Here is a 112,691-nt window from a genome sequence, read left to right as displayed (position 1 = left end):
TGAGCGAGGAGACGATCGTCGCCGACCCCGAGATGACGATCACCGACGCCGCCCGGGTGATCGTCCGCTCCGACATTCAGAAGCTGCCGGTCGTCGATGACGGCGAACTCGTCGGCATCCTCTCGAATACGGACGTGATCCGCAGTCAGATCGAGCGGGCGACCCCGGAGAAAGTCGCCAAGCTGAGCCGCACGCTCACCGATCTCCACGGTGTCGAGCTTATCCAGGAACGCCGACAGGTGCCACTCGCCGAGCTTGTGCCAACACAGGCGGAGGTGTATGCCGATGAACTCGACGGTCGGCGGTACGAACTCGAACGCGGTCTCGCCGAGCCGTTGGTCGTGATCGATGCCGGCGGCGACGGTGAACTGTATCTCGCTGACGGTCACCACCGCGTGCTCGCGGCCGATCGCCTCGGGATCGATGAGATGGACGCTTATGTGATCGTTCCCGCCGAGCCACTTGAGTTGGGCATGGCCAAAACCGCCGCCGAGCAGGGGTTGTCGTCGATCGGCGACATCACTGTCATCGAGCAGGATCGCCACCCGCTGGTCGAAACGACGACGCAGCTACAGGGGTAGCAGCCGCCCACTGATCGCTGGCGCGGGAATTGTTCAAACCTATAAGGTAGCCCGGAGTGGAACCGGTATGAGCAATCGACTGCTGTTGCTTGGCCCGCCTGGTGCTGGTAAAGGAACCCAAAGCTCGCGGCTCGCCGACGAATTCGATCTCGAACACATCACAACTGGCGACGCGCTTCGGGCGAACAAGGACATGGAAACCGAGTACGGCACCCCACGGGAGTATATGGATGCCGGCGAACTCGTTCCCGACGGCCTCGTCAACGAGATCGTCGAGGCCGCCATCGACGAGGCCGACGGCTTCATCCTCGATGGCTACCCACGAAACCTCTCGCAGGTCGAGTATCTCGACTCGATCACCGAGCTTGACGCTGTTGTCTTCCTCGACGTTGGCGAAGACGAACTCCTGCGCCGGCTGACGGGTCGCCGTGTCGATCCCGAAACGGGCGACGTGTACCACACCGAGTTCAACATGCCCGACGACGACGAGATCGTCGAGCGACTCGAACAGCGCGACGACGACACCGAGGAGGTCGCCGCCGAACGACTGGAGGTCTATCGGGAAAACACCGAGCCTGTCGTCGAGCACTACCGAGAGACCGGCGACCTGATCGAGGTTGACGGCGAAGCCGATCCAGACGGCGTCTTTGATCGCATCGTCGACGCTGTCGGCCTCGACGACTAACCGCTGAGCGACACCGGCAGAGTACAACCTTCTTATTCACGCGTTGCCAACGAGGGCACAATGAGTCGAATCGAACGCAAAGTTCGCTCGTTGGTCACCGCCGACGCCGAGATGAAGGCGGCCATCGAGACGGTACTCGACAGTGCCACCGACAACGAGGTGCAGTGGGTCGATGTCCGCGATGAGATCACCAGCGGCCAGTGGGGCCGACTGATCGAGAAAGGGATCCTCGTCGACGGCGACAGCGGGTTTCAGATCGAATCCCCCGATGCCGTCCGTGCGGGGCTCACAGAGGAGAGTGCAACCGACGAGATCGAATCGTCTTCCTGGACAAAGTGGGACAAGGGCGCCGCCGGGCTAACTGTCGGCCTCTTTGCCGGCTACGCGTGGGCTCCCGCCCGCAATGTCGTCGCCGGGGCGATCGATGTCGTTCTCGGCCCGCTGACGAACATTGTGCCGTTCTACGTCGTTGTGATGATCATCGCGTTGGCGACCGGGCTGTACTCGACGCTGCTGCGGGTCGCGCTGATGGACACCGAAAAGATGGGCGAGTACAAGGCCCGCATGGACGAGATCAAGGAGAAACGCGAGGCCGCCAAGGAGCGCGGCGACGAGGAGGCCCTCGAAGAGATTCAACAGGAGCAGATGGAGGCGATGGGCGATCAACTCGGCATGTTCAAAGAGCAGTTCCGCCCGATGGTCTGGATCATGTTCCTCACCATCCCGGCGTTCCTCTGGATGTATTGGGCACTTGGCTTCCGCGGTGGGGTCGAACACTACGCCTTCCAGAACATCGTCGTCCCGTTTGCGGGTGAGGTCTCCTGGACGACCGGCATCGTCGGGCCGATGCAGATCTGGATTGTCTGGTACTTCCTGTGTTCGATGGCGTTCAACCAGATCATCCAGAAGGGGCTCAACATCAGCATGACGCCCTCGGCGAACTGAGCCGGCTCTTTCGGTGCCGCTGGCGTCCGTGTGCGACCGCGCACCACGGGCGCGCTGAAGGGTAATCTCTTTTAGGTGGACGGCCGCAGGACGGATATGTTACTCACCGTCTCTGGCCCCCCGGCAGCGGGAAATCCACGAACGCTGCCGCGCTCGCGGCGGCCTTTGATCTCGATCACGTCAGCGGCGGCGATATCTTCCGTGAGTTGGCCGCCGAACGCGGCCTTTCGCCCGTCGAGTTCAACGAGTTAGCCGAGGAGGACGACCAAATCGACCGCGATCTCGACGCCCGACTGCGGGAGATCGCCGTCGAAGACGACGACGTTGTACTGGAGTCCCGGCTTGCTGGTTGGCTCGCCGGCGACCACGCGGACGTGAAGATCTGGCTTGACGCGCCGCTGGCCGTCCGCGCCGACCGCATCGCCGACCGCGAGGACAAATCGACCACCGTCGCCCGCGAGGAGACCGAACGCCGCGAACAAAGCGAGCGCAAGCGGTATCAGGAGTACTACAATATCGACATCGCGGATCTCTCGATCTACGACATCACCTACAACACCGCCCGCTGGGGGCCTGAGGCTGTCCAGCGGATGCTTACCACCGCCGTCGAGGCCTACGATCCCGACATCGATGAGGGGAAAGCCCCGGTCGAGGGCGTTGTCTACGACTTCTGAGCCCAGCGATCTTTGATCCACCAATGAGCGATCCACTTCGTCCCGCGCCTGACGATCGCACGCCCGCTGAGTTGTTGGCCTTCGGTGTCGTCAATCTGGATAAACCCGCCGGCCCCTCGGCCCATCAGGTCGCCGGCTGGGTGCGAGATCTGGCTGGCGACGCCGTCGACGACTTCGTTGCCTCGGCTGCGGATGACAGGGAGTCGACACCGAACGCGGAGTCACCCACGGTCGACCGCGCGGCGCATGCGGGAACGCTGGATCCGAAGGTAACGGGCTGTCTCCCGATGCTGCTCGGTGACGCCACCCGGATGGCGCAGGCCTTTCTTGAAGGGCGCAAGGAGTACGTTACGGTCTTGGAACTGCACGGCCCACGGCCGGCGGATTTCGAGTCGGTGCTCACCCAGTTTGAGGCACCGCTCTACCAGAAGCCGCCACGGAAAAGCGCGGTACGTCGCCAACTTCGCGTCCGAGAAATCTACGCGCTGGAGCTGTTGGATCACACCGACCGCCAGGCCTTGCTCCGGATCGCGTGTGAAAGCGGTACCTACGTCCGCAAACTGTGTCACGATCTGGGGCTGGCACTCGGGACAGGGGCCCACATGGGCCACCTTCGCCGCACCGCGACCGATCCCTTCGACGATACGTCGTTGGTCGATTTACATGCATTCACGGATGCGTTGGCGGTCGCCCGCGAGGGTGACACCGAGTGGCTGCGAGAAGTCGTCCAGCCGGCTGAACGCGCACTGGAGCATCTTCCAGGCGTTGTCATCGCGCCCTCAGCGGCAGAACAGGTCGCCACCGGCGCGCCGGTGTACGCGCCGGGGGTAATTGAGGGCCCAGACAACGCGGTCGACGACGACGCGCTTGTGGCCTGCTATACGTCCAACGGGAGTGCGGTCTGTCTCGGGCGGCTCGTCGGCGACCCCGACGGCGACAGCGGTGTTGTGGTTGATCTCGAAGCTGTGTTGGTGTAACGCCGATTTTGGGGCCGCAATACATTCAATACGTGTCAGTACAATCAGTCTGTATGCCGATCACCAGCGATGAGTTTGAGGAGCTCTCGGCGGACGCCGGTGATCCGGCGGCCGGCACCAACGCGGATCGGATTCTCTCCTTCCTTCGTGACCACCCGGAGACGGCATACACCCAAAGCGAGATCGCCGCCAACACCGGCGTGAAATCCGGGTCAGTTGGCCCGACGCTTGTGCGACTCCGCGAGCGTGGCCGGGTCGATCACCGGGAACCCTACTGGCGCATCAGCGACCACGAACAGAGCGTCGACGCCGCCGGTGAACACGCAGCGGCAACGCTTACCGAGCGGGAGGAAGCAGACCACCCGCCACAGCTGAGCGAGTGGGAACCCCACGCGGTTGATCCGCGCACGCTCCGTAATGACGAGTGACCGAGGAATTCACCCGGCGGATCATTGCTCGCAGCAGCGAGTATCTGTCCGGTGACATCGAGAAGCAGCCCTGAAACCACCCGACACAGCCGGCAGCGACGAGCGAAACAAAGGTGTTAAACGACCGCCTCGCATTTCCTCGGGTGCGGGACTGTGGGGTAGTGGTATCCTCTGCGGATGGGGTGTAGGACCTGAGTTCGACTCTCGGCAGTCCCACTCTCTTTCGGTTTCAGACGACGTAGTCGTCACTGCAACGTCGCATAGCTGAGGAAGCTGATCGCAACAAGCTCTAGCAGTCGCATCCCGAAGACAACCTGTCCAGCCAGCGGATCCATACTGTACAGTGTCTGCATGCTGCTAAAGAAGAACGCAAGCGCGATCAGATTCTCGATGAGCAGGACGCTGCTAAACCCAAGCAGCCCGAGGATCATCGGTGAGCCGAACTGCCGGTAGTTTCGCACCCAGACCGCAACGAGCACCACCAGCAGCATGCTGTTGATGCCGGCAACGCCCATCGCCGCTGGGGTTGCGATGTTTGCGATCATGGTTATTCGACCTCCGAAGCGATCTGTTCAAACGTCTCGCTGTACTGCTCGAACCGATCGGTGAGGAAGTACAGCTTCCCGTAATCATGCTCGCTCGGCTCGACGACATCGTGTTCGTGTAACATCTCTATGTGGTGGGTGATCGTGTTGTAGTCGACATCCAGTGTTTCGGCCAGCTCGTTTGCGTTCTGTGGGCGATCGCTGAGTTCCCGCACGATGCGAACCCTGTTGACACCGCCACGGCTTCCGGCAAAGAGGTACCACAGGGATTTCTCCATCTGTTAGCTGCCACTCCCCGCGGCAGTGACAAATCGCTTTTCACATGGAACGGTGGGGTTTCCATGACTGGTACTCTGTCGCTGGTTTGTCGATCGCACTCGATCACCCGCAGGCGGCACGATACTATTCCGCTCGCCGCAAATACCTAAATAGCTTCTTCAAGAAGCGATCAAACTCCGTTCAAACTTCGCGCCCTCGATGCCGACCGAAATTTGAACGGAGTGTGAACGCTGTTGGGTCAAACCTTGCAAAATCTCCTTTCAGGGGCTGGCTGTACCCGATAGTATGGCACGGACACGACGACGACTGCTGCAGGCGGCCGGCACGGCGACAGTGATCGCACTCGCCGGCTGTACAGACAGCACATCCGATGAGGAGTCGGACGACTCGATGGACGACGGCTCGATGGAAAACGAATCGATGGATGACTCCATGGATGATGGATCGATGGAGAATGAAACGATGGAGGGCTCGATGGATGATGGTTCGATGGAAAACGAGTCGATGGAGGGCTCGATGGACGATGGTTCGATGGAAAATGAGTCGATGGACGGCTCGATGGACGATGGTTCGATGGAAAATGAGTCGATGGAGGGCTCCATGGATGATGGCTCCATGGAAAACGAGTCAATGGATGATGGCTCGATGAACAATGACACGATGGATGACAGCTCCTGAGTTGACAACGATGTTGCAGCCACACTCACCACTGGTACATCCGACCGGTGACACCACCACTGTTGGTAGATAACCTATGAGCCGTTTTACTCGACTCCGAGCGCAGGTGTCCGCTCACAGCACCGAGCTGCTCGTCGCGCTGCTTGCCGGCATCACCGGCGTCGCCGGCTCGTATGCGGTCGCCGGCTACACCCGCCAGTTCATCGTCGCCCCCATTGACGCGCTGGTCGTTCGGCTCACCCCCGGTCGACTCGTCGCGTTCGTCATCGAGAACATCGGCGAGGAGGGCCACCTGCTGCATATCGCCCTCTCGGTGGGACTCGCTGTCGGCCTGCTCGGTGCGATTGCCCTGCTCGGGGTTCGCGTCGCCGACCGACTCACGCAGTCGACACTCGGGATCGTCCTGGCTGGCGGGCTCGCGTGGGGTGTCACCGCGGCGATCACGGCCGACCCAGCGCTGGCGATCGGTGCGGCCGCGCCGGTGTTGGTGTTTACCGCACTCGGCGTGCAAGCCGGCGATGCCATCGAACACAACCCCGCCCGGCGACGCGTCCTCGCCAGTGCAGCCGCGTTTATCGGCGTTGCTGCCGGTGTCGGCCGTCTCGCCAACGCCGGCGGCGACGGTACCACCGACCCGGTCAGCGAGGCGGTCGCCGACCGGCTACAGCAGGCCGACGCCCAAGCGCTCGATATCGACGGCGACGTACCGGGGTTGGTCAGTGAGATCGGCGAGTTCTACAACGTTGACATCGCCGAGTTCGATCCCGAAGTCCCGGCCGACGACTGGTCGATGACGATCACCGGTGAGGTCGGCGACGACGTGACCGTCAGCTACGACGAGTTGACCGCGATGCCGACCGAACACCGCTACGTGACGCTGCGGTGTGTTGGTGAGGATCTCAACGGCGAGAAGCTCGATAACGCGATCTGGACCGGGACACCAATCAAGCCCCTGCTGGAGGAGGCCGATCCGGAAGGCGAGTGCGGCTGTGCGATGCTGCGAGCGGAGGACGACTACTTCGTTCAGTTCCCCGTTGAGGCCCTCGAAGACGCCTTCCTCGCCTGGGAGATGAACGGCCAGCCGCTCCCGCAATCCCACGGCCACCCGGTGCGCGTGCTCGTGCCCGGTCATTGGGGCGAAACGAACGTCAAGTGGCTCAGCGAGATCGAACTACTTGACGAGGAGATGGACGGCTACTGGGAACAGCGCGGCTGGCACGGCACCGGCCCGGTCAACACGGTCGCCAAGCTGTGGAGCACCACCACGCTCGATAGTGGCGCGATCGAACTGGCCGGCCACGCCTACGCCGGCACCCGCGGCATCGAGCGCGTCGAGGTTTCGACCGACGGCGGATCGACATGGCAGGACGCCGAGCTCTCCGAGCCGCTGCCCGGCGACGACGTGTGGCGGCAGTGGCGACACGAGTTCGACCCCGACGGCAGCCATGAGGTTGTCGTCCGGGCGGTCGACGGCGAGGGGCTGTCCAACCTGAAGAGCGGTCGGACTCCTATCCCAGCGGCGCGACGGGGTGGGTTCGGCAGACGGTGAATATGATGGGCGCGTCGGGCTGACCAGCCTCGCCGCGAAGTAGCAAAACATTACACGCGGGAGCGACCATCTCAGGGTATGGAACTGGATTCGTACATCACCACGGAAGAAACGGAGCTCTCGCCGGCGGTCGTCGTGACGACAGTTTTGCTGGTCGCGGTGTTCGCCCTCGGATTGCTCTACCAGCTTGTTGGCAGCTTCCTCAGTTCAGGTTCGGCGACTCCCGCGTCGTATCTGCGTGTGAGCGAACCCACAGCTCGCCGATCCGCGAGAGGGTTGTCCGGTAGGATTTGCCGACCTCTTCTTGTTCAATGTAGCCCTTGCCGCCGGGGCCGAGGCGGTCGACGTTGTAGATAACCTTCGATCGGAAGCTATCGGTGTACTCCTCGTTGAGATCGCGGGCGAGTGCCTCCGCGAGCTCGCTGACGGAGTCGAACTCGCCGTGTTCGCCGAGCGTAAAGAGGATGAGCTCCTCGAAGGGTTTGACACTCGAAAAGGAGGCCACCGGAAGCTCAACGATATGCTGGCCGTTGATCTCCTTTGCGCCGATGGTACTGCCGCGTTCGTCGAACTCAGCCAGCAGATCGGCCGTGCTCTCTAATCGCTTTTCGACGCGCTCACGGTCGAAATCGTCGGCCTCCAGCAGATCGCCGAGTAGGTCGCGCTCGGCCCGCAGCTCCTCGGCCAACTCGGTTTCGAGATACTTCTCGGGGGCGGTGTAGTAGGTGTGAATCCGGTCTCTATCCTCTTGGCGTTCGACCATCACCGAGTGGGCCGCGGTTGCGAAGGCGAAGCTGACGGGTCGGGGCATCGAGCAGACGTTGACCCAGACCTCCGCGCCGCCGTCGAGTTGCTCGTTGATGAGTTCGAACGCGCCCTCGAAGGCCGCGTCGTAATCGTACACGTCTTCGAGGCGGATTCGGTCTGTTTCCGCGCCGAGCAGGCTCTGGAAGTCGGTTTCGAGTTTAGAGGCCAGATTCCGAGAATACTCGACGTTGGCCTCGCTGCCGACCGCACCCTCCAGGAGGATCGCTCGATCCACGTCGAACTGATCGCGGATCAGCGGCGCGATGAGCCGGTCGTAATCGAAGCCGACCGGGACGATGTGGGTTTGCATATCCTACACTACGCTGGGGTAGGTAAATATCTCCTCACACGACGGGCTCGGGGATCCGTCTACTCGATGTCAATATCATAATACCCGCGTCGTGCTGGCCTGACCTCGACGGTGTACATACCGCGTTCGGTCGCTGTATGGGTGATGGTGGCGACGCCGGTGACATCAGATTCGACCACCGTCTCACCGTTTGGGGCGACGATTCGTGCGACGGTCACCGCTCCTTCCTCGTTTTCGACCTCGACGCTGATCGTTTCCCCATTGGCAACCTCAATTTCCTGGGTCTGATCAGCCCCGCTTGCTCTCGTCTTTGTTGCTCCAGCCCCCGGAGCAGCCGGCGATCCCGACAACACCGGCTGTTAGAACGCCAGCACTGAATCCTCGCCTCGTTGCCATAGCTCCGTGTACGCCACCCCACGGCTAAAAGAACGCCTGCTTTGCTGCGTTATTCGTTTCCGCCGTCCCCGGATTCGTCATCGACCTCGCTGTCGTCTTCGTCTGTGTCACCTGCTTCGTCGGGGAGTATTTCGACCGCACTCACTTCCAGCGGGATCTCGCTGAGTCGTTGGCCGATCTCCGTGCGGGCGACCCGCTTTGCGTGTTCCTCCTGTTCGACGTTGAACACGTCCATCGTCAACTCAAGGGCGACGAGGGCCTCGTCGGCGACAATGTAGGCCGGCGGCAACTCTTCGCCGTCGGGGCCGGTCGGCGACCCCATATCAATCTCGACGTAGTTGAGATCCGGGTTCAGCAGCTCGCCGGTCTTCGAGATCGCAATGCGGACGGCCTCATCGACTGTTTCCACGTCGTACACCGATACCGCAGCGTCGACGACGACTCGGCAGTCCATGTGCGTCTGTAGCACGGCGGCAAGTATGAAAGTTCGGCTGCAACGACAGCTCTCCCGAAGCCGTCGCTCTCGACTTACTCGCCGCCGTTGCGGAGGTAATGGAACACGTAGGTCTGGACGTAGCCGGCGTACTCGCCGCCGAACCGCTCGCGGATCGCCCGCGACGTTTCGGCGTAGCTGCCCTGCTCACAGCCGGGGTAATATTCCTCGATAGCAGTCCGGATCCACGTATCAAGCGGGATCGCTTCGAGATAGCCAAGCGAGAACAACAGCACGCAGTCGGCGACCTTGTCGCCGACGCCGACGAACTGGGTGAGATACTCGCGGGCGGCCTCGTACTCCCGACCGACGGCATCAGCCGGGTCGGCCTCGCCGTCGGCGACCATCTCAGCCGTCCGTTGGACGTACGGCGCGCGGTAGCCGAGGCTGAGGTCGCGCAACTCCGCTTCGGTGCGGGCGGCCAACGCCTCGGGCGTCGGAAACGCCTGATACGTGCGGCCGTCGAACTCGACGCTTTCGCCGTACTCGGCGGCGAGTCGCTGCTGCATGCCGTGAATCCGGCTGACCCGCATCTGGGCCGAACAGATGAATGAAATGAGGCAGGCAAAGGGTGGGTCGCGGACGAGGCGCATCCCACGATACTGCTCGAAGGCGCGGTCGAACAGCGGCTCGTCGGGCGCGTCGTCGGTGATTTCGGTGAGGTCGTCGTCGAGCCGCAGGAGGTGGGTGAGGATCGGCACGGCGTCGGTCGTCGACTCCCACTCGATTCGGTCATCGACCTGCCGGACACGGACGACAGCTTGCTCGTCGCTGATGCCATCAAGCGGCGGGACAACCGTTTCGTACCACGCCTGCCCACCGTAGGCGTCGTCGGTGGTGTACATCTTCCCGTCGAGCCGATTCCACAGATAGCTCTGGCCGCTTTCGACCGTCGACTGCAGATCGAACGGCCCGGCGAGGTCGTCGACCGGAATGACGCCTGTCTCCATTACAAGCCAGGTCGCAAACAGCGGGTTTCGGGGTTTCGATTCCGCTGCCGAGCGTCGTTATCGAAGCTCGATCATCGTCATCGTGCCGAGCTTGTTTGCGATGTCCTCGTCAAGCCCGTCGCTGGTGACCCGCCACGTCCAGTTGCCCTCGGCGGTGCCGGGCGTGTTGAATCGGGCGTGGCTATCGAGGGCAAGCAGATCCTGCATCGTCGTGAACGCCAAGACGGCATCGGATCGCCAGACGGCCTCGATCATCGACCAATGGATGTCGTCGCCGTCGACACCGAGGTTGTAGTGGAGACACTCGCGCTGGCGGTCACCGAGATCGTTGTAGTACCCCTGGAACGTGTTGGTGTCGTGGGTCGACGTGTAGCCCACGGCATTTTTTGGGTAATTCATCGGCTGGTGGGTGTTGCCGTCCTGACACCAGTCGGCGTACTGCGGGACGCGCATCCCGGGGAAGCCGAACTCGTCCATTAACGCGTTGAGTTCGGCGTCCGGGAACCCGAGATCCTCAGCGATAAACGGGAGTTCGCCAAGTCGATCTCGAATTGTCTCGAAGAAGTCGTAGGCGGGGCCGTCGCGCCACTCGCCCTCGGCTGCGGAGTCGGCGTGCGTTGGGATCGCCCAGTATTCCAGAAAGCCTTGGAAGTGATCGAGTCGCGTCACATCGACCTGTCCAAAGAGGCGGTCGAGCCGGCGGGCCCACCAGTCGTAGTCGTTGTCGGCGAGCGTCCCCCAGTCGTACAGCGGGTTCCCCCACTTTTGCCCATCGTCGCCGCTGTTCGGCGGGACGCCGGCGACCGCTGTTGGCCGATTCTGGTCGTCGAGTTGGAACGCCTCGGGGCTGGCCCACACGTCCGCGCTGTCGAGGCCAACGTAGATCGGCACGTCGCCGACGAGTTTGATATCGGCGTCCTCGGCATCTTCTTTGAAGGCCTGCCACTGTTTGTCGAACCAGTATTGGACGAGCACGCGGTACTCGATTTCCTCGCTGAGTTCTTCGCGCGCCTCGTCGAGCGCGTCATCTTCGCGGGTGCGGATCGGCTCGGGCCAATCGATCCACGCGACGCCGTCGTATTTCTGTTTGAGCGCGCGGAACAGCGCGTAGTCCTCGACCCACGGCTCGGAGTCGCGGAACTCGGCGAGGGCCGCGCGGTCGTCCTCGGTCGCAGTCTCGTCGAACCGCTCGTAGGCGGCTCTGAGCTTCTCGCGTTTGTACTCGGCGACACGCTCGTACTCGACGGCGTGGGGGTCGAAATCAGGGACAGGTTTGAGGTCGTCGTCGGTCAGCCAGCCGTCGTCGACGAGTCGATCAAGGCTGATCAGCAGCGGGTTGCCGGCGAAGGCCGAAAACGACTGGTACGGCGAGTTGCCATGGGCCGCCGAGGTCGGCCCCAGCGGGCAGAACTGCCAGTAGGTCTGTTCGGCTGTCTCCAGAAACGAAAGGAACTCCCGGGCGCCCGCGCCGAGATCGCCGATACCGTGTGGCCCCGGCAGCGAGGTGAGATGTAGGAAAACACCGCTCGTTCGATCGAATTCCATATCCGCACTGTCGCGGGCATCCGTGTCAAACGTTGTGGTCTTCGGCGACCGGGGTGGCGACGAGCCCTCGCTGTCGATCTATGCCTCGTCGCTCATCGCGCCGAAAACGCCGTCGGCGTCAGCGGGCACGTCGAAGTCGTGGAAGTGTTCGCCCTTCTCTTTCGAGAGGATGTTGAGCGCGGCGGCCGCGCCGTCGCCGGCTGAGATGACTGCCTGCCACTCCTCGGCGCGTACCATCGCGCCGGTCGCGTAGGCGTCCGCAACACTGGTCTCCATGTCGACGCCGACGTCGACGACATCGCCATCGAAGGCACAGCCCAGCGACTCGGCGAGATCGCGGTTAGCCCCCGTCGCCAACACGACGTAATCGGCCTCGTAGCTGTCGTCGCCGGTTTCGAGGCTGAAGCCATCGTCCGTCGCGGTCACGTCCGTGACCTCCTCGCCTTGGTGTCGCTCAACGCCGAAGCTGTCGACTTGTCGGCGGGCGGTCTCCATGAACGCCGTGCCGTCTTGGGAGCCAACGCCGAGATAGTTGAAGAGGTGGGCTTTGTGCATCCACGTTCCGTCGGTGTCGAAAACGCGGGTCTGGAGACCGTTCTTCTGGGTAAACAGTGCGGCACTCAGGCCGGCGGGGCCGCCACCAACGATACTCACAGTCGCGTCAGCGTCAGTCTGACTCATGTCACGTCAGTGAACCGCCAGCCGTAAAGAACTACAGGCGACATCGATGTTACTGGTGGGTTGTTGAAAAGTGTCGTGCGGCCGCCAACTGGCAGCCAGCGTGACAGTACCAAGCCGACCCGGGCAAGTCGGCCGGTGCAGCCTGTCGATCCGGGCAGGGTCGACAAGCATAACGCGGTCGTCCGGGCAGGGCGACCGACAGGATCGCCGGGTTGTCAGAGGCACTCCGGCATCTACTGTATTAGTGGGATATGGCTTTACATCACCGTCTGCACGAACGCGTCGCCGCGTGACGAACGTTTAAATATATCACGGTTGTTTATACCGGTATACGGGGTTCCCGCACGTTCACCAATGGTTGCCACTGACCCATCCGATGTGTTGTCGACGCTTATTCAGCGGGAGTCGGTGTTGTACGCTGTCGATGTCGCCGGCTGCGAGAAACGCGATATCGTTGAGGCGGTACCACCCTCACGCTCGACTGTCGATCGAAGCATCCGTGATCTCGAAGCCGCTGGCCTCGTGACCCGATCGCCGGAGGGCTACCGGCGAACGCTTCTCGGCGAACTGTTACTCTCGGAGTATTACCGGTTCAAAGCCCAGACGGCTGAACTGCTCTCGGCGGGCGATGTCTTTGCCGAACTCCCGCCAACCCAGCAGATCGATCGATCAATGCTTGATGATGCGACGATCATCACTGCCACGCAGGCGACGCCCCATCAGCCGATCTCCGCGCTTTGCGCGCTGCTGGGTGAGGCCCAGTCGATCCGCATTCTTTGTCCGGCGGTGTTCCCACAGCTGATCGAAGCCTGCACGTTGGCGACCGACAACACGGAGACAGTCGAGATCGTCGTTACCGATTCGGTCGTGTCGGCACTCGTCGACACCTACCCCGACTCCCTGGCTGCACTCCAGGAGGCCGGTGCCGACCTCCGCTTGCTCGATATAACGCCGTCTCACGGCCTTGTCGTCGTCGACCGCCCCATGGGATCGACGGCCGGCTTGCTGGTGATCGACGACAGTGGCGGCCGCGCGCTGATCCGCAACAGCGGCGACGACGCCGTCTCGTGGGCCAACAGTCGCCTCGATCACTGGCGCGGAGAGTCGACGCCCCTCCCGCTGGCCGAACTTGACGGCGAGGAGTCGATGCTGCGGTAAGCGTTGCTCCCGGTCGGTGGTAGTGGGTTGGTACTGGTGTGATCAACGCACCAATGTCTGACACCTGTCTGTCGACCACGAAATCTTATTATCGGTGCCCCCAACGGTAGGTGCATGGACGGGACTCCCCAGGAGATCACGACGCTCGTCGGCCGCGAGGTTTACTCGAACAATGGTGTGTTTGTCGGCGAGATCGAGGACGTACAGCTGAACTTGGATGCCGAATCGGTCACGAGTCTGGCGGTCGGCGAACTCAACGACGAACTGTTTGCCGACACCGTCGGCCCCGGCAAGGGTGTGTTGATCCCCTATCGGTGGGTGCGAGCCGTCGGCGACGTTGTCCTCGTCAACAGCACGATCGAACGTCTCCAAGAGACCGACGAGACCGACGAAGCCGTCGCCTAAGACCCGTTTGTATCGCTGCCTTCGACGCCCAGCGCCGCAAAGAGCTTCTTTCTGACGGCTTCCTCGGTCAACTCCAGCAGCGTCTCGCGGTTGTCCTCGCTGGCCTCGATGCCGGTGAAGATCCCTAGCGGCACCTCGACGCTGCCCTGGGTGGAGTGGCCGATAATATCGCCGCTGTTTTCGAAGGCGCCCTCAAGGACGCTGCCGATATCGATCCGGATATCCTTCGAGCGGGCGGCGACGATGATCTTCTCGTCGACGATCCCAAAGACCGCGCTGGTGGTGATCCCTTCCAGATCCAACAGATATTGCGCGGCCTGCTCTAAGGCATCCCGATCACGGATGAAGCCGGCTGTCGAAAACAGATGACTGCCCTGCACCTCGCGGCTCTGGATCGCCTCGGCCAGCACATCCAGCGTCTCCGGCGACATCGACGGTGACTCGACCTGTTCGAGGGTGTCGTGGTTGGCGAACGGATGGAGGTAGGCGGCGGCGGTCAGATCCGCGGGTGTCGTATCTCGCTTGAAATCCAGTGTTTCCGCCCGAATCCCATACAGCAGGGCGGTAGCAACCGTCTCGCTGGGGCCGAGATCGAACTCCTGGAGATATTTGGTGAGGATCGTCGACGTCGAGGAGAGGTTTGTCCGCACGTCGACGAAGGGGGCGTCGACCTCCTCGTCGGGTTCGTAGTGGTCGATGAGAATATCGATCTCGAAGGCCGGGTCGTCGCTGCCGGACTGGACGTTATCGACGAGGGCGATTCGGTCGTACTCCTCGATTGCGGGCTCGTCGTCGCTGGCCAGCAGTTCGATCCCAAGCAGGTTGACGAACGCACGGTTCTCCTGGTGGCCGATATCGCCCTCATAGCGGATGTCGGCCTCGACGCCGAACTCGGCGGCGATCGCCTGCAGCGCGGTCGCACTGGCGATCGAATCGGGATCAGGGCTGTCCTGTGTGAGAATCGCCAGCCGGCCCTCAGTCGATTCGAGGATATCGGCGAGTTGGCGGGCCTTATACTGGAGTTCGCCGGATTCGAGGCTGCGCAGCGCGGAGTCGGCGATCACCTCCGAGGGGTTGACAACGACATCCGCCCCAAGCTCGCTGAGCTCGTCTTGGCTGACGGGATCGGAGGCTCGAACGACGATGTACTGATCGCCGCCGGCCTCTCGGATCGCCGCGACCGCCGCCTTGTTGGCCTCGATATCGGAGGCCAACACCAGCAGGATGTCGCGGTCGGCGACCGCCTCGGCGACCGAGGGCTCGCTGATGTCCTGTACCGTCGCGTTGAGATCCTGATCGCGCAGGGCCTCAACCCGGTCGGCGTCCTTATCGAGGATGAGCACGTCGTTGTCCGCCTCGGCGAGATCCTCGGCGACGGCGTGGCCAACGCTGCCACAGCCAAGGATCGCGTAGGTCGACCGTGAGGAGCCGGTCACACCAGGGCTCATTGTTGTCGATACTCGCTGCGGTACGCACTTAACAGCGTCCGTTTCGACAGCAGCCGCCCCGCGCCCGGTGGTGGTCGGTGGCGATAGCGCCACCGATCAGGCGGGTCGAAAGGAAACCCCTTTTAGGCGGTGTCCGGTAGCCTACGCCGAGGGCTGGTAGCTCAGTTTGGCAGAGCGACGGACTCTTAATCCGTCGGTCGCGTGTTCAAATCGCGTCCAGCCCGCTTCTGCGCCGAACATTATCGTGAGGAGCGAAGCGGCTACCGATTTGAACGCAGCGAGCGGAGCGAACAGCGTGAGCGAAGCGAGTGAGTGTTCAAATCGCGTCCAGCCCGCTTTCTTACCGATTGATTTGGAGTTGATGGAATCACCGTAAATAGAGCCATCACCATGTTGCCAACCGCGCGCTTCCGCCATGTTCAAGCCGACGCGGACTGACAGCCCGGTAATGACACGCACCGTCTGGATCAAAGCCGACGATGATGTCGGCGACTGGGAGACGCGCAAACAACGGATCACGACCGCCATCGAGGCCGGCGTCGACTGGGTACTCGTCGACGAGGACGATGTCGACCGCGTCCGCGAACTCGGCGATATCAACGTCGCCGCCTTCCGCTCGGATGCTGACATGGTCGATGAGGCTGAACCAGCCGCCGAGGGCGCGGCCGCCGACGCCTACTTTGTCGGCAAAGACGGCGAGGGCGACGGGACGGTCGATCTCCTCGGATTTCGCCGGCTCCGCCGACCTCTCGACGCTCCGCCGCGGCAGCGATGGCCCCCAGGGCGCGTACGTTCGTATCTTCGATGAAAACTACGAGGCCTTCGCCGAGGCCGCCGCCGAAGACGCCGACTACACCGCCGTCATCGGCGAGGACTGGACGATCATTCCGCTGGAAAACCTGATCGCCCGTATCGGCGAGGAAACCGACCTCCTGGCCGGCGTCACCACCGCTGAGGAGGCCCAAACCGCCTTCGAGACGCTGGAACTCGGCGCGGATGGCGTCCTGCTCGACACCGACAACCCCGACGAGATCCGCAACACGGTCGATGTCCGTGATGCTGCCGAGCGTGAAACGCTCGATCTCACGTACGGCGAGGTTCTCGATGTCGAACGCGCCGGGATGGCCGACCGGGTCTGTATCGACACCGGGAGCCTGATGGATCACGATGAAGGGATGCTCATCGGCTCGATGTCCCGTGGGCTGTTCTTCGTCCACGCCGAAACCGCCGAATCGCCCTATGTCGCCTCCCGGCCGTTCCGCGTCAACGCCGGTGCGGTACACGCCTATGTGCGAACGCCCGATGGCGGCACAAAATACCTCTCAGAGCTGAAAAGCGGCGACGAGGTGCAGGTCGTCGACACCGACGGCAACACCCGGGAAGCCATCGTTGGCCGCGTCAAAATCGAAAAACGGCCGATGTTTCGGGTGGAGTTGGAGATCGACGGCGACCGCATCGAGACGCTGCTCCAAAACGCCGAGACGATCAAGGTCGCCACCAGCGAAGGCCGAAAGGCCGTCACCGATCTCGAAGCCGGCGACGAGATGCTGCTGTACTACGAGGATGTCGCCCGGCACTTCGGCGAAGCCGTCGAAGAGAGCATTATCGAAAAATAAGCCCAAGCCGGTGTCGATTCGCCTCTCGACACCGACCATCGGTTTTTAGACGCTGCCGACTGCCTGTAGGCGTATGACTATCGAAGAAAGCGACCTCCCCGGCGTGGGGAAGAAACACGTCGTCGACATCGGCGACGGCGATCTGGTTATCGTCACTCACAACACGGGAAAACGGGAGGTGTTTCGGCGGCCCGATCCGGATGCGGATTCGGAGAAACTGTTTGAGCTCTCCGATGACCTCGCCCGCACCATCGGGACGATCCTCGAAGGCGCGTACTTCCAGCCCATCGAGGCCGAAAAACAGGAAACGACGCTGCCTGGTGGGCTGCTGTTGGAGTGGTATGAGGTGCCGCCCGGCTCCCCGCTTGCGGCGACCACGATCCGAGCGGCCGATATCGGTGCGACGACCGGTGCCACCGTTGTCGCCATCGAGCGCGACGGCGCGACCGTCGAAAGCCCCGGCCCGGAGACGACGCTGCAGGAGGGCGATACCCTCGTCGTCACCGGCACCGACGAGCAGTGTGCGGCCTTCGAGGCCCTCCTTGCCGGTGAGGCATGATTGCGATGAGACTACAGCCGGTTGCGAACACCCTTTCCCGACGAGGAGTGGATCTGTGTGGCTAACCTGCTCGAAGTCGGTGTCATGTTCGCGGCGATCGCCACTGTCGGCTGGGGAGCCGACCGGCTTGGCCAGTCAGTCATCCCCTTCTATATCCTCGTTGGGATGGCTGCCAGCGAGTACGTCTTCGGTCGCCTCCCGCTCGCTGGCGGCGATCTCTACATCGCCGAAACCGAGTTCATCGCGATCGGCGCGGAACTTGGGATCGTCTTTCTCCTCTTTTTCCTTGGCTTGGAGTTCAACCTCGATCGCCTGCTTGCGCGGCGGCGACAGATCAGCACCGCGGGGACGATAGACGCGCTCATCAACTTCCCGGTCGGCTTCGCCTTCGGCTGGCTGCTGTTTGGGTCGGTGCTCCCGGCCATACTGGTCGCCGGGATCGTCTACATCTCCTCATCAGCCATCATCACGAAATCGCTGTTGGATCTGGGCTGGATCGCAAACGACGAGGCCGAGCCGGTACTCGGCACGCTGGTGTATGAGGATCTGTTGATCGCGGTGTATCTCGCGGTGACGACCGCGGTTGTCCTTGGCGGTGGCGACATCCGTGCGGCGGCGACCGCTGTCGGTATCGGGCTCGGCTTCATCGCCCTGCTGTTCGTCGGCGTCCAGTTTGGAACCCCTGTCTTGGAGCGACTCCTCGATGGCGACACCAACGAATCCGTCGTGTTACGGACGGTCGGATTAACCGTTGCCGTCGCTGGGATCGCCCTCTCGCTCGGTGTCAGCGAGGCGGTCGCGGCTTTCTTCGTTGGGATGGCCGTCTCCTCGACGACACATGTCACTCACATCGAGGAGCTGCTTGAACCGCTCCGCGATGTCTTCGCCGCTGTCTTCTTCTTTTGGATCGGCCTTGTCACCGATCCACTTGCGGTCGCTGGCGTCGCCGGGGCAATTGCAGCCGCGGTCATCGTCTCCACGCCGACGAAACTCCTCAGCGGGTTTCTCGGCGGGCAAACCTTTGGTCTCGACACTCGGCGCTCGACGCGGGTCGCACTCGCGATGACGACTCGCGGGGAGTTCTCGCTGATTATCGCCACGCTGGCGGTGTCTGGGGCTGCCAACGGAACGCTCCCGCAGCCGGTCGCCGACCGGATCAGCGCGTTTGCCGTCGGCTACGTGTTGGTCATGGCTGTTGTGGGGACGACGCTGATGCGATATTCGGCTCCCTTCGAGCGGCTCGCTGGTCGGCTTGATGGAACAGAGCCGCAAACCACGTAATCTGACGCAACGGGCTGTATCGCCCACCTGCTCAGTAGCTCACTTCGGCTGATCGGTCTCGGTCGATGTGTCGTCGACTCCGTCGGTGTTGGTAAGCGGCTCGGTACACCATGTGCAGAAATCGAGATCCGCATCGGTCGGCTTACCGCAGTGCGGACACGAGCGTGTTCCATCCTCGCTTGGTTCGTCGTCGCCGATCCCGGCTGTCGACCGGCCATCAAGATACGCCAACAGCGTCGCATCAAAGACGCTGACGGCCGTGATGACGAAGATGGTGAGCCGCACCTCCATCGGGATGGCGTCGAAATCAAAGGGATCGAGCGTCGAGGGATCCGGCACGTAGTAGCTGAGTAGCAAGATTCCCGCCCCAAGCGTCACCGTCAGCCACAGCAGCGAGCGTTTCCAGCGACGAAGATACGCGTGACCGACCCCCGGCACCCCGATCATCGCGCCGGCGAGGGCGAGAAGGGCGGTCACCAACACCCGTCGTCGTGCGCTGTCCATACCCCGGATTAGACCATGCCCGTGTTAAACATCGTTGTTCGTCGGCGTCGCCAGCCCGTCGACTAACTCCCGGAGCGTCGCAAGTGGGTACTGCCCCGGCGCGGTCGCCTCGGCGGCCTCGACCGGCGCGTAGCCGATCGCCGAGCCGTAGATCGGGGCGACCGCGCGGGTGTGTTGGCCGGCCGCGCCCATCCCCATTGTCGCCACCGTCTTGCCGGCTGCCGTTGCCTCGTGGGTTACGGACAGTAATGCAAGCGCGTCCCCGCGGTCGTGGGCGGTCGTAGCGAGTTTGCCGACTGTGCCGGCGTCGGCTGCGCGATCCAACAGCGCGGTTAGTTCCTCGCGTGGCGGTGTCGCCTCAAAGTCATGGATCGAAGCGATCACGGCCACTCCCGCCTCACGGGCACTCGTTCGTACCTGCTGGGCGGTCTCGGTGTCGGCCGCAGCCACACCCCCGTCGAGGGCGCGGCATTCGAGGTCGATTGCGGCGACGGCATCGTCTTCGAGCGCCGTCTCTAAGGTGTGAAGTCGCTCGGTCTCATCGCTCGCGCCGCCGGCTTCCCACGCGGCGCGGTTAGTGGCGATAATGGGGAGCTCGCCGTCGTAGGCGCTCAGCTGTTCGAGTGGGTCGTCAGCGAGATCAAGTCGGAACTCAACAGCGTCGGCGTGTTCGCGGGCCGCCGGCTCGTCGGTGAGCGTGTCGGTTGAGGCGGCGAGGACAAACTCGTCAAAACTGAGCGCAAAATCGGGCATACAGGTGGATGCATGCCGGTCGGCAAAACCGTACCGTCTCTCGCAGCTGTCGATGCTGCCGTCAGGTATCCTCAGGCGTCCTCAAGCAGTGGGTCGCCGGTCATCTCCTCGGGCGTCGGCAGTTCCATCAACTCCAACAGCGTCGGCGCAAGGTCACAGAGCGCGCCGCCGTCTCGCATCGTCTGCCCGCCGTCGTCGCCATCCGGCGAGATGTAGATGACGGGTGCGGGATTGAACGTGTGAGCAGTGTGGGGGTCGGCTTCGGTACCCATGTCGTCGGCGTTGCCGTGGTCGGCGGTGACGATGAGATGGCCGCCAGCGGCCTGAATCGTCTCGGCAAGCCGGCCAAGCTGTTCGTCGACCGTCTCGACGGCGGTGATGGCGGCCTCGTAGTCGCCGGTGTGGCCAACCATATCCGGGTTCGCGTAGTTGACAACGAGCAACTCGGGGTCGTCGGCCTCGATGATGTCGATGGCGGTGTCGGTCACCGTCTCGGCGTGCATCTCGGGTTGGAGGTCATAGGTTGCCACCGCCGGGCTTTTAATGATCTCGCGGCGCTCGCCGTCGAACTCGATCTCCCGGCCCCCGTTGAGGAAGTAGGTCACGTGGGGGTATTTTTCGGATTCCGCAAGTCGCAACTGGTCGAGGCCGGCGTCGGCGACGACCTCCCCGAGGGTGTTTGCGGGCTGTTCCGGCGGGTAGGCGACATCAAGGTCGAACGTCTTGTCGTACTGGGTCATCGTCACCAGCTTGGTATCCGGCGGGCTGGTCTCGACCTCCCACTCCGGCTCGATGTCGGCGAGCATCCGCACCAGTTGGCGGGCGCGGTCGGCCCGGAAATTGACGAAGATGATCGCATCGCCGTCGGCCAGTGCTGGTTGGTCGGCGACCAGCGTCGGCTCGATGAACTCGTCGGTGTCGTCGCGGGCGTAGCTGTCCTCGACTGCCGCAACCGCTGTGTCGGCCTCGTGGTCGGCCTCGCGGTTGACGATCGCATCGTAGGCGCGGTTTGTCCGCTCCCAGTTAACGTCGCGATCCATCGCGTAGTAGCGGCCGGAGACGGTAGCGACATCGCCGGTACCGTGGTCGGCGGCCGTTTCGGCGATCGTTTCGAGATGGCCCGCGCCGGATTTCGGGGCTGTATCTCGCCCGTCGGTGAAGGCGTGAGTGACTGCGTCGACACCGCGATCGGCGGCGAGTTCGATGAGCGCTTGGAAATGAGAGATATCCGAGTGGACGCCGCCGTCGCTGACCAGTCCCATCAGGTGTACCGCGCCGTCGTGGTCGTCGGCGTAGCTGAGGGCGTCATTGAGAGCGTCATTGTCGCGGAAGCTGCCGTCCTCGATCGAGTCGACGATCCGCGTGTAGGCCTGTCTGACGACCCGGCCCGCGCCGATGTTGAGATGGCCAACCTCGCTGTTGCCCATCTGGCCTTCGGGGAGGCCGACGCGTCGGCCATGAGTGCGCAGCGTGCCGAACGCACCTGTCTCGCGTAGTCGGTCGAATGTCGGTGTCTCGGCCGCCCGCACCGCATCGCGGCCGTCGTGATCGCCGAGTCCCCAGCCGTCAAGTACGATGAGCGCGCCTCGCATGTGTCGGCCCTCGCCCGCTGGGGTAATGACAGTTCCCTTTGTGTCGATGCCTGTGGTTGTCGTTTCTGCGCAACGACCCAGCAGTCTCTATGTATCGACGCCCACTGCGGTGGACTCGCCGGTTTCCACCCATTCAGCCGTGCCGGTGGGTTTTTTGCTACTGGCCTCTTCACATCGACCAATCGCCGCTGCTCGGGGAGCACACCTGTCTATGAGTATCAGTCACACCGACCGCTCGTCAGAACGCGCGGTCATCGATATTATCAACATTCTGAGCGTTGCGATCCTGCTGGTCATCACCTCCTCGACAGCCGCTGTCGTCGGTGCAGCGGTGTTTAGCGGTGAGTTCGACGACCGTGGCCTGCAACAAAATCAGGCCGACGATGACACGCCCGACAGAGATGTCTCGGTCGATACCCAGTCGACTGCGGTCGGAACGACTGTCACGTGGACAAACCCCGGTGACGCCGCCTACGTTGAGATCCGCGATACCGAGGGCAACCTCATCGACACGCTGCAGGTCTCCGGCCAGGAGAAAACCGTCGATCAAGATCAGATCGAGGTCTATGCGATCTACGAGGACGGCACCGAGACGCAGATCTACCAGACTGGCGAGGGGTGATCCCACCGGTTACCACGCCTAAGCGTCGTCGAGGCCGGCATCAGCAAACGTCGCCATCTCGGTGTGGGCCCGGCAGGCCGCCCGGTAGGTGCCGATCGCAACTGCCGCGCCGGTGCCCTCGCCGAGGCCCATCTCGTAGTCGAGACAGGGCGGACTGTCGAGGGCGTCCAGTTGCACCGCATGGGCCGGCTCCGTTGAGACGTGCGAGCCAAGCAGATAGTCGCTGACGCGCTCGTCGATTTCGGCGGCCACGACGGCAGCTGCCCCCGTCACAACGCCGTCGACGACGACAGGAATCCGCCGGCTGGCGGCCGCAAGCGTCACCCCAACGAGTCCGCCGATCTCGAAGCCGCCGACACATCGGAGGACGTCAAGCGGGTCGTCGGTGTTGGGATCGGTCACCGCGAGTGCCCGCTCGATCGTTTCGATCTTTTGCTGTCGGGTTGCCTCGTCGATTCCGGTGCCGTGGCCCGTTACCTCCTCAACCGTGGTACCAGTTAGCGCGGCGGTGATCGCCGCGCTGGCGGTCGTGTTGCCGATCCCCAGATCGCCGAGGCCGATGACACCTGCCTCGGCGGCGTGCTCCTCGACGAGTGCCCGCCCGGCAGCGATTGACTCGCGTGCCTGCGTGGTCGTCAGTGCGGGCTCGACCGTCATGTTCGCGGTGCCATCGGCGATATGGTAGTCGATGACGCTCGCTGGCACGTCGCCGTCGACGCCCATGTCGACGATGTGGGTGGTAATCTTGTTGGCCCCAGCGATGGCGTTGATCGCGGCATCGCCGCTGGCGACAGCGTCGACCATCGCGGCGGTCACCGATTTCGGGTAGGCACTGACGCCCTCCGCTGTGACGCCGTGGTCGGCCGCCAGCGTGAGGATCACCGCGGGGTCGACACTCGGGGTCGGCGTCGCCTGCATGGCGGCGATATCGACAGCCATCGATTCGAGGCGGCCGAGGCTGCCGGGCGGTTTGAGTAGCTGTGTCTGTTGTTCCTGTGCCGCCTCGCGGGCCGTTTCATCCAGCGGTGGGATCGACACCGCGATTGAGGTGTCGTCCCCAGCCGATGTCGACGCGTCAGTCATCAAAATCCGGCAGATCGTCGGGGGCTTCGTACTCCGATTCCCAGTCGATATACTCGTCGTACAGCACCTCACACACCTGCTGGCCGAGTTCGGTCAGCCCGGCGTTGATCGCCGACACCGTCGCCCAGCTATCGAGGTCGGGATGGAGATCGCGCTGTTTCCAGTCCTCGGGGATGCCGGGGGCGTGGTAGCCGACCCGGTCGGCAAACCCATCCCAGAAGAAATCGAAGTGCTGGAGCATCTCGATGTCGATGATGATCTCGAAGCCGTCGTCGTCGAGATCGGTGTCGGCGGCCCACGCCTCGAAGGCCTCGGCCCACGCGCCTTCCCGCAGAAAGGTCTCGATCTCCTCGCGTCTGTAGTCAGTGTCGCCGACGACCTCGGCGTCCTCGTACTCGTTTGGATCGACCGATTCGAGCGTTGGGGGGTCGGGCGGCTCGGCGGTGACTGGCATACCTCAGCTATACCGACGCGCGGAATAAGTGTGGTCGTCGCCTGAGTGGCTCGCCGCCGCTGATCGGACTGTTTTTGCCGGCGGCGACGCCCTCCGTGTATGGAACAGACGCGACGCGCGCTGTTGGCGTCGGTTGCGACGGGTGCGGCTGCGGTTGCCGGCTGTGCCGCGCCGCGAGGGACTGACAGTGAGGGCGGCGAGAGCCCGTACACCCGAGTCTACAACGAGGTACTGCCTGCTGTTGTCGTTGTCCACGTTGCCGAAAACGACCGGAAGGTGGGCCAAGGATCCGGGTTCGCGATCGATCCGCGGACGATCGTCACCAACCACCATGTCGTCGACCCCGGATCTGAGGTCACGGTTCGGCTGGCTGACGGCCAGTGGGCTGACGCCAGCGTTGTCGGCTCGGATCGACACAGCGATCTCGCGGTGCTTGAACTCGATTCCTCGGTCTCGGTGCCGAAGACCCTGTCATTCGTGACTGAGCCGACGCCGGTCGGCGCGGAGGTCGTCGCCATCGGCGCGCCGTTCGGCCTCAGTGAGTCGTTGTCGCGGGGGATCGTCAGCGCGCGCGGCCGCTCCGTTCAGGGACTCAGCCGGTTTTCGATCCCGGCGGCGATCCAGACCGACACCGAGGTCAACTCAGGCAGTAGCGGCGGCCCGCTGGTCGATCTCGCGGGCGATGTTGCCGGCGTCGTCTTCGCCTCCCAGGGCGGCAATGTCGGCTTCGCGGTCTCGGCGGAGTTGGCAACCCGTGTCATCCCTGAACTCCGTGAGACGGGGAGCTACGACCACTCCTATCTCGGCGTGACGATTCTCACGGTCGAACCGCAGATCGCCGATGCCAACGGCCTCGATCGCCCGCGTGGCGTGTTGGTCGTCGAAACAACTGACGGCGGCCCAAGCGATGGGATCTTACAGCCGAGTATCACCGGCAGCGACGACGCGGACTCAGATTCTGACGATAGCAACGATAGCGACACCGACGACCCCCAGCAAACGGCTCCGAGCCGACACCTGACGAGCCAACGCCAGACCAGCCGCAATCCGGCGCGGCGGCTATCCCGACTGGTGGCGACGTGATTCTGGCGATCGGCGGCAGCGAGATCGACAATACTGACGAGTTAAGCCGGGTGCTTGCCTTGGAAACCCGCCCCGGACAGACAGTCCCGATTCGAGTCCTCCGAGACGGCGAAGAGATTGTCGTCGATGTGACGCTTGGAACACTGCCGGACGCGTAGCTACTCGTCGGGATCGTCGGAAAACAGATCGTCCGGCACCAGCTCGTCGTCGCGGTCAGGTTCCGGCTTTTCGACCTCGATCTCGTCTGGATCGCGCCCGGCAGCATCGAGGATCTCATCCGAGACGCTGATCGGACACTCGCTGCGGACGGCGAGGGCGATGGCATCGCTGGGGCGGGCATCGAAGGCGAACGTTTCTGGCTGGCCGTCGACGTATCGCTCGGCGTCGATCTTGGCGTAGAAGGTACCGTCGGCCAACTCGTCGATCCGGACGCCGTCGATCGCCCCGCCGAACTCGGTGACCATCTCGACGAGCAGATCGTGTGTCAGCGGTCGCTCGAAGGGCTCGCCCGAGAGGGAATGGCGGATCGACTGTGCCTGATCGCTGGTGATGAAGATCGGGAGGTATTCATCGCGTGCGGTGAGGATGACGGCGGGGACGTTGGTTCCGTCGGGACCGACGCCCATTCCGATCCCCTCAACCGCTGCATCGTGTGACATACTCACCCTTTGGGTGGGACGTATGAATAGCTGTTCCCGCGGGTGGTGGTGGCTTCACGCTCCACTCGCTGTGGCTGCCAAACGTTGACTCCGACACTGGTAAACCCGCCGGTGGACAAACGCGGCCAATGACTGAGCCCGCGGATCGACCGCCCCGAACCGAGCCATCCGACGGCGAGGGGTCGGTATCGGTCATCGGGACCGCCCACGTCTCCCAGGCCAGCGTCGAGGAGGTCGAAACCGCGATCGCCGACGAACAGCCGGATATCGTCGCCGTCGAACTCGATGACGGTCGCTACCGCCAACTGAAGGGCCACGAGCCCGACGACCTCGACGCCAGCGACCTGCTGCAGGGAAACACTGTCTTCCAGTTCCTCGCCTACTGGATGCTGTCGTACGTCCAAACTCGTCTTGGCGAGCAGTTCGACATCGACCCCGGCGCGGATATGCTGGCCGCCGTCGAATCCGCTGAGGAACACGGCATCGACGTCGCCCTCGTCGACCGCGATATCCAGGAGACGATCCAGCGGTTCTGGGCGCGGATGACGATCACCGAAAAGTTGCGGATGGTCGGCGGCCTCGCCTTCGGCGTCACCGACAGCCGTGTTGTCGGCGTGATGGTCGGCCTCATCGTCGGTCTGGTCGCCGGCCCTGCTCTCGCTCTCTTTGGCGGTGCGGTCGGCATCACCGAGGCGGTCTATCTTCGCGCTGCCGCAAGCGGCCTGCTCGGCCTCGCTGCTGCCCTCCTCCTCGATCAACTCGCCGGGCTCGCGCTCGGTGGTGACCGTCGCCTTATCGCCTCGCTTGGCGGTGGCTGGGCGGTTGCCTCCGTCGTTGCCGCCTCCGGTGTTGCCGACGCCGCTGTCGGCTCGCTACTCGGTGGCTTCGCCGTGACGATCATCGGCAGTCTCACGCTTGGCCTCGTCGGCGGGCTCGCACTCGGGCTGGTCGCTGCTGTGGTGATCGGCCTACTGGGGCCGAGTGGCCCCGATCCTGAGGGGGTATCGACGAGATGGAGATCGAGGAGCTGACCGACGCCGACGTGGTGACGGTGATGATGGAGGAGTTCCGGCAGTTTAGCCCCGGCGGCGCGGAAGCCCTGATCGACGAGCGCGACGCCTACATCGCCCACCAACTGGTCGGGCTTCGAGATGCTGGCTATGACGTGCTGGCGGTCGTCGGTGCCGGCCACCGCGCGGGGATCGAGGGCTACCTCGACGATCCCGCCTCGTTGCCGCCGATGGACACGCTGGTCGGCGAGGAAACTGGCCGTGGGATCCCGTGGGGGAAGATCATCGGGATCGTGCTTTCGGTCGCGTTCGTGAGTTTCTTCGTGCTGTTGGCGATGGCCGGCGTGCAAAACGCCTTTCTGCTGCGCGTGTTCGGCGCGTGGTTCCTGATCAACGCGGTGTTCGCCGCCGGCTTCGCCAAGCTGGCTGGCGCGCGGTGGTCGTCGGCCGGCGTCGGCGGTGCGGTCGCGTGGATGACCTCGATCAACCCCGCCCTCGCGCCGGGGTGGTTCGCCGGCTACGTCGAGCTTCGGCATCTGACGGTCAACGTCGGCGACATCGGGACGCTCAACGATCTGCTCTCCGATGAGACGAAACCGATCGGCGAGATCCTCGGTGAGATGTTCGATGTCCCGCTGTTCAAGCTGATCATGGTTGTTGCCCTAACGAACGTCGGGAGTATCGTCGCCAGCGCGCTGTTTGTGAGCTACATCCTCCCTCTGCTTGGCACCGAACTCGGCGGTGTCGATGGGATCTCACAGCTCATGCTCGACGGCGCGCGCAACAGCGCGGAACTGATCTGGAGGACGATCACATGAGCACCGCCTACCGGATCGGCGACTACGAGTTCAGCAGTCGTGAGGTGCGTGATCTGCTGGTCGCCTGGGCCGCGTTGGGGCTGGCCTTCACTATCTTTTTCGCCGGCGGTGGGCCGAACCTGCTGGCGATGGTCGGGCTCCCGCTGGTGGTGTTGCTCGGCGTGAGTCTGTTGACGGCGGGTGTTGCCTTCCTGCTGCACGAACTCGCCCACAAGGTCGTCGCTGTCAACTACGGTCAGGTCGCGGAGTTCCGGGCTGACTACAACATGCTGTTTCTGGCTGTGATGAGCGCGCTGCTCGGGTTTATCTTTGCCGCGCCCGGTGCGGTACACCATCGTGGTTACCTGAACGCGAAAGAACACGGCCATATCGCTATCGCCGGCCCGGTAATGAATCTCGTGTTGGCGGCGGTCTTTCTGCCTGTGTATCTGGGCGGTGTCGGGCTCAATCTGGGGCTGCTTGTCTTGCTCGGCCAACTCGGGATCATCGTCAACCTGTTTCTGGCGGCGTTCAATCTCGTGCCGTTCGGCCCACTTGACGGGAAAACCGTCATCACGTGGAGCAAACCGGTCTGGGGCGGGACATTCCTGCTGAGTGCGGCGTTGACCTACATCGCGTGGACGACGCTCGATATCAGCATCATCTAAGCGACCCGCCGAATCATCGCGCTTTTGTGTTCGCTGCCCGCGCTGTGAGGTATGACTGACGATGCGGACGACGAACTCACCTACGCCGATGCGGGCGTCGATATCGAAGCCAGCGAGTCGGCGACGGCCGCGCTGATCGACGCGGTCGGCGACAGCGAGGGCGACTACGCCGGCTTACTCGATATCGGCGACCGGTATCTCGCCTTGGCGACTGACGGCGTCGGGACGAAACTGCTCGTCGCCGAAGCCCTCGGCGACTACTCGACGGTCGGCATCGACTGCATCGCGATGAATGTCAACGATCTCGTCGCCGCCGGCGTCCGGCCGGTCGCCTTCGTCGATTACCTCGCGATCGACGAACCCGACGACGAGTTCGCCGAACAGATCGGCGAGGGGCTGGCCGCCGGCGCCGACCAGGCCGATATCGAACTCGTCGGCGGCGAAACCGCGGTGATGCCGGAAGTCGTGAAAGGGCTTGATCTCGCCGGGGCCTGCGTCGGCCTCGCCGACAAAGACGGCCTTTTCGACGGCGCGGCCGAACCGGGCGACACGCTCGTCGGCTGGGCATCCTCGGGGATTCACTCCAACGGACTCACACTGGCGCGGACGGCGACGACCCGCGACCACGAGTATACTGACCCCTGCCCGTTCGACGGCTACGAGACCATCGGCGAGGCCCTGCTGGAGCCGACCCGAATTTATACTGACTTGTTGACGCCGATGCGCGCCCACGGCGTTCGCGGCGCGGCCCACATCACCGGCGGCGGGTGGGGGAACCTCCAGCGGCTCGGTGAGCACCGCTACGTCGTCGACGACCCCTTCGACGCCCAGCCCGTCTTTGACTTTGTTCAAGAGCAGGGCAACGTCTCCGACGCCGAGATGCACACGACGTTCAACATGGGCACCGGCTTCGTCGCCGCCGTCGGCGACGATGCGGCCGCCGCTGACCTCGCAGCCGCGACCGACGGCAGGGTGATCGGTCACGTCGAAGCGAGCGGCGACCACGACGCCGGGGCTGGCGTCTCGATTCGCGGCCTCGACCTTTAGAACTCGACGCCAGCGCGTCACTCACGGGCTGACACACCCGTTGCTCACCGACTGGAGACACACGTCACAAAATGGGGGTGGTTACACATGGAGTCCCGCAAACGTGACGTGTGTTCTCTCAAGATAGGCGCGCCAGCGGCTAAATCGTTTGCGCTGCGGCAGCAGCACCCGAGACGAACAGGGTTAATACCGCGTCACCCCTGTCTAATCAGGGTTACACATGGAGATCCGCACCGGACTCTCGTACGGAGACGCACTGCTGGTTCCACAGCGATCGGCTGTGGATAGTCGAAGCGAAATCGACCTCACCGCACAGTTGACGCCGTCGCTGACGCTTGACACGCCCATCGTCAGCGCGGCGATGGACACCGTCACCGAAGCCGAGACCGCGGCCGCACTGGCCAACATCGGCGGACTCGGCGTCATCCACCGCTTCCTCTCGATTGAGGAGCAAGCCGCGGAAGTGCGCGAGGTCGCCGAGCAGGGCGGCCCCGTCGCCGCGGCGGTCGGCATCGACGAGGACTACCTCAACCGCACCGAGGCGATTCTGGCGGCTGGTGGCGACGCCGTCGTTCTCGATGTCGCCCATGGGCACATGGAGCGCGCACTCGACGCCGTCGCAGAGATCCGCGCCGAGTACGACCCCGAACTGATCGCCGGCAACGTCGTCACGCCCGACGCCGTCGAAGATCTGTACGACTCGGGCGCGGACTGCGTGAAAGTCGGCGTCGGGCCGGGGTCGCACTGCACGACGCGCGAAGTCGCCGGCGCGGGCTACCCACAGCTCTCGGCGGTCGACGAGTGTGCCGACCGCGCCGACGAACTCGGGATCACGGTCATGGCCGACGGCGGGATTCAGAACTCCGGGGACGCCGCGAAGGCCCTGATGGCCGGCGCGGAGACGGTGATGATGGGCGGCTTCTTCGCCGGCACGGAGGAGGCACCGGGACGCGTCGTCACGCGCAACGGCGAGCGGTTCAAACGCTCTCGCGGGATGGCCTCGACCGCGGCCAACGACGACCGCGAGGATAAGGAGATTGATGTCGATTCCGGCGAAGGCGTCGAGGCGTTGACGCCGTACAAGGGCCCGCTCGCGCCGCTGACCGAGGAGTTCCTCGCGGGTATTCGCTCGGGGCTGAGCTACTGCGGCGGGCATACGATTCCCGAGGCTCGCGAGAACGCGGTGTTCGTGAAAGTCTTCGACGGCGCGAAGGAACGCGAGAGTGCCCACGGCGTGCTCGTGGAGTCCGGTGCAGCGCAGCCGGGTATCGAACAGGTCGTTGAGTCGGACTAAGATCCCGGGTGGGCTATTATTTTAGTCCTCGTCGCGCCACGAACCCCACACTTCCCGGTAGTTTCCGAGTTCGCGGTACTCGTGTTTTCGCTCGAACACATCGATAGCGTACAGCGTTTCATTATCTTTGTCCCAGTCAATCAGTACCCGGAAGTCACCGACACGCAGCTTGTAGCCCGGATGATTCTTCAACGAGTCGAGGAAGTGATCGGGAAAATCAGCGATCTCACCGAGTTTGCTGATGACGCGCTGGGCGTCTTCTTTTTAGATCCTCGAGGGTTTCATCGAGCGTCTCAGCGTAGACGATATCGTGAGCCACCTGTCAGCCCTCTCAATCGTCTACGTCGTACTTCTCTTTCATTTCCTCGTGCGTCATCGTGCGGCCGGCTGCCACGTCGGCATACCCCTGGGCGATCCCCTCTTTCGCGCCGGGTGTCAGGATCGGCTCGGTCGTATCGCGCAATATCTCGCGCACGAACTCCGAGCGATTCGTGTAGTTCAGTTCGCCGGCCAGCTCGTCGATCTCCGCAAGCAGTGGCTCCGGAACTTTGACGTTGAGTTTCACCATCTCGCTGTCTTCGGGCGTCTCCGTGCTCATGTATCGTGGTACACGGGTGGTACTATTAGGTGTGTCGCCAGTACGAGTGATCATGAAAGCCTCCGATGATGCAAATGAACGCGAGAGTGCCCACGACGTACTTGTGGTGTCCGGGCTGACTTAGCAGGGACTGGAACAGATCGTCGAGTCGGACTGAACTCACCCAAACATACAAACTCATACAAAAGATACGTTCGAATATGCCAGTGGAGTTCGATGAGTACAAACAAACCAGTGAGACAGTCGACACGCTCGCTATCGATCCGGGCTCGAACGCGCACAAGATCCTCTCGTTTCTCGCCCAGCACCCTGATCTCGGGTTCAAACCGGCGGAAATCGCCGAGGAGGTCGACATACCACGCGGTAGTCTCAATCCGACACTGTCCCGATTGGCCGATCAAGGGTTAGTCGAACACGAGCCACCGTACTGGTCTGTCACTGACGACGACCGTCTCGCTGCTATCGGAGCTTCCATGTACAGCATGGCTGCCTTCGAGGAGCGACATGCGGACGACAAGTTCGACGGGTGGGCTGACAGCGACGTTGATCCGCGAGAGCATCGATGACCGACGCGCCCTTCCAGCGCGGCGATGTCATCTGGCATCCTGCACCATTCAAATCAAAGCCAGCCGAGCGACCATTTTTAATTCTCAGTGGGCCATCACATCCGTTTCATGGTAGGGAATACGCTGTGGTCGGCCTCACTCGCACGGAACGACCAACAGCGATTGCACTTGACCGAGCAGCGTGGGAAATGGGCGATCCGGGTGAGGATAGCTATGCCTCTCCGTGGTATCTATTCACGCTCAAACACGACAACATCATTCGCCCGAAGGGATCGCTCACATCGGCAGCGACTCAGAAAGTTGCGGCCGCTGCCGCCTCAGTGATCGGTGTCGAACCGTAGTACGCGCTGTCTTCATCTGCGCTGAGATCCTCGAATCCGATTCGAGAGAGAACACAAGCGTTGTTACCGCGCCACCTGAACACCCGCTATGCGAATTTCCAGCCGCGGACAGGGCGAGGCCGGCCGCGAGCGGCTGACGCTGACGCCCGAAACTGTCGACGATCTCTGGCATCTCTCCTACGTCCTCGAACCTGGCGACCTCGTCTCCGGCGACACCACCAGGCGCATCCAGCGGGACGACGACCAGATGCGCGACACCGGCGGCCAGCGCGAACACCTCTCGGTGACCATCGAAGTCTCGGACGTGGAGTTCGCCCGCTTCGCCAACCGCCTGCGCGTCGGCGGCGCGATCACCGGCTGCTCCCGCGAGGATCAACTCGGCCACCACCACACGCTCAACGTCGAAGCCCACGACGAATTGACGATTGAAAAGCAGTTCAAGGCCGACCAGATCGAGCGCATCGAGGAGGCCGAGCAGGCCGCCGACAGCCCCGATGTCGCCATCGCCACCGTCGAGGAGGGCGAGGCCTACATCCATCTCGTCAAGGAGTACGGCGTCGACGAGTACGCCTCGTTCACCAAACCCACCGGCAAAGGCGAGTACTCCCGCCCGCGCGACGAACTGTTCGCCGAACTCGGCGACGCCCTCTCGCATCTCGACACCGACGCGATCATCCTCGCCGGCCCCGGCTTCACGAAGCAGGACGCCCGCGACTACATTGAGGAGGAGTACCGCAACCTCGCCGACCTGATTACCGTCGTCGACACCTCCAGTGCGGGCGGCCGCGGCGTCCACGAAGTCCTGAAACGCGGCGCGGTCGAGGAAGTACAGGACGAAACCCGGATTGCCCGCGAGGCCGAGACCATCGACGAACTGATGGAGCGGATCGCCGACGGCGCGAAAGCGGCCTACGGGATCGACGAAGTCCAGAAGGCCGCTGACTTCGGCGCGGTCGAGGAACTGTTGATCCTCGACAATCGCCTGCGGGACGAACGACAGGGCGACGGCGACTGGGCCCTCGACATCAACGACGTGATCGAAACCGTCGAACAGCAGGGCGGCGAGATCACCGTCTTCTCGTCGGATTTCCAGCCCGGCCAACAGCTCGATAGTTTCGGCGGAATCGCCGCGCTACTACGGTATCGCCTACAGTAATTCCTGCTCCCGCGATCTATTTTCCAGTCAACGCGTCGCTCGCTGGGGCGAACTCGATTGTTGAACCGAGACCCTGCTCGCGGGCGCGCTCGTAGAGCATGCCCGCCGCCGCCACCGTCTCGATGGCCGTCCCGCCGCTATCGAAGACGGTAATTTCGTCGTCGCTCGTCCGGCCCGCGGCGTTGCCGGCGACGATATCGCCGAGTTCGGCATGGATATGCGACTCAGTCACGACCCCTGTTTCGATTGCGTGCAGCAGTGCCCCGGCGTCCTGTGTGGCGCGATCGCGGAGATCCGGGACATAGGTGCTCCGTTCGATGGTCGTGGTATCGAGTTCGCGTTTGCTCGGATTGTACTGTCCCATTGCGGTCACATGCGTCCCGGGAGCCAACTCGTCGCCGTCGACAACCGGCTCGCCAGCGGTCGTTGCGGTGATGACGATATCCGCGTCGGCGACGGCGGCCGCACTCGAATCGACGGCGGTGACACCGACGCCGAGCGTCTCGATCATCTCGTCAGCAAACACCTCACGGTTGGCCTGTGTTGGCGAGTAGACGTCGACCGCGGTGAGATCCCGCACTGTCGCCGTCGCGCGGAGCTGCCCACGCGCTTGCGCGCCGGAGCCGATGAGGCCGACCGTCTCGGCATCGTCGCGGGCCAAGGTGTCAACGGCGACCGCGCCGGTCGCGCCGGTTTTGAACGGGTTCATGCTCGCGCCGTCCAGCAGCGCCAGCGGATCGCCGCTGTCGGCGTCGAACAGCGGTGTCATGAACCACGCGTCGCCCGCACCGAAGCCCGCGCTGTAGGTATACCCGCCCATGTAGCCATCCTCGGGCAGGATCGCGCTGTAGCTCGTCAACATGCCTGCCGGATCGTCACCGAACAGCGCGGTGCGGGGCTCGGCGGGCGCGCCCTCCCCGCGCTGCCGATAGCCGTTGGCGACGCGCTCGACGTACTCCGCTGGCGTCGCCAGTCCTGCCACGTCGTCGCTGGTGAGAAATAGCGTCTCAGTCACGCATCCATCTCGACGCCACACGGGCAAAAAGGGTCGTCACGGAACGATTCGCGCGCTATTCGGCGTTGGCTCGCTGGGACGTGTCGGCGGACTCCGCCGTCGGGTGGGTCGGCATGTTGACGAACAGCGCGTGGCCGATGATGAGCGCGGCAACGCCAGCCCCGACCGGGATCGCGGTGGTGAGATCGAGGCCGACGGCTGTGAGGAGGGCGGTGAGGCCGACCAAAACCAGCGGAATCACGCCGAGTACGTAGTCGTAGTACTGTACCATGGCTATTGTACACTACGACAAAATCACTAATAAATTTTTCTCGTGGTTTGTTCATGACTTCTACGTGGCCACATCAAATATTCCTATAACTTATAGCAATGCTACGGCTCCCGACTGTGCGGAAGGTTCAATCGCTCACATCACAGCGTTTATGCGATTCTTTCCGAAACAGACACCCAACAGCATGTTCGGCCCTCCCACCTCCGAGCGTCCAGTATCGACGCCATCGCTGGCAACCTCACCCCTGTCGATGGGCCACCGATGACCGACGAGCCACCGGCGATCACCGCCCGCGAGTTGACTAAGACCTTCGACGGCGAGCCGGTCGTCGACGGGATCGACCTCACCGTCGAGCAGGGCTCAGTCTACGGGTTCCTCGGCCCAAACGGCGCGGGCAAGACGACCACGATGCGAATGTTGACGACGCTGACCGCGCCGACCAGCGGCGACGCCGCGATCCTCGACACATCGATCACCGACCGCGAGGGCGTCAGGCAACACGTTGGCTATCTGCCCGAGGAGCCACCGGTCTTCGACGAACTCACCGGCCGCGAACAGCTCCAGTATTTCGCTCGGCTGCGTGACCTCCCACCGGAGCCGACCACCGACCGAATCACTCAGTGGCTCGACCGCTTCGATCTCACCGACGACGCCGACCGCCGACTCGACGACTACTCGAAGGGGATGCGCCAGAAGATCGGGCTGATTCAGGCGCTCCTCCATGAACCCGATGTCGTCTTCCTCGATGAGCCGACCAGCGGGCTCGACCCCGTGCCGCCCGCACCGTCATCGACGCCATCGACGACTTGACCGACAACGGCCAGACGGTCTTTCTCTCGACGCACATCCTCTCGGTCGTCGAGGAACTCGCCGACACCGTCGGCGTGCTCTACGAGGGCCAAATCGTCGCCGAGGGCGCGCCGGCGGAACTGACGGCAGCCGCCGAAGCCGGCGACGATTCGACGCTGGAAGACGTGTTCCTGTCGGTGACGACCGAATCGTCGACAGCGGCGACGGCTGTCCCCGACAACAACGATGTCGACACCGCTGGCGAGCCCGACGCGGCGGCGACGGAGCGATAGATGTCGGTCTCCTGGCAACGAACCCGGACGGTCGGTCGTACCGAACTCCGTCGTCGCTGGCGGACGCTGCGGGACAATCCGAGCCAACTGCTCGGGATCGCGCTGATGGTGTTGTTTCTGCTCCCCGCCGTCGGCGTCATCGTCGGCGGTGCCTACTTCGCTGGCAGCGCGCTCACCGGCGAGGTATCGACGCCGATCCGTTTCGCCAGACAGGTCGCCGTCGGAATCTGGCTGGCCACCGCCGTCTTCGGCGGGATTCGCGGCTATACGTCGCTGCTCGATCCTGACAACCGCGACGGGCTGCTGACGACGATCTCCCACGGCCAGCTGTTGGTTGGGCTGTTCGCTGCCGAGGCGACGGTACTTGGGACTCCAACAGTCATCGTCCTCGCGCTGGCAGCCATCGCCTTCGCTGTCGGTTCCGGCTCGCTGGCTGCCGCGCCGGTCGTCTTCGTGGCGGCCACGCTACTGGCAGCGACCGGCTTCGCTACCGGGGTTGGGGTCGCCTTGCTGGTCAAGAACGGCGGCGTTCGCTCCCGGCTGCTCTACCGGCTGCGAACGGTCGTCTTCGTCGCCGGCTTTCTGGCGTACTTTGCGGTTCTCTTCTCAAACTCGACCTCGGATGTGCTCGGCCCGCTGATCGGGGTTCTCACGCCGACGCCGATCGGCTGGGTTGGCGAAGCCGCGCTGCTCGCCGCTGGTGTCGATGCCTCATTCACCCGCGCGGCCGCCGGACTGGTTGTCGTTGCCGGTGGTCTCGTCGTGGGCGCGCCCGTTCTGACGCGGCTGGCGGGTTGGCTCTGGTATGCCGACGGGCTCGAAACGACGAAATCGACGGCGACCCCGACCGACGCGACCGGCGGGCGACTCCTCAGGTGGCTTCCCCAGCCCATCGCCGGCGTCGTCGCCGTCGATTGGACGCGGGCCCGCCGCGCGCCGATCTCGCTGTCGTATGCGATCTACCCGGCGTTCATACTGGTGACGCCGATCATGGAAACCATCCAAACCGGCAGCGTTGCTGGCTCGTTTCCGGTGTTGGTGGCGTTCTGTGGCGCGTGGGTCACGGGCGCGCTGTTCACGCTCAACGTCATCGGCAACGAGGGGGCGGTGTTGCCAGCGACGGTGTTGAGCCCCGATCCGGCGCGCGCACTCGTCGGCGGTCACCTCGTCGCGGGCGCGCTCCTCGGCCTGCCGGCGACGACGCTCGCGGTCGTCGCGCTCGGAATCGCCGGCCCGCAGTCGCTCGCGTCGGTTGCGACGCTGACTATCGGGGCGGTCGTGATAGCGGGCTGTGCCGGCCCGATTGCGACCGGGATCGGCGCGGCCTTCCCGCGACACGAGGCCGTCAGCGTCTCCCGAAGCCGGAAGGCGATTATTCCGAGTACGTTCGCCTTCGTCATCTACTCGCTGATCGTCTCCATCGTTGCGCTCCCGCTGTTGCTCACGCACACCGGTCTCATCACCCACCTCGTCGCCGACACCCTCGGCGTCTCGCCGGTCGTCTTCGGCGGTGTTGGGATCGCCATAACGGCGGTGTTTGGCGTCGCATTCGGCCTGTTTTCGTTCCTCTATGCGCGCCGAACGGTCGAAGGCTACCGGATGGAGTAGAAACGGTCGCGGCTTCTTAACCGACGATCTTGAAAAAGAGCCAGCGGAACCCGGCGATCAGCGCGCCGGTGAGCAGGAGCGTGATCGCCACGAAGATCGGCGCGAGCCCACCCGTAAACACCGTCGCTCGCAGCGCGAACCCTACGACTGCGGCGACTACCCACGCCCGGAGCCCCAGCGGGATCGCCGCCTTCGCGGACTCGCCTGCGCCCGCGGAGTAGGCTCCGATCACGACAGCACCGATGAGCCAGCCGATGACGAAGGGGGCGTAAACGCCGCCTGCGTGGGCGAAATCGATACCGCCTTGATCGAACAGTGAGCCGTGCTGTACCATGCCAATCGTCAACACGCCGAGGATCGCCAGCAGATCCCCGACGGCCAGCGGGAGGCCGGCCGTATCGACGCGGTCGTTGAGCATACCCACCCCTTCGACTGCGAGGTAAAACCTTCAGCGGTTCGTCCCGACGACGGTGTACTCGAATCCCGAATCAAGTACCTCGACCGAAAACCCGGCGTCAGCGAGTAGCTCCGCGAGATCTCCCGGCGGGTGGAACGTCGAATCCATGCCGATAACGCCCTCGCCGCGGGCCAACACCCACCCAAGTGGATGACTCGGATCGAACTCACGAACCACGAAGACGCCGCCCGGACGAATCACGCGCTTAGCTTCGCTGACGACGGCCTCCTGTACCGGCATGTGGTGGAAGGCGTCGACGACAATCGTCGCGTCGACCGCGTCGTCGTCGACTGGCAGCCGGCCGGCGTCGCCCTGTAGCGTCGCCAGCGGGCCGGGTGGATCGGTCGGTCGCCCCGGCCCGTTCGCCGTCCGCGTTCGCGCACGCTGGAGCATCGGCCGTGAGATATCGACGACGATCCGTTCTGGCGCGTCGACAGCGATAGTCGCCCGGCCCGTGCCGCCGCCGAGGTCGAGCAGGCGGTCGATGTCGCCGTCGGCCCGCGAGAGGGCTGCCGTCAGCGACTGCCGGTCGGCTGCCGGCATCACCCAGTCGTAGATGCGAGCAAAGCGGTCGAAGAAACGGCCGTCGCCGACGCCGTGCATAGTCAATCTCCGTGGCGACGGCAAAAGAACTCTTGGGGGTGGCAGTGCTGAACTGAGATATGGAGTTCGCGCTGCTGGGCTGGGCCGAGGCCGACCCCACGCTGCGGCTCGATTACCGGCGATTCAGCTACGCCGGGAAGTTCGTTACCGCCGGGACTGGTGTGGCGGTGATCCGCGGTGACGCTGCCGAGCGCGCGACAGAAACTACGGATAGCGAACCCGAATCGTTGGCGTCGCTGCCGGACGGCGTCGAGGCGAGTGATTTCGCCGACGATATCCTTGCAGCGATCACGTTCAGTCCGGATCGAACCGACCCCTCAACGCTGAAAATCCGCTATCTGACGGTGCGGGACGATCTCCGCGGCGACGGCCAGCAACTCGGCCCGCAGCTCGTCGCGTTTCTGACATCGCGGGCGGCCGCAGCGGGCTACGACCGGATCGCCATCGCGGTCAACAACGCTTTCTCGTATCACGCGCTCTACAAGGCGGGCTTTAGCTACACTGATCGGGAGACCGGGCTGGCCGAGCTTGTGCTTGATCGCCCAATCGACGAGCCAGCCGTCGCGTCGCAATCGGGCTACCAGCGCGGGCTCGACGTCTTCCGTGAGCGCGAAGGGTTGTCGACGGCGGAAACCGAGTTTCTCGCGGAGCACGGTGACGTTGCGCCACCGATGTTGCTGTCGGCTGTCGATGATCAGTAGCTGACTTCTGTGGATCGACTCGGGAGTTTCAAGCCGCCGGCAGCCGTTCGCTCGATATGGGAAATTCGGATCTTCGCTCGCTGGCGGCCCTCTCGGAGTGTCCGTTCGCGGATATCGAGGGTAGCACCGTCGCTGTCGACGCCCACAACTGGCTGTATCGGTATCTGACGACGACGGTCAAATGGACTGACGACGCGATCTATACCACCGACGACGGCACCGAAGTCGCCAACCTGATCGGCGTCGTCCAGGGCCTCCCGAAGTTCTTCGAACACGATCTGACGCCGATCTTCGTCTTCGATGGCGGCGTCACCGAACTGAAGGACGACGAGGTCGAGAAACGCCGCGAGCAACGCGAGCAAGCCGAGGAACGATTGGCGGAAGCCGAAGCCGCTGGCGACAGTATCGAAGCCGCTCGCCTGTCGGCACGCACCGTCCAACTCACCGAGACGATTCAGGAGACGACCCGCGATCTGCTCGCCTTGCTCGATGTCCCTTACATCGACGCACCCGCCGAGGGCGAAGCCCAAGCGGCCTACATGAACAAGATCGGCGACGCCGACTACGTCGGCAGCGAGGATTACGACACGCTGCTGTTCGGCGCGCCCAGCACGCTCCGGGAGTTGACGAGCAAGGGCCATCCCGAACTGATGGAACTCCAGCCGACGCTTGACGAGCACGATATCACCTACGAGCAGTTGGTCGATGTGGCGATGCTCTGTGGCACCGATTTCAACGACGGGATCAGCGGGATCGGGCCGAAAACCGGCGTGAAGCTGATCACGGAACACGGCGACCTCTTCGGCGTCTTGGAGGCCCGCGGCGAGCACATCGAGTTCGCCGACCGAATCCGGGAGCTGTTTTTCGATCCGCCGGTCACCGATGACTACGAGATAGAGAGCGACATCGACCCAGATCTCGACGCCGCTCGCGCCTATGTCACCGAACAGTGGGAAGTCGACGCCGACGAAGTCGAACGCGGCTTTGAGCGGATCGAGTCAGCTGTCGTCCAGACTGGCCTCGACCGCTGGAGTTGAGTCTCGAAGTCCGCGCGTTTTTGTGGGTTGCCACCGGGTATCCGGTATGGACGCCGCCGACATCGAGGCCGCTATCGAAGCTGGGATCGAGGACTGTGAAGCAACCGTTAGCCGTCCCCGTAGCGTCGATGAGGAGTTCGAGGACGCCCATTTCGCCGCTACTGTCATCTCGCCGGCTTTCGAGGGTGAAACGCTGGTCGATCAACACCAGCAGGTCTACGACGCGTTGGGCGAGCACATGACGACCGACATCCACGCCATCGAGCTCACAACCTACACGCCCGAGGAATACGAGGAACACGGCGAGTAGCGGAGCGAAACGCAACACCTGCGCGGCAATCAGTAGCTTTTACCCCGGATTCGATCGTTGGTTTTGGTATGTCAGACGACTACCGTACGGAATCCGATAGTCTCGGTGAGATGGATGTCCCGGCCGACGCCTACTGGGGAGCCCAAACCCAACGCGCCGTCGAGAACTTCCCCATCTCAGGGATCAGCTTCGGCCGCCGGTTCGTCCGCGCGCTCGGTATCGTGAAGAAAGCCTCGGCGCAGGCAAACCGCGATCTCGGCCTCGTCGACGACGAGATCGCTGCGGCGATCATCGATGCGGCCGACGAGGTCATCGCCGGCGAGCACGACGATCAGTTCCCGGTCGACGTGTTCCAGACCGGTTCCGGCACCTCCTCGAATATGAACGCCAACGAGGTCATCGCCAACCGCGCCGCCGAGCTCATGGGTCACGAGATCGGCGACCGCGCAGTCCACCCGAACGATCACGTCAACTACGGCCAGTCGAGCAACGACGTGATCCCGACGGGGATGCACGTTGCCAGCCTCGAAGCCCTCGCTAACGACGTTGTGCCCGCACTCGAAACGCTGGCCAACGAACTCGCCAAGAAGGAAGACGAGTTCGACGGCGTCGTCAAAACCGGCCGCACCCACCTGCAGGACGCAACGCCGGTTCGACTCGGCCAGGAGTTCGGCGGCTACCGCACCCAGATCGAAAAAGGGGTCGACCGCGTCGAAAACGCACAGGCCCATCTCGCCGAACTCGCCCTCGGCGGGACGGCGACCGGCACCGGGCTCAACACCCACCCTGAGTTCCCCGAGCGCGCGGCCGAGTATATCGCTGAGGAAACCGGGCTGCCGTTCCGCGAGGCCGACAACCACTTCGAAGCCCAGGCCGCCCACGACGCGATGAGCGAGGCTCACGGTGCGCTCCGGACGGTCGCCGGCTCGCTGAATAAGATCGCCAACGACCTTCGACTCTTAGCATCGGACCGCGCAACGGCCTCGGCGAGATCGAACAGCCGGAGAACCAACCGGGATCGTCGATCATGCCCGGCAAGATCAATCCCGTCGTCGCCGAAGCAGTCAACCAACTCCACACACAGGTCGTCGGCAACGACGCCGCGGTCTCGGCTGGCGCGGCCGACGGCCAGATTGATCTCAACCTCTACAAGCCAGTCTTGGCGCACAACCTCCTGCAGTCAGCCGAACTCATTGCCAACGGCTCAGAAGTGTTCGCCGAGCGGTTCGTTGCCAAACTGGAAGCCAACGAGGAACACTGTGCCGAGCAGGTCGAACAGAGCATGGCCCTGGCGACCGCGCTCAACCCGGCCATCGGCTACGACAAGGCCAGCAAAGTGGCAAAACAGGCACTCGCCGAGGGCAAGACGGTGAAGGAAGTCGCTGTCGACGAGGGATACCTCACCGAAGCAGAAGCCGATGAGGTGCTTGACCCCGAATCGATGACCCACCGCGTCATTCTTGGCACCGACGACTAAGCGACCCCCTTCGGTAGTTTTCTATCCGTGTGGCGGTACCCACGCCATATGTTCGGAACCAGCGGGATTCGCGGGCCGGTCGGCGATGCTGTCACAGCCGACCTTGCGCTGTCAATCGGTCGGGCAGTTGCCACGGATGGAGCCGAAACGGTTGTCCTCGGCCGCGATGCCAGAGAGAGTGGTGGCTTTCTGCGTGACGCCGTTGCCGCCGGCTGTCGGGAATGTGGTGCGGACGTGATCGACCTCGGGATAGCAGCAACGCCGACAGTCGCCCGGAGTATCGCACGACTCGATGCTGCCGCCGGGATCGTCGTGACAGCCTCCCATAATCCACCGGAAGACAACGGTCTCAAACTCTGGACGCCATCAGGGCAAGCCTTCGACACCGACCGCCGCAACCGGATCGCCGGGATCGTCGAGGACGACGCCTACACCTTCGCCGCGTGGGACGAGTCCGGAACGCACCGCAGCGACGATCGAGCAATTGTGGCCCACACCAATGCCGTCGTCGAGGCGATCGAGACCGATGCACCGATCGACGAGCTCTCTGCAGTTATCGACGTCGGGAATGGTGTTGGCAGTGTGACCGCCGCCGCACTCGGCGAACTCGGCGTTGACGTAACGACACTCAACGCTCAACCTGACGGCTCTTTCCCCGGCCGGCCCAGCGAACCAACCGCCGAGACGCTGACCACCCTCTGTCGGCAGGTCGAACACAGCGATGCCGATCTCGGGATCGCCCACGATGGCGACGCCGATCGGATGGTCGCCGTCGACGAAACCGGCACGTTCGTGCCGAAAGACGTGTTGCTCGCGCTGTTTGCCCGCCGCGCTGTCACCCGTGCCGGTGGCGGTGTCGTCGCCGCACCGGTTGACACCAGTCGCTGTGTTGACGATGCCATCGACTCGCTTGGGGGCCGCGTCACGCGAACGAAGGTCGGCGATGTGTTTGTCGCCGAGGCCGCGACACGCGAGGAGGTTGTTTTCGGCGGTGAACCCTCCGGGGCGTGGATTTGGCCCGATGAAACCCTCTGTCCAGACGGTTCGCTGGCAGCCGCGAAGTTGACCGCGCTTGTCGCCGCTGAGGGGTCACTCGCCGAGCAAGTTGCTTCGGTGACGACCTATCCGATCCAACGCCGAAGCATCGAAGTCGACGACAAGACAGCCGTCATGGAACGGGTCGCCGAGAAGCTCAGAGACGCCTACGACGATGTCACAACGATTGATGGGGTGCGTGTCTCGACAGCCGATGGGTGGGTGTTGGTGCGCCCCAGCGGCACCCAACCGTTGATCCGGATTACGGCCGAAGCTGAGACCGAAGACGTGGCCGATGATCTGCTTGCTGCAACCGTCGACCGCGTTGAGGCCGCTCGTGAGTAACGGCAGAGTGCGATCAACAGCGTTCGGCTGCTTTCACTCCCGTCGATCGCGCGTCAGTACTTCACCCGGTGTTGTTGTCATTTCTGTGCCCAACACGACGCCTGCGTTGAGGCTCGTGTTGATCCCAGTTTTCGCGTTGTCGCCGACGACAACACCGAATTTTCGGCGGCCTGTTGAGACGCGGTCACCCTTGACGGCCAGTTCGACTGGTTCGTCGTCATGGCGGAGATTGGCGACTTTCGTCCCCGCACCGAAGTTGACGCCGCGGCCAAGGATGCTGTCGCCGACATACGAGAGGTGGCCGACCGTGGCATCGCGCAGCAGGACGCTGTTTTTGATCTCGACGGCGTGGCCAACTTTCGCGCCCGCGCCGACGGCGGTCGCCCCGCGGATGTAGGCGTTCGGGCCGACAGTCGCGTCGCGGCCGATGTAGGCTGGGCCCTCGATAGTGACGCCGGGTTTGATGGTTGCCCCGGGTTCGACGACGACCGCTCCCTCGATGGTTGCGTCGTCGCTGACGGTGCCGTCAAGCCGGGTCTCAAGCGATTCCGAGAGCCATTCGGTGGCGGCCAGCAGTTCCCACGGTCGGCCGACATCCAGCCAGCGGTCGAAGGGGACGGCCGTCACCGTGGTCTCCCCACAGACAGTTTCGAGGACGTCTGTCAGTTCCAACTCGCCGCGTTCGGAGGTTGATACGTCGAGGCGATCCTTGGCTGCCGCCGGAAATACGTACGAGCCGGTGTTGATCAGGTTCGAATCGGGCTCGGCTGGCTTCTCGACGACGCCGGTGACGCGCGTGTCGTCATCCGAATCAAGTTGGAGGACGCCGTAGTTCGAAGGGTTCTCGACGCGGTAGGAGCCGACCGCAGGGCCGGACTCATACAGCGCCGCCAGCGACTCGGGGTCGTAGAGTGCGTCGCCGTTGAGGACGACGAACGGGGCGTCGTCAAGTTCGGGTGCGGCCGCCCGGACGGCGTCGGCGGTGCCACGCTGGGCGGTCTGTTCGGCATATTCGATGTCGAGCCCGCGGTGGCTGTCGCCGAAGTGATCGCGGACTTGGCGGGCCTCGTAGCCGACGACGACGACGAACCGACTGGCCCCGGCGTCGGCCGCGCGGTCGAGGGTGTGTTCGAGCAGGGGTCTGCCGGCGGCCCGCAGCATCGGTTTCGGTGTCGCGTCGGTTAGGGGTCGCATCCGTGTTCCTTGACCGGCTGCGAGGACGACTGTCTGCATGGCTGATCGTTCGGTGCAGCCGGCAAAACTATTCTGCTCTCATAGAGATAATTGTAGCTCATGAGTATTCTCGTATCAAGTTGTAGTCTGCTGAGGCTGTGGAGATGGGATAAGTTATTTGAGCATATAAATCAAATATATACTATGAGCGAGTTTGACCCGGAGCCATCGGCGGCCACACTCTCCGAGGAACAAGCGGTGTGGACGGAGACGGAGGACACACGAAGACGGATTCAGTCGGTGATTACTGGTCTCCAAGAGCCAGCACCCGTCACGGCGATCGCTGATCGGGCAGCCTGTTCGGAAAATGCGGCTCGAAAACATCTGAAAGACTTTGCTGCGCTTGGAGTTGTCCACCAAGTTGACGACCCCTCGGGAACGCGCTATGTCCGTAATGAGGCGTATATTCGATGGCAACGAGCCAACAGACTGGCGACAACCAACACAGCTGAAGAGCTGCTGACCACACTTGCCGAGCTCGAAGATCGAGACGAACAATTCCAAGCCCGATTCGATGAACCAACCCCTGAAACGGTTGAGTTATCTACGGAGCTAAGCCATACTGATCTCGAAGAGCGGCTTGAAGAGCTCTCAGAATGGGCAACAGTCCAAACTTCTATCGACCGGCATAAGGAAGCTGTTCGGATTGCTCGCCGGACAGACGACCGACTCACCGCGTAGATATGGATGGGTCGGCAGCACCGATTGATGATTCGATCCTCGAACTACTCGCTGAGAGAGCACGAACACACCCACTGGCCGAAACCGTCCGTACAGAATACACCAGCGGAATACTCTCGCTTGTTGTCGTCGAACTTGATCGTGACCAGTATCCCGATCGGATTCAGGGTGCTCGGATCGAAATACAGTGGTATACGAACGGAGACTATAATTTCCACTACATTGAAACGCACACCTCCGATGAAGTCTGGCAATGTCGGTGGGACAAACACGTGAACCCACACACAACGAGAACTCATTTCCATCCACCACCAAAAGCCAGTTCTGCCGACGCGATTGCTGACCAGCCGTCTGACTGTCACCCAAATGATATTTTCACAAGAACTATCGCAAATATCCCTCAACGGATTGCCGATGTCTGGGACTCACACGACCAGAATTCGTGATGATTTATATGACACCTAGCTCGTATTTGCCTTAGTCGTAATACGGCTCACAGACGCGTTCGACGCCCTCTTCGAAGCTGATCTGTGGCTCCCAGCCGGTTGCTTCGTGGAACTTCGAGATATCGGCCATTGTATCGTGAACATAGCCGTCGAAGGGACACTCGATGTACTCGGGATATCGGTGTCGATCGCGTCATTGATCATCTCGACCATCTCGTTGAAGGCGTAGGCTTCCTCGGTACCGACGTTATAGACGCCCGTCAGTTCGTGGTCGGCGGCGAGTTCACAGGCGCGGGCGATATCCTCAACGTGGGTGAAATCCCGTGTTTGGCTGCCGTCGCCGAACAGTTTCGGGGCCTCTCCATCGGCGATAGCGTCGGCGAACTGCGCGACCGTGTTGGCGTACTCGCCTTTGTGTTCCTCGTTGCCGCCGAAGCCCTGATACACCGAAAAGAAACGCAGGCCAGCCATGTTCATATCGTGGTGGTTAGCGTAATATTCTGCGTAGCGTTCGCGGGCGAGTTTCGAGGCCTCGTAGGCGGTTTGAGATTCGACCGACATACTCTCCGGCGACGGCTCGGTTCTACTCCCGTAGATCGAGGAGGTCGAGGCGTAGACGACTGTCTCACAGCCCTGCTTGCGAACCTGTTCGACGGTGTTAACGAACCCCTCGACGTTGACCCGACAGCCGCGCTGAGGATTCTCTTCGTGCATATCCCTCGACGAGTAGCCCGCCAAATGAAACAGCACGTCGACAGCGGCGGGAAAGTCGGCATTGAGGATCGAGCTCTCGACGAACTCAACGTCCTCGGAGAGGTTTGCTGGCGTCCCGAGATAGGTGTCGTCAACGACGATCACGTCGTTGTCCACGGCGAGCCGGTTGGCGAGGTTCGAACCAATAAACCCCGCCCCGCCGGTGACGAGGACGCGCTGGTCGTCCATACTCACTTCTCGGGTTTGTCTTTCATCACTACTTTGGTTTGATTGCCGACCGTGATCACGCGCTCGACTGCATCTCGTGCAGTTCGGCATAGGCCCCTGCTTCCGCCAACAACTCGTTGTGGGTGCCTGCCTCGACGATACGCCCGTCGTCGAGTGTGTATATCCGGTCGGCGTTCCGCACCGTCGATAGACGATGAGCGATGGCGATGATCCCGACTTCCCGATCCATCGACTCGATCGACGCTTGCAGGTCGGCTTCGATGCCCGAATCGAGATCACTGGTCGCCTCATCGAGGATGAGAAAATCAGCGTCGGTCAGCAGGGCACGGGCGACCGCGATCCGCTGGCGTTGGTCACCAGAGAGCCGGACGCCATCGTCGCCGAGCTGTGAGTCATAGCCATTCGGGAGTTCATCGAGAAATTCATCGACCATGGCTATCTCACAGACTCGTTCGACCTCTTTTCGGGTCGCTTCACGGTTTCCCACCGTCAGGTTTCCTTCGAGTGTGTCGTCGAAGATGAACGGTCGTTGGCGGACGACGGCGATCCGCTCCCGCCATTGCTGGAGATCGAACGTCTCGATCGGTGTGCCGTCGGCGCGGATCTCTCCACTGTCGGGATCGTACAGCCGGGCGAGCAGCGAGACGATGGTGGACTTGCCCGCACCAGATTGGCCGACGAAGGCGACAAACTCGCCGCGAGCAACATCGAAAGAGATGCCATTGAGTACCTGCTCGTCGTCGGTGTAGCTGAAGGCGACATCGTCGAACGTCACCTCTTCGACCGACGAGACCGGTCTGTCGCCGCCGCTCTCTTGGCGGTCGTCAAGTCGGTCGAGGAACTCGTGGGTGCGGACGAGATGCGAGAGCGCGCCTTCGAGGCTGTACAGCTGACTGTTAAGCGTGCTCACCCACGGCGCGAGCTGAAACATGGCGATGAGGAAGATCCCGAGTTCGCCGAGTTCGAGCCCCGAGAAGACGAAGCCGACGTAGATCAACACGAAGATGGTGACCGCCGCGGCAAGCTGATAGAAGTTTGTGATCGCCGCCTCGTTGCGGGAGATGGCGACCTCGGCGTCGGCGTACTGGTCGATCGCGCCACGGAAGCTCTCGAACAGCTCCCCGGACATCCTGAAGAGCTTCACGTCGCGAATCCCCTGTGTGCCGGCTTGCACGGCAGTTTGAACGCGCTCGTTAGCCTCGGCGACGCGCGTCCCGACGGTGACGGCGGGCTCGATGCCAACCCGGAGGACGACCGTGATTGTCCCGAGGATGCCAACCGCGAGAGCGGTCATCAACGGTGTGATATACAGCATGATAGCAAGATACATCCCGACCAGAAACAGCCGCTCCATGGTCATCACGCCTTTTTCGATCACTTGGCCGAAAAAATCGCGTTTCGGTGATGATCGCGTTGAGGATATCGTCGGAGCCTTCGGCGTCGAAGTAGCCGACGTTCGCCGCAAGCGCGCCGTCGAATGCCCGGGTTCGAAGGGCTGTTTCGTACTGGGTTGCGAGCCACGCCTTCAGCCACGCGACGAGAAACGAGAGCGTATACCGGATGGTCATCACCGCGGTGACGCCGATGAGGAGGTAGCCGAGCTCGAAGGGAACACCGAGGAACTCGTAGATCGCAAGGAAGGTTTCCAACACTGGCCCGCCGCTATCAACGGGGCCCTCGGCCTGTGCGACCTCAATAATTGGGTGGATGAAGCCGAGCCGACGCCTTCGAGAGCGGCGACGAACCCACCAAGGAGGATGAGCCCGGCGGTGAACGTCGGGCGGTAGCGAGCGACCCGTGCGAGAGCGGATAGCTTCTCACCCCACGTGAGGTCACCGGGCGCAGTGTTCTCAGTCATTGCTCCGGCTTATCTTAGCACGGGTGAAAGGGCTGTGGAAGGCTATCACGCATATAGCGGGAACGACGTTTCCTTCTCACCATGTCAATCCTTCATACACGATCCCGTCGCGCCGATCGATAGCATGACGACCATCGATGACGACTGGTGTCGACATCGTATCGAACTCGTCGTCGAGGTCGGCAATCTCCGGCCAGTCGGTGATGACGAGTGCGGCCGACGCGTCATCGAGTGCAGCCTTCGGTGAGTCGGCGTACTTGATATCCGGGAACCGCTCGCGCATGTTCTCAGTTGCGACCGGATCGTAGGCGACGACGGTCGCGCCACGCTTGTTCAGTCCTTCGATTACCGGAATCGCTCGCGAGTTCCGGATGTCGTCGGTGCCGGGCTTGAACGAGAGGCCGAGGACAGCGACGCGTTCGCCGGCGACATCGACGTGGTTGTCGAGCAGCGAGAGCAAACGGACTGGCTGTCGGTCGTTGATCTCGGTTGCGGCGTCGAGCATGCGTGGTTCGTATCCTTGCTCGCGGGCTGCAGACTTAATTGCAGCAGTATCTTTCGGAAAACAACTACCTCCCCATCCAAGCCCACTCCGGAGGAACCGCGCGCTGATCCGGTTGTCGAGGCCGATTGCGTCGGCGACCTCGTAGGCGTCGACGCCGTACTCCTTACAGATGTTTCCGATGTCGTTGATCAGGCTGACTTTCGCTGCGAGAAAACCGTTGTTGGCGTATTTGATCATCTCGGCTTCCTCGATGCCGGTGTCAACAATAGCTGGATCGGTCTGCTCGATCAGCGGCTCGAAAACACCATGGAGCGTGTCGAGTGCAGTGTCGCTTTCGGCCCCGAAGACGACTTTGTCGGGATCGAGAAAGTCCTCGACAGCGGTTCCCTCGCGGAGGAACTCCGGGTTCATTGCGACGTGGAGATTGTCGCCGAGCGTTTTCCCCGAGGCGGCTTCGATGATCGGTGCCAGGGTTTCCGTGGTCGTCGTCGGAATGACCGTGCTCTTCGTGACGACGACGTGGTCGCCGTCCTTGTCCTGTAGTGTTCCCCCGAGGCTCTCGGCGGCGGCTTCGATGATCGAGGTGTCGATACTGCCGTCCTCGCGGGAGGGCGTCGGCAGCGCGAGGAACGTGATTTCGGTGTCGAGTACGTCGTCGTAATCGGTCGTTGCGGTGAGCATGTCGCCGCCGTGGGTGGCGATCAGGTCGTCGAGTCCCGGTTCGTGGATCGGAGACTTGCCGCTGTTGATCGCGGCGACGATTTCTTCGTCGATATCGACGTTGACGACTTCGTGGCCCATATCGGCAAAACACGCGGCAATTGTTGTGCCGACGTAGCCGCTACCGATAATACTGATTCGCATTGGGGGAGACCTGTACGCCGGTCGTAGTCAACCTTTGGTTCTTACAGCTCTGCTTCCGAACCGCGTGCTGTGGTGGGGATCGTGTATTCTACGTGATAAAAAGGGATATACAGATGCACAGTTTCTGATGGGACACAATGAAAGCAGTCGTGCTGGCAGCCGGCGAAGGAACACGGCTTCGCCCGCTTACTGAAGACAAACCGAAGGGGATGGTCGAGGTCAACGGCCAGCCCATCCTGACGCACTGTTTCGACCAACTCGTCGAGCTGGGTGCCGACGAACTCGTTGTCGTTGTCGGCTATCTCAAAGAGCGGATCATCGATCACTACGGCGACGAGTACGAGGGCGTGCCGATCACCTACACCCACCAGCGCGAACAGAACGGGTTGGCCCACGCGCTGCTCTCCGTCGAAGAGCACATCGACGACGACTTCATGCTCATGCTCGGGGACAACATCTTCCATGCAAACCTCGAGGACGTTGTTCGTCGCCAGCGCGAGGACCGGGCCGATGCGGCGTTCCTCGTCGAGGAAGTACCGTGGGAGGAGGCAAGCCGATACGGCGTCTGTGACACCAACAAGTACGGTGAGATCACTGATGTTATCGAGAAACCCGACGACCCGCCATCGAACCTGGTGATGACTGGCTTCTACACGTTCACGCCCGAAATATTTCACGCCTGCCATCTTGTCCAGCCCTCGAACCGCGGCGAGTACGAGATCAGCGAGGCTATCGATCTGCTCATTCGGAGCGGCCGTACCATCGACGCTATCGAACTTGAAGGCTGGCGGATCGACATTGGGTATCCGGAAGACCGAGACGAAGCAGAGCACCGCCTGAGGAAAAGCAGGAGACGACGGCGTAACCGCGTCTCAGAACGTCAGCCGTCACCCGGTAGCTTGAATCACCGCGAAATGAGCGGGAGCGCGACGGGAACATTCCGGTCTACTATTTCTCGAAATTCGGTCGAGATGCTGAGCAATGTGAGGGAATACACGCCTGCGCCGACGGTGATGAGAACGAACAGGACGGCAATGTTGTGGCCGAGGAAGCGGTAGGTGTTCTCGATGTACAGGCCACCATACACGAGGAGAGCCATCAGAGCCGCAGCGAACCACTGCTTCCCTATTTCACCTGTCGGCACGTCGAAGTCGATGATAGCGTCGACGTAGCGGTACGCGAACACGAGGCTGATAGCGACTGAGGTGGTGGTCGCGACCGCGGCGCCAACCCAGCCGTACAAATATATGAGTCCAACGTTGAGTGCGATGTTGGTGCCGACGAACACGATGTTGACCCGGAAGGCGAGGTCGGGTCTGTCGATGGCGTTGAGCGTGTTGAGAAACTGCGTCTGGTAGCCCATGATGAGGTTCGCGACTATCAGGAGCGTCAGTATCGTGGCCCCCTTCGGGAACTCGGGGCCATAGAGTCGGAGAATGCGCTCGCCCAGTAGGGTGCCGCCGAACAGACCGGGGATGAGGAATAGACCGCCGAAGGAGAGCGACTGCTCAACGATTCGCGCGACTGCCTGTGGGTTCCCCTCCGCCGACATGGAGCTCATCTCGGGGAACAGCGTCGACTGGAGCGTGCCGCTGAACAGAATGAGGAACTGTGCGATGTTCCACGCAACGGCGTAGACGCCGATGAGTCCCGAGGAGACGAAGACACCCAGAACGAGTACATCCGTGTAGCTGAACATACTCGACTGGAGGCTTCCGAGCCAGGAGAACTTCGCGAAGTTCGCGAGGCTCTCGAAGTGGCGCCGCTCCGGGCGGGACAGTTCGGGCACGTTCCGGAGGACGTAGTACGCGCCGATGGCGATAGCGACGACGAATCCCACGATGTACCCGAGAAAGAGCCCAATCGTACTGGCACCCGCGGCGACGAGCGCTATCTGGGCTATCGCTCGGCCGCCGGTCCGAATCGGTGAGAGCACCCCGCTCACGTGGACGAGATGGAGTCCCATGAGGAGCGCGTTAACGAGTCCGTTTAGCAATACGGCGAGCAAAATTAGGACGATGAACCCCGTGGCCGGGTATCCGACGTAGTCGACAACTTGCGACCGGAACAGGATGATGCCGGCGGCGAGGACGAGGAACATCGCGCCGATGATGATTACTCCAGCCGACGTGTACGCGCCCTGCTCAACCCCTTCCGAGACGCGTTTGGATATCGCCTTGGAGAGACCGACCTTCCCGGCGATGGCGAGCCACGAGACAAGACCTATCACGACGTTGTAGACGCCGAGCGGTTCGGCGCCCAACTGCCGCGCGATGTAGATGGTAGCGACGAATCCAGTACGGAAGCTAGCAGACTGGAGAGAAAGTGGATAACGGAGGTTTGTCCGAGTCGCATCTGTGAGTCACGCGGGGAAGCGTCGCTTAATCCACACCGAGTTGTGAACTTTACTCCGTCGGTTCGTTCCCCGAATACCGGACGTTCTTATTCCAGGATCGATTCGGTCGTTCCATGAGACACCACTTTGAGCGGGCCAAACACGTCTACGAGAACCGGGGGTCGTAGACCTCGCGCGTACGGCCCTCTCGTACGTCCCGATAGAGCTCAACAACCTGATTTTTCGTCTGCGTCACGGTGAGGGAACCAACGTGATGGACGAGGACTGGGACACCCTCGTTTTGCTTGACGCCTGTCGCTACGACATGTTTGCAGAACGGGTCCCCTTCTACGGCGAACTGGAGTCCCGCATCTCGCAGGGGTCGACGAGCGAGGAATTTCTGCGGCAGAACTTCGAGGACGGCGAGTTCCACGACACTGTCTACGTCAACGCGAACGTCTATTTCCCAAAGGTCGGCTTGGACCAGGACGAGACGTTTCACGCGGTCATCGACCTCCTCGACGAGTGGGACGAGGAGTTAGAAATCGCACACCCGGAGACGGTGACAGAGGCCGCAAAGGAAGCCCACGAGCGGTACCCGAACAAGCGAGTCATCGTCCACTACATGCAACCGCACCTTCCGTTCATCGGGAACCGGGGCTTAGAAACCCGGGAGCGTATCGGGCAGCGAAACGCGTGGATACCGTTCCGGAACGACGCCACGTCGGTTTCCGTTCAGGAACTCTGGGAGGGATACAACGAAAACCTCGACATCGTGTTCAACTACGTATCCGAACTACTGGATGAGATCGACGGAAAAGTTGTTCTCTCTGCTGACCACGGGAATATGGTCAACGAACGTCAGGGGCCCATCCCGACGAGGAAGATGTTCGGCCACCCCTGGGGCGTGTACTCCCCGGAACTGGTTCGGGTTCCGTGGTTCGTTATCGAGGGTGGGGAGCGTCGAACTATCACCTCAGACCCACCAGTGACGAAGCAGGGGCACTCCGAGGAACTCGTCACGGAGCGACTACAGTCTCTCGGCTATCGCGAATAAGCGGTTCTCTCCAGGTAACCGCGTTTTACCCCCACTCGACGTCTTCCCGGACTACCTTAGCGGGCGTCCCCGCTACCAGTGTGTTCGGTGGAACGTCCGAGGTTACGACGCTGTCACTCGCGACGATACTACCCTCGTGTATCGTGACTCCCTTGTGAACCGAGACGTCGTGCCCGACCCACACGTCGTCCTCGATTTTGATAGGGGTGCTTTGGTCTGTTCTTTCCCCATCGACTGAGATGGCGTGACGGTCATCGTCCAGGAGTTCGATGTTCCATGCCATCGCCACACCGTCACCGATACTGATTTCGTCGCCACACAGTATCCGCGAGTGGCCGTTGATATACGAGTCGCCCATCGAGAAGTCGCCCTCGACATGGAGTACGCTCGCAGGGCCGATGGAGGCCATCACCTCGCCGGTGTGGGATACAGATGCGCTCCCGACCGTCGACACTTTCGAGCGGCCGATACGGGGGTGCGTCGCTCCTCGCCTTCCGGTTCCAACCGTGAACCGGTTGTTCACGTCGAAGGTCGTATTCGCGGATATGTCTGTGATGACCTGTGAGGTGAACACCAGCGCGGACGCACTCGACGTGTGCCGAAGCGAGTAGTAGACGGACTTGGCACCGCCTCGAACTCCCACGTCTCTGAGTTGTCTGAGACGCGTCGTTATGCTGCTCATCAACTACTCCACGTACCCTAGTGCCCCTAGACGTTCCTCGACCTCGTCTTCGTCAGCGTCTCCTCCGATTCGACTGGCTCGGACTCTGTAATCTCCCGTCTGATCTCCGCCTCTATTGCCAACCACGGCACCTCCCGAAGCGTCGGCGTACTGAATCCCTCCGAGTGCCCCCAGACGCGCGACGTGAACGGGAACACCCGCTCACCGAGCATCTCGCCGTGGTCGCGGTGATGACTGACTTGCCGCCGATATCTTCCAAGAAACCCTCTACTACGTCAAGAACGATATCCAGCGACTCGGCGTAGGCGGTTCGGACTTCTTCGGGAGTCACCTCGCCTTCCTTTGCGGCGCCCCATATCTGGACGCCGTCGCCCTCATTTCGGTACCCGATGAGGTCAACGCGTTCGCGCAACCGCTCGGCCATCGCTCCGAGATACGGACGATGGGGCTGCATGAAGTGGACGATGAGTCGTTTGTCCGGATGCTTTTTGTTCGCTTCCTTCGCGGCGGCGATGACCTCCTCGGGGTGTATCGTGCCGATTTTGTCGTCCCACTCGTCGATGAGATACTGGGTCTTGAAGAACGTGTCCTCTGGGAGGCGCGTCGCGAACGGGTTACTGGTGATGTATATCGTGTCGTGGAATTGCTCGTCGAGGAAGGTATTCTGCATGAACTCCCAACTCATCTTCCCCGGCGAGACGACTCGGTTGAGCGGCGCGTCGAAGTCGTGTTGGGCCTCGAAGTAGTCGTATCGGCAGGCGTCCAGAATCAGTAGATTGTCCCAGTCCGCCTCCATCACGTCGATACTCTCGGCGAGCGTGGAGTCTACATATCGGCCGTAGCCGTGGTTGAACGGCAGGCTGGCGAGTCGGAGTAGCTCACGACGAATTAGACGCGGGTTCCGAAGCGCGCGCCGCAGATTCTCGATAGTGAAATGATTTCTCATGGTTCGCTATATTCCGGGGTCGTTGAAGAGCGTTCTGAACACATTTAAACGCTCACTCGACGAGCGCGGAGACCTGTTCCTCCAACTCGTCAGTGTCCACGACGATGTCCGCCGACTCCGCCGTACAGTACATCGGCTCGTACTCTATATCGAGTGTGTCTGCAAGAACACGGTACGGCTGTTTGACTTTTTCACCAAACAGTTCCATGAGTGTGCAGTCCTCAGCGAAGATAATGTCAGTGAGTCCTGCACCGTGTGGGCCGACAACAATATCTGCTTGGTTAAATAGCCGGATGTTTTCGGCGAGCGCCCGATTTTCGAGACAGTACCGCTCGAACCCGTAGTCGGATAGTACGCTCATCACTTCCTCTTCGTTGAGGACTCTGCGCTCGATAGCATTTGCTCTAGAGACGTAGACGTTGTTCCTGTTTCTTTGGTCGGTTGGTTCATCTTCGGTCGATATGGAGCCGAGAATTTCATTATGGAGCCAGTCAAAATCGGCAGCAGTTCGCTCGGGAAATGATGGTACGACCAGATTTTGGGTTTTATATATTGGGTTAGATGATAAAATTATCTTTGATTCAGGCCAGTTTAACAGATTCAACGTTTCGTCGATGAATGGAGGTCTTCCTGACGGAATAAGGACGGTCACCTCGGTTCCGGTTTTCGCTTCGAATTCGTGGAGGTACCGTACCTTTGGTACTGTTTCTACCATCCAATGATAGTAGTTCGTAGGGTATCGGGGAATCAGTGGAGCGACTGTATCAAGCACTTTGAGGTTAGCAGACGACTTACCGGTCAAGAGCCCTCGAATCGGGAGGTATCCAAAAAATAGTTCTCTGGAACACATTGCCATCATCGCCTGCTGTGCGTGTTCTGGAGGAGCTGCACTCTCCTCTATGATCTCGAACGCTTGTGTCGTGAGAAGGCCAGTCTCCGAGAGAACGTACCCCGAATCGATCTGAGAGACAAACGGCGACGACTCGTCGGCTGTCCCGTCGGGGAGTTCTACTAACTTAATAGCATTATTCGTGAGTTCTTCACGGGAGAGTGTTCGGACTATATTGCGTTCAACAACTGGGTCGAACACTCGTCTGCCAATTCGTTTTCGTACGAACAGATCCGCCGCAGTTATTCCCATGTTTACACCGCCATCGGACTGTAACTTTCGTCTGACTTTTCGCGGTGTAAATTCGGATGAAAACATAATCTTATTGATCACTTATATCCGAGGGCCTCAAGACGGTTCTCAACCTCTTTGTCGGATACGAGTTCCCTCTCAACCGGCGGATCTTCAGTAATTTTACGCCGCTGATCACTCTCCACGACGAACCATGGTACTTTCATTAACTCTGGAGTATGTACTCCGTACGGATGGCCGTACTTTTTTTGCTAGGAATTGGTTTTAAACGTTCACCAACCATGTTTCCGTGGTCTGCAGTAATCACTGTTTTACCATTTATGTTTTTAAGAAGTTGAGTCACTGAGTCTAATACAAGTTCTAAATTTTCATTATATGCTTCCCAAACCGTTGAAATATTTGTCTCTGTTTCGTTATTACGTAATTGACTCCATATCCCATCGCTATCATTTAGTTGTCCATCCTCGTTAATTGATCCTCCGGCCATAGTCCGCCCAACTTCTCCGAGAAATGGTGTGTGTGGTTGCATGAAGTGAATAATAAGACGTTTATTAGGGTACTGTTGGTTCGCTTTTATTGCTGCATCGGCGACTGTCTCAGGAAGGACTGTCTGTGATTTGGAATCATAGTCCGATAGACAATTGATAACCGCATGGAAATTCTCCTCATCTAAATCCAATTTTGGCAAGTATGGATTGCTATTCACATAAACTGTATCATGAAATTTGTTTCCAACAAAATTTTTTTCGAGAAATTCTTCACTACTTGATCCTAATGAGATTCGTGAATCGAGTTTGCCGGCTAACCCAACCTGATTCGAGAACATATCGTACCGGCATGCATCCAGAATGAGTAAGTTATCCCAATCTTCGTCCATAACCTGAATGCCCTTTCCATAACGTAGACGAAAAATAATATTATTTATTTCTACTGGAATATATCTTAAAATACTTTTCGCAGCTGTAATTAAATCCTCTTCAGAGAAAATTTCTTTTGCTTTCTGTAGGTGATAGAACATACTTAGATTTAAATTATATCTAACCGTGTGCTTGTTTTTGTAGCATCTTTCCCCTTCAAAATATACATAAATTCACACTCCATATTAAGAAGTAATGTTATACGTTACTATACTTTGTGATCTCACAACGTGCTTCACAGAAGTGTATTAGTATTTCCGGCACATCAACTTAGGTGTTGTGAGTTCCCCACCAATGTCATCAAGACAGGACTCTCCGCTTTTAAGTATTTGCATTCCAACATACAATAATGCATCAAACTTACAGAAAGTACTGAATCACGTTCTGGAATTGGAGTACAGCCATCTAGAAGTCTTGGTCTGTGATGATGCGCCGAAAGAAGAAGATACAGCTGAGGTCATTGAAGGATTTCAAGATCCTCGACTCCGTTACATTGAAAATGAAAGGAATATTGGATATGAAAAGAATTTATTCCAATGTCTTAAAATCGCCGAAGGTCAGTACTTGATGCCTTTAGCTGACGAGGATAAAATTGTTCAGGAAAGCCTTAACTGGGTGTTTGATTGTATCGAGGACACGCATAGCGAATTTACAAGTATTGTAGCTGGTTATGGATTGAGTGAGAACTACGACTGGGATGAGTCAGTCCCAGACGAACAGAGTTTTGATTCGGGGTTGGATTCCTTATCTGCATTCGTAACCTTGGTTCCTCACCCCTTTGCGAACCATACTTGGAGACGAAATTACATAGGTGGTATGGTTCTCAAGGCTGATGCAATAGACTTAGAAATTGCTCAAGAGTACTACGGATCACTCTATATCCACAATGTTTTGATGTTACAAGCGATGGTGGCAGGAAAGACGATCATTTCTTCACGGCATCTCTCAATTGTCGATTACTATCAGTACGAAGGAGAGCATCGGTTTTGGAGCGATTTCGAGTGGTCTGATCTTGAGCTTCGAATGAAACTACAAAAATACCGAATGAAGGCGGTTGACGAAGTCTTGGAGAATGATGAGTGTAAATCACTCTTTATTGATATTGAGACGCGCTTCGCGGCGCAACTCGCGGCTTGGGCGACGCTCCAGAAAGATACAAGTTATCGACGTATCAGAGAAATCGCACTGAGCGAGGACATCCGCCCTCTCCATGATATCTGGAACTCCGCTTCATTCACTCGAGGATACTATTACTATCTACTCGTCTTGCCTCTCCCGATTGACTATTACAAACGAAACGTTCAGGATGGAGTGATCCCGAAGCGAGCCTTCCAAGTGTGGTATCATTTCCTTGCGAGAATAATTCCCGATACAGTCGATCACCGAATCAGGGAATGGTACTTGAACACGCTAAGTTAATGACTCCACAGCAAGTTATTTTTACACACGTACAATAGATATACTCATGAAAGGTGTCGTACTCGCTGGTGGGAAGGGCTCTCGGCTCCAGCCGATAACTCACGTGGTCAACAAACACGTTATTCCGATTTACGACCAGCCAATGATTTATTACCCGGTTAATACATTGATTGATGCCGGTGTTGACGAGATTCTCGTCATTAGCAATGCTGAGCATATCGGGAAGTACATCGAACTATTTGAGAACGACGAGAATAATAAGTTCGACGTGGATTTCTCTTACAAGGTTCAGTCAGAACCGAAGGGGATTGCACATGCTGTCTCGCTTGCGGAACAGTTTGTGGACGACGAGTTCGTCGTCATACTTGGTGACAATATTATTAGAAGATCTCTCAGACAAAATTAGTCCCCTTGGGGAAAATGAAGATGCACGTATCTTCTTGCGGGAAGTGTCTAAACCATCTGCTTACGGTGTAGCAGATGTGGACAAAGAAGGACGTGTGACTGGTCTTGAAGAGAAGCCAAGCGATCCAAGATCGAACTTTGCTGTCATTGGCCTGTATATTTTCAACTCGGGTGTGTTTGATATTATCGATAGTCTAACTCCTTCTGACCGTGGCGAATACGAGATTACGGATGTCAACCAGCACTATTTGGAACAAGGGAGTCTCCGTTATGAACAAATCGACGGCAGTTGGTACGACGCTGGTACTCCAGAAGGCGTCTTTCAGGCGTCGAAAGATGTCCGATCAAGTCGAAGTCACGACTGACTGGACGAGAACTCACATTTATACTGACGCTCGCTTATCATTCGATAAAGCCCATCATGAATCCCGACCGGACAGTAATTGAGCGTAGAGGTTATTTTTTTTGTCGAAAGGGATGCATTTGGCCGATCCGCTGGAAGAGCGTCTCCTGATTCCGACGGAGAAATACGATTTGGATCGTAACCGAACACGGCTGCAATCTGCCTCGCCCAACTGTATCGATTGATGAACTCTGGACCGACGACATGGTAAATCCCTCGATGTTCGTCCTCAAGCAATAACCGAATGCAGTTGGCTACGTCACTATTGTGTATCGGATTGTTTGACCAATCTTTGAATACTTCAACTGGGGTGGTCTGAGAACCGAGTTTTTTAGCACCCATTCAATCATGGAATCTGACTGCCAGTCTGTACTCCAGCCGTACGGCTGGTCGATTCGGATGGTGGTGGACGGAACATCGGTCTCTTCTACGATCCGTTCTGCAGCGGCTTTTGTTTCACCGTAAACGTTTATAGGGTCACGAGGGTCGTCTTCTGTATACTTGTTTGCGTCCCCAGAGAACACAAATGAACTAGATACGAACAGGAGGCAGAGCCAGTCTCTCGTGCGTTCCGGGCGATGGTCTCGGTTCCGCTAACATTGACTTCTTTTGCTTTTTCTGAGTGTTGTTCACACTTGTCGGCATCGGATATTGCAGCCGCGTGAACGATTGCTTCCGGTTCGGTGTGCTCGATAAGTGTTCGAACTGCCCCCTGTTTAGTGATATCGAGTTGGCGTGCATTGGTGCCGTCAACGCAGGGCTCATTTTGATGATATGCTGCGACAACTCTATGTCCGTGCGTCGAGAGATGATGTGCGACGCGACGGCCAACAAATCCCGCACTGCCGGTCACTAAAATGTGCATTACCAGTTTACCAATTGTCGAGAAATTCCTCAAATATCTCTTTCACGTATGTAATGTCGTCATCGCTCATGGATTCATGGGCTCCGATAACGAACGCGTTTGCCATGATCCGCTCCGCATTAACATATTCTTCAAATGGGAGACGAGATTTAATGTTTTCAAAGCCAGGGTGTTTCAGTAGGTTTCCTGACCACAGTGCTCGCGTCTGAATCCGGTTCTTCTCTAGGTGCCGCACGATTGATTGTCTGTCGAATGGTGCTGCATCTCGAATCGTTAGTGGGTACGCTAGCCAGCACGTCTCTACGTTGGGTTGTTGCTTGGGTAGTACGAACCAGTCCGAATGCTGGCTAAAGAATTTGTTGAGCGCATCAAATACCTCTGTGCGTCGGGCCGCAAATTGGTCAAGCTTTTTGAACTGTTGGACACCGAATGCTGCACTTGCCTCTGTAGGCAAAAAATTGTATCCGAGTTCATCGAATACAAACTTCGAGTCGTACTGCACACCACCTAAGATGTTGTCAAGTCGTTCATCTATGTCGTTGGTCTCGTTGGCGGCTGACGATCGTCCCCATCCCCGGAGCTTCTTCAGTCGTTCCATCCACTCGTCATTATCGACAGAAATCATGCCCCCACATCCAAAGGAAGTGATGATGTGCGATCCATAGAAACTGGTTGTCGATACGTCGGTGAACGTGCCGGTGGACTCACCATTTATCGTTGAACCAATCGTATCTGCTGAGTCCTCAATGAGTATCAGGTCGTGTTTGTCCGCGATACGTCGCAGTTCGGGATAGTCTGGAATGTTGCCTAAGAGCGATGGCACCATAATCGCTACCGTATTCTCGGTGATAACGTCTCGAACTTGGGAGATATCTAGTAAATAATCACCTATACCAACATCCACAAACGTGGGGACGTATCCCTTCTGTACTATCGGTGCGACTGTGGTTGAGAAGGTGACGAGTGGTGTGATGATTTCACTGCCTTGGGGTGCATCTAATAATTCGATGGCTAGTAGATTCGCAGAAGACCCTGAGTTGACCATAATACCATGATTTTTATTGAAGATATCCGAAATCTGACCTTCGAACGTATCTGTGTATTCGCCTCCGACTAATGCCTCAGGGTGATCGAGCACGTTGTTGACTGCCTCTCGCTCCTCTTCCCCGTAGGTTGCTTTCGCGTAATTCACGCGGTACCCCTCGTCATTCATATCGTCTAAAATTATTCAGAGCCACCGGATATAATGCCTTCGGTCAAATTTGTTCTGCCACTTGATGATACCGTAACCCATTTCGGGTTTACGGGATGAAATAGTATTTATTTGGAGAGTGTATGGTATCCAATATGAAAACTCTTGTTACTGGTGGTGCAGGGTTCATCGGGTCAAATTACGTAAACTACCTGTTGACGGAGACGACAGACGATGTCGTTACCCTCGATAGCTTGACTTATGCGGGCTCGCTGGATAATCTGGAAAGTGTTCTTGATCATCAGCGTCATGAGTTCGTGGAGGGTGATATCTGCGATAGTGGGTTAGTCTCGGAGCTAATCGCTGATGTTGATGCGGTGGTGAATTTCGCTGCGGAGTCTCACGTGGATCGATCTATAGATAGTGGTTCGAAGCCATTCGTCCATTCGAACGTGGAAGGAACCCAAACGCTCCTTGATGCCAGCGTTGAGGCAGGAATAGACCGTTTCTTACAGGTTTCGACGGATGAGGTGTATGGTCACATCTTGAGTGGGAAATTTTCTGAGTCGGATCCGCTTAACCCCCGAAACCCATACGCGGCCACAAAGGCGGCTGCGGACATGATAGCTAATAGCTACAACGTAACGTACGATCTCCCTGTCTTGATCACTCGTTCCTCAAATAACTTCGGGCCCAGACAACACCCCGAGAAACTCATACCAAAATTCATTAAACGAGCTGAGCAGGGCGAAGAGGTTCCTCTATATGGGGATGGCTCAAACATTCGAGAATGGCTCTACGTCGAAGACAATTGCCGGGCTATCGACACTGTTCTTAGAAACGGTAATGAAGGCGAGATCTACAACGTTGGCTCTGGAATCGAACTGACGAATCTCGAAGTTACTCATAGAATACTTGATGAGCTGGGCGCATCGAGAGATTTGATATCGTTTGTAGAAGACCGCGCTGGACATGACCAACGATACGCACTTGAAACATCAAAAATCGAATCGCTAGGCTGGTCGACAGAGTGGAAGTTCGAGGAAGGGCTTGAACAAACGATTGATTACTACACTAGTAACTACTCTTCCCGGAAGGTCTGAGACGGTATAGCAGCTGTTATCGACAAGTAGTAGGTCGCGTCTAATGCCTTTGAGTATATAGTTAGAAGCGGCCGAAACAGTGGCTACTCACGGGGAACGGTACTTCTGACAAACTGAGGTACTGGCACAAATAAGTCGTTACTGCTTACGAATCAGGCTAGAATCGTAGATCCTGAAGTTGTGCAGACTGAGGAGGTGTTGTAGATCGGTCAGCGTGACGATCGGCTCCTATGTGTCATGTTTAACGAAGTACCAGTCGGAGTTGTAGGGCTCGAGGTGAAGCTGAAGGTTATGTTCACTGGCGAAGTCGATGAGAGCCTGAGTCATGCTTTCTATTGCGCTGTCATGTCCTGCGAGCACCCCACCGTCGGACACGAGTGGCCAGTACGTTTCGATGTCGTTTAGCGCATAGGTGTAGGCGTGATTCCAGTCAATGTAGACGTAGTCAAGATCGTCAGTGATTGCTCGACTGCGTCCATTGAACGCGTTTCTACCCACTTGATTTCGGTATTATCGTATCCTTGGAGGCGGTTGTAGCTGATCTGTTTTGCCGTACTCACACCGGCGTTTTTTGTGCATCGCTTAAAATCCACGTAGGTCTCATAGGCGGTGTTCAGATAAGGACTGAAAGGTGAGGCGTCACGATTTCTAAGTGGTTATGGAAGAATTCGGACGCCTCAGTGGCAGTATCGACCAGATTGAGTTAGACTTTGTGGAACGAGAAGCGACACCGGAATTTCTGATGAAGCTCAGTATTCAGCTACATTTGTCTGGCCTATCACTTTCGAATACTGTTTCTGTACTTGAGATATTCGGTGTCAAACGCGCTCGATCAACCGTGCACAACTGGATTCACAAGGCCGATCTACAGCCCACTTCCGGAAAAGATCCGGATCACGTTGCGGTTGACGAAACAGTGATCCAACTCAACGACGACCAATACTGGCTGTACGCAGCTGTTGATCCAAAGACGAACGAATTGCTGTACACAAGCCTTGAACCGACAACAAACACCGGACTCGCAGAAGTGTTTCTCGCTGAACACAGCGAGAAACACGACGTTGCTGACGCCGTATTTCTCATTGATGGTGCCCACTCACTATAGGCTGCCTGTCACCATGCCGGCTACGATTTCAAATACGAGAAGCATGGAAATCGAAACGCTGTCGAACGTATCTTCCGAGAACTAAAACGCAGAACTATCTGTTTCTCGAACTGTTTCAGCAACGCCTCAGCAGACACAGCCGACGACTGGCTCAGATCGTTCAGCTTCGCATGGAATCAGCTTATCTGAACACTACCGTCTCATAGGGGTCAATGAGGTAGATCTTCTCGATATCGAGGCTGTTCAGGAGGATCTCCGCGTGCCTGCCCTTCCATACACCGATTTCAGCAATGATAAGATTGTCTCGTTCGCGAACCAATTCTTTATCATTGCCGATACGGCGGATCGACGCGTTGATGTACACGTGTTTGATGATGCGGTTGAAGAGTGTTTTGACACCCTCAGAGGTAGTGTTCAGATAAGCTGATTCCATGCGAAGCTGAACGATCTGAGCCAATCGTCGGCGGTTTCTGTGTTGGCGTTGCTGAAACAGTTCGAGAAACAGATAGTTCGTCGTTTTATTTCTCTAAAGACACGTTCAACAGCATTCCAATTTTCATGTTTCTCGTGTCTGAAATCGAAGCCGTGGCGTTGACACGCAGCTTGCAACGAGTGCGATCCATCGATGAGAAACACGGCGTCGGAGACGTCGTGTTTCTCGGAGAGTTCAGCAAGAAACGAATGAGCGAGAACCTTCGTAGTCGTCGATTCAAGCTTTGTATGTAGTAATTCGTTTGTTTCAGGATCGACAGCGGCGTACAGCCAGTACTGCTCATCGTTGAGCTGGATCACAGTCTCGTCAACCGCGACGTGATCCGGACACCGACCAGATTCGGGCTGTAGATCAGCTTTGTGAACCCAGTTGTGCACGGTGCATCGAGCCCGCTCGACACCAAATACCTCAAGAATATAAACAGTATTCGAAAGCGATAATCCAGCAAGATGTCGCTGAATACTGAGCTTCATCAGCAGTCGCGGTGTCGCCTCTCGTTCAACAAACTCTAAGTCGATCTCGTCCAAACATCTGCCGAGGCGGTCGTTTTCGGGCATAGAGCACTCAGAAAATGAACCGCCTCATCCTTCATCCTTATCTGAACACCGCCCGGCCAAGCCAGCACATGAGCGATCTGGTCGTGGCCCATCAGCCGACCTGAATCGGCACGAGCATGAAACACAGCGAGCCGAGGGTAAAGGTCAGCAGGCCGACCACCAGACGTGGTAGCCCGATGGCCGTCTCGTCGCCCGGATCTGCCGGCCCCTTGTAGGCGATAAACAGCGAGAACAGCCCCCAAAACGCCCAGAGACCGACCGAGTCGTTGAGCCCGAGATCACGGACGTAGTACAGATAGCCGGCGATCGTCACGAGGACAGCCGGCACCAACGCGGCGATCGTCTCCTGTCGCTGCCCAACCATCGCGCGTACCATGTGGCCGCCGTCAAGTTGGCCGACCGGGAGCAGATTCAGGAAGGTGAAAAACATCCCGACCCAGCCGCCGATGATGACCGGATGGGGGTTGAGCCCCGGATCGCTGTAGACCACCGGCTCACCGATCGCCCACGCGATGAGATCCATCAGCGGCGGGTTGTTGAACACGATCGACTCGGCGGATTGGGACTGTTCGACGACGCGGGCCGGCAGTTCAACCGGGCCCAACGAGAGCCCAATGGCGGTGACAACGATGGTGGCGACGAGGCCGGCGATCGGGCCGGCGACGCCGATATCGAAGAGGGCTTTGCGATCCGGCATCCGGCTTTTCATCTTGATGATCGCCCCCAGCGTGCCGAAGGGGAACACAAAGGGAATGACATACGGCAGCGAGACGGTCACGTCGTGGTACCGGCCCATCGCGTAGTGACCCAACTCGTGGGTCATGAGCACACCGAGAACGGCGGCGGTAAACGGCCAGGCCTGTAGCACCGCCAGCGGGTTGGCAACGATCTCAGAAAACGGGACGAAATACCAGCCGACGGCCCCGACAAACAGCGTCGAGATGATCGTCGCGGCGAACAGCGCGATGTTTGTCCACGGCACGCCGTCGTTGCCGACGCTGCCGGACTCGATGGCGACGAGAGCGGTGCCATCGGCTCCACGGGGGTCGCAAGCTTGAGCTCGTAGCCGGCCTCCTGAAACGCCGGCCACAGCTCCTTGTGGAGTCGTTTTTCGGGGATCAACGGCTCACCGTAGTAGATGATCCGATCGCCGTCGATCCGCACATCACTGAGCTGATACCACGTCTCAAGCCCCTCCGGGCGGGGAATCGACTCCGGCTCAGCCATCGTCACCCATTACCCACGAGTACGTGACTGAGAGGCATAAACGCTTGTCGTCGTCGCCATGTCTGCCGGTGTCAACGCCGCCTACGTCCCTCGTTCGTGTAGCCAGAACTCGTCGGCTGCAGTGGTTTCTTTCTTGAAGATCGGTACCTCGTCTTTCAGGCGGTTGATCCCATCCTCAACAGTCTGGAACGCCTCCTCGCGGTGGCCCGCCAACACGACGACAAAGACGATGTCCTCGCCCGGCCCCATGACGCCAACGCGATGGTGCATCAACACCTCGAAGACGCCCTCGCGGTCGGTGAGGTCGTCGCTGATGGCGGCCATCCGTTCGTCGGCGACACCCTCGTATTTCTCAAAGGCGAGGTGTTCGGTGCGGTCGTCGTCTGGGCTGTCTTTGACCCGAACCCGACCGGTAAAGGTCGCAATCGCCCCCGACCGCTCGGCCAGCGGCGAGGCCTCCGCCCGGTCGATGAGCGTCTCCAGAGTGACGTGTGGCTCAAAGTCGTCGATCCGGGCGGCGAGCGCGGCGATGTCGACGGCGTCGGCGGTCGGTGCGTCGGCGACGATATTGGCGGGGTCGTCGGCAACGTTGCCAACGACAACGGTCGGCAGTCGATGGTGGCTCGCGCCGGCAACAACGGCGTACTCGTAGTCGGGGGCGAGTGAATCCAACAGATCGACAAGCGAGCGGTCGTCGCCGCGACCGACCCACCGGCCGTCGCTTGTGAGACTGAATCGGCTGTCGGCGTTGGTTGAGTCGCGCTCGTCGACAGCAGCATCGTCGACGACATCGCCGTAGTCGACGGTGGCAACCCGGCCCGCATGCGTCTCGGCGACGCGGGTAGCAAGCGCGTCAGCGACCCCGGGGGCGTCATCGCCGACCACACAGAGCGTCTGCATGGCCCATCTGCCGCCCCCGATGTCCTTGAGTGTTAGCGTGCTGAGTGATCCGCCTACACAACGGCCATTGTTTCACACCGAGAAACACCCCGCCCCGGTTTTTGAACCGAGGGAGCCTCTGAGAATCCAATGGATTCGAACCGATCGCCGCGTAGTGACAGCCCACCCACCGACCAAGCGACCGAGAGCCCCACAGCAGCACACACAACCCGACGGCGGCTGCTGGCGGCCGGCGGGGCGACGGCCCTCGCGGGGCTGGCCGGCTGTATGGACATCATGAACAGCATCGCCGGGGCGATCCTCAAGGACGTCAACGTGCTCAACGGCACCAATCAGGAACAGAGCGGCAGCGTCACCGTCGTCGATCCGAACGGCGAGACACAGCTCTCGGAGTCGTTCACGGTCGCGCCAAGCGACAGCGACGACGAGGAAAACACAGATGAGCCGAGTTCGACACCGGCCTACGGCGACGTGTTTACCGACGCCGGAGAGTACACCGTCACGGTCGACCTCGACAGCGCGATCAACGAGACGAGCAGCCGGGAGGCGAGTGTCACCGTCGACAACACCGACGACCAACACATCATCGTCGGCCTCGGGGCCGACGGCGCGCCGAGCCCAATCGAGATCCTTGTCATCGACGAGTTCAGCGACCTCGCCGATCGGTTCGGCGACAACGCATAGCGGCTGACAATCGCAGTGAACCGGTCGCGGCTCCCCGTGTGAGAACGCTTAAGGCCGACTCGGGGATACCGAATGGCAATGAAGGTCATCCTTTCACTTGGCGGGAGCGTCCTCGCACCGGATCTCGACGCCGAGCAGGTGGCAGCCCACGCCGCGGCGATCGAATCGCTTGTCGACGCCGGTTTTGAGGTCGGCATCGTCGTCGGCGGTGGGGAAGTCGCCCGCGACTACATCGCCGCTGGCCGCGAGCTCGGCGGCAACGAGGTCGAACTCGACGAACTCGGGATCGCCGCCACCCGGCTCAACGCTCGACTGTTGATCGCCGCCCTCGATACCTGCACAAACCCGACGCCCGCGGAAGATTACGCCGATGCCGGCGAGGCACTCAACCGCGGCGATGTGGCGATCATGGGTGGGGTGATGGCCGGCCAGACCACCGACGCCGTCGCCGCCGCCCTCGCCGAGTACGTCGATGCCGACCTGCTGGCCTACGCGACCAGCACTGACGGTGTCTACGACGCCGACCCCAACGAGGATCCCGAGGCGATCCGCTATACGACGATGTCGCCGGCGGAACTCGTCGAGTTGGTCGTCCCGATGAGTCGGGATGCAGGCTCCTCGGCACCGGTCGATCTGCTTGCCGCAAAGCTCATCGAGCGGGCTGGGATGCGGGCGATCGTTTTCGATGGCACCGATCCCAGCAACATCACCGATGCGGTGCTCAACGGAAGCCACACCGGCACCGATGTCATCCCTGAAGGCGGCGAGGAACCAGCGGAGTGGATCACGACAGAATGAGCACGGACGACACTGACGCCGACAGCAACGGCGAGACAGCCACCCCGGTCGACGAACCAGACGACGAGCACCACGACTTCTGGGCCGAGGGTGTCGCCGACGAGATTGAGACACGCGTCGTCGAGCAACGCGAGACGACGGATGACGCGAGCGGGGAGGAACGACCCGCGAGCAGCAGCCCCAACGACCCGATCGTCATCAAGGGTGGCGTCTCGCCGTCGGGCGTCGCCCACCTCGGCAACGTCAACGAGATCATGCGCGGCTATTTTGTCGCCGAAGCCCTCCGCGATCGCGGCCACGAGGTGCGACAGGTCTTCACCAGCGACGACCGCGATCCGCTCCGCAAACTACCCCGAAAATTGGCCGATCCCGACGGACAGATCGTTGGGCTCGGCGAGGTCGACGCGGGCGCGCTCGGGCGCAACCTCGGCAAGCCCTACACTGACATCCCCGATCCCTTCGGCGAACGCGACTCCTACGCCGCCCACTTCGCCGCACTGCTCGAAGCCGACGCCGATCGACTCGGGGTCGATATCGAGATGTACTCCAACACCGACCTCTACGGCGAGGGAGCCTTCGATCCGGTTGTCGAGCGCGTGCTTGACCGCGTTGACACCGCCCGCGAGGTGCTCAGCGAGTACCAAGCAAAGGCTGACGCCGACTACGTCCCGTTTAATCCGATCTGCGAGGAGTGCGGCAAACTGACTGAGACAGTCACCGACATCGACCTCGACGCCGAAACCGTCGACTACGCCTGCACCGATATGGAAGTCGGCGACGAGACCATCGAGGGTTGTGGTCACGAGGGCACCGCCACATTCCGGGATGGCAAACTCCCGTGGCGGTTCGAGTGGCCCGGCCAGTGGCAGGTGCTCGATGTCGACTTCGAACCGTTCGGCAAGGATCACGCCGAGGGCTCGTGGCCCTCCGGCGTCGACATCGCCGAAAACGTCCTCGGGATCGAGCCGCCGGTGCCGATGGTCTACGAGTGGTTCACGCTCAACGGCGAGGCACTGTCCTCCTCGGCGGGTAACATCGTCACCGTGCCCGAACTGCTTGAGCTACTGGAACCCGAAGTCATCCGCTACTTCTTCGCGCTGCACCCGAAGAAAGCCCGCGATCTCGACCTCTCGCGGCTCGACCAACTGGTCGACGACTTCGACCGCTTCGAGGAAGCCTACTACGAGGGCGTCGACGACGAGTCGGTGACCGCCTTCGCCGAGGCAGCCTACCCCTACGTCGTCGGCAACGTTGCCGACGAGCGACCGATCCGACTGCCCTACACCTTTGCGGCGGTGCTCGGCATGGTCGACGATCGGGAGCTCCGCAAAAAATTGGCCCGCGATGAGGGCCATATCCCCGATAACGCCGACGAGGCGACCGTCGAGGCCGCCCTTGCTCGCGTCGAGCAGGCCCGCACCTGGGCCGAGCGGATGGATAACGCCTACAACTACCGGCTGCAGGCCGATCTCCCCGACACCGAGTTTGACGACGCGACGACCGACGCCCTGGACTCGCTGGCCGATGTCGTCGCCGCGGGCCACGATGGCGAGACGATCCAGTCCGAAATCTACGACACCGCCCGCGACCACGAGATCGAACCGGGCGACCTCTTCGAGGCCGGCTACCGGCTGTTTTTCGACGAAACGCAGGGCCCACGGCTCGGCGAGTTCCTCGGCGACCTCGAACAGGAGTTCGTCGTCGGACGGCTCCGCCGCGAACGCTGACCGTGACCGCTGGCTACGACGACTGATCGCCCGGTTTTACTATGCCGTCGCGCCACTGGCGACCGATGAGTGAGGATCGGCCACTAACCGAGTTTACTGCAGGAGAGGCAGAACCCGAGGACAGCGAGAGCAACGCCGAAGCTACGACTGACCAATCAGCGCAAGCAGCGACCACGGAGACGAACGCGCGATCCGAGGGCGACGATGCGTCGAATCGTGACGCGGTCGAGCCGGCAACGATCACCTATCACTGGCAGCCGGGGGCGCGGCGTGCGCTCGCTGTGAGGCGACGACCGAGCGACAGTGGCGAGATGGTGACGCGTTCGTCTGTCCCGACTGCAAAGGGTGGTAATCCGGTGTAGTCAGCTATCCTGTCAGAAGAATTTTTCATAGCGTACAACTATGAGGCAGTATGGCAGATCACACTCCCGAGACAGCCGGGCACGGACAGCCTATCATATCACGTCGTACCACACTCCAAGCGGCCGCCGGCATCGGGCTCGCTGGCATTGTCGGCTCAACACCGGTTGCCGCCCAATCCTCCGGTGGCGACATCGACTGGGAGTTCGATACCGGCGCGGCGGTTCACTCCTCACCGACCGTTGTCGGTAGCTTCGTCTACGTCGGCAATGATGACGGCAGCGTCTACGCACTGAACGCGAGCAACGCCTACGAACGGTGGGAGTTCGAAACCAACGGCAGCGTTCGCTCCTCGCCATTGGTTGTCGACGGCCTTGTTTTCGTCGGCAGCAACGACAACTCGCTGTACGTTATCGACGCCGAATCCGGCGAAGAAGTCTGGACGTTCGAAACCGGCGGGGCGGTTGTGTCCTCACCAGTCGTCGTCGATAAGACCGTCTATGTTGGCAGCCGCGACGGAAGCCTCTATGCGATCAACGCCGAAACAGGTCGTCAGTCGTGGGCGTACGAGACCGGCGGACAGATCGATGGCTCTCCGGTCGTCGTCAACGGAACGGTCTATATTGGCAGCGCTGATGGCACACTCTACGCGCTTGCTGCCGATTCAGGCGAGGAGGTCTGGAGATTCGAAACCGGCGGCGAGATCCAAACGTCACCGACAGTCGCCAACGAGTTGGTCTACGTCAGCAGTGAGGACAGCAACGTCTACGCCATCGGTATCGAATCCGGCGAGGAACAGTGGAGTGAGAGCCTCTACCGGAATGGCGGCCTAACCGCGCCGACGGTCGCCGAGGGAGCCTACAGCCGCGATACCCTCTTTGTGGCGGATAATGTCCGCGTCCACGCGCTGAACGCGGCGGTCGGTGGGCCACGGTGGTCGACACGATTTGACGGGTCAGATCCAGTTGCCCCGACCGTGATGAACAATCACGTTGTCGCCGGCGACGACAACGCTGTCGCGCTTGACGCTGAGACCGGCGAGGAACTCTGGAATAACGGCGACGGCGTGACATCCGCACCGACCGGCGCCGACGACACCGTCTTCCTCGGTGGGGGCGACAGCGTCTCCGCACTGGTCTCTGGAACCGGTGGAGCAAGTGAAGACTCACGGGTGACACTCGGAACACTTGGCCACCACGACGGGTGGCGATACGCCGATCAAACACTCGAAATCGATACCACGCAACCAGAAGAAGAACAAACCGAGACCGCCGAACCAGCCGAGGGCAATGAAACCGACATCGACAGCAATGAAACCGACACTGACACCGACGAACCCACCGAGCAGTCCGGCGACGACGAGGAATCAACGGAATCCTCTGAAACCGGCACCAACGCCCCCGGCTTCGGGATCGGGACAACAATAGCAGCCGTCAGCGGAGCCAGCTATCTGCTTCGACGACGGCTGGGTGGCGACAGAGACGACTGACGACACCACTCCATATTCGGCTTACTCGAAACGCGTTGTTTCGCGGTCGAAGCCGGCCGCGAGCGTCGCTTCGTCGATCGAGCAGATCGTCGGCCGCCCGTGTGGACACGCGAAGGGGTGCTCGCACTCCCCAACCGCTCCAGTAGCTGTTCGGCATCATCCACTGATAGTTCCTCGCCGGCTTTCAACGACGGGTGACAAGCCATCTCCGCGAGGATTACATCGCGTGGATCAGTCGGTGACTCCTCAGCAGCCAACGCATCGAGCGTCGCTCGCAACGTGTCGGCGTCGGCGACGCGCCCAAGCGGAGCCGGCACCCCCGACACCCGCAGCGTCCCGCCGCCGAATGGTTCGACATCGAACCCGAGGGACGCAAGCAGGTCAGCGTGCTCCGCTGCAAGCGATGCGACTGCCGGCGACACTGACACCGATTCCGGCGGATCAAGTGTCGCTGTCGGCACCGCGTCGTCGCCGACGGCGGCCTGCAGTCGCTCGTAATTGACTCGTTCGTGAGCCGCGTGCTGGTCGATCACGAGCAGCGCGTCATCGTCCTCACAGAGCAAATAGAGTGCCCGAAAACACCCGATAACGCGGAGGTCGGCGAAGGGGTCGCTGCGGTCGACACCATCGAGTTCGGTCGTGAGATCGGTCGCGGCCGCCTCGGCGCGGCGCGCGTCGGCCGTTGACAACGCCTCGGAGACGGCGTCTTCGACTGCGGCTTCGAGGGCGTCTCGATATCGGAGTCCGACCCGTTGTTTCGCCGGGTGAATGTTCGGATCGACGGATTCGGCCGGCGGTGCGATATCGACAGCGGCAATCGGGTACTGATCACCGGGCAACAGCGAGCCATAGCCGTCAATGACCGCCTGCCGGAGCCCGGAATCTGAGACGGGGCGACCGGCGACGCTGATCCGGACGTGCTCGCGGGTCGAGCGCGTGACCGACGGGTACGCGAGAATCCCGCGCAGATAGAGCGATCCCGGGTTATCCTCAGTGTCGAGAGCCGTCGCGTGCTCGACAACGGTCGCGTTGCGGGTGACATCCGCGTCATAGACGCCGAGGAGGGCATCACGCAGGCCGCCGCCGGGAGTCGAGAACGTCTTCGCGCCGTCGTGGCGCAGCGAGAACCCGACATCGGGTTGGGCCAGCGCGTAGTCGGCGACGAGATCGCTGATCCGGCTGAACTCGGCGGCTGCAGAGGCGAGTGACTCTCGGCGGGCCGGGCGGTCGGCGAAGAGATCGGTGACCGTGACCGTCGTCCCCTGTCCGCGGGCGGCGTCGCTGACGGTTGGCTCGCCGTTCTCAACGCGGAGCCTGGTGCCGACGGCGTCGGCGTCGTTGGTCACGATTTCGACGATGGCGCAATCGCAGATTGCGGCCAACGCCTCGCCGCGGAACCCAAGCGTCGAGACCGCCGTTAGCGACGCGCCGGCGTCGGCCGGGAGCTTGCTCGTCGTGTGCCGCTGGACAGCGAGTTCGGCGTCCGCCCGCGAGAGCCCGTGGCCGTCGTCCTCGACACGAATCCGCTCGGTGCCGTCGCCGTCGACGGCGATATCGATCCGGCTCGCGCCGGCGTCGAGGGCATTGTCGATGAGTTCGCTGACAACGCGGGCCGGCCGGCTGATGACCTCACCGGCCGCAATTTTGGCGACCGTCGCGTCGTCGAGCCGACTGAGTTGGGACGGCATGCTGTTTTAGCGTGGTTGGAGGCGCGACCGGTTTAGCCGCTTCGGGTATTTGATTCGGATCACTCTTCGTCGAGTTGGGATCGAAGCGAATCCAGCGTATTGAGTGCTTCCAGCGGCGTCATCGTCGCAATATCGAGTTCGTGGAGTTCATCGACGACTGCGGCGACGGCCTCCGCGTCGAGTGCCTGCTCCCCGAGTGCGTCGGCGATGGCGTCGTCAACGGCTGCCGCGCTGGCGGCTGGATCGGTTGCGGTGTCGGTATCGGTGGCAGTCTGGCCGGCAGCGTCGTCAGTAGCGTCGTCAGCAACGCTGCTGTCGCTGGCGTCGCCGGTCGTCGTCGCCACGACCTCGCGCGCACGATCAACGACGGGTGTCGGGACGCCAGCCATCCGGGCGACTTCGATCCCGTAGGAGGCTGACGACGCGCCAGGCGCGACGCGGTGGAGGAAGGTCACGTCGTCGCCCTCGCGTGTCGCCGCGAAATGGAGGTTGTGGACGCCCGCACGCTCGTCGGCGAGTTCGGTCAGTCCGTGGTAGTGAGTCGCAAACAGCGTCGTCGCGTCGAGTTCGTCGTGGATGAATTCCGTGGTCGCTTGGGCGATAGCGAGGCCGTCGGCCGTGCTCGTCCCGCGGCCGACCTCGTCCAGCAAGACCAGCGAATCGTCGGTCGCGTCGTGGAGAATCTCGGTGAGTTCGCTCATCTCCCGCATGAACGTTGACTGGCCGCCGGCGATGTCGTCGCTCGCGCCGACGCGCGTGAAGATCCGGTCGAGAACCGGGAGAGTGGCGGCCTCAGCAGGGACGAAGCTCCCTGTCTGAGCGAGGAGGCAGATCAACGCGACCTGTCGCATGTAGGTCGATTTCCCGCTCATGTTAGGGCCGGTGATGATCGCCACGTCACCGCCAGCGAGGTCGGTATCGTTCGGGACGAACTCCGCTTGGGTGGTTTCGACGACCGGGTGGCGACCGCCGTGGATCGAGATTTGGGCGTCGTCGCTGGCGGCTCGGAGTTCGGGGCGGACGTAATCGCCCTCGGTCGCGGCGATAGCAAGGGAACACAGCGCGTCGAGTTCGGCTATCGCCGTCGCCAACGCCTGAATCCGGTCGGTTTCGGCAGCGACCGTTTCGCGGACTTCACAAAACAGGTCGTATTCGAGGCTGTCGGCGCGTTCGGCCGCGCCGAAAATCTCGTCTTCGCGCTCTTTGAGTTCGGGCGTGTAGAACCGCTCGGCGTTTTTGAGAGTTTGGCGGCGGGTGTAATCGTCGGGCACCGCATCGAGATTCGGGTTCGTCACCTCGATGTAGTAGCCGTGAACCTGATTGTGGCCGACCGACAGCGAGTCGATCCCGGTGCGCTCGCGTTCGGCGGTTTCGAGGTCGGCGACCCACTCGCGGCCCGCCTGTTCGGTCGTTCTGAGGGCATCGAGTTCGTCGTCGAAGGACGGTTTGATCACGCCGCCCTCGGTGAGTTCCATCGGCGGCTCCGGGCTGATCGCCTCGTCGATCAATGTGGCTACGTCGTCCAGTTCGTCGAGGCGGTCATGGTGGTCGCTGAGCGCGGGGATGTCGGCGATGCGTTCCTTCAGATCGGGCACAATCGACAGTGTCGCGTGCAGGGCGCGGAGGTCGCGGGCGTTGGCGCGCTCCCGCGAGACGCGACCGGCGAGGCGTTCGAGGTCGTAGGCCTCGGCCAACAGATCGGAAAGATCGCTGCGGACGACGCCGTCGCCGACGAGAGCCTCAACCGCGTCGAGGCGGGCTTCGATGGCCGCCCGGTCGACCAGCGGCCGACGAAGCCAGCGGTCGAGACACCGTCGGCCGAGGGCTGAGGCGGTTTCGTCGAGCACGTCGAAGACCGTCTCGCCGGCTCCGGGCCCGCGATTGTCGAACAGTTCGAGGCTCCGGAGCGCGGCAGCGTCGAGCCGGAGTTGGTCACGCTGGTCGTGCCGACGAATTCGAGAGACGTATTCGAGCGGGCCGTCGTCACCCTGCGTGTACTCGGCGTAGGCCAACACCGCGCCACAGGCCTGCCCTTCGGCGTCGTTGTCGAGGTGGCGGTCGGGGTCGGCGACGTACTCGGTCAGCCGCTCGCGGGCGACGGTGGGGTCGAACAACTCGGCGTCGACCACGCTGTCCATCCAGTCGCCGTCGGGGGAAACAGTCACTGCGTCGTCGGCGACGAGCAGTTCGTTCGGTTGGATGCGGTCGAGTTCTTCGCGTACGTCGCCGAGGGTCGGCACCGTCGTGACGAAACACTCGCCGGTCGACGCATCGACAGCGGCGATGCCGTAGCCGTCTCGCTCGCCGTCGCCGGCGTCGCGTTCGACGACGCTGGCGACGTAGGTCGTCGACCCCGCCGCCAACAATTCGTCTTCGACGACCGTGCCGGGCGTGATGACCCGCGTCACTGCGCGGTCAACGAGTCCGCTCGCTTCCTTGGCGTCTTCGACTTGGTCAGCCAGCGCGACCCGGTAGTCAGCCTCGACGAGGCGTTCGAGATAGGAGGCCGCGTTGTCGATGGGGATCCCCGCCATCGGGTATTCGCCGGTCGAATCCTCGCGTTGCGTTAGCGTCACCTCACAAACGCGGGCGACTTCCTCGGCGGCCTCACAGAACGCCTCATAGAAATCGCCGACCTGAAACAAAACGAGTGCGTCGGGGTGTTGCTCACAAAGCTCGACGTACTGGCCCAGCATGGGCGTCACCTCGTCCTTGCGGTCGACCATCATCGGCGGCAACCCCGTCACCGCAGTCATAGCCGGGAGGCCGTCCGCGAGCGGTATAATCGCTCGGATGTCGGTTCCGAGGCCGCAGAGAAACGCCTGGAAAGCTCAATCTGGCCGGTTTGGACAGCTGTGGCTCCCAACGCGCGCCGTGAGACCGGTTGTAAATCCCGACACTGTTTAATATGACCATCCTGTAGTGGCGATTGTAATGTCGGAAGTCTGCTCGACGTGCGGATTGCCTGATGAACTCTGCGTCTGCGAGGACGTTGCCAAAGAGTCTCAACAGATTAACATCCGCATCGACGAGCGCCGCTATGGGAAGGAGGTAACGGTCATCGAAGGATTCGACCCCGGTGACGTGGATATGAGCAGTCTCTCGTCGGATCTCAAATCCAAGTTCGCCTGCGGTGGCACCATCGAGGACGATGCCATCGAACTCCAGGGCAACCACCAGGGTCGCGTGGAGGACTTCCTCCGCGATAAGGGGTTCACCGTCGCGTGACCGCAACCTAACCCGTCTCGTTTCGACACCTGCTTTTTATCCAGCACCACTCATCGTCGGGAACCGTTATGCGGCTCCAAGGCGTTGAATCAGCTATGTCGACGTGGCGGGCCTCAGTTGTTGCACTTCTAGTACTTGCGAGTCTACTCACAGCACCGGTCGCGGCTGCGGCCGCTCCAGCAAGTCCGACCGCAGCAACACCCACATCCACAGCCCAATCGAGCCCGTCGATGTCGCTTGAATCGGCGACAACCGACACGCCGTCACCAACACCGCTGTCGACACACAACGAATTACGGTTGACGACGACGCTGGATCGAACCCCTGATCGGGTCGGGGAAATCACCGCGACCGTCACCGCCGATATCCCCTCGCAGTTCACCGAACTAACACTCGAATTGCCAGCGGACGCACAGGTAGTTGCGACCAGCGGCTTCACCCGCACCGCCGACGGCAACGTTGAATGGGACAGCAACAGCAACCCGGCAACGGTCACCTACCGGATCGACGCAAACGTTCGTAGTGCAGCCGACCAACCCGGAGCCGAGGGTTCTTACCGGTTTGCCGACACCGCCAACTGGTCGCTCGTTCAGATCCCGTCGGTCGGCGACATCAGCGGCCGGATCGTCGGCGACGACCCCGAGATCGTCCGAGAAACCGCCATTGATGGCCCCGGCGTCGCCGGCGACCGGATCGCGTTCCTCGGCTCCTACGAGCAGCGGACACAGACAGCCCACGGCCAGACATTCACGCTCGTCGTTCCCGAAGCCGCCGACCTCGAAGCCGAGCCACGCGAGATCTTCGAGTCGGTAACGACCGCCTCCGACCGACTTCGGGTCGGAGCCCGCGACGACGAAGTGCTGATGATCGCCGCCCCAACCGGCGACATCGAGTGGGCCGTTCGAGGGATTCAGACCGGCGACAGCGACTTTTGGGTGCGGGCTGACGAACCACTCAATACCCCGGCAAACAACTGGGTACACGAGTACGTCCACACCCGGCAGGATTACAACGCGGCGACAGACGCCCGGTGGATCACCGAGGCGACAGCAACCTACTACGCCGCGTTGCTGACGCTGGAGGCCGACCGCGTCGACTTCGATCGCTTCCAGCGGTTTCTCGCACAGGGAGAAGAGGAACCCCAAGCATCAGCAGTGATGACCGACCCCGACACCTGGGAGAACTTCGCCAACTACCGCAAGGGTGCGCTCGTCGCTGGCGATCTTGACCGCCGGATCAGGGTGGCGACCGACGGCGAGGCCAGCCTCGATACCGTCATCCGGGCGATCAACAGCCACGAGGGCGAGTTGACGGCCCGAGACGTTTCGGGGTATATCGACCGCATCGCCGGCGAGGGGGTCGCCAATGAGGCCGACGCAGCGACGACCGCAACAACCGTCGACGCCATGTGGGGCAGCGACGCCCACGTCGCCGCCTTCGGGGGCGAGCCCGCCCGCTTTGCCTTTCGGTTTGCTGACGACACACCGCTCAGCGTCAACGGGACGAGCCGCCCGCTCCCAGCGGCTGGCGAAAATCTCACTGTCGCTGTCAACGAGACGGTTTCGGTGGGAGTCACCGTCGAAAACGTCGGCGGGACAACCGGGGACTACCAACTTCCCTTCGATGTCGGCGACTACGAGACAACGCGGACGGGGCGGCTGGCTCCGGGAGAGACGACAACGCATCGCTTTGACCAGCGGTTCACCGACCCCGGGAGCTACCGGATCGCTGTCGGCGGCGAAGAGATTCGCGTGACAGCAACGGAGAATCCACCGGCGGCGCAATCGCCAGTTAAAGTGCCCACAGAAATCGAGACCCCCGGGTTCGGGATCGGTGTTGCAGCGGTCGCAGTCGGGCTGTTCGCGTTCCGATACAGTCGAGAGATATAGTCGTCGACACGGAATAAACACCGATCGCTGCCAGAGATTTATCTTTCTCCCAGTTGTCCGATGGGTATGGACGCTGTTCGGGCCACGCTTGTCGTCTGTTTCGTGGCCGGCTGTTGTCTTGGGATCGTTCCGGCAGTTGGAGTTGGTGAAACGCCAGCGGCAACTGCGACAACACCGTCAGCAACGACTGCAGCGACACCGACAACGCCGCCGGCAACGACCCTTCGACAGCAAGATCAGGGAAGCAAAGCGACGTTACAATCGAGTGCGAGCGATGGCCTCACGGTGACGACAACACTGGATCGGACACCAGACCGAGTCGGCGAGATCACCGTGCAGGTCGCGGTCTCGATCCCCAACCGTGTCACCCAACTCACTGCGTCGGTGCCGGATCGAGCCCGTGTCACCGACACCGATGGCTTCAGCCACGCCGGCGACGACGACTACAGCTGGGATGGTACGGACGCGAGACCCACGGTCACCTACCGCGTCGATCCCAACCGGCTCTCCGATCGAGAAGGGCCGCTGTCGGTCGACGGCCAGTATCTCTTTGCCGACACCGACTCATGGGCGCTCGTCCGGATCCCTCAAACTGGGATCGCCGGCCGCTACACCGGGAGCAGTAGCCTCGAACTCGATCGGGAGACCGCCATCGATGGCCCCGGCGTCGCCGGCGACCGGATGGCATTCTTGGGGCCAGTCGACGTTCGCACCCGGCGGGCCCACGGTCAGACTCTGCGACTCGTGATCCCAGCGGCCGCTGAGCTTGACGCCGAGCCGGGAGCAATTCTCGATTCGGTCGCCAACGCAGCCGGCCGACTCCAAGTCGGCGACCGAGACAAAGAAGTGCTGATGATCGCGGCCCCGACCGGTGCGGTCAGGTGGACGGTTCGCGGCCTCCAAGTCGGGGATTCGGATTTCTGGGTGCGCGACGCCGAGGATGTGGCGACGCCCTCGAACGTCTGGGTACACGAGTACGTCCACACCCGGCAGGACTACACCGCCGCCCCGAGTGCTGAATGGCTCACCGAGGGAAGTGCAACATACTACGCTGCGTTGTTGCCGCTTGAGACCGGCCGCATCGACTTTGAGGCGTTCCGCCGGCAGTTAGCGACCGGTGCAGCCGCAAACCAGCGGCGAGCAGTACTCACCGATCCGGATCGGTGGGATGACTTTGCCAACTACCGCAAGGGCGGACTCGTCGCCGGCGACCTCGATCGTCGGATTCGGGTGGCGACCAACCGAGAGGCCACCTTCGATACAGTCTTCCGGGAACTCAACAGCGCCACAGCGCCGATTGACGACCGAGCCGTCAGGCAAGCGGTTAGAAACGCAGCCGACCGCGACGTGGCCGCCGTCGCCGACCGCTACACAACAACGACCGCTGGGCCGCAGATGTGGAACCGCACCGCCCACGCCGCTGCCTTCGGTGGATCACCGGCCCAGTTTCGCTACCGGCTGGCCGACGATGAGCCCATAACTGTTGCGGGGCCAACACGGACAACGGCGCTCAGCGGGCAGGAACTGGCCGTTGTTGCCGGCGAAACACTCAGAGTCAGGCTGACAGTCGAAAACATCGGCGGGACGATCGGCGACTACGCGCTTCCGTTCCGTGTCAATGAGACCGAAACGGTCGCACGCGGGCGATTGCGACCCGGCGAGAGCGCGACCCACACATTTACACAGACATTCACCGAGCCGGGAACCTACCGGGTCACGGCCGGTGTCGACAGCTTCACCGTCACCGTCAGCGCAGCCGACAGCACGAGCGGTGGAACGATCGACAGCGACCCGCCAGCCCTCGATGAGGATGATATCGAAGGAACCACCGGCAACGAGACAAGTGACGATCAGAACAGTACCACACCACCCACAGCGACCGACGACGACACACCCGGTTTTGGTGTCGGCATGGCGATGCTCGCGGTGGCGATGGGTGTGCTATCACTCACTGCGAGCCGCCGACAGCAGGATTAAAACGGAGCCTCTGGGCCTTCGTCTGCGGACTGCGTCGTCGACGCCAGCGGCCCATCCCATGCGGTGAGACCGCCTTCCATACTCTCGACTTGGCAGTCGGTGGTGCCCTCATACGAGCCGATCAGCCGGGCAGCCTGCACGCTCGCCTGCCCGTGTGGACAGACGGTGATAATCCGGTCGGCATCAGTGAGTTCCGCGACCCGATCCGGTAGCTCCTCGAAGGGGATGTTAACGCTTTCTGGGATATGTTCCCGCGCAAACGCAGTTGGGTTACGGATATCGACGATGCGGGGTGGCGCGTCACTCTCATGGAGGTCAGCCACCGTCGACGGGGAGATCTCGCCATCCATACCGCGTGGGTGCCGAGCCGCGGTGAAAAGTCTCTCGGCGACCGGTGGAACCCGAGACGGACGTGCGAGAAGACTCAGGGCAGTGGCAACTCTCGGTTGTCCTTGTAGTAGAAGATGATCCCAAAGAGGATCGTCATGAGGAAATACACCGCTGCGAAGATCACACCCATCAGCACGCCCATCAGCGGGCCGGTGTTCCACACCAACAGCGCATACAGCGTCAGCGGAAAAATCAGCGTCGTCGAGATGAGCACCAGCGCGATCGACGGCGAGATGGTCGCATCACGGATGGCTATCAGCACGCGTCTGGTGCGACCCGTGGCGAGAAACCGGATGACGCGCTCCTGCACCATACCGATGGCAACGACCTGAGATGCTAAATACTCACTGGCTGAGCGACAGTGTGACACGGAGCGCGGGGGAGCCTTTTGTCGCCACCGGCCGATCCACCAGCTATGACAGATCCGTTTGTCGTCGTCGGAGCCGATGCCGCGGGCCTGAGTGCCGCCAGCAAGTGTCGCCGCGTCGACCCCGACCAAGAGGTCATCGTCTTCGAGAAAGGTCGGTGGATCTCGTATGCCTACTGCGGGATGCCCTACTTCATCGAGGGCCGCATCGAGCAGTTAAGCGACCTGCTGTCGCTGTCGCCAGCCGAGGCCGACGAGCGCGGGATCGATCTCCGGCGTGGCCACGAGGTGACCGCTGTCGACCCCAACGCCGGCCTCGTCACCGTCGACGCCGATGGCGAAACGATCGAACAGCCCTACAGCGACCTCCTTGTCGCCACCGGTGGCCGGGCGACGACCGGCCCCTTCGATCTCCGCGACCTCGATGGTGCGTTCACGCTGCACAACATGGATGCGGCCGCCGCGATCGACGCCTACATCGCTGCCCCCGAGACCTACGACGAGGCACGGATCACCGACACGCCAGCCGACCGCCAGCGGGTCGCCCACAACGCCGAACAGCCAGCCCCCAAAACCGCAGCCATCGTCGGCGGCGGCTACGTTGGCGTCGAGATGGCCGAAGCGCTTCGGGGCCGCGGACTCGATGTCCACCTCTTCCAGCGATCGGGCCACGTCCTCCAGCCGTTTGGCCAGGCTGTCGCCGACCGGGTCGAAGCCGAACTGGAAGCCAAGGGCGTCCACGTCCACACAGACACCCCCGTTGAGAGTCTCGTTGGCGACGACAAAATCGAGGCGATCAGCTACGAGGGCGGCCAGCAGCCGGTCGATCTCGCCGTCGTTGGCGTCGGCATCACACCAAACACCGAGTTGGTGGCCGAGACCGACATCGAGTTCGGTGTCGGCGGCGCGATCGCGACCGACGAGTACGGCCGGACAAATCTACCGAACGTGTATGCGGCCGGCGACTGTGCGACCGCACGCCACACCGTGACGGGCGAACCCACATGGATGCCGCTTGGGCTGACCGCCAACCGTGGCGGGCGGGCGATCGGTGCAACGGTTGCCGGCGAGTCCGAACCCGTCGGCGATATCGCCGGGACAGCCGTGGTCAAAGCCTTCGATCTCGAATGCGGGCGGGTCGGGCTTGTCGACGCTGACGCCGCCCGTGAGGCTGGCTTCGACCCGGTTCGCAAAACGATCACCGCCGGTTCCCGCTCGGGCTACTACCCCGGTGGGGCCGAAACCGACGTGACACTCGTTGCCGACCGTGAAACCGGGCGGCTGCTGGGTGGCACCATCGTCGGCGCCGACCGAGCGGCCGTCCGGATCAACACGCTGGCGACAGCGTTGGAGTCGGGGCTGACCGTCGCTGAGGTTGAACGCCTGGATCTCGCCTACGCGCCGCCGTTTAGCCCCGTGTGGGATCCGGTGCTTGTCGCCGCGAAGGTACTGCGAGGCGCGCTGTCGTGACCTGCAATCCATCGAGAATGAGCACTACACTTATGTAATGATCCTTCGTATGTCAGAAAGGAGGCAGTTCACATGTACGACCACATCCTCTATCCAACGGACGGTAGCGAGGCCGCAGAGTCAGTGCTGGATCATGTTCGGACGCTGTCGAACACCTACGATGCGACGATTCACATCCTGTATGTCGTCACACCGGATAGCGGTGATGCGTCACTCACACTCGACAAAGACGAGCAAGGCAACTGGCGGACGGGCATGTTCAAGCGGAAAGGCGAACCGGCCAGCACCAGCGGCATGGCGAAAGGCAGCGTCGATGTCAACGAGGTGCTCCGGGCCGAGGGTGAAGGCTACACCCAAGCGATCGCCAACGAGTTAGAAGGCGATGGCTGTGACACCGTCTGTGTCACCCGAGAGGGGAAACCAGACGAGGAGATTATCACCTATGCCGACGAGAACGATATTGACATGATCGCAATGGGCACCCATGGCCGCAGCGGTGTCGAGCACGCCTTCCTCGGCAGTGTCACCGAGAAGGTCGTCCGAAAGTCAGCAACGCCGGTGTTGACGATCCGCCAAAACGACTAATCGGACAGGATTCCATTTTCTTTTGCCAGCAAGATACCTTCGAGAGTGGCATCATTCGTCGGCTGGGCCCGCGCAACCGACAGTGCTTCCTCGATGGGCACCGACTTCGGTACCAGAAACTCGTTGGAGTCGAGTGTTCGCTCAGCCGGTGTCAACTCAGTGGCGAGGACGATCCCCCGACGGTGTCGCAACAGGCCGGTCGAACACCAGAAATCCTGGAGCAGTTCGGTCTCGCCAGGTTTGAAGCCAACCTCCTCTTGGAGTTCGCGGGCTGCCGCCTCGGTAAATGATTCGTCGGGTTCGACAATGCCAGCCGGGAGTTCATACTGGGTTTCTCGAACCGTCGGGCGGTACTGCTCGACGAACAGCAACTCACCGTCGGTGACCGCCACGATCACCGTCGCCGGCGGGAGCTCCGCCCAGTAGTAGCGTTTCGTCGAGCCATCCGGCTGTTCGACCAGATCGTAGCCACCAGTGAACCAGCCGGTGTCGTACTCGGCGACCGAGTCGATAACCGGCCACTCGGGGGCAGCGAGCGTCGATAGCTCGTGGGTGTCGGCCGATCTGTCGCCACCATTGTTCTCAGAATCGCTCATTGTTGGTCACCACCGGCCCCGTCGCTGGCGACAGTAACGCTGTAGCGATCACCCTCGTAGGTGACGAGGACGCGGTCACCATCGTCGCGGACGGCCTCGCCATCGAGTCGCTGGAGGGCGTCGAACTCGTCGAACGGCGAGTGGGTAAACCATGTTTTGGCACCGCCGAGGGCGCGCTGATAGCCGGCCGAGCGGCCGTCATCGGCGGTCAAGGCGGTCGTGAGATACGGAAACCGCCGCTCGCTGATCGCGGTAGCGTTGACCGCAGCTCCGGTTTCGTCGGTCGGGGTTGCTTCGAGATAGTAGGCCTCACCGCTGCCGAGATAGCTCGGGACGGCCCCGACTGCCAGCAGCGCGACGACAACAAAGCCCGTCAGCAACAGCGCGTTCCGCATGATCCGGCGCATACCGGCCGTAGGCGACCCCGGGGATACGGATTTCGGGACGCCAGCGACCGCTCGAAGAACGCGGTGGCGACCGGTTTTTGTCTGCCGGGAGCCAACAGGGGGTATGGAGTTTCGCTTCGAGTTGGCACTGGCGGCCCATCTCGAAGCCACAACCGACTGGCTGATCGCTCGCCAACTCGGCGGCGCGGTCGCCACCCCCGGTGGTCGGATCATGGATCTGTGCTGTGTCCGGCCGACCGACGCTCTCGCCGATCGCGCAGCGATCACCAGCGAGACAATTCCGCCGCTGGCGATCGAAAGCGACGTTGGCGCCGGCGAAGCCGTCGACTGGCGACCCGCCTTCGACTGCAGCATCGACCATGCCCGAAGCGTCGTCGACCGCGCCGTCGACTGCGGGTTTTTCGAGGTCGAGCGACACAACGGCCGGCGGTACGTTCGCCAGACGACTCGCTATCCAGACTGGGTTGACTCGCTGGTCGGCATCGAGAACAAACCCGATCTCGACCAGCCAGGCGATCTTGACCGCCAGCTTCGGATCGATATCGCGTTAGGCCTCTTCGATGCGGTGATCCTCGCCACCGAGAGCTACGTGACACGGGCCCATCTCAATCGGCTACCTGAGGCGGTCGGTGTCTGGCGTTTTGATCCTGAGGACGGCGAGCGCACGGTTGTCCGTGAGCCAACGCCGCTGTCGCCCAGTGAGCCCGGGATTGAGCCCACGAACACCGAACCGCTCCGCACCGATATCGCCGTCGTCGACGCCGAGGCGAAGGCACGCAAGCGACGACGGATCGCCGAGCGCGCCTACGGGAAAGGGTGGCGCACGTATGATCTCCCGGCCTGCGAGCACGCCGATCCTACCGACGACGGGCGACCGTACTGTGCGTTCTACGATCACGTCGTCAACCCGGCAACCGACTGCGGTGAGTCGTGTCCGGGCTACGAGCCAGCTGATCCGCCCGAGATTGATCAGGAAGCGATCCGCGAGGAGCGAAGCCCATGGATCGCCGACCCAGACGGTATCAGTCGATCACAGAGTGGGCTAAATCGGTTCCTGTAGGATATCGTCGCCGCCGGCTCAGATCGACGCCACAGGCAGACTATTTAGCGAAGTAGCTGGTGAAAAATCCGGAGAGGAACGCCGAGATCGCCACCGAGAGTGTGACATCGCTGAGCGTGTAGCTGTCATCGTCGCCAGCCAGTGCGACGGTGATTGCGACACTGATTACGAGTGAGATGATCCCGTTGAGGAAATCCTTGCTGAGGCCCATACGTCGATAATCGAGCGATAGCAGTATAGGTTTTGTGCGGCCTGCTGGCTCGGGTCATTGCTGCCCGATCATGTGGGGCCGTGATTCCAGAACAGCTTCTACCGTGGGGATGCTGGAAGACGTATGCCCACCACAGCAGTTGCCGGACAGACCGCTATCGTCACCGGTGCAAGCAGCGGGATCGGCGCGGCAACCTGTCGCGCCCTCGCCGCCGCGGGAGCCAACGTCGTCCTCGCCGCGCGGAGCGAAGATCGTCTGCAGGAGCTGCCAACGAAATCGACGCCGACCACGAGGTCGACACGCTGGTCGTGCCAACCGATATCCGCGAGGAGACCGCTGTCGACAGCCTGATCGAAAAGACGGTCGCCGAATTCGGCGGGATCGATATCCTCGTCAACAACGCCGGACTCGCCCGCGGGAGCGATGTCGAGACGATGTCGACGACGGCCTACGAGACGATGCAGGAAACCAACATAGACGGGATGTTCTATGCGACGCGGGCGGCGATCCCCCACGTCCGCGAGCGAAACGGCCATCTCATCTTTCTCGGCAGCTTCGCCGGGCAGTACCCGCGGTCGTACAACGCGGTGTATGCGGCCTCAAAATGGTGGACGCGAGGGTTCGCCAAGAGCGTCGCCGCCCAGGTCGGCGACGACGGCGTCGGTGTGACCGTCGTCAATCCCGGCGCGGTTCGCACCGAGTTCGAATCAGCGGATGGGCAAGCCTTCGAGGACGTCTTCGAGGAAGGCGAGGCCAGCGAACCCGAGGAGGTCGCCGAGGCGATCGTCTTTGCCGCGAGCCGAGACGGCTCAAGCATCAGTGAGATCGACATCAACAACCGCAGCAAGTTCGCCGACGACTTCTGAGCCGGCAACGGCCAATGATTAATGTTGGTGTCGGTAGTTGGACAATCCAATGCAAGCGACACCCGAACTCAGTGACGACCTGCTGCAGTGGCCGTATCTGTCCCTGCTGGTGTCGAGTGTCGCTGTCGGCGTCGTCTATCTCCTCTATCTGTTCGAGCTTGCGCCGACGCTGATCGGGGTAGTGCCGCGGTCACAGCTGATCTTTCTGTTGGGGCAGCTGTCGGTGACGCTCTTCGGGGCGTATCTTGTCGTCGTCTTCGTCGACCGATCGACTGCGGCGACACCCGACACCCAGCAGTCGACAGCCCGATCCGACACCTCGGGCGGTGCTGTCCGGCACGCTGCCGACGCCGAACAGCATAGCGATGGCGACAGCGACGCCGACAACACCGACCGCGACGGCGAGGCCACCGATATCGGCGATGACGGCGGCAGCGGTGACAACAGCGACGACGAGAACAGCACCCACGAGACGGCGATGACCCAGTTCACACAGGCGTTGGACGAACACCTCGGGATGCTGTGTGCGTGGTATGTCGCCGCCCATCCCGATTCGACAGATGAGCCACCAGCGAGCTACGACGCGCTGTTCGATGGCGACTTCGCCGAAACCGTCCGCCGACTCGACTTTGCGGCCCCCCACGAGGGCGGCCCACACGACCGAACGTGGATCGCCTGGAGTGCGGTGCGGCTCACAGAGTTCCGACGCGAGACGATGGCGGTCATCGATGTGCACAGCGATTCCATCGACCCGACTGTCGGTGCGTCCCTCCACAACCTTGCGAACTCCCGGCTCACGAAACGCGTGATCACCGCCGAGGAGGCCGCACTACCTGACCACCTGCCAGCCGACACCGCACTGGTGCTGTTTACCGAGGCCGACAGCGACGACCCACTGCACGCACATCTCGAATTGCTCCGTGAGATGCTGGCGACGCATGAAACCCACAGTGCCACGTCGCTAACGCCAATTGGCGAGCGAGACTGTTGGAGCGGCGACAATCTCGAAGCCGGCGTCGCGCGGGCAAAAGCAGCAGGCGACGCCGAGCAGTACTACAAATTGTTCTGAGCGGCCGCGGCGACCGAATCAGTCCGTGGTCGGCCCGGATTCAGCTGTCGCGGTATCGAGGCGGGTCACACCAGTACCATCGAGGCGGTACTGCTCGCCGTCGACAGCCAGCGGCTCCTCGAACGCCTCGTCAGCCGGATAGTAGTGGGCTGTGTGTACCAGCCGCGTCACGTTGGCTCCGAGCTCGTCGGCCAACGCCAGCGCGCCCTCACGGGTCATATGTTTGGTGCCGAAGCTTCGCGGGACGCCGTCGGCGTCGTGGTGGCTCCCGCCAAGCGGGTGGCGATCACAGAGCGCGGCCGGCACGATGGCGTCGGCAAGAAACAGGTCGGGGTCGCGGAGTCGGTCGCGAGAGTCGACAGGGATATCGTAACTGGTGTCACCCGACAGCGAGAGCTTAGCACCTGTCTCGGGGTCGACGACGACAAGCCCGAAACAGAGCAGCGGTGGGTGCTCGACCGGAACCAGTGTGAGTTCGAGCCCACAAATCTCAATCGACGCCAGTGGCGTCACATCGTGCACCGACACCCGATCGAGGTAGTCATACTTACGGCGGATCGTTTCGGCGACCGATTCGCCGGTTTCGGGGTCGACCCCGTTGGCAGCGTAGACGGGCAGGTCATCGAAGACGCGGTAGGCGTTGCCAAGGCCGTCGAGATGATCGAAGTGAATGTGGGTGACGACCGCGGCGTCGGGCAGTGGCACGGCGTGGCTGAGAAACTGCTGGCGAAAATCCGGGCTCAGGTCGACAAGGATCGACTCGTCGGTGCGTTCGTTCTCGATGTGGACGGAAAACCGGCTGCGTTCGATACCGCGAGCGCGGGCGTCAGCGCAGGTTGCACAGTCACAGCCGACGGTCGGCGTCCCCGTCGTATCGCCGGTGCCAAGCAGAGTGACGCGCATGCTCATTGCGGTTCCTTACTGCGGTGGCGTTTCGGCGTCGTCAGTGGTGGCTGCCCCGTCGTCCGCATCGTTGTGGTCGTGATCGTGCTCGCTGTGATCGTGGTCATCGTGATCGTCGGCACTACCGGTGAGCGCCGCGCCGTCGCCGTCGATCATGTCCATGTTTTTGAGGTTGTCCCGCTCCTCGAAGTCCTCGACGGCGGCGATCAGATCGTCCTGGGTGAGTTCGGTTCGTTCTTCGGTCAGGGCCTCAAGCACAGCCTCTCGGAGCACCATGCGGAGGTCGCTGCCGGTTAGGCCCTCGGTGTGTTCGGCGATCACCGCGGGATCGAAGCCATCGATCTCCATCGGCTGGGTGATGACTTCGAGGATATCCGACCGCATCCCGCGATCGGGTTTCGGGAAGTTGACGATCTCATCGAAGCGTCGCCACGCTGCGGCGTCCAGTTGGTCTGGGTGATTGGTGGCGCCGATCAGGAGGACATCGTCGCGGATCAGCGAGATGTCGTCGATCGATTTGAGCAGGGTGTTGACCGCGCGCTTCAGCGCGGCGTGTTCGTCGCTGCGGCGGGTTTTGGCGACCGAATCGAACTCGTCGATAAAGAGGATACACGGCGAAAGCCGCTTTGCGACCTCGAAGGTCTTCTCGACGTTTTTGGCCGTCTCGCCGAGATACTGGCTGGTGATCATCGAGAGTTTGACCTCGACAAATGGCAGGCCGAGTTCGTGCGCCAGCGCGCGAGAAATCGTCGTCTTGCCGGTACCCGGCGGGCCGACAAAGAGCAGTTTGCCGATCTCGCGAAGTCCGATCGAGGCGAGATAATCGCGGTGTTCGATCGCCTTGACGATCTTCTGGATCTCTTCTTCCTGGTTGGTTGTGAGCACGAGGTCATCGAGAGTCATCTCGATTTCCTCGGGGGCACGCACCGAGACGAGATCCAACATCTCGGCGTCGTCGTCCTCGTCGAAATACTGCGAAAGCAGCGCGTCGATCCAGACACGGTCGGCCTGGATCGGGCGAGTGTTCTCACGGGCGTCCTCGTAGGTCACCGAGACGCCGTCTTCGTCCTCGGCCGCGGAGGCGATCGTGGGGTTTGTCGCCAACTGCTCGTCGTCGGCGCGTTCGAGATACCACTCCACGGCCATCTCAGGTTGGGTCAGCGAGATCTCCCCGGAGAAGTCATCGCGCTGGGTGAACAGGAGGCCGGAGACGGCCTCCCACGGGCGTTCGACGCCGGTGGCCGTGCGGGCGACCGACTCGGTCACTTTCAGCGGGCGGGCGATCTCACCCGGTGGGGCTGGCTCGTCGGCTGTCGATGCATCGCTCTCGTCGGCATCGTCAGCCGTGTCGGTATCGGTCCAAAACACCTGCCGGAAGCGCGGCGGGAGATCGTTCTCGTCTAACGAGCGTGTCTCGTTGTAGACGTGGGTCGTCAGGAGGAACTCGACAACGGTCAACGCCGGGTCACTCATCCCACATAGCTTCTAGCTAAGTTCGCTTAAGACCGTCGAAGCAACCCACGCGTGGGCGGTCGAGCGCCACGACAAACACGACCCGACGCGTACACAGTTTCGAAACCGCATATACTGATTCCCAATACCACAACAAAAAAGATATTTAGTGAATTAAATAGACACTAATCCCTAATATACAATTATAAGCCAGACAAGTATCGACCAATAACCATACAAATCGACACACATTAACGAGTAGTATTTTACCCCGCCGGGCCGAGGAGTATGATAGTCACAACCAAGATGAGGGCAATACCATCACCCAGATGTCGACGCCCGAACAGTCCCCAGATCACACACGATACCTCACCCACAGACAGCGACCGATACCGACAGAAAGCAACGGTGCGGTCAGCCGACGACAACACTGATCGTCGACAACGCGAGGAGCTACCGTGTCGCTAACCGACGATGACAATCTCTCGGAGACACCGTCGAGCGAGGACAACAATGCAGCAACCCACAGTGACACCGGTCGCGCAGGGATAATCCTCGCCGGGGGCGCTCCGAGCGATTTCCGACCATCGACAAGGCGTTGGCACCGCTTGACGGCGCGCCGTTGCTCCGCCATGTCGCTGACGCGTTGTCGCCGGCGGTTGACGAACTCATCATCAACTGTCGACAAGACCAGCAGGCGGCGTTCGCCAAAGCGGTCGACGACGACCCCCGGTTTGCGATCGATCCGGTCGCTGACCGCGGGCCGCTGGCTGGGGTGCGAACCGCGCTGGCGGCAACCGAAGCGACGTATGCAGCGGTGGTGCCCTGTGATATGCCATTTGTCCCGGCGGGATTCATCGAGTATCTGTTTGGCCAGGCGCAGAACAAAACCGGGGCGGTGCCGTGTATTGGGGGGCAACAGCGATCATTGCCGGCAGTCGTGCATGTGCGGGCAGCCGCCGCGGCCTGTGAGACAGCACGTCACCATCGCGACGGGGGACTTGCGGCATTCATATCGGCGCTTGATCCCATCGTTGTCTCTGAACGAACCGTGACCGCCCACGTCGACGCGAAGGCCTTCACCGACATCGACACCCACGAAGATCTGGCCGCCATTCGTGAGGCGGGTCACCGAGCTGAGCAGTAGTGAGGGTGGTTCCTCAGTCACCGAGATCCAGTTCCCCGAGCCACGCCAGCAGATCCGGAGCGAACGGATAGGGCCACGCGCTGCCGAAGATGGCTTTGAACGTCGCGGCGATGCTGAACACGATCGTCAGCAGCCCGCCAACTCCGCCCAAAAAGAGCAGTATCGCGCCGATGACGACCGAGAGCGTCGCCAAGGGCTCCGGCAAGATCGGCAACGAGATCATCTCATTGGTGGCTGCCGTGCCCTCGTCGGCACCGAGAATGAACAAAATCACACCGATGAAGGCGACTAGGAACACCGAGAGATGCCAGTTCAATGCATTGCGGGCGTTGGCGCGGGTGAACTGATGCGAGGAAAGTAGATAGACAACGGTGGCGATGACAATACCGACGCCGAAAAAGCCAGTAAACAGCGTGATCGGGTGAATGAAAATACCCAACACGGAGCGTTCAGCGAGCAGTTCAGGGCCATCAGGAGAGTCAGGCGGGGACATCGGGTAGGTCGTTAGTATACATACTCACATCCCCGGTATCAAATCACTGGATCCGACCCGCTGCCGCAGCCACCGGACAAGTCGTTCGATAACAAGGATTCCGAGACTGATCGCCAACAGGTCAAATGCTGTCCCCCAAAAGACAACATCGCTGGTCGTCGACCCAACATCGAGACCAGCGATCGTAAGGACGGCCCCGAGAGCTAACAACAGCAGTGTTAACTGGAGACCGGCAAGCGCGAGCGTCCGAATCCCGGCGGTATCGCGCATCGTAAGAAAGCCACGGGTTGAGAGCCGATCCAGCGGTGAATCACTCGCCAGCTGACGTTTGCCGGTCGGCGACAACGGCCACTCGGCTTCAGGGTGGTTGATATAATAGAGCGTAATCGACTCAGGATAGGTTTCGGTGGCAACGATATCGATCGCCTGAAGCTCGTTCAGGCGGTTGCGAACGGTCGCCGTCGACACGTCGGGTTTGATCCGCGCCTGGAGCTGGCGGATCGAAAAGAAGGGTCGATCGGCGTCCAGCATCGTCTCGACGACGTGGGCTTGCGTCAGGGTGTTATCGAGGTTGCGGTCGATTCGCTCGTCGATCCACTCGGGCAGCGACGACACGGGCGGGGATTTGCCGGCAAGCATTATAAACCTCCCAGCGTCGTCTCCGTGGCTGAAACGACCGATGGGGTGGGATCAATCATCGCCCACGGTTGACGCCGGGCGATGACCGTAGTCGCCGGCAGGCGGCTCAGCTGTCGACTCAACGGTGAGGTCGCCGGTCAGTCCCGTCTCGGTGATCGAGATAGCGATCGATGCCGGGCGAGCGCGGTACTGCGCACGGTGGTTGCCATCGGGAGCGATCTGTGTCTCGACGGCGACGAGCCCGGCAGCTTCGAGGCGGTTCAACCGCCGGTAGATCGTGACGGTTGACGCCGAACAGTGGTCAGCGATCTCGGCTGCTGGTTTCGGGCCAGCAGCCAACGCGTCCAGAATCGACCGGACGTAGTCGTCGGCGAGCAACGACAGGATCTCTTCGACAGCGACATCGTCGATCGATTCCGACTGGGGTGGGGATTGGGAGGGCTGCATACACGCCACCCCATGGCTGAGAGGGTGATAAATACAGCCGAGAATTCGGCGTCGACAAACCGTGATTGTACCGCCGTAAATCCGCGTTTTGCGGGCGTAAAATCACCCGACAGAGGCTTAATTCGACCGTAGCTGTCTCTGCTGGGTCGTTCGCTGTTTGGTGCCTACGACGGGTCGTCAATATCGACGCGCCCCTGATCGAGGGCGGCCAACACGCCGCGAACGTTGAGCCGCGTTTCGGCCCACCCTTTCTCGGTGCCCCAGATCTCGGTGAGATCGGTGTTCGTGACGAAGTGATCGATGACCGCCTCGTCGTCGGACTGCCGGTCGCGCTGCTGGCGGATCGCCTCAACCCACTCGACGAGACTACGTTTGTAGCCATCGAGCAGCGCGGCATCGTAGCTCCGCGGCCCGAAGTGAGCGAAACAGAGGGTGTCGGGATCGAGCGACTGGATCATCGAGACGTCGTCAATACATTGCTGGACATCGAACTGCGGCGGCGGCGACGTGACGCGGATCTCATCGCGGGCGGCAACGTAGATGCCGGCGGCATCGCCGGTGAAGACGAGCCCGTCGCTCTCGAAGACGAGCTGGTGGGGAGCGTGACCCGGTGCCGCATGCACTGTCAATGTTCGATCGCCGAGATCAACCTCATCGCCATCGGTGAGGCCGGCGATCCGATCCTCAGGAACAGGCTGTGGTTCGGTATAGTAGGGCCACATCTCGTCGACAGCGGCCTTCGTTCCCTCGATCAAGTGACCCGGGTCGATAAGATGGTCGACGCCGCGGTCATGGACGAGTACCTCGGCGTCCGGGAACGCCTCGGCGAGAAAGCCCGCGCCGCCGGCGTGATCGAGGTGGACGTGGGTCGGCAGAATGTAGCTCAACGAGTCGATGCCGAGTTCGTCGAGAGCGTCGAAAATGTACTCGCGGTTGGTGCCGATCCCGGTGTCGATGACCGCCGGCTCGGCGGTATCGAGGATGTAGACCGCGCCGTAGCCGGCGACATCGTACATGCCGGTGTCGACGTAGTAGAGGTTCGGCCAGTCGGCAACAGCTTCGAGATCACCCGGGGCCATCAGATCGACAACTCCTGGCTGGTCGTAACCTCACCAAAGAGGAACGCACAGTGATCGACCGCATACTCGCGATCATCCTCCTCAATGTAGCCCAGTGCGTCCTCGATAACGACCGGCTTGAAATCCCGCACCCCGGCACTGCCGGCGGTGTGGAACACACAGACGTTGGCAAGGGTGCCACAGATCAGGAGGTCGTCGATCCCGTGAGCGTTTAGCCACCCCTCCAACTCAGTTTGGTAGAAGGCGTCGTAGGTGTGTTTGACGACGACGTGATCGTCGGCGGCGACAGTGAGATCGTCGACGATCTCGGCGTCCCACGAGTCCTCGACGACGTGTTCACCCCAGCGATCAAACTCGTCGTAGTAGTGGGCATCGTCGAACTGCTCCGGCGGGTGGACATCCCGGGTGTAGACGACCGGCATCCCTGCGTCGTGGGCGCGGTCAACGAGGTCGCCAACCGGGTCGATGGCGGCCTCGCTGCCAGGCGCGTACAGCGAGCCATCCGGGTGACAGAAGCCATTTTGCATGTCAACAACGACGAGTGCAGTGCTGTCTGCGTCGTAATCCATACCCATCGGTACTGTCGCCGGCGAATAAAAGCCAGCGACCCCGCCGCCGACGGATAGGGGAAAGGAGTTTACCCCCAGGGTGGCACCCCATTGTATGACGCTGGAGGATTTTAGTGACGTGACCGACGACACCGGCGGGAGCGAGGCAGAAGCCGACTCGGTGTCGTCGGCTGACAGCGGGACAGCCACGGGCGACACGGGAGCCGACGGAGTCGACAGCCAAGGCGACAGCAACACAGACGACCGCGACAGCTTCGAGCGCATCGCCGCCGACGTGGAGGGCGACGACACCGGCATGGGCGCGCTGTCGGTCTCACAGGGACTTCGCGTCGCCGAGGACGACGACGAAACGACGCTGCGGGCATTCATCACGACCGGCAACCGCGAGGCTGTGCGAATCGGTAAATACCTCCAGTTCCCTATCCGGACGATGAAACACTGTTCTGTCGGATTACGGGATTGGAATACGCCCAGGAGTTCCACGCCGACGACGCCACCGAGATCCACGCCCGCCGGATGATGCGGCAGTCGACCTTCGAGGAACGCGACTACAAGTTCATGGCCGATCTTGACCCCGTCGCCGTGCTCTACGAGGAGTACGACGAGGAGGGCGAGGTCGAACTCAACCGCCGGATGACCGATCGTGTTCCCAAACCGGGGGCGATCCTCAAGCAGGCGACCGACAGCGAGCAGATCAAAACCGGGCTCAACATCCCAGAGGAGGGTGTCTTTCTTGGCCATCTCTCGGTCGGCGGTGAGAAGGTCGAAACCGCCGCCAAACCGCCGACAATCGACTACCGGCTGACCGACAACTACGAGGCTGGTGACCCACTGGTTTTCCGGCACACGCTGGTCGCTGGCGGCACCGGCTCGGGGAAAACGCATGCCTCGAAAAACATCCTCCGGCAGTACCTCAGCGAGGAGCGGGCGTACCCGATGGACGATGGGCGGACAGTTCAGCCCGCTGTCGTCCAGTTCGACCCCCAAGACGAGTACGCCCAGATGCACGACGACAACCCCGAACTGGACGACGCCTTCGCCCGCAAACTGGAGCGGGAGAACGTCGCCTATGGCGGCGTTGACGACACGATCGCGCTCGTTCCAACCGAGGACGGCACGAGCTACCCCGGCGAGGGCCACCGCGCCGAACAGATCCAGTTCACGGTGCCGTTTTCGATGACCAAGGAACGGCCATGGCTCGTCGCCGGGAGCAGTCTCAACGATAACCAGTATTCGGGACTGCAAACGCTGCTTAATCGATTCTTCGGGCAGTACGGTGAGTCAGGCACCTACAGCCAGTTCAAAAGCTTCCTCGACGATCCGGCCCTGAAGGAGGAACTCGATGAATCCGGTCGCGTTCACGAGGCAACCTTTGACGCGATCAAGCGACGCGTCTTCGGGATGCCATCGGGTATTTTCGACCAATCAGCAAAGCCGATCACCGACCTCGACCACCAGCTTGTCCGCCCCGGCGGGCTGACGGTGGTACCGACCTACCACCTCTCATCGAGTCGCGCAAAGGAGCTGTGTGTGCTTGCTGTCTCGGCGTACCTGATCGACAGCAAGCTCTCGAACGCCCCCGACAGCGACCGAATCAAGGAGACGCCGGTCGTGTTGGGGATGGACGAGGCCCACAACTTCCTCGCGGATGCCGACACCGTCCAAGCCCGCAAGGTCGTCCAGAAATTTACTGAAGCCGCCAAACAAGGTCGCAAGGAGCGGCTTGGCCTCTTTCTCATTACCCAGGATCCACAGGATATCGCCGATCCGGTGTTCAAGCAACTGAATACAAAGTTGGTGCTCAACCTCGGCGACGAGGATGCGATCAACAGCGTCAACATCCCCGCAAATCTGCAGTCGAAGGTGCCATACATGGAGAAAGGCCAGTTCGTCGTCTACTCGCCCGACAACTCCGAGCCCGTCGAGCTAATCGGGCTGCCGACCTGTCTGACCCGGCACGACTGACCGACGCTGGCGGGTCGGGCGGAGACAGTGGGGTGACACAGCCCTTTTGCCATCACAGCGAGAACCCGCGGTATGGAAGTCGGCCTCGTCGCACAACGAGACAACAGCCGGGCGGTCGGCGTCGCCGAATCGATCAACGACGCCCTCGCCGACGACGGGGTGTCGACACGGCTCGATGCTGCTACCGCCGCCGCGCTGGGGGAGCCAACGATGACGGCCGACACGGTCGGCGACGCGGCCGCCAGCAGCGACGTGGGCGCGTTTGAAGCCTGTGATCTGGTCGTCAGCATCGGCGGCGACGGCACCTTTCTATTTGCCGCACGAGCCGCCGGCGGCACGCCGATGTTGGGCGTCAACCTCGGCGAGGTCGGCTTTTTAAACGCCGTCAGCCCGGAGAACGCGGTCGCCGCCGTTCGGGAGGCCGTCGATGCAATCGAAGCAGACAGCCACGAGATCAGAGAAGCACCACGGCTTACCGCCCAGTGTGGGAGCTTCGAGAGTATCCCCGCGGTCAACGAGATCGTCGTTACCGGGCCACGGCGCGGCCCCGGCGGCGGCGCGACGTTTCGGGTGACGATCGACGGATCGGAGTACACCCAGAGCCACGCCGACGGCGTGATGATCGCCACACCGACCGGCAGCACGGCCTACAACCTCAGCGAGGATGGGCCGATCGTCCATCCCTCGATCGGCGCGCTGATCGTCAACGAGATGTGTAGCGTCGATGGGATGCCGCCGCTAGTCGTTGGGGGTGACTGTGAGGTAACGGTGGCTGTCGACAATGCCGACTACGCTGTCGTCGTCAGCGACGGACGACGCCCTCACGAGATTGAAACACCGGCAGAGATCACTGTTTCGCGGGCGGAAACGCCGGTTCGACTCGTCGGGCCGGTGGCTGATTTCTTTGCGGCGCTGGATAAACTGTCGTAAGTCGTCAATCAGTCAAGCGACAAAGTGCGGCAGTGTTAGCCTACTTGCCCCACTGCTCGACGCGTTTCGGGCGGCTGGCGATCGATTTCACGTCGATCGGTTCGTCACTCGCCTGGAGCGCTTCAAGCGCGGCGTTCGCGCTGGCCGGCGTCGAGAAGTAGGTGATTTCTTCCTCGACAGCGACTTCGAGCAGATCGCGGTCACGCGAAACGATGATATCGAGTTCGCCAGCGCGGGCGGCATCAATCAGATCGACGGCCTCGCTGAACTCGAAGAACTCACCGAAGCCATCGGCCAGTTCCTCACCAGCCTCGGTGTCGGGATCCGGGAACGCCTCAGCCGAGAGGTCAAGCGCGATGGTGCCGGATTTCGGGATCGGCTTGCCGGTGGCATCTTGGGCTTTGTCGTAGGCCTTGCCAAAGGTGTCGGCACTGCCCATAACCTCGCCGGTTGATTTCATCTCCGGGCCGAGGCGTGGATCTGAGCCCTGCAAGCGATCAAACGGCAACACGACCTCCTTGACGCTGGTTTGTTCAGGAATCTGTTCAGCGGCGTCGATCTCATCCAGCGACAGGCCGGTCATCACCTTTGCGGCGAGTTTGGCGATCGGGACGCCCGTGGCCTTCGAGACGAAGGGGACAGTACGCGAGGAGCGCGGATTGGCCTCAAGCACATAGACCTCGCCATCGCGGACGGCGAGTTGGACGTTGAGCAGGCCGACCGTTTCAAGCGCGGTGGCGATATCTTCGGTCACTTCGCGGACGCGTGCGAGCGTGTCTTCGCTGAGCGAGCGCGGCGGGATCAGACACGCCGAGTCACCGGAGTGGACGCCCGCACTTTCGACGTGTTCCATGATACCGCCGATCAGCACGTCCTCGCCGTCGGCGACGGCGTCAACGTCGAGTTCGACCGCGTCGCTGAGGAACTCGTCGATGAGGATCGGCTTGTCGGGGGAGACGCGAACGGCCTCCTCGATGTAGTGTTCGAGTTCGGCGTCGTCGTGGACAACGCGCATCGCGCGACCGCCGAGGACGTAGCTCGGACGGACGAGGACAGGATAACCGATGTCGTGGGCGAGTTCGAGGGCTTCGTTCTCGGAGGTCGCCGTGCCGCCTTCCGGCTGAGCGATGCCGAGGTCGTCCATCAGTTCGTTGAATCGGTCGCGGTCTTCGGCGAGATCCATCGCCTCGACGGTCGTCCCCATGATCTCACAATCCAGCCCGCGGCGGTCGATCTCGTCTTTGAGTGGGTCGCCGATGTTGACTGAGGTTTGGCCGCCGAACTGCACCATCACACCGTCGGCACCGGTGGCTTCGACCACGTCGGCGACCTCCTCGGCCGAAATCGGGTCGAAGAACAGCCCATCAGAGGTGTCGTAGTCGGTCGAGACCGTCTCTGGGTTGTTGTTGACGACGTGAGCTTCGACATCCAGATCGCGGAGCGCTTGGACAGCGTGGACTGAGCAGTAGTCGAATTCGACGCCTTGGCCGATCCGGATCGGGCCGCCACCGACGACAACGACGCTTTCGGTCTCCTTGTCGACGCGGAGTTCGCCGGCGGCTTCATCGCCGAGCAGTGGGCCACTGTGGAACTCCGGTAGGCGCGCGGAGTAGTAGTACGGTGTTTCGGCTCTGAACTCGCCGGCGCAGGTGTCGACCTGTTTGTAGTTGCGACCCGGGACTTCCTGTTCGATGGTGTCGACATCGACGCCGCCGTCAGCGATCTCGGCGATCTCGTTGTTCGTGTACCCGGATGTCGCTGCGGGCGTAAAGTCACCCTCTTGGGCGGCCTGTGCGGAGTCAGCGATGCGTTTGAACCGCTCGACGTACCACTCCTTGATCCCAGTAAGCTCGATGATCTCCTGAACAGAGTAGCCACGATCGAAGGCCTCGAACATGGCATAGGGACGATCCGGCGAGGGGCGTTCGAGATATTCTGCTTCCAGGGTTTTACCGTCGATCTCATTCCAGTTGACCGCTGGGTCGTACTCCGAGGAGCGCAGGGCCTTCATCAGCGACTCCTCGAAGGTCGAACCGATCGCCATCGCCTCGCCGGTCGATTTCATCGCGGTGTCGATCTCGAAGTCCACGTCGTCGAACTTGTCGATCGGCCAGCGCGGCACCTTCGTGACGACGTAGTCGATCGCGGGCTCGAAGGCGGCGGTCGTCTCGCCGGTGATCTCGTTGGTGATCTCATGGAGGCGTTTACCGAGGGCGACCTTCGCGGTCACGCGGGCGATGGGGTAGCCCGTCGCCTTCGAGGCAAGTGCCGAGGAGCGGGAGACACGGGGGTTGACCTCGACGACGCGGTATTCGCCGCCGGGCGTCCCGTCGTCGCGCCAGGCGTGCTGGATGTTACAGCCGCCCTCGATCCCGAGTTCACGGATCACCTTGAGTGCCGAATCCCGCATCTCCTGGTGGCCTTTGTCAGGAATGACCTGCGAGGGGGTGACAACCGTCGACTCGCCGGTGTGGATGCCCATCGGGTCGATGTTCTCCATGTTGCAGATGATGACCGTCGAGTCATCGGCATCGCGCATGACCTCGTATTCGAGTTCGACCCAGCCCTCGATGGACTCCGTCACAAGGACTTCGCTGTTCCGCGAGAGGCGGAGGCCCTTGCGGACGCGGTCGACGAGTTCCTCGAAGTCATCGACGATGCCCGACCCCGAGCCCCCAAGCGTGTACGTCGTGCGGGCGATGACGGGGAGGCCGCCGACCTCCTCTAAGGCATCCTCGACACGACCGCGGAAGGCTTCCTCGTCGAAATCGGTAACAGATTCGTCCTCATCAAGGGAGATCGTCGTCGATTTGGCGACCGGTTCGTCGATTTCCTCCATCCGCTGGCGGAACAGATCACGATCCTCGGTCGCGTAGATCGTGTCGAGTGGGGTACCCATGATCTCGACGTCGTACTCATCAAGGACGCCCTCCTCGGCGAGTTCGGCGGTAACGTTGAGCCCAGTCTGGCCGCCCAGCCCGGCGATGACGCCGTCGGGGTTTTCCTTGCGGATTACTTCGCTGATCGCCTCGGTGTTGATCGGTTCGATGTAGACCTCGTCGGCCATCTCCGGATCAGTCATGATCGTCGCCGGGTTGGAGTTGACGAGGACGACGCGTGCGCCCTCCTCCTGGAGTGCCCGGCAGGCCTGCGCGCCGGAGTAGTCGAATTCGGCGGCCTGTCCGATCTGGATCGGGCCGCTGCCGATCAACAGGATCGTGCGATCCTCTTCGTCTGTCGCTGACTCATCGCTCATTATCCTCGGGGAATACGCTCATCGTAATAAGGCCGACGAAAAGTTGCGAGATCCGCACCTTCGTTTCGAAATTCGAAGTCGTGTGGTACCATGACCCGTGGACGAAGTAGCAATCCGTTTCCTGCGGGCAAATTCTAAATTGACGCCAAACAGGCTTTCGGGACGGTTGTGGCGAGAGGATTGAGGCTATCCGTACAGAATCTCGTCAATATCGGTTTCATCTGTCTCAACACCTGAAGAAATCTTCCCCTTGTTGAACTGTTCAATAGCAGCCTCGTTCAGAGCCACTTGTCCGTCGCGAAAGGAGTCAATAAACGTGGATCGATCGTCGGTTGCTGAGCGAATTAATTGGGAGAGGATCTCCTGTTGGGTGACTTTCTTTCCTGTCTTGAGTTTGATCTCAGCCTGCAGTGCCTCAAGCTCAGCTTTCGCCTCCTCGTCTATCTTAACAGCGGTCGACATACCAGTAGGCAGTGGATACAACGTCGTCAATATTTCTACGGTAAGTCGGACGCAAATATAGTTTTGATTGACGAGGGGTAGCTGCACAACCTCGTCACAGTCTCACGACTGGTCTCCGACCCCAACACCACCAGCGAGTCGATCGATGCCGACGACGACAGCGGCACCAAAGATGGCGACAGCAACGAAGAGCCCGATCAATTCGGGCGTCCAGCCACGTCCGGCCTCAGTAAGTTCGATTCCAATCTGGACTACCGGGGCACGCAACGCGCCGACGATGAGACTCACCAGAAACACCAGCGTCGCCTTCCGGTAGTGCGCAAGTGCCCACTGCACCGCGTGGGCAACGGTAAACAACCCGACGATGCCACCGAGTAGAAAGACGACAATCGATGGTGCCGTCTCACGGAGAGCAACCGTGCCGTTACCACGAACAGCAGCGATGAGCCCATCAGTGAAGGTGCTGAGCGTCGTCGACATGTAGTCATACTGACCGAGCATGAGCAACAGCAGCGAGCCCGATACACCGGGCAACACCATCGCGGTGACAGCGATCGCGCCAGCGACGAAAACAATCGGCAGCGACGTGCCGATCGCGGTAGGAGCGTATCCCGAGAGACTGAACGCGAGGAAGACACCAGCGGCAGCAACGATCTTCCGGCCCCGCGTCGCCAGCGAAACCTCACTGTAGAGGACAGCCGCCGAAGCCCCAATCAGGCCGAAAAAGAAGCCGTAGGTGCCGACAGGCGCAACGTCGAGCAGGACGCTCACCACGCGGAGGATCGTCACCACGGCGGTGAGAATTCCTGCACCAACTGCAAGGAGAAACCCCACATCGAGTTCTCGGAGCGCGTCGACGGCGTCAGCGCGGTTCGCTGAGTCGAGGCCGGCGAGAATCCGACGAAGGCGGCTCGGCTCAACAGCGGTGATCGCGGCGATCAGGCGTTCGTAGATCCCGGTGATCAGGGCGATCGTCCCACCGGAGACGCCTGGGACAGCGTCGGCCGCGCCCATACAGAGCCCACGCAGGTAGATGCCGACAAACGCACGAAGCGTGATCATCGCCGGGCGTCAGACCTCATTGACGGCTTACCCACTCGCTTGGATCGATTGGCCGCCGAGTTGGAGCGGCTGTTCCTCGCTCAACTCGACATCAACGGCCGCGTCGTCGACACCGACGACCTGGGCCTCATCGACAGTCGCGGTGCCAGTGTAAAGCGCGCCGTCACTTGTTGCTTGGAGGCGGTACTCGCTGTTTGCGCGCACGCTGACGTTCGTGTAGCCGTTTTCGGGGCCGAACTCGTCGTAGCCGGTCGTTGAGTATGGCACCGTCAGCTCGAAGGTGCCGTCCTCGTCGGCGGTTGCATACTGTGTGTAGGGGAACGGTTGGCCGCCCGGCATGTTCATCTGCACCGTTGCACGAACCTCACTGCCAGCCGGTGCGCCAGAGCCTTCGATCGTCGCGCCCGGTACTTTCTCGAAGGTCTTCACCCAAGATGGTGTAGTTCTGAGCAGTTGGTTGACCGATACACCCGATAGTTGTTGCGTTCGTAGCAGTGTTCGGCGGTACTGTTGGCTGCTGGTCGCCGCGTTTGTATCGCTGGCTTTGACGAGACGATACTGTTCGAGTGCATCGACGCGTTCGGTCGGATTGGCACCGATACCGCCGAGTTGGGAACCAGGATTTTCTTCGACATAGGTTTGGGCTGATTCAAGCGAATCGAAGGTTCGCGTGGCGTTGTTCGATTCGTAGACGCTGATCTCAGTCTCGCCACCACCCTGTGTTGGCACTGTCCGCTGGTCGGCATCGAAAACAATCGGATCGGGATTGACCGCACTGCCATGATAGGCGTAGAGCCGAACCATCTGGCTATCGTAGTAGCGTTGATTACGGAGTGTGATCGGCTGGGTAAACTGTTCGTTTTGAACCGAGTACGCTTGGTTGAGGAAGTCTCTTTGGCTCACATTGTCTTTGAATACGGTTGGTGCGCCGAACTTCGCGCCCGGCGTGACTATCTCCCAGTCAACCATGACGTAGCGGGTTTCGCCGTCGTCGCCCATCTTCTCATCGAGGGCTGTTTGAGCGGCCGTTTCGTTCGGCGCGAGCAGGTAGTTGGCAGCTTCGGGCGCCCCCTGCTGGAACGGGTTGGCGTTCGGAATGCGTTCGCCGTGGACAGTGATCCAGTGGCCGTAGTCCCACCACGATTGGACGCCGTAGGCGCCTTCTGGATAGTCATAGTCGCCATCGGCGGGTCGCTCGTAGGTTCCAGTTGGATCCATCGCTTCGGCGTCAGGATCCTCGAGTGTCCCGGGAGCCGGAGTTTCCTCGTTCATCCACTCTAAGTTGTCATCCCAAATTTCCACGGCACCGGGGCCGTTGCTGTTCGGACCAGCGGTGTCCCACGCTGCAACCGTCGGGAACACAAATGGCGCAAGGACAAGGAAGACGATCGTGACACCCGCCATGACCTGCCAGCCTTCGAGTGAGTCTACGGACTCCCGTACTGAACCAGCGGTCGAACGAAGGTCAAGCAGGTCAGAGGCTTGAGCGATGAAGATTGCGTTGAAAACGGCGACGACAACGGCGAGATAGTAATTGAACCGATTCTGGGTGAACGCTGCGGAGATGATGAACGCGCCCCAGACGAGAAGATAGAGTTCGGTCGCATCGTAGCGATGGCGCAGCGTTGCACCAACGATCAGCCCGGTACTGATGAGCAAGCCAAGCACCTGCCAACTCGTTCCGAAGAGGCCGGCGATCTGGTCGACAACCGGCGAACCGAGATAGATCAGGCCGACCGTTGTGAGGGCGGCGGCGACGTAGCCTGTGTCGCGCGTATCGTCGCTTTGGATCAGTGGGCGGGCGAGGATAACGAGGGCTGCGGCGATCGCGGTAAACAGTGCAAGCCGATACTCGCTGTAGATGAACTCGAAGGGAGGGTTATCTGCGAGTGGTGGAGCTGCTTCGCCGATGGTTCGGGAACCTGCAGTTGCGCTGAATCCGACACGATTGAGCAGTGGTGTAATAAGATCCGTTACGAACCAAGTGAAGAAGGCACCAGAAACGAGTATTAATAAGCCAACAGTGACTGGATACCATATTTTATCAATCTCTCGGGTTTCCCACTGTCGGGCAAGGTAGGCAAGAAAGAGACTGCCAAATCCAACGCCAAATGGAAGGATAACCTGGAGGAGACTGTAATCAGTCGAACCGCCAATCGTGAAACTCGTCAGCGGAACAAACATCAACAGGCCGGTGACAGTCATCGAAACAGCACCAACGAACGCCATCGGTTCGGGGCTCCGGTTGTGATACACGTCGGTCGTGATCTTGAGCGTGAAGAAGATACCAGTAAATCCGACAAGGATTATCCCAGGTGGCCATGCCCACATATAGAGGGCTGCCGCAACACCGGCCGCGACAGAGTACAAAAGCGGTCGACGGAGTGCATCAAAATCACGATCGACGACGAGTTCCCAGACAGGTTGTGACTGTTGGGCAACAGCGATTGCTGTCACGAAGCCAAGGACACCGAGCGTCTGGAAGAACACCTCAGCCGCTTGGTGGTCATAAAAGCCAACGAGGCTATATGTGAGAACGCTTCCCGGAAGGAGTGCGAAAACAGCGATACCAACGAGGGCTGGCCATCGCCCTGCAAGTCGAGCGGCAATCAGATACGCAGGAATGATAGTAGCGGCCAGAAACACCGGCGCGGCAACAAGCATAATCAGCCCGGCGTACTCGGGTGAGGGATCACCAAAGCAGTAAGCAGAATGAATCCAGCGACGATCTGATCATAGAGGGTGCCGAACTGCTGGGCAAGAGTTCCTTGCGCATAGTTCGTCATTGGATCGAACGGCATCGTCGACGGGAAGTGTTCGAGCAGATAGTTCGTCTGGCGGTAATGGTACCACGGATCGTTACCGCGGAACGTAACTCCATCGTCGGTTTGGAAGTTCTCCAGTGCGCGGAGGCGGACGGCCAACATGAACGCCAACAATCCCAAAAGAATCGGGACGTGATAGAACTGTTTGAGGAGATCTGAGGGATCCGACTCGCGGAGACGCTCGAGCCAGTCAGTTACTGCGTCTTGCATTACCTCGACACAGTTTCAACCAGTCAATAAGGCTTGTGAAACACGGCACCGGCTTCACAGTCAGAGCTGGAGGTGCATTCGCAGGTGCAACACTGTATTGAGGGGAAGCACAATTCTTATTCGCCGTATCAGATAACGTGAGTTAATGAACGTCTCCGTCGTCATCTGTACATACTCGATGCATCGGTATGATCCATTCTCCGAGTGTGTCGAAAGCGTGCTGGCGCAGACGTACGAGCCACTCGAAATCGTACTTGTTGTCGATGGCAACGAGGATGTGTTCGAGCGCGTTGACGACGACTTCGGTGACTGCGAGAACGTCGTTCTACACAACAACGACGAAAATAAGGGGATATCGTACAGCCGCACCAAAGGAGCCGAAATCGCATCCGGAGAGATTGTCGCGTTCACCGACGACGATGCGACAGCTGAACCGGACTGGATCGAGAAGTTGGTTGCAGTATACGAGGAAACTGACGCCATCGCAGTTGGTGGCGATGTCCAACCAGACTGGCAGACTGAGAAGCCGGCCTTCTTTCCGGAGGAGTTCTACTGGCTCGTCGGTGTCGTCGAACCGGGATTCGCGTCGGATGGTGAGGAGGTTCGAAACACGTATGGATCAAACATCTCGTATCGCCGCGAGGCTTTCCTCAATGTTGGAGGATACGATCCGAACACAGGGCGAAAGGGCGATAAACACCTACAGGCACATGAAGCACCAGCAGGGATTCGGCTGTTAGAAGAGTACGGCAGAGGGATGGTCTTCACTGAGGAGGCCGTTGTCCATCATAAATTATTTGACTATCGCGGCGATTTCCAGTGGCTCGTATCGCGGTCGTTCTGGCAAGGGTATTCCAAGCGCGTAATGGATCTCTTGTACCCGAACGCGCCTGATAACAAGAGCGCGTATCTAAAACAGCTGTTGACGCACTTCGTCCCGAAGCGGCTGAAGGGGTTGGTTCGGTCGCCCTCTGTGGCCGAAGTGACGCAGTTACTTTCGATTGTTGTTTTCACTGGTGCCGTCGGCTTGGGATATCTGTACGCGATGCTAACGCCAAACGTTGTAGAAAAAGCGAACAGCTAGCTCACGTATTCCTCGTACCACTCAGGAGTGGTATCCGCGTGGTCGACAGCGTCCGCAACCACCTCATGGATCCCCTCATGGAACGCACTAACCGAAAACCGGTCAGCGAACGACGAGATCTCGTGGGAAGACCACTCGATGCCGTCACGTTCGAAGTGCTTGACGGACTCTCGAATCCCCGCTGTACCGGTCGCTCGGTCGTGTCGATAGCCGTTCTTCCCTGGAACAACCTGATACTGAGTCATTCCTTCGTTGACGCCCAGTAGTGGTGTCCCTGCTGCGAGGGCTTCAACCGGTGCGATACCGAAATCTTCGTCACGGCCATTAAATACGAACGCTTTTGCTCCGGCCAGTAACGAACGTTTTCGCTCCTCTGAAACGAATCCCTCGAACTCGACGTTCTCCTCAGCCATCTCTTCAAGCGTGTCACGTTCGGGGCCGTCGCCAGCGACGACTGGGTGTTCGTCCAGTTCATTGAATGCCCGGACGATGCTGTCGACATCCTTGTGCCAGTCCAACCGCGAAAGCGTCACGTAGTAATCCCCCGTCTCGGTAGCACTCGGCGAGTACGAGTCGGTATTCACCGGTGGGTACACTACACGAATCTTATCTTTGGGAACCCCCAGTACCGTACGAGCCGTCGCTTCACCAACTCAGAATTAACCACGAACAGATCCGGTCGGTGCGTGTTGTGATCATACGCCACCCGCAGCGTATAGTAGAGTAGGAGAGTCACTGAGGGGAACCGTGAAGACGTGACTTCGGTGATCTGATCGGATTGTCGTCGGTTTGTGTGGTGGATATACGCTACCCACGTCTGATCATCGGGTGGGACGTAAAATAGCGGCTCGTTTCCACTCGTGATCAAAACGTCGTACTCTCGGAGTGGTTCAGCTATCTGCCAGCCGAGCAAGTGAGCAAACTGACGTGTTATCCCACCGCGCTCAAGCGCCCACTTTAGGAACCGCCCCTGAATGAGTTGCTTTGGGTCGATGTCATCCGGTTCGATGCTATGATCCCGCCAACCAACGTAGAAGGGAGCAGACTCAAAAATGCGAGCGAGCTCCCATGCCAAGCGGTCGCCGCCGCCGTCGGCGTGTTCGCCCCAATGTGCGACGGCGATACTCTCGTTCAGCGACGCCATGTTATCAGCGTCATTATTTTTTGTATCACCGCGAGGAGAGTCGCCATGCTTGGTCATTAGTATCTCTTGTATCCCCACAGACATATTGTTCACGCCTCATCCTGATGGTTTCTTGTGCTGTTCATCGGGTTGGGTCGAGGACTCCTTTGTAGGCCGCCTCAAACTGCGGCACTACGACATCGGGATGGTAGTGTTCGCGAACGAATTCACGGTTTTGCGCTCCGATTTCGTCTGCTTGTGCGGCCGCACGCTTCACCGCTTTTGCTAAGGATGTTGGATTTCCCGGCTCACAGAGTAGTTCCCTTTGTGGCACGGTCTCAGCTGGCCCGCCAATATTTGTCGCTACGACTGGCAATCCCGCCTGCATCGCCTCAAGAATCGTTCGGCCGAACGGCTCGGGCCACACGCCAGGGTGTACGAACACGTCAGCGTCCGCGTACGCCCGCTCCACACGGTCGTAAGGGACTTCGCCAGCCAGACCGATTCGGCTCGCAGCATCGCTGTTCAACACTCGGTTCTGGAGAAAATCTTCTTCGGGGCCACCCCCAACTATAGTCAACTCGAACGTCTCAGGAAGGTGCTCCATCGCGTCGATGAGATGGCAGACGCCCTTTGAATCACGGAGGTATCCCACGTACAGCAACCGCGTCCGGTCTTTGTCTCCGTGGGTTTTCTCAGGAACATCCAACGACTCATCAAGCATATTCGGTACGACCTCGAAGTCGCTGTCTGCGAACCCGTGATCTCGGTACACGCGCTCGACGGCAGAGCTCAAAGGGAGGAAGAGATCTATCTGTCGCATCTGCCGCTTCAGGCGCGGGCGTTCGAATCGGAGGAACGTACTCTCGTATACTCGACGTTTCAGTGACGGCGTCACTCCCACGTCTGTCCAGTTAATAAGTGGGTACGCGTTTAATGTTGCGACCGCCGGTACGTTGAGATGCTCTGACAATCGACCCACTGCTGGATGGAGGTGCATATTGTACGCATGCAGAAGATCTGGTGTTATCCCTTCTTCTCGTAGTTTTCGGAACACAATCTCGTTTGGGAGCGTGTATGGGTATTGAGGTATGTTTCCAAGCCGAAATACTGGAATCCCACCAACTTCGTCTTTGCCCTCGTTACTGTCGAAAGAATACACTGTTACATCAGCAATACCACGATTGTGAATTTCTTCCACAAGGAGCCTAGCACTGATCTCTCCGCCACCTGCATGCGTTGGTGGATAACGTGGTGTAACTAATCCTAATTTCATGTATATTTACATTTTATCCAATATATTTTGGTGAATATTTTTGAAAATAAATACGACAAGAATCTACATTCGATATCCAAGAGCTTCCAGTTGATCTTCCTTTCTCGTTTCTGGTTGACTACTTGGAGCCTCAAATCGAGGTTCGTATGTGTTTTTATCATTTGCAGTCATAGTAACCCAAGGTACATATCTAACGTACGGATTAAGACTCCCGGTCTTATGACCGTGTTCCCAATACTCACCGAAAGACTCTCCATGGTCTGCACTGAGTGCTACGGTTTCTACATCCAAGTTGTTCAGCAATATCTCTACCTCGTCTAAGACGGATCTGAGCTCATCGAGATAAGCGTTCCAGATTGTTTCACGGTCTCCCGTATCCGCCAGATATCCCCACCAGTCCTTTTCATACCGGTGTAAATCACGATCCTCGGCTACTGCATTCGCAGCGTAGGGTGGGTGAGGCTGAAGATAGTGAAGTATAATACGGCTAAAACCTTTCTGTCGACCTACCGCTATCCCTCGATCTGTCACGTACCTTGGGGGAGTTCCACCTTCTATATGACCGAGTGGCCCCTCCTCACCTACTGATTCGTACGTGTAGAGGTACTCGAACTTCCCGAGGTCTTCGGCATCAACGGTTGGTATTTTCCGCAACTGTTTATACGCCATTGTGGATTCACTGAGCGATACCGTCTCTGGATCGTGGTCAACTAATATTTTTTCTGCAAACACGTTTGCAGACAGGTATGCAGTGTCGCTTATTTGACTACTATACTGCTTCTCAAACGTTTTTGCTATCCATTCGGGAGATCGTCCACCAACCGATCTGATGCGTCCGATATCTTCCAAGAAACTATACTCATCGGCAACTTCTCGGAGGGCATCCACCCGACAGGTGTCAAGAAGAATAAGTACGTCCCAGTCCAGCGAAAAAACGTTGGTACCGATTGTAGTCTTCGTATTTATATAAGTTACTGGAGTTCTATATAAGACCTCAAAAAGAAGCTCATCTATCGATTCTGTTGGTCGTTTAACACCTTTTTTTATATTTTCTAACGTTAACGATTTTCGCAACATCTTATATTTGAAGCTTGTTGTGAAGCGCATTACTTGCTTCGGTTAGAACATATAAATCAGTCGCGAGTTTACTAGGCGGTGGTCAGATAAGGACTGAAAGGTGAGGCGTCACGATTTCTAAGTGATTATGGAAGAATTCGGACGCCTCAGTGGCAGTATCGACCAGATTGAGTTAGACTTTGTGGAACGGAAAGCGACACCGGAATTTCTGATGAAGCTCAGTATTCAGCTACATTTGTCTGGCCTATCACTTTCGAATACTGTTTCTGTACTTGAGATATTCGGTGTCAAACGCGCTCGATCAACCGTGCACAACTGGATTCACAAGGCCGATCTACAGCCCACTTCCGGAAAAGATCCGGATCACGTTGCGGTTGACGAAACAGTGATCCAACTCAACGACGACCAATACTGGCTGTACGCAGCTGTTGATCCAAAGACGAACGAATTGCTGTACACAAGCCTTGAACCGACAACAAACACCGGACTCGCAGAAGTGTTTCTCGCTGAACACAGCGAGAAACACGACGTTGCTGACGCGGTATTTCTCATTGATGGTGCCCACTCACTATAGGCTGCCTGTCACATGCCGGCTACGATTTCAAATACGAGAAGCATGGAAATCGAAACGCTGTCGAACGTATCTTCCGAGAACTAAAACGCAGAACTATCTGTTTCTCGAACTGTTTCAGCAACGCCTCAGCAGACACAGCCGACGACTGGCTCAGATCGTTCAGCTTCGCATGGAATCAGCTTATCTGAACACTACCCTTGGCCGAGGGCACATGCTTATGTTCTCTCACTAGCATGTATTCACTTGCAGCATGATTGATCAACCCCGACAATCACACCGCTGGGCCACCAACGGCGCGGGTATCGACGTGATATCACTGTTCGGGGACCCCCATGACCGCCCCTGCCGACGCGGCGGCCGCCCAACAGCAACTGTTCGAGATCATTCGCCGGGACTGCCCGTTCGACCAGAAGGCCCGCGACGCCCTCCAACTTGGCGTGTCGTATCTCGGTGTCGACAACGGCCATCTCACGCGGATCGACACCACGACCGACGACTGGCAGGCGATGGTCAGCACCGACGCCGCCGACGGCCACACCCCGCCGGAACTCGAACTTGACCTCCGAGAAACCTACTGTCGGCACGCTATCGAACTGGTCGACCAGCAGTCCGTCCCCGACGTGTCAGCCAGCGAGTGGGCCGATGATCCGGCCCGAGACACCCGCGAACTCGGCTGTTATCTCGGGACGCCGATCGTCCTCGACGGGGAGCCACGCGGCACCGTCTGTTTTGTCGCTGCCGAGGGCCGCGAGCCCTTTACCGACGCCGACCGCCAGTTCGCCGCGTTACTGGCCTGTCTGTTGGAACGCGAACTTGAACGTGAGACTGTCGCCACCGCGCTCACCAACCAGACGACGCTGGCGACGGTGCTCAACCGCGTGCTGCGGCACAATCTCCGCAACGAGATGTCGGTCATTCGGGGGTTCACACAGCTCATGGCCGCCGACACTGACACCGGGCACGACGATACCGTCTTTGAACATATCGACGACCTCCTCCAACTCTCGGAGAAAGCCCGCGAGCTTGAACGGATCGTCACCAGCGACGCCGACCGCACGACCGTCGATATCATCGCTCTCGTCGACGGCCTTGTCGACGCTGTCGCTGACGACTACCCGGCGGCGTCGATCTCGGTTGTCGCCGATGGCTCGATCACGACAGCCGTGTTACCAAGCTTCGAACGCGCCCTCATGGAGTTACTCGACAATGCCGCCAAACACGGCGGCGACGCGCCGACAATCACCGTGACCGTTGAGACGGTACCGGATGCCGTCGAGATCGAGATCGTCGACGACGGCCCTGGCCTCAGCGATCAGGAGATCGACGTGTTGGATACCGGCACCGAAACGCCGTTTACCCACGGCAGCGGCCTCGGCCTCTGGCTGGCCCACTGGATCGTCAGCAGCCATGACGGCACGATCAACGCGATGGCCACCGACTCGGGGACGGTCATGACCGTCTCGGTGCCGCGAAAACCCGGGATGAAGATCAGCCACGACCTTCCGGAGCTGACCCGGGCCCGAGACACCTATCGGGCGGCCGTCGAGGGGGCTTGCGATGCGATCATCGTCGTCACCGACGACGGCCGAATCGTTGAGGCCAATCCCGCTGCCGGCGAGCTCTTTGGCGCCGATCGAACCGCGCTGCTCGGCCGTGTTCTCACGGACTTTTTCGCCGAGGGGGTCACCGTCGAGACGATCTGGGCTGACCCCGATCCCAGCGAGCGGGCCACGGTCACCGCCGTCGACGACGCCGGCTGGAGGCGTATTATCGAATACACCGCTACCCCGGAGATCGTCACCGGCCATCACCTCTTTGTTGGCCGTGACGTGACCGAACAGGTCGCCCGCGAGGCGGAGTTGGCCCGCAAAACACAGGCGATGGATGAGGCTCCGATCGGGATCGTCCTCACCGACCCAAGCGCCCCGGACAACCCGATCATCTACGTCAACGACGCCTTCTGTGCGCTGACCGGCTATACGGCCGAGGAGATCCTCGGCCAGAACTGTCGGTTTCTGCAGGGGCCGGCCACCGACGACGACCGGGTCGCCGAGCTCAGTGCCGGGATCGAAACCCGAGAGTCAACATCGGTGACGCTGCGAAACTACCGTGCCGACGGCACCCCATTTTGGAATCACATCACCATCGCCCCGGTCGGCAGCGGCGACGACGAGCGCATGGTTGGCTTTCAGGAGGATGTGACCGATCGGATCGACCGGCCGTTGTCGCCAGCGGAGCCACCGAACTCCGCAGAGTAACCTGCTCACTGTGGGAAGCGGTGTGTCACTCAGTTTAAGTCCTTTCACTGACAACTATAGTTATGCGTTCTGCCGCCTACCGCGAACGGCTATACGATACCTTCGCGGAGCCGGGTGTCGATGTCGGGGCTCGGATCGACGATGCACTCGCCATCGGAACGGCGTATCTCGACCTCCCGGTCGGCTTTTTCACCCGGATCGAGGACGGCCAACAGGAGATCATCCATGCCACGGGCGACCACGACCTCATCCAGCCGGGCGAAACCTGTCCGCTCGACGAGGCGTACTGTCGCCGCACCATCGAACTCGACGGGGCACTTGCCATCCAAGACGTGTCGGCGTCGGCGATCAACGAGCAGGCCATCGAGACCTTCGGGCTCGGCACCTATATCGGCGCGAAAGTCGTCGTCGACGACGAGATCCACGGCACCGTCTGTTTTGCCGATCACGACCAGCGAGCCGAGTCGTTTGCCGAATCCGAGGAGCTGTTCGTAGAGTTGCTGGCGAAACTCGTCGGGAGCGCGCTCGAACAGCAAGCCTATGAGCGTGATCTCCGCGAGCAAAA

The 112,691-nt window shown here is 60.7% G+C and carries 102 protein-coding genes, 2 tRNA genes and 17 pseudogenes (2 of these 121 only partly in view); 60 read left to right on the top strand and 61 right to left on the bottom strand.

The genetic code is table 11. The annotated features are described in order from the left end of the window. The 7 genes and pseudogenes from ACFQJB_RS09660 to ACFQJB_RS09630 form a co-directional block, all read left to right on the top strand. Positions 1-581, top strand: the 3' portion of a protein-coding gene (locus ACFQJB_RS09660) for a CBS domain-containing protein (protein ID WP_379726676.1). It extends 208 nt beyond the left edge of the window; only the last 581 of its 789 coding nucleotides appear in the window; its start codon lies beyond the left edge, outside the window; the stop codon is at positions 579-581. Between the two features lie 67 nt (positions 582-648). Beyond that, a complete protein-coding gene (locus ACFQJB_RS09655) occupies positions 649-1,266 on the top strand; it encodes an adenylate kinase (protein WP_379726673.1) in 618 nt (205 codons plus the stop codon). 60 nt (positions 1,267-1,326) lie between these two features. Continuing rightward, positions 1,327-2,211, top strand: a complete 885-nt coding sequence (locus ACFQJB_RS09650) for a DUF106 domain-containing protein (protein ID WP_379726670.1) — start codon at positions 1,327-1,329, stop codon at positions 2,209-2,211. Positions 2,212-2,307: 96 nt separating this feature from the next. Further along, a pseudogene (gene cmk / locus ACFQJB_RS09645) lies at positions 2,308-2,885 on the top strand ((d)CMP kinase). A 23-nt stretch (positions 2,886-2,908) separates the two neighbouring features. Next, positions 2,909-3,862, top strand: coding sequence for an RNA-guided pseudouridylation complex pseudouridine synthase subunit Cbf5 (locus tag ACFQJB_RS09640; RefSeq protein WP_379726667.1), 954 nt, complete (start codon positions 2,909-2,911; stop codon positions 3,860-3,862). A 53-nt stretch (positions 3,863-3,915) separates the two neighbouring features. Next, the gene (locus ACFQJB_RS09635) at positions 3,916-4,290 is read left to right on the top strand and encodes a MarR family transcriptional regulator (RefSeq protein ID WP_379726664.1); all 375 of its coding nucleotides are present in this window, start codon (positions 3,916-3,918) and stop codon (positions 4,288-4,290) included. Between the two features lie 147 nt (positions 4,291-4,437). Further along, positions 4,438-4,506 (top strand) — tRNA-OTHER (locus tag ACFQJB_RS09630). A gap of 29 nt (positions 4,507-4,535) precedes the next feature. Here the strand turns inward: ACFQJB_RS09630 and ACFQJB_RS09625 are convergent. Beyond that, the gene (locus ACFQJB_RS09625; protein ID WP_379726661.1) at positions 4,536-4,835 is read right to left on the bottom strand and encodes a hypothetical protein; all 300 of its coding nucleotides are present in this window, start codon (positions 4,833-4,835) and stop codon (positions 4,536-4,538) included. A gap of 2 nt (positions 4,836-4,837) precedes the next feature. After that, complete coding sequence (locus ACFQJB_RS09620; protein ID WP_142443457.1) at positions 4,838-5,113, bottom strand: winged helix-turn-helix domain-containing protein; 276 nt, start codon at positions 5,111-5,113, stop codon at positions 4,838-4,840. Positions 5,114-5,399: 286 nt separating this feature from the next. Here ACFQJB_RS09620 and ACFQJB_RS09615 point away from each other — a divergent pair, with 286 nt between their 5' ends. Together ACFQJB_RS09615 and ACFQJB_RS09610 are read left to right on the top strand one after the other, a co-directional pair. After that, the gene (locus tag ACFQJB_RS09615; protein ID WP_379726658.1) at positions 5,400-5,792 is read left to right on the top strand and encodes a hypothetical protein; all 393 of its coding nucleotides are present in this window, start codon (positions 5,400-5,402) and stop codon (positions 5,790-5,792) included. A gap of 76 nt (positions 5,793-5,868) precedes the next feature. Further along, positions 5,869-7,364, top strand: a pseudogene (locus ACFQJB_RS09610) (molybdopterin-dependent oxidoreductase). 179 nt (positions 7,365-7,543) lie between these two features. Here ACFQJB_RS09610 and ACFQJB_RS09605 read toward each other — a convergent pair. The 6 genes from ACFQJB_RS09605 to ACFQJB_RS09580 form a co-directional block, all read right to left on the bottom strand. Beyond that, the gene (locus tag ACFQJB_RS09605) at positions 7,544-8,458 is read right to left on the bottom strand and encodes a DUF6293 family protein (RefSeq protein WP_379726655.1); all 915 of its coding nucleotides are present in this window, start codon (positions 8,456-8,458) and stop codon (positions 7,544-7,546) included. A 59-nt stretch (positions 8,459-8,517) separates the two neighbouring features. Then, a complete protein-coding gene (locus tag ACFQJB_RS09600) occupies positions 8,518-8,808 on the bottom strand; it encodes a hypothetical protein (RefSeq protein ID WP_379726652.1) in 291 nt (96 codons plus the stop codon). A gap of 95 nt (positions 8,809-8,903) precedes the next feature. Further along, positions 8,904-9,308, bottom strand: a complete 405-nt coding sequence (locus ACFQJB_RS09595; RefSeq protein ID WP_379726649.1) for a DUF555 domain-containing protein — start codon at positions 9,306-9,308, stop codon at positions 8,904-8,906. 74 nt (positions 9,309-9,382) lie between these two features. Continuing rightward, positions 9,383-10,297 (bottom strand): DNA-3-methyladenine glycosylase family protein, encoded by a 915-nt coding sequence (locus ACFQJB_RS09590; RefSeq protein ID WP_379726646.1) that lies wholly within the window; start codon positions 10,295-10,297, stop codon positions 9,383-9,385. Positions 10,298-10,354: 57 nt separating this feature from the next. Beyond that, positions 10,355-11,842, bottom strand: a complete 1,488-nt coding sequence (gene malQ, locus ACFQJB_RS09585; RefSeq protein ID WP_379726642.1) for a 4-alpha-glucanotransferase — start codon at positions 11,840-11,842, stop codon at positions 10,355-10,357. 78 nt (positions 11,843-11,920) lie between these two features. Continuing rightward, on the bottom strand, positions 11,921-12,523 hold the full coding sequence (locus tag ACFQJB_RS09580) for an FAD-dependent oxidoreductase (protein ID WP_379726639.1): 603 nt from the start codon (positions 12,521-12,523) through the stop codon (positions 11,921-11,923). Between the two features lie 354 nt (positions 12,524-12,877). Between ACFQJB_RS09580 and ACFQJB_RS09575 the strand changes: the two genes are divergently transcribed. Both ACFQJB_RS09575 and ACFQJB_RS09570 read left to right on the top strand, forming a co-directional pair. Next, entirely contained in the window at positions 12,878-13,681 is an 804-nt protein-coding gene (locus ACFQJB_RS09575) for a helix-turn-helix transcriptional regulator (RefSeq protein ID WP_379726636.1), read from the top strand. Positions 13,682-13,795: 114 nt separating this feature from the next. Beyond that, positions 13,796-14,086 (top strand): PRC-barrel domain-containing protein, encoded by a 291-nt coding sequence (locus ACFQJB_RS09570; RefSeq protein ID WP_120103374.1) that lies wholly within the window; start codon positions 13,796-13,798, stop codon positions 14,084-14,086. Here the strand turns inward: ACFQJB_RS09570 and ACFQJB_RS09565 are convergent. After that, on the bottom strand, positions 14,083-15,627 hold the full coding sequence (locus tag ACFQJB_RS09565) for a DHH family phosphoesterase (RefSeq protein WP_379726633.1): 1,545 nt from the start codon (positions 15,625-15,627) through the stop codon (positions 14,083-14,085). The two genes, ACFQJB_RS09570 and ACFQJB_RS09565, sit on opposite strands and share 4 nt — an antisense overlap. Positions 15,628-15,684: 57 nt before the next feature. On the opposite strand from ACFQJB_RS09565, the gene ACFQJB_RS09560 reads away from it, so the two are divergent. From ACFQJB_RS09560 to ACFQJB_RS09545, 4 genes and pseudogenes are all read left to right on the top strand, one after another. Continuing rightward, positions 15,685-15,758, top strand: a tRNA-Lys gene (locus tag ACFQJB_RS09560). A gap of 224 nt (positions 15,759-15,982) precedes the next feature. Continuing rightward, a pseudogene (locus ACFQJB_RS09555) lies at positions 15,983-17,150 on the top strand (3-dehydroquinate synthase II). Between the two features lie 73 nt (positions 17,151-17,223). Then, entirely contained in the window at positions 17,224-17,709 is a 486-nt protein-coding gene (locus tag ACFQJB_RS09550) for a cation:proton antiporter regulatory subunit (protein ID WP_379726630.1), read from the top strand. Between the two features lie 84 nt (positions 17,710-17,793). Then, positions 17,794-18,990, top strand: a complete 1,197-nt coding sequence (locus tag ACFQJB_RS09545) for a cation:proton antiporter (protein WP_379728018.1) — start codon at positions 17,794-17,796, stop codon at positions 18,988-18,990. Between the two features lie 39 nt (positions 18,991-19,029). Here the strand turns inward: ACFQJB_RS09545 and ACFQJB_RS09540 are convergent, their stop codons facing one another. From ACFQJB_RS09540 to gpmI, 3 genes are all read right to left on the bottom strand, one after another. Beyond that, positions 19,030-19,494, bottom strand: coding sequence for a zinc ribbon domain-containing protein (locus ACFQJB_RS09540; RefSeq protein ID WP_379726627.1), 465 nt, complete (start codon positions 19,492-19,494; stop codon positions 19,030-19,032). A gap of 24 nt (positions 19,495-19,518) precedes the next feature. Beyond that, positions 19,519-20,247 carry a type I 3-dehydroquinate dehydratase gene (locus tag ACFQJB_RS09535; protein WP_379726624.1) on the bottom strand — a complete coding sequence of 243 codons (729 nt, stop codon included), beginning with the start codon at positions 20,245-20,247 and terminating at the stop codon, positions 19,519-19,521. Positions 20,248-20,318: 71 nt separating this feature from the next. Next, entirely contained in the window at positions 20,319-21,839 is a 1,521-nt protein-coding gene (gene gpmI / locus ACFQJB_RS09530; protein WP_379726621.1) for a 2,3-bisphosphoglycerate-independent phosphoglycerate mutase, read from the bottom strand. 211 nt (positions 21,840-22,050) lie between these two features. Between gpmI and ACFQJB_RS09525 the strand changes: the two genes are divergently transcribed. Beyond that, positions 22,051-22,461, top strand: a complete 411-nt coding sequence (locus ACFQJB_RS09525) for a hypothetical protein (RefSeq protein WP_379726618.1) — start codon at positions 22,051-22,053, stop codon at positions 22,459-22,461. Between the two features lie 18 nt (positions 22,462-22,479). Here the strand turns inward: ACFQJB_RS09525 and cobT are convergent, their stop codons facing one another. Then, the gene (gene cobT / locus ACFQJB_RS09520) at positions 22,480-23,544 is read right to left on the bottom strand and encodes a nicotinate-nucleotide--dimethylbenzimidazole phosphoribosyltransferase (RefSeq protein WP_379726615.1); all 1,065 of its coding nucleotides are present in this window, start codon (positions 23,542-23,544) and stop codon (positions 22,480-22,482) included. Continuing rightward, positions 23,537-23,998 (bottom strand): hypothetical protein, encoded by a 462-nt coding sequence (locus ACFQJB_RS09515; RefSeq protein WP_379726612.1) that lies wholly within the window; start codon positions 23,996-23,998, stop codon positions 23,537-23,539. Before ACFQJB_RS09515 ends, cobT begins: the two co-directional genes overlap by 8 nt. 99 nt (positions 23,999-24,097) lie before the next feature. Between ACFQJB_RS09515 and ACFQJB_RS09510 the strand changes: the two genes are divergently transcribed. Together ACFQJB_RS09510 and ACFQJB_RS09505 are read left to right on the top strand one after the other, a co-directional pair. After that, positions 24,098-25,081, top strand: coding sequence for a S1C family serine protease (locus ACFQJB_RS09510; protein WP_379726609.1), 984 nt, complete (start codon positions 24,098-24,100; stop codon positions 25,079-25,081). After that, positions 25,078-25,239: a PDZ domain-containing protein gene (locus ACFQJB_RS09505; protein WP_379726606.1), complete on the top strand. Its 162-nt coding sequence runs from the start codon at positions 25,078-25,080 to the stop codon at positions 25,237-25,239. Before ACFQJB_RS09510 ends, ACFQJB_RS09505 begins: the two co-directional genes overlap by 4 nt. Here ACFQJB_RS09505 and ACFQJB_RS09500 read toward each other — a convergent pair whose 3' ends face one another. Continuing rightward, positions 25,240-25,740 carry a bifunctional nuclease family protein gene (locus tag ACFQJB_RS09500; protein WP_120103363.1) on the bottom strand — a complete coding sequence of 167 codons (501 nt, stop codon included), beginning with the start codon at positions 25,738-25,740 and terminating at the stop codon, positions 25,240-25,242. 128 nt (positions 25,741-25,868) lie between these two features. On the opposite strand from ACFQJB_RS09500, the pseudogene ACFQJB_RS09495 reads away from it, so the two are divergent. From ACFQJB_RS09495 to ACFQJB_RS09480, 4 genes and pseudogenes are all read left to right on the top strand, one after another. Next, positions 25,869-27,568, top strand: a pseudogene (locus ACFQJB_RS09495) (TraB/GumN family protein). Further along, the gene (locus tag ACFQJB_RS09490) at positions 27,565-28,215 is read left to right on the top strand and encodes a metalloprotease (RefSeq protein WP_379726603.1); all 651 of its coding nucleotides are present in this window, start codon (positions 27,565-27,567) and stop codon (positions 28,213-28,215) included. The pseudogene ACFQJB_RS09495 and the gene ACFQJB_RS09490 overlap by 4 nt, the downstream one beginning before the upstream one ends. Before the next feature lie 51 nt (positions 28,216-28,266). Next, on the top strand, positions 28,267-29,262 hold the full coding sequence (purM, locus tag ACFQJB_RS09485) for a phosphoribosylformylglycinamidine cyclo-ligase (RefSeq protein ID WP_379726600.1): 996 nt from the start codon (positions 28,267-28,269) through the stop codon (positions 29,260-29,262). Between the two features lie 220 nt (positions 29,263-29,482). After that, positions 29,483-30,556, top strand: a complete 1,074-nt coding sequence (locus ACFQJB_RS09480) for a guanosine monophosphate reductase (protein ID WP_379726597.1) — start codon at positions 29,483-29,485, stop codon at positions 30,554-30,556. Positions 30,557-30,577: 21 nt separating this feature from the next. Here ACFQJB_RS09480 and ACFQJB_RS09475 read toward each other — a convergent pair. Further along, a pseudogene (locus tag ACFQJB_RS09475) lies at positions 30,578-30,875 on the bottom strand (type II toxin-antitoxin system RelE family toxin). Positions 30,876-30,887: 12 nt separating this feature from the next. Continuing rightward, complete coding sequence (locus ACFQJB_RS09470) at positions 30,888-31,154, bottom strand: ribbon-helix-helix domain-containing protein (RefSeq protein ID WP_379726594.1); 267 nt, start codon at positions 31,152-31,154, stop codon at positions 30,888-30,890. A 200-nt stretch (positions 31,155-31,354) separates the two neighbouring features. Between ACFQJB_RS09470 and ACFQJB_RS09465 the strand changes: the two genes are divergently transcribed. The 3 genes from ACFQJB_RS09465 to ACFQJB_RS09455 all read left to right on the top strand — a co-directional run bounded on the left by ACFQJB_RS09465 (position 31,355) and on the right by ACFQJB_RS09455 (position 33,217). Next, entirely contained in the window at positions 31,355-31,720 is a 366-nt protein-coding gene (locus ACFQJB_RS09465; protein ID WP_379726591.1) for a MarR family transcriptional regulator, read from the top strand. Further along, positions 31,717-32,061, top strand: coding sequence for a hypothetical protein (locus ACFQJB_RS09460; protein ID WP_379726588.1), 345 nt, complete (start codon positions 31,717-31,719; stop codon positions 32,059-32,061). Before ACFQJB_RS09465 ends, ACFQJB_RS09460 begins: the two co-directional genes overlap by 4 nt. A gap of 88 nt (positions 32,062-32,149) precedes the next feature. After that, on the top strand, positions 32,150-33,217 hold the full coding sequence (locus ACFQJB_RS09455) for an mRNA surveillance protein pelota (protein ID WP_379726585.1): 1,068 nt from the start codon (positions 32,150-32,152) through the stop codon (positions 33,215-33,217). Between the two features lie 16 nt (positions 33,218-33,233). Here ACFQJB_RS09455 and ACFQJB_RS09450 read toward each other — a convergent pair whose 3' ends face one another. Next, the gene (locus tag ACFQJB_RS09450; protein ID WP_379726582.1) at positions 33,234-34,232 is read right to left on the bottom strand and encodes an ornithine cyclodeaminase family protein; all 999 of its coding nucleotides are present in this window, start codon (positions 34,230-34,232) and stop codon (positions 33,234-33,236) included. Positions 34,233-34,287: 55 nt separating this feature from the next. Continuing rightward, a complete protein-coding gene (locus ACFQJB_RS09445; RefSeq protein WP_379726579.1) occupies positions 34,288-34,503 on the bottom strand; it encodes a hypothetical protein in 216 nt (71 codons plus the stop codon). Positions 34,504-34,764: 261 nt separating this feature from the next. On the opposite strand from ACFQJB_RS09445, the pseudogene ACFQJB_RS09440 reads away from it, so the two are divergent. Both ACFQJB_RS09440 and ACFQJB_RS09435 read left to right on the top strand, forming a co-directional pair. Next, positions 34,765-35,585 (top strand): annotated as a pseudogene (locus tag ACFQJB_RS09440) (ABC transporter ATP-binding protein). Continuing rightward, positions 35,586-37,193, top strand: coding sequence for a hypothetical protein (locus tag ACFQJB_RS09435; RefSeq protein WP_379726576.1), 1,608 nt, complete (start codon positions 35,586-35,588; stop codon positions 37,191-37,193). It abuts the pseudogene before it with no gap. 16 nt (positions 37,194-37,209) lie between these two features. Here ACFQJB_RS09435 and ACFQJB_RS09430 read toward each other — a convergent pair whose 3' ends face one another. Continuing rightward, positions 37,210-37,611, bottom strand: coding sequence for a DUF3054 domain-containing protein (locus ACFQJB_RS09430; protein WP_379726573.1), 402 nt, complete (start codon positions 37,609-37,611; stop codon positions 37,210-37,212). Between the two features lie 30 nt (positions 37,612-37,641). Then, positions 37,642-38,253, bottom strand: coding sequence for a class I SAM-dependent methyltransferase (locus tag ACFQJB_RS09425; RefSeq protein WP_379726570.1), 612 nt, complete (start codon positions 38,251-38,253; stop codon positions 37,642-37,644). A gap of 59 nt (positions 38,254-38,312) precedes the next feature. Here ACFQJB_RS09425 and ACFQJB_RS09420 point away from each other — a divergent pair, with 59 nt between their 5' ends. The 5 genes and pseudogenes from ACFQJB_RS09420 to glmM all read left to right on the top strand — a co-directional run bounded on the left by ACFQJB_RS09420 (position 38,313) and on the right by glmM (position 43,158). After that, positions 38,313-38,954 (top strand): GNAT family N-acetyltransferase, encoded by a 642-nt coding sequence (locus ACFQJB_RS09420; protein WP_379726567.1) that lies wholly within the window; start codon positions 38,313-38,315, stop codon positions 38,952-38,954. Between the two features lie 56 nt (positions 38,955-39,010). Next, the gene (fen, locus tag ACFQJB_RS09415) at positions 39,011-39,991 is read left to right on the top strand and encodes a flap endonuclease-1 (RefSeq protein WP_379726564.1); all 981 of its coding nucleotides are present in this window, start codon (positions 39,011-39,013) and stop codon (positions 39,989-39,991) included. A gap of 46 nt (positions 39,992-40,037) precedes the next feature. Beyond that, positions 40,038-40,301, top strand: coding sequence for a BolA/IbaG family iron-sulfur metabolism protein (locus ACFQJB_RS09410; RefSeq protein WP_379726561.1), 264 nt, complete (start codon positions 40,038-40,040; stop codon positions 40,299-40,301). Positions 40,302-40,369: 68 nt separating this feature from the next. After that, positions 40,370-41,778, top strand: a pseudogene (locus ACFQJB_RS09405) (class II fumarate hydratase). A gap of 48 nt (positions 41,779-41,826) precedes the next feature. Continuing rightward, entirely contained in the window at positions 41,827-43,158 is a 1,332-nt protein-coding gene (glmM, locus tag ACFQJB_RS09400; RefSeq protein ID WP_379726558.1) for a phosphoglucosamine mutase, read from the top strand. Positions 43,159-43,191: 33 nt separating this feature from the next. On the opposite strand, the gene glmU is transcribed toward glmM, so the two are convergent. Continuing rightward, positions 43,192-44,391 (bottom strand): bifunctional sugar-1-phosphate nucleotidylyltransferase/acetyltransferase, encoded by a 1,200-nt coding sequence (glmU, locus tag ACFQJB_RS09395; RefSeq protein WP_379726555.1) that lies wholly within the window; start codon positions 44,389-44,391, stop codon positions 43,192-43,194. Positions 44,392-44,535: 144 nt separating this feature from the next. Here glmU and ACFQJB_RS09390 point away from each other — a divergent pair, with 144 nt between their 5' ends. Then, positions 44,536-45,072, top strand: a complete 537-nt coding sequence (locus ACFQJB_RS09390) for a DUF7342 family protein (protein ID WP_379726553.1) — start codon at positions 44,536-44,538, stop codon at positions 45,070-45,072. 477 nt (positions 45,073-45,549) lie between these two features. Here the strand turns inward: ACFQJB_RS09390 and ACFQJB_RS09385 are convergent. From ACFQJB_RS09385 to aglM, 3 genes and pseudogenes are all read right to left on the bottom strand, one after another. Beyond that, positions 45,550-46,460, bottom strand: a pseudogene (locus tag ACFQJB_RS09385) (NAD-dependent epimerase/dehydratase family protein). Positions 46,461-46,515: 55 nt separating this feature from the next. Further along, positions 46,516-48,318, bottom strand: a pseudogene (locus ACFQJB_RS09380) (ABC transporter ATP-binding protein). 76 nt (positions 48,319-48,394) lie between these two features. Next, entirely contained in the window at positions 48,395-49,687 is a 1,293-nt protein-coding gene (gene aglM / locus ACFQJB_RS09375) for a UDP-glucose 6-dehydrogenase AglM (RefSeq protein ID WP_379726551.1), read from the bottom strand. 137 nt (positions 49,688-49,824) lie between these two features. On the opposite strand from aglM, the pseudogene aglF reads away from it, so the two are divergent. Further along, positions 49,825-50,532 (top strand): annotated as a pseudogene (aglF, locus tag ACFQJB_RS09370) (UTP--glucose-1-phosphate uridylyltransferase AglF); the annotation flags it as partial. Positions 50,533-50,591: 59 nt separating this feature from the next. Here the strand turns inward: aglF and ACFQJB_RS09365 are convergent. Then, positions 50,592-51,950, bottom strand: a complete 1,359-nt coding sequence (locus tag ACFQJB_RS09365) for a polysaccharide biosynthesis C-terminal domain-containing protein (protein WP_379726548.1) — start codon at positions 51,948-51,950, stop codon at positions 50,592-50,594. A gap of 346 nt (positions 51,951-52,296) precedes the next feature. Here ACFQJB_RS09365 and ACFQJB_RS09360 point away from each other — a divergent pair, with 346 nt between their 5' ends. Next, positions 52,297-53,079: a hypothetical protein gene (locus ACFQJB_RS09360; RefSeq protein WP_379726545.1), complete on the top strand. Its 783-nt coding sequence runs from the start codon at positions 52,297-52,299 to the stop codon at positions 53,077-53,079. 25 nt (positions 53,080-53,104) lie between these two features. On the opposite strand, the gene ACFQJB_RS09355 is transcribed toward ACFQJB_RS09360, so the two are convergent. The 5 genes from ACFQJB_RS09355 to ACFQJB_RS09335 all read right to left on the bottom strand — a co-directional run bounded on the left by ACFQJB_RS09355 (position 53,105) and on the right by ACFQJB_RS09335 (position 56,866). Next, positions 53,105-53,761 (bottom strand): acyltransferase, encoded by a 657-nt coding sequence (locus tag ACFQJB_RS09355; RefSeq protein ID WP_379726542.1) that lies wholly within the window; start codon positions 53,759-53,761, stop codon positions 53,105-53,107. Positions 53,762-53,873: 112 nt separating this feature from the next. Then, entirely contained in the window at positions 53,874-54,707 is an 834-nt protein-coding gene (locus tag ACFQJB_RS09350; protein ID WP_379726539.1) for a hypothetical protein, read from the bottom strand. 52 nt (positions 54,708-54,759) lie between these two features. After that, complete coding sequence (locus tag ACFQJB_RS09345) at positions 54,760-55,848, bottom strand: glycosyltransferase family 61 protein (RefSeq protein WP_379726536.1); 1,089 nt, start codon at positions 55,846-55,848, stop codon at positions 54,760-54,762. A 77-nt stretch (positions 55,849-55,925) separates the two neighbouring features. Further along, a complete protein-coding gene (locus ACFQJB_RS09340) occupies positions 55,926-56,054 on the bottom strand; it encodes a hypothetical protein (protein ID WP_379726533.1) in 129 nt (42 codons plus the stop codon). Beyond that, positions 56,054-56,866 carry a hypothetical protein gene (locus tag ACFQJB_RS09335; protein ID WP_379726530.1) on the bottom strand — a complete coding sequence of 271 codons (813 nt, stop codon included), beginning with the start codon at positions 56,864-56,866 and terminating at the stop codon, positions 56,054-56,056. The genes ACFQJB_RS09340 and ACFQJB_RS09335 overlap by 1 nt, the downstream gene beginning before the upstream one ends. 178 nt (positions 56,867-57,044) lie before the next feature. On the opposite strand from ACFQJB_RS09335, the gene ACFQJB_RS09330 reads away from it, so the two are divergent. The 3 genes from ACFQJB_RS09330 to ACFQJB_RS09320 are packed head-to-tail and all read left to right on the top strand — an operon-like array spanning position 57,045 to position 58,954. After that, entirely contained in the window at positions 57,045-58,184 is a 1,140-nt protein-coding gene (locus ACFQJB_RS09330; RefSeq protein WP_379726527.1) for a glycosyltransferase family 2 protein, read from the top strand. Positions 58,185-58,230: 46 nt separating this feature from the next. Next, a complete protein-coding gene (locus tag ACFQJB_RS09325; RefSeq protein ID WP_379726524.1) occupies positions 58,231-58,590 on the top strand; it encodes a sugar phosphate nucleotidyltransferase in 360 nt (119 codons plus the stop codon). Further along, positions 58,499-58,954, top strand: a complete 456-nt coding sequence (locus ACFQJB_RS09320; protein ID WP_379726521.1) for a sugar phosphate nucleotidyltransferase — start codon at positions 58,499-58,501, stop codon at positions 58,952-58,954. The genes ACFQJB_RS09325 and ACFQJB_RS09320 overlap by 92 nt, the downstream gene beginning before the upstream one ends. On the opposite strand, the gene ACFQJB_RS09315 is transcribed toward ACFQJB_RS09320, so the two are convergent. From ACFQJB_RS09315 to ACFQJB_RS09305, 3 genes and pseudogenes are all read right to left on the bottom strand, one after another. Next, positions 58,945-59,334, bottom strand: coding sequence for a sugar nucleotide-binding protein (locus ACFQJB_RS09315; RefSeq protein ID WP_379726518.1), 390 nt, complete (start codon positions 59,332-59,334; stop codon positions 58,945-58,947). The two genes, ACFQJB_RS09320 and ACFQJB_RS09315, sit on opposite strands and share 10 nt — an antisense overlap. After that, positions 59,247-59,857, bottom strand: a pseudogene (locus ACFQJB_RS09310) (SDR family oxidoreductase). Before ACFQJB_RS09310 ends, ACFQJB_RS09315 begins: the two are co-directional and overlap by 88 nt. A 7-nt stretch (positions 59,858-59,864) precedes the next feature. Next, a complete protein-coding gene (locus ACFQJB_RS09305; RefSeq protein WP_379726515.1) occupies positions 59,865-61,070 on the bottom strand; it encodes a DegT/DnrJ/EryC1/StrS family aminotransferase in 1,206 nt (401 codons plus the stop codon). Between the two features lie 134 nt (positions 61,071-61,204). On the opposite strand from ACFQJB_RS09305, the gene rfbB reads away from it, so the two are divergent. Continuing rightward, the gene (gene rfbB, locus ACFQJB_RS09300; protein WP_379728016.1) at positions 61,205-62,152 is read left to right on the top strand and encodes a dTDP-glucose 4,6-dehydratase; all 948 of its coding nucleotides are present in this window, start codon (positions 61,205-61,207) and stop codon (positions 62,150-62,152) included. 228 nt (positions 62,153-62,380) lie between these two features. Here rfbB and ACFQJB_RS09295 read toward each other — a convergent pair whose 3' ends face one another. Further along, positions 62,381-62,650 (bottom strand): class I SAM-dependent methyltransferase, encoded by a 270-nt coding sequence (locus ACFQJB_RS09295; protein ID WP_379726513.1) that lies wholly within the window; start codon positions 62,648-62,650, stop codon positions 62,381-62,383. A gap of 160 nt (positions 62,651-62,810) precedes the next feature. Here ACFQJB_RS09295 and ACFQJB_RS09290 point away from each other — a divergent pair. Beyond that, positions 62,811-63,446 (top strand): annotated as a pseudogene (locus ACFQJB_RS09290) (IS6 family transposase). Here ACFQJB_RS09290 and ACFQJB_RS09285 read toward each other — a convergent pair. From ACFQJB_RS09285 to ACFQJB_RS09270, 4 genes and pseudogenes are all read right to left on the bottom strand, one after another. Beyond that, positions 63,439-63,690 (bottom strand): hypothetical protein, encoded by a 252-nt coding sequence (locus ACFQJB_RS09285; protein WP_379726511.1) that lies wholly within the window; start codon positions 63,688-63,690, stop codon positions 63,439-63,441. The pseudogene ACFQJB_RS09290 and the gene ACFQJB_RS09285 overlap by 8 nt on opposite strands. Beyond that, positions 63,672-64,307, bottom strand: coding sequence for an IS6 family transposase (locus ACFQJB_RS09280; RefSeq protein WP_379726508.1), 636 nt, complete (start codon positions 64,305-64,307; stop codon positions 63,672-63,674). Before ACFQJB_RS09280 ends, ACFQJB_RS09285 begins: the two co-directional genes overlap by 19 nt. 91 nt (positions 64,308-64,398) lie before the next feature. Continuing rightward, positions 64,399-65,534, bottom strand: a pseudogene (locus tag ACFQJB_RS09275) (site-2 protease family protein). An 81-nt stretch (positions 65,535-65,615) separates the two neighbouring features. Next, complete coding sequence (locus ACFQJB_RS09270; RefSeq protein ID WP_379726505.1) at positions 65,616-66,434, bottom strand: molybdopterin synthase; 819 nt, start codon at positions 66,432-66,434, stop codon at positions 65,616-65,618. Positions 66,435-66,563: 129 nt separating this feature from the next. Between ACFQJB_RS09270 and ACFQJB_RS09265 the strand changes: the two genes are divergently transcribed. The 5 genes from ACFQJB_RS09265 (at position 66,564) to ACFQJB_RS09245 (ending at position 71,492) form a co-directional block, all read left to right on the top strand. Next, complete coding sequence (locus ACFQJB_RS09265) at positions 66,564-67,118, top strand: hypothetical protein (protein WP_379726502.1); 555 nt, start codon at positions 66,564-66,566, stop codon at positions 67,116-67,118. 78 nt (positions 67,119-67,196) lie between these two features. Continuing rightward, on the top strand, positions 67,197-67,916 hold the full coding sequence (gene pyrH, locus ACFQJB_RS09260) for a UMP kinase (protein ID WP_120103273.1): 720 nt from the start codon (positions 67,197-67,199) through the stop codon (positions 67,914-67,916). Continuing rightward, entirely contained in the window at positions 67,913-69,643 is a 1,731-nt protein-coding gene (gene lysS, locus ACFQJB_RS09255) for a lysine--tRNA ligase (RefSeq protein ID WP_379726499.1), read from the top strand. Before pyrH ends, lysS begins: the two co-directional genes overlap by 4 nt. A gap of 65 nt (positions 69,644-69,708) precedes the next feature. After that, positions 69,709-70,005, top strand: a complete 297-nt coding sequence (locus tag ACFQJB_RS09250) for a hypothetical protein (protein WP_379726496.1) — start codon at positions 69,709-69,711, stop codon at positions 70,003-70,005. A 50-nt stretch (positions 70,006-70,055) separates the two neighbouring features. Next, positions 70,056-71,492, top strand: coding sequence for a PQQ-binding-like beta-propeller repeat protein (locus tag ACFQJB_RS09245; protein WP_379726493.1), 1,437 nt, complete (start codon positions 70,056-70,058; stop codon positions 71,490-71,492). On the opposite strand, the gene mutL is transcribed toward ACFQJB_RS09245, so the two are convergent. Beyond that, positions 71,450-73,180, bottom strand: a complete 1,731-nt coding sequence (mutL, locus tag ACFQJB_RS09240) for a DNA mismatch repair endonuclease MutL (RefSeq protein ID WP_379726490.1) — start codon at positions 73,178-73,180, stop codon at positions 71,450-71,452. The two genes, ACFQJB_RS09245 and mutL, sit on opposite strands and share 43 nt — an antisense overlap. A 59-nt stretch (positions 73,181-73,239) precedes the next feature. Further along, a complete protein-coding gene (gene mutS, locus ACFQJB_RS09235) occupies positions 73,240-75,936 on the bottom strand; it encodes a DNA mismatch repair protein MutS (protein ID WP_379726487.1) in 2,697 nt (898 codons plus the stop codon). A gap of 178 nt (positions 75,937-76,114) precedes the next feature. On the opposite strand from mutS, the gene yciH reads away from it, so the two are divergent. The 3 genes from yciH to ACFQJB_RS09220 all read left to right on the top strand — a co-directional run bounded on the left by yciH (position 76,115) and on the right by ACFQJB_RS09220 (position 80,274). Next, on the top strand, positions 76,115-76,408 hold the full coding sequence (gene yciH, locus ACFQJB_RS09230) for a stress response translation initiation inhibitor YciH (protein WP_120084435.1): 294 nt from the start codon (positions 76,115-76,117) through the stop codon (positions 76,406-76,408). A gap of 95 nt (positions 76,409-76,503) precedes the next feature. Further along, entirely contained in the window at positions 76,504-78,297 is a 1,794-nt protein-coding gene (locus tag ACFQJB_RS09225) for a hypothetical protein (RefSeq protein WP_379726484.1), read from the top strand. A 66-nt stretch (positions 78,298-78,363) separates the two neighbouring features. Beyond that, on the top strand, positions 78,364-80,274 hold the full coding sequence (locus tag ACFQJB_RS09220; protein WP_379726481.1) for a CARDB domain-containing protein: 1,911 nt from the start codon (positions 78,364-78,366) through the stop codon (positions 80,272-80,274). Here ACFQJB_RS09220 and ACFQJB_RS09215 read toward each other — a convergent pair. Together ACFQJB_RS09215 and ACFQJB_RS09210 are read right to left on the bottom strand one after the other, a co-directional pair. Next, positions 80,271-80,624 carry a rhodanese-like domain-containing protein gene (locus ACFQJB_RS09215; RefSeq protein WP_379726478.1) on the bottom strand — a complete coding sequence of 118 codons (354 nt, stop codon included), beginning with the start codon at positions 80,622-80,624 and terminating at the stop codon, positions 80,271-80,273. The genes ACFQJB_RS09220 and ACFQJB_RS09215 overlap by 4 nt on opposite strands. Positions 80,625-80,698: 74 nt before the next feature. Next, positions 80,699-80,977 (bottom strand): hypothetical protein, encoded by a 279-nt coding sequence (locus ACFQJB_RS09210; RefSeq protein WP_379726475.1) that lies wholly within the window; start codon positions 80,975-80,977, stop codon positions 80,699-80,701. 102 nt (positions 80,978-81,079) lie between these two features. Here ACFQJB_RS09210 and ACFQJB_RS09205 point away from each other — a divergent pair, with 102 nt between their 5' ends. Next, positions 81,080-82,501 carry an FAD-dependent oxidoreductase gene (locus ACFQJB_RS09205; protein ID WP_379726472.1) on the top strand — a complete coding sequence of 474 codons (1,422 nt, stop codon included), beginning with the start codon at positions 81,080-81,082 and terminating at the stop codon, positions 82,499-82,501. 72 nt (positions 82,502-82,573) lie between these two features. Next, on the top strand, positions 82,574-83,086 hold the full coding sequence (locus tag ACFQJB_RS09200; protein ID WP_379726469.1) for a universal stress protein: 513 nt from the start codon (positions 82,574-82,576) through the stop codon (positions 83,084-83,086). Here the strand turns inward: ACFQJB_RS09200 and ACFQJB_RS09195 are convergent. Then, positions 83,083-83,682, bottom strand: coding sequence for an NUDIX hydrolase (locus ACFQJB_RS09195; RefSeq protein WP_379726466.1), 600 nt, complete (start codon positions 83,680-83,682; stop codon positions 83,083-83,085). The two genes, ACFQJB_RS09200 and ACFQJB_RS09195, sit on opposite strands and share 4 nt — an antisense overlap. Continuing rightward, positions 83,679-84,089 (bottom strand): hypothetical protein, encoded by a 411-nt coding sequence (locus ACFQJB_RS09190; protein WP_120103296.1) that lies wholly within the window; start codon positions 84,087-84,089, stop codon positions 83,679-83,681. Before ACFQJB_RS09190 ends, ACFQJB_RS09195 begins: the two co-directional genes overlap by 4 nt. Before the next feature lie 103 nt (positions 84,090-84,192). On the opposite strand from ACFQJB_RS09190, the gene ACFQJB_RS09185 reads away from it, so the two are divergent. Then, complete coding sequence (locus ACFQJB_RS09185; RefSeq protein WP_379726463.1) at positions 84,193-85,149, top strand: DUF5787 family protein; 957 nt, start codon at positions 84,193-84,195, stop codon at positions 85,147-85,149. Positions 85,150-85,189: 40 nt separating this feature from the next. Here ACFQJB_RS09185 and ACFQJB_RS09180 read toward each other — a convergent pair whose 3' ends face one another. Then, positions 85,190-85,360, bottom strand: coding sequence for a hypothetical protein (locus ACFQJB_RS09180; RefSeq protein WP_165853299.1), 171 nt, complete (start codon positions 85,358-85,360; stop codon positions 85,190-85,192). Between the two features lie 123 nt (positions 85,361-85,483). Here ACFQJB_RS09180 and ACFQJB_RS09175 point away from each other — a divergent pair. Then, positions 85,484-86,226, top strand: a pseudogene (locus ACFQJB_RS09175) (SDR family oxidoreductase). Between the two features lie 49 nt (positions 86,227-86,275). Further along, a complete protein-coding gene (locus ACFQJB_RS09170; protein ID WP_379726460.1) occupies positions 86,276-87,295 on the top strand; it encodes a hypothetical protein in 1,020 nt (339 codons plus the stop codon). Positions 87,296-87,313: 18 nt separating this feature from the next. Here the strand turns inward: ACFQJB_RS09170 and ACFQJB_RS09165 are convergent, their stop codons facing one another. Continuing rightward, positions 87,314-88,198: an MBL fold metallo-hydrolase gene (locus ACFQJB_RS09165; protein ID WP_379728014.1), complete on the bottom strand. Its 885-nt coding sequence runs from the start codon at positions 88,196-88,198 to the stop codon at positions 87,314-87,316. A gap of 15 nt (positions 88,199-88,213) precedes the next feature. Beyond that, complete coding sequence (locus ACFQJB_RS09160) at positions 88,214-89,671, bottom strand: ATP-binding protein (protein ID WP_379726457.1); 1,458 nt, start codon at positions 89,669-89,671, stop codon at positions 88,214-88,216. A 577-nt stretch (positions 89,672-90,248) separates the two neighbouring features. On the opposite strand from ACFQJB_RS09160, the gene mobA reads away from it, so the two are divergent. Beyond that, positions 90,249-90,797: a molybdenum cofactor guanylyltransferase gene (gene mobA, locus ACFQJB_RS09155; RefSeq protein WP_379726454.1), complete on the top strand. Its 549-nt coding sequence runs from the start codon at positions 90,249-90,251 to the stop codon at positions 90,795-90,797. 13 nt (positions 90,798-90,810) lie between these two features. Here mobA and ACFQJB_RS09150 read toward each other — a convergent pair whose 3' ends face one another. The 5 genes from ACFQJB_RS09150 to ACFQJB_RS09130 all read right to left on the bottom strand — a co-directional run bounded on the left by ACFQJB_RS09150 (position 90,811) and on the right by ACFQJB_RS09130 (position 94,024). Beyond that, the gene (locus ACFQJB_RS09150) at positions 90,811-91,290 is read right to left on the bottom strand and encodes a DUF4870 domain-containing protein (RefSeq protein ID WP_379726451.1); all 480 of its coding nucleotides are present in this window, start codon (positions 91,288-91,290) and stop codon (positions 90,811-90,813) included. Positions 91,291-91,314: 24 nt separating this feature from the next. Then, the gene (locus tag ACFQJB_RS09145) at positions 91,315-91,905 is read right to left on the bottom strand and encodes a hypothetical protein (RefSeq protein WP_379728012.1); all 591 of its coding nucleotides are present in this window, start codon (positions 91,903-91,905) and stop codon (positions 91,315-91,317) included. Between the two features lie 75 nt (positions 91,906-91,980). Next, positions 91,981-92,376: an ArsR/SmtB family transcription factor gene (locus tag ACFQJB_RS09140; protein ID WP_379726448.1), complete on the bottom strand. Its 396-nt coding sequence runs from the start codon at positions 92,374-92,376 to the stop codon at positions 91,981-91,983. 164 nt (positions 92,377-92,540) lie between these two features. Further along, a complete protein-coding gene (locus ACFQJB_RS09135) occupies positions 92,541-93,455 on the bottom strand; it encodes an MBL fold metallo-hydrolase (RefSeq protein ID WP_379726446.1) in 915 nt (304 codons plus the stop codon). Further along, positions 93,455-94,024, bottom strand: a complete 570-nt coding sequence (locus ACFQJB_RS09130; RefSeq protein WP_379726443.1) for a cysteine hydrolase family protein — start codon at positions 94,022-94,024, stop codon at positions 93,455-93,457. Before ACFQJB_RS09130 ends, ACFQJB_RS09135 begins: the two co-directional genes overlap by 1 nt. Before the next feature lie 94 nt (positions 94,025-94,118). On the opposite strand from ACFQJB_RS09130, the pseudogene ACFQJB_RS09125 reads away from it, so the two are divergent. Both ACFQJB_RS09125 and ACFQJB_RS09120 read left to right on the top strand, forming a co-directional pair. Beyond that, positions 94,119-95,989 (top strand): annotated as a pseudogene (locus tag ACFQJB_RS09125) (ATP-binding protein). Between the two features lie 72 nt (positions 95,990-96,061). Beyond that, the gene (locus tag ACFQJB_RS09120) at positions 96,062-96,919 is read left to right on the top strand and encodes an NAD(+)/NADH kinase (RefSeq protein WP_379726439.1); all 858 of its coding nucleotides are present in this window, start codon (positions 96,062-96,064) and stop codon (positions 96,917-96,919) included. A 40-nt stretch (positions 96,920-96,959) separates the two neighbouring features. Here the strand turns inward: ACFQJB_RS09120 and carB are convergent, their stop codons facing one another. From carB to ACFQJB_RS09095, 5 genes are all read right to left on the bottom strand, one after another. Beyond that, entirely contained in the window at positions 96,960-100,175 is a 3,216-nt protein-coding gene (gene carB / locus ACFQJB_RS09115; protein ID WP_379726436.1) for a carbamoyl-phosphate synthase large subunit, read from the bottom strand. Between the two features lie 186 nt (positions 100,176-100,361). Then, positions 100,362-100,637, bottom strand: coding sequence for a hypothetical protein (locus ACFQJB_RS09110; protein ID WP_379726433.1), 276 nt, complete (start codon positions 100,635-100,637; stop codon positions 100,362-100,364). A gap of 102 nt (positions 100,638-100,739) precedes the next feature. Continuing rightward, on the bottom strand, positions 100,740-101,699 hold the full coding sequence (locus ACFQJB_RS09105) for a DUF368 domain-containing protein (protein ID WP_379726430.1): 960 nt from the start codon (positions 101,697-101,699) through the stop codon (positions 100,740-100,742). A 27-nt stretch (positions 101,700-101,726) separates the two neighbouring features. Further along, positions 101,727-104,363, bottom strand: a complete 2,637-nt coding sequence (locus tag ACFQJB_RS09100; protein ID WP_379726427.1) for an oligosaccharyl transferase, archaeosortase A system-associated — start codon at positions 104,361-104,363, stop codon at positions 101,727-101,729. Between the two features lie 2 nt (positions 104,364-104,365). Continuing rightward, the gene (locus ACFQJB_RS09095) at positions 104,366-104,734 is read right to left on the bottom strand and encodes an STT3 domain-containing protein (RefSeq protein WP_379726424.1); all 369 of its coding nucleotides are present in this window, start codon (positions 104,732-104,734) and stop codon (positions 104,366-104,368) included. A 145-nt stretch (positions 104,735-104,879) separates the two neighbouring features. Here ACFQJB_RS09095 and aglG point away from each other — a divergent pair, with 145 nt between their 5' ends. Next, positions 104,880-105,818 carry a glucosyl-dolichyl phosphate glucuronosyltransferase gene (gene aglG / locus ACFQJB_RS09090; RefSeq protein WP_379726421.1) on the top strand — a complete coding sequence of 313 codons (939 nt, stop codon included), beginning with the start codon at positions 104,880-104,882 and terminating at the stop codon, positions 105,816-105,818. On the opposite strand, the pseudogene ACFQJB_RS09085 reads toward aglG, so the two are convergent. From ACFQJB_RS09085 to ACFQJB_RS09075, 3 genes and pseudogenes are all read right to left on the bottom strand, one after another. Beyond that, positions 105,815-106,962, bottom strand: a pseudogene (locus tag ACFQJB_RS09085) (glycosyltransferase). The gene aglG and the pseudogene ACFQJB_RS09085 overlap by 4 nt on opposite strands. 121 nt (positions 106,963-107,083) lie before the next feature. Next, the gene (locus tag ACFQJB_RS09080) at positions 107,084-108,217 is read right to left on the bottom strand and encodes a glycosyltransferase family 4 protein (RefSeq protein ID WP_379726418.1); all 1,134 of its coding nucleotides are present in this window, start codon (positions 108,215-108,217) and stop codon (positions 107,084-107,086) included. Positions 108,218-108,280: 63 nt separating this feature from the next. Then, entirely contained in the window at positions 108,281-109,324 is a 1,044-nt protein-coding gene (locus ACFQJB_RS09075; protein WP_379726415.1) for a hypothetical protein, read from the bottom strand. Between the two features lie 97 nt (positions 109,325-109,421). Between ACFQJB_RS09075 and ACFQJB_RS09070 the strand changes: the two are divergent. The 3 genes and pseudogenes from ACFQJB_RS09070 to ACFQJB_RS09060 all read left to right on the top strand — a co-directional run. Continuing rightward, a pseudogene (locus ACFQJB_RS09070) lies at positions 109,422-110,056 on the top strand (IS6 family transposase). A 144-nt stretch (positions 110,057-110,200) separates the two neighbouring features. Beyond that, positions 110,201-112,126, top strand: coding sequence for a PAS domain-containing protein (locus tag ACFQJB_RS09065; RefSeq protein WP_379726412.1), 1,926 nt, complete (start codon positions 110,201-110,203; stop codon positions 112,124-112,126). Between the two features lie 62 nt (positions 112,127-112,188). Further along, positions 112,189-112,691 carry the 5' end (the start) of a PAS domain S-box protein gene (locus tag ACFQJB_RS09060; RefSeq protein ID WP_379726409.1) on the top strand. 1,438 nt of this gene lie beyond the right edge of the window, so only the first 503 of its 1,941 coding nucleotides appear in the window; it begins with the start codon at positions 112,189-112,191; its stop codon lies beyond the right edge, outside the window.

The organism is Halonotius sp. GCM10025705 (assembly GCF_042662885.1).
Taxonomy (GTDB): Archaea; Halobacteriota; Halobacteria; order Halobacteriales; family Haloferacaceae; genus Halonotius; species Halonotius aquaticus.
Note: the sequence above shows the minus strand (reverse complement) of the source record. Positions and strands in the feature narration are given on the sequence as shown.

What these genes read in the sequence shown, in the direction of transcription:
- ACFQJB_RS09550 (WP_379726630.1), top strand. Translation starts at nt 17,224, where the DNA reads ATGACTATCGAAGAAAGCGACCTCCCCGGCGTGGGGAAGAAACACGTC.
- ACFQJB_RS09535 (WP_379726624.1), bottom strand. Translation starts at nt 20,247, where the DNA reads ATGCCCGATTTTGCGCTCAGTTTTGACGAGTTTGTCCTCGCCGCCTCA.
- ACFQJB_RS09135 (WP_379726446.1), bottom strand. Translation starts at nt 93,455, where the DNA reads ATGGCCCCGGGTGATCTCGAAGCTGTTGCCGACTGGCCGAACCTCTAC.
- ACFQJB_RS09265 (WP_379726502.1), top strand. Translation starts at nt 66,564, where the DNA reads ATGGATTCGAACCGATCGCCGCGTAGTGACAGCCCACCCACCGACCAA.
- glmM (WP_379726558.1), top strand. Translation starts at nt 41,827, where the DNA reads ATGTTCGGAACCAGCGGGATTCGCGGGCCGGTCGGCGATGCTGTCACA.
- ACFQJB_RS09325 (WP_379726524.1), top strand. Translation starts at nt 58,231, where the DNA reads ATGAAAGGTGTCGTACTCGCTGGTGGGAAGGGCTCTCGGCTCCAGCCG.
- ACFQJB_RS09100 (WP_379726427.1), bottom strand. Translation starts at nt 104,363, where the DNA reads ATGCTTGTTGCCGCGCCGGTGTTTCTGGCCGCTACTATCATTCCTGCG.
- ACFQJB_RS09110 (WP_379726433.1), bottom strand. Translation starts at nt 100,637, where the DNA reads ATGTCGACCGCTGTTAAGATAGACGAGGAGGCGAAAGCTGAGCTTGAG.
- ACFQJB_RS09490 (WP_379726603.1), top strand. Translation starts at nt 27,565, where the DNA reads ATGAGCACCGCCTACCGGATCGGCGACTACGAGTTCAGCAGTCGTGAG.
- ACFQJB_RS09200 (WP_379726469.1), top strand. Translation starts at nt 82,574, where the DNA reads ATGTACGACCACATCCTCTATCCAACGGACGGTAGCGAGGCCGCAGAG.
- ACFQJB_RS09130 (WP_379726443.1), bottom strand. Translation starts at nt 94,024, where the DNA reads ATGGATTACGACGCAGACAGCACTGCACTCGTCGTTGTTGACATGCAA.
- fen (WP_379726564.1), top strand. Translation starts at nt 39,011, where the DNA reads ATGGGAAATTCGGATCTTCGCTCGCTGGCGGCCCTCTCGGAGTGTCCG.
- ACFQJB_RS09455 (WP_379726585.1), top strand. Translation starts at nt 32,150, where the DNA reads ATGCGAATTTCCAGCCGCGGACAGGGCGAGGCCGGCCGCGAGCGGCTG.
- ACFQJB_RS09575 (WP_379726636.1), top strand. Translation starts at nt 12,878, where the DNA reads ATGGTTGCCACTGACCCATCCGATGTGTTGTCGACGCTTATTCAGCGG.
- ACFQJB_RS09170 (WP_379726460.1), top strand. Translation starts at nt 86,276, where the DNA reads ATGCAAGCGACACCCGAACTCAGTGACGACCTGCTGCAGTGGCCGTAT.
- gpmI (WP_379726621.1), bottom strand. Translation starts at nt 21,839, where the DNA reads ATGCGAGGCGCGCTCATCGTACTTGACGGCTGGGGACTCGGCGATCAC.
- ACFQJB_RS09285 (WP_379726511.1), bottom strand. Translation starts at nt 63,690, where the DNA reads ATGGAATCAGCTTATCTGAACACTACCTCTGAGGGTGTCAAAACACTC.
- lysS (WP_379726499.1), top strand. Translation starts at nt 67,913, where the DNA reads ATGAGCACGGACGACACTGACGCCGACAGCAACGGCGAGACAGCCACC.
- ACFQJB_RS09245 (WP_379726493.1), top strand. Translation starts at nt 70,056, where the DNA reads ATGGCAGATCACACTCCCGAGACAGCCGGGCACGGACAGCCTATCATA.
- ACFQJB_RS09430 (WP_379726573.1), bottom strand. Translation starts at nt 37,611, where the DNA reads ATGCTCAACGACCGCGTCGATACGGCCGGCCTCCCGCTGGCCGTCGGG.
- ACFQJB_RS09190 (WP_120103296.1), bottom strand. Translation starts at nt 84,089, where the DNA reads ATGCGCCGGATCATGCGGAACGCGCTGTTGCTGACGGGCTTTGTTGTC.
- glmU (WP_379726555.1), bottom strand. Translation starts at nt 44,391, where the DNA reads ATGCAGACAGTCGTCCTCGCAGCCGGTCAAGGAACACGGATGCGACCC.
- aglM (WP_379726551.1), bottom strand. Translation starts at nt 49,687, where the DNA reads ATGCGAATCAGTATTATCGGTAGCGGCTACGTCGGCACAACAATTGCC.
- ACFQJB_RS09635 (WP_379726664.1), top strand. Translation starts at nt 3,916, where the DNA reads ATGCCGATCACCAGCGATGAGTTTGAGGAGCTCTCGGCGGACGCCGGT.
- ACFQJB_RS09615 (WP_379726658.1), top strand. Translation starts at nt 5,400, where the DNA reads ATGGCACGGACACGACGACGACTGCTGCAGGCGGCCGGCACGGCGACA.
- ACFQJB_RS09625 (WP_379726661.1), bottom strand. Translation starts at nt 4,835, where the DNA reads ATGATCGCAAACATCGCAACCCCAGCGGCGATGGGCGTTGCCGGCATC.
- ACFQJB_RS09195 (WP_379726466.1), bottom strand. Translation starts at nt 83,682, where the DNA reads ATGAGCGATTCTGAGAACAATGGTGGCGACAGATCGGCCGACACCCAC.
- ACFQJB_RS09345 (WP_379726536.1), bottom strand. Translation starts at nt 55,848, where the DNA reads ATGGGAATAACTGCGGCGGATCTGTTCGTACGAAAACGAATTGGCAGA.
- ACFQJB_RS09425 (WP_379726570.1), bottom strand. Translation starts at nt 38,253, where the DNA reads ATGCACGGCGTCGGCGACGGCCGTTTCTTCGACCGCTTTGCTCGCATC.
- ACFQJB_RS09180 (WP_165853299.1), bottom strand. Translation starts at nt 85,360, where the DNA reads ATGGGCCTCAGCAAGGATTTCCTCAACGGGATCATCTCACTCGTAATC.
- ACFQJB_RS09250 (WP_379726496.1), top strand. Translation starts at nt 69,709, where the DNA reads ATGAGTGAGGATCGGCCACTAACCGAGTTTACTGCAGGAGAGGCAGAA.
- ACFQJB_RS09445 (WP_379726579.1), bottom strand. Translation starts at nt 34,503, where the DNA reads ATGGTACAGTACTACGACTACGTACTCGGCGTGATTCCGCTGGTTTTG.
- ACFQJB_RS09340 (WP_379726533.1), bottom strand. Translation starts at nt 56,054, where the DNA reads ATGAAAGTACCATGGTTCGTCGTGGAGAGTGATCAGCGGCGTAAAATT.
- ACFQJB_RS09480 (WP_379726597.1), top strand. Translation starts at nt 29,483, where the DNA reads ATGGAGATCCGCACCGGACTCTCGTACGGAGACGCACTGCTGGTTCCA.
- ACFQJB_RS09270 (WP_379726505.1), bottom strand. Translation starts at nt 66,434, where the DNA reads ATGCAGACGCTCTGTGTGGTCGGCGATGACGCCCCCGGGGTCGCTGAC.
- ACFQJB_RS09435 (WP_379726576.1), top strand. Translation starts at nt 35,586, where the DNA reads ATGTCGGTCTCCTGGCAACGAACCCGGACGGTCGGTCGTACCGAACTC.
- ACFQJB_RS09595 (WP_379726649.1), bottom strand. Translation starts at nt 9,308, where the DNA reads ATGGACTGCCGAGTCGTCGTCGACGCTGCGGTATCGGTGTACGACGTG.
- malQ (WP_379726642.1), bottom strand. Translation starts at nt 11,842, where the DNA reads ATGGAATTCGATCGAACGAGCGGTGTTTTCCTACATCTCACCTCGCTG.
- ACFQJB_RS09080 (WP_379726418.1), bottom strand. Translation starts at nt 108,217, where the DNA reads ATGAAATTAGGATTAGTTACACCACGTTATCCACCAACGCATGCAGGT.
- ACFQJB_RS09570 (WP_120103374.1), top strand. Translation starts at nt 13,796, where the DNA reads ATGGACGGGACTCCCCAGGAGATCACGACGCTCGTCGGCCGCGAGGTT.
- ACFQJB_RS09105 (WP_379726430.1), bottom strand. Translation starts at nt 101,699, where the DNA reads ATGATCACGCTTCGTGCGTTTGTCGGCATCTACCTGCGTGGGCTCTGT.
- ACFQJB_RS09360 (WP_379726545.1), top strand. Translation starts at nt 52,297, where the DNA reads ATGGACGAGGACTGGGACACCCTCGTTTTGCTTGACGCCTGTCGCTAC.
- ACFQJB_RS09580 (WP_379726639.1), bottom strand. Translation starts at nt 12,523, where the DNA reads ATGAGTCAGACTGACGCTGACGCGACTGTGAGTATCGTTGGTGGCGGC.
- ACFQJB_RS09210 (WP_379726475.1), bottom strand. Translation starts at nt 80,977, where the DNA reads ATGGTGCAGGAGCGCGTCATCCGGTTTCTCGCCACGGGTCGCACCAGA.
- ACFQJB_RS09470 (WP_379726594.1), bottom strand. Translation starts at nt 31,154, where the DNA reads ATGAGCACGGAGACGCCCGAAGACAGCGAGATGGTGAAACTCAACGTC.
- ACFQJB_RS09150 (WP_379726451.1), bottom strand. Translation starts at nt 91,290, where the DNA reads ATGTCCCCGCCTGACTCTCCTGATGGCCCTGAACTGCTCGCTGAACGC.
- ACFQJB_RS09315 (WP_379726518.1), bottom strand. Translation starts at nt 59,334, where the DNA reads ATGGGTGCTAAAAAACTCGGTTCTCAGACCACCCCAGTTGAAGTATTC.
- ACFQJB_RS09205 (WP_379726472.1), top strand. Translation starts at nt 81,080, where the DNA reads ATGACAGATCCGTTTGTCGTCGTCGGAGCCGATGCCGCGGGCCTGAGT.
- ACFQJB_RS09525 (WP_379726618.1), top strand. Translation starts at nt 22,051, where the DNA reads ATGAGTATCAGTCACACCGACCGCTCGTCAGAACGCGCGGTCATCGAT.
- ACFQJB_RS09460 (WP_379726588.1), top strand. Translation starts at nt 31,717, where the DNA reads ATGACCGACGCGCCCTTCCAGCGCGGCGATGTCATCTGGCATCCTGCA.
- ACFQJB_RS09165 (WP_379728014.1), bottom strand. Translation starts at nt 88,198, where the DNA reads ATGCGCGTCACTCTGCTTGGCACCGGCGATACGACGGGGACGCCGACC.
- ACFQJB_RS09075 (WP_379726415.1), bottom strand. Translation starts at nt 109,324, where the DNA reads ATGCGCTTCACAACAAGCTTCAAATATAAGATGTTGCGAAAATCGTTA.
- purM (WP_379726600.1), top strand. Translation starts at nt 28,267, where the DNA reads ATGACTGACGATGCGGACGACGAACTCACCTACGCCGATGCGGGCGTC.
- ACFQJB_RS09355 (WP_379726542.1), bottom strand. Translation starts at nt 53,761, where the DNA reads ATGAGCAGCATAACGACGCGTCTCAGACAACTCAGAGACGTGGGAGTT.
- ACFQJB_RS09220 (WP_379726481.1), top strand. Translation starts at nt 78,364, where the DNA reads ATGGACGCTGTTCGGGCCACGCTTGTCGTCTGTTTCGTGGCCGGCTGT.
- ACFQJB_RS09305 (WP_379726515.1), bottom strand. Translation starts at nt 61,070, where the DNA reads ATGAATGACGAGGGGTACCGCGTGAATTACGCGAAAGCAACCTACGGG.
- ACFQJB_RS09280 (WP_379726508.1), bottom strand. Translation starts at nt 64,307, where the DNA reads ATGCCCGAAAACGACCGCCTCGGCAGATGTTTGGACGAGATCGACTTA.
- mutL (WP_379726490.1), bottom strand. Translation starts at nt 73,180, where the DNA reads ATGCCGTCCCAACTCAGTCGGCTCGACGACGCGACGGTCGCCAAAATT.
- ACFQJB_RS09545 (WP_379728018.1), top strand. Translation starts at nt 17,794, where the DNA reads ATGTTCGCGGCGATCGCCACTGTCGGCTGGGGAGCCGACCGGCTTGGC.
- pyrH (WP_120103273.1), top strand. Translation starts at nt 67,197, where the DNA reads ATGAAGGTCATCCTTTCACTTGGCGGGAGCGTCCTCGCACCGGATCTC.
- ACFQJB_RS09465 (WP_379726591.1), top strand. Translation starts at nt 31,355, where the DNA reads ATGCCAGTGGAGTTCGATGAGTACAAACAAACCAGTGAGACAGTCGAC.
- ACFQJB_RS09420 (WP_379726567.1), top strand. Translation starts at nt 38,313, where the DNA reads ATGGAGTTCGCGCTGCTGGGCTGGGCCGAGGCCGACCCCACGCTGCGG.
- ACFQJB_RS09510 (WP_379726609.1), top strand. Translation starts at nt 24,098, where the DNA reads ATGGAACAGACGCGACGCGCGCTGTTGGCGTCGGTTGCGACGGGTGCG.
- ACFQJB_RS09215 (WP_379726478.1), bottom strand. Translation starts at nt 80,624, where the DNA reads ATGGATGGCGAGATCTCCCCGTCGACGGTGGCTGACCTCCATGAGAGT.
- ACFQJB_RS09540 (WP_379726627.1), bottom strand. Translation starts at nt 19,494, where the DNA reads ATGGACAGCGCACGACGACGGGTGTTGGTGACCGCCCTTCTCGCCCTC.
- mutS (WP_379726487.1), bottom strand. Translation starts at nt 75,936, where the DNA reads ATGACTGCGGTGACGGGGTTGCCGCCGATGATGGTCGACCGCAAGGAC.
- ACFQJB_RS09140 (WP_379726448.1), bottom strand. Translation starts at nt 92,376, where the DNA reads ATGCAGCCCTCCCAATCCCCACCCCAGTCGGAATCGATCGACGATGTC.
- ACFQJB_RS09065 (WP_379726412.1), top strand. Translation starts at nt 110,201, where the DNA reads ATGACCGCCCCTGCCGACGCGGCGGCCGCCCAACAGCAACTGTTCGAG.
- ACFQJB_RS09620 (WP_142443457.1), bottom strand. Translation starts at nt 5,113, where the DNA reads ATGGAGAAATCCCTGTGGTACCTCTTTGCCGGAAGCCGTGGCGGTGTC.
- ACFQJB_RS09335 (WP_379726530.1), bottom strand. Translation starts at nt 56,866, where the DNA reads ATGTTCTATCACCTACAGAAAGCAAAAGAAATTTTCTCTGAAGAGGAT.
- ACFQJB_RS09410 (WP_379726561.1), top strand. Translation starts at nt 40,038, where the DNA reads ATGGACGCCGCCGACATCGAGGCCGCTATCGAAGCTGGGATCGAGGAC.
- ACFQJB_RS09605 (WP_379726655.1), bottom strand. Translation starts at nt 8,458, where the DNA reads ATGCAAACCCACATCGTCCCGGTCGGCTTCGATTACGACCGGCTCATC.
- ACFQJB_RS09590 (WP_379726646.1), bottom strand. Translation starts at nt 10,297, where the DNA reads ATGGAGACAGGCGTCATTCCGGTCGACGACCTCGCCGGGCCGTTCGAT.
- ACFQJB_RS09655 (WP_379726673.1), top strand. Translation starts at nt 649, where the DNA reads ATGAGCAATCGACTGCTGTTGCTTGGCCCGCCTGGTGCTGGTAAAGGA.
- ACFQJB_RS09185 (WP_379726463.1), top strand. Translation starts at nt 84,193, where the DNA reads ATGGAGTTTCGCTTCGAGTTGGCACTGGCGGCCCATCTCGAAGCCACA.
- ACFQJB_RS09650 (WP_379726670.1), top strand. Translation starts at nt 1,327, where the DNA reads ATGAGTCGAATCGAACGCAAAGTTCGCTCGTTGGTCACCGCCGACGCC.
- ACFQJB_RS09160 (WP_379726457.1), bottom strand. Translation starts at nt 89,671, where the DNA reads ATGAGTGACCCGGCGTTGACCGTTGTCGAGTTCCTCCTGACGACCCAC.
- aglG (WP_379726421.1), top strand. Translation starts at nt 104,880, where the DNA reads ATGAACGTCTCCGTCGTCATCTGTACATACTCGATGCATCGGTATGAT.
- ACFQJB_RS09500 (WP_120103363.1), bottom strand. Translation starts at nt 25,740, where the DNA reads ATGTCACACGATGCAGCGGTTGAGGGGATCGGAATGGGCGTCGGTCCC.
- ACFQJB_RS09640 (WP_379726667.1), top strand. Translation starts at nt 2,909, where the DNA reads ATGAGCGATCCACTTCGTCCCGCGCCTGACGATCGCACGCCCGCTGAG.
- ACFQJB_RS09120 (WP_379726439.1), top strand. Translation starts at nt 96,062, where the DNA reads ATGGAAGTCGGCCTCGTCGCACAACGAGACAACAGCCGGGCGGTCGGC.
- yciH (WP_120084435.1), top strand. Translation starts at nt 76,115, where the DNA reads ATGTCGGAAGTCTGCTCGACGTGCGGATTGCCTGATGAACTCTGCGTC.
- cobT (WP_379726615.1), bottom strand. Translation starts at nt 23,544, where the DNA reads ATGACTGACGCGTCGACATCGGCTGGGGACGACACCTCAATCGCGGTG.
- ACFQJB_RS09350 (WP_379726539.1), bottom strand. Translation starts at nt 54,707, where the DNA reads ATGAGAAATCATTTCACTATCGAGAATCTGCGGCGCGCGCTTCGGAAC.
- ACFQJB_RS09515 (WP_379726612.1), bottom strand. Translation starts at nt 23,998, where the DNA reads ATGCCAGTCACCGCCGAGCCGCCCGACCCCCCAACGCTCGAATCGGTC.
- ACFQJB_RS09390 (WP_379726553.1), top strand. Translation starts at nt 44,536, where the DNA reads ATGAGCGAGTTTGACCCGGAGCCATCGGCGGCCACACTCTCCGAGGAA.
- ACFQJB_RS09225 (WP_379726484.1), top strand. Translation starts at nt 76,504, where the DNA reads ATGTCGACGTGGCGGGCCTCAGTTGTTGCACTTCTAGTACTTGCGAGT.
- carB (WP_379726436.1), bottom strand. Translation starts at nt 100,175, where the DNA reads ATGAGCGATGAGTCAGCGACAGACGAAGAGGATCGCACGATCCTGTTG.
- ACFQJB_RS09320 (WP_379726521.1), top strand. Translation starts at nt 58,499, where the DNA reads ATGCTGTCTCGCTTGCGGAACAGTTTGTGGACGACGAGTTCGTCGTCA.
- rfbB (WP_379728016.1), top strand. Translation starts at nt 61,205, where the DNA reads ATGAAAACTCTTGTTACTGGTGGTGCAGGGTTCATCGGGTCAAATTAC.
- ACFQJB_RS09095 (WP_379726424.1), bottom strand. Translation starts at nt 104,734, where the DNA reads ATGCAAGACGCAGTAACTGACTGGCTCGAGCGTCTCCGCGAGTCGGAT.